This is a genomic window from Tardiphaga sp. 813_E8_N1_3, assembly GCF_051811025.1.
GTDB lineage: Bacteria > Pseudomonadota > Alphaproteobacteria > Rhizobiales > Xanthobacteraceae > Tardiphaga.
On the sequence record NZ_JBPWQE010000001.1, the window covers coordinates 4,770,918 to 4,884,021 of the forward strand.

Annotated in this window: 107 protein-coding genes, 2 pseudogenes and 1 riboswitch (2 of these 110 only partly in view); of the genes and pseudogenes, 46 read left to right on the forward strand and 63 right to left on the reverse strand. The window is 62.4% G+C overall.

All coding sequences use genetic code 11. The annotated features are described in order from the left end of the window. Window positions 1-711 carry the 3' portion of a site-specific DNA-methyltransferase gene (locus AB8A33_RS22635; protein WP_439094814.1) on the forward strand. It extends 423 nt beyond the left edge of the window, so only the last 711 of its 1,134 coding nucleotides appear in the window; its start codon lies off the left edge, out of view; the stop codon is at window positions 709-711. Window positions 712-859: 148 nt separating this feature from the next. Beyond that, window positions 860-1,546: a glutathione S-transferase family protein gene (locus AB8A33_RS22640; RefSeq protein ID WP_439094815.1), complete on the forward strand. Its 687-nt coding sequence runs from the start codon at window positions 860-862 to the stop codon at window positions 1,544-1,546. Window positions 1,547-1,599: 53 nt separating this feature from the next. Here the strand turns inward: AB8A33_RS22640 and AB8A33_RS22645 are convergent, their stop codons facing one another. Then, entirely contained in the window at window positions 1,600-2,028 is a 429-nt protein-coding gene (locus AB8A33_RS22645) for a nuclear transport factor 2 family protein (RefSeq protein ID WP_439094816.1), read from the reverse strand. A gap of 91 nt (window positions 2,029-2,119) precedes the next feature. On the opposite strand from AB8A33_RS22645, the gene AB8A33_RS22650 reads away from it, so the two are divergent. Then, a complete protein-coding gene (locus AB8A33_RS22650; protein WP_439096010.1) occupies window positions 2,120-3,043 on the forward strand; it encodes a LysR family transcriptional regulator in 924 nt (307 codons plus the stop codon). 155 nt (window positions 3,044-3,198) lie between these two features. Beyond that, a complete protein-coding gene (locus tag AB8A33_RS22655; RefSeq protein ID WP_439094817.1) occupies window positions 3,199-3,534 on the forward strand; it encodes a hypothetical protein in 336 nt (111 codons plus the stop codon). Window positions 3,535-3,610: 76 nt separating this feature from the next. Here AB8A33_RS22655 and AB8A33_RS22660 read toward each other — a convergent pair whose 3' ends face one another. Both AB8A33_RS22660 and AB8A33_RS22665 read right to left on the reverse strand, forming a co-directional pair. Next, on the reverse strand, window positions 3,611-4,936 hold the full coding sequence (locus AB8A33_RS22660) for a methyl-accepting chemotaxis protein (RefSeq protein ID WP_439094818.1): 1,326 nt from the start codon (window positions 4,934-4,936) through the stop codon (window positions 3,611-3,613). After that, window positions 4,899-5,435 (reverse strand): PAS domain-containing protein, encoded by a 537-nt coding sequence (locus tag AB8A33_RS22665; RefSeq protein WP_439094819.1) that lies wholly within the window; start codon window positions 5,433-5,435, stop codon window positions 4,899-4,901. The genes AB8A33_RS22660 and AB8A33_RS22665 overlap by 38 nt, the downstream gene beginning before the upstream one ends. Before the next feature lie 204 nt (window positions 5,436-5,639). On the opposite strand from AB8A33_RS22665, the gene AB8A33_RS22670 reads away from it, so the two are divergent. Continuing rightward, on the forward strand, window positions 5,640-6,929 hold the full coding sequence (locus tag AB8A33_RS22670; RefSeq protein ID WP_439094820.1) for a flavin-dependent oxidoreductase: 1,290 nt from the start codon (window positions 5,640-5,642) through the stop codon (window positions 6,927-6,929). A gap of 45 nt (window positions 6,930-6,974) precedes the next feature. Here the strand turns inward: AB8A33_RS22670 and mutY are convergent, their stop codons facing one another. Continuing rightward, window positions 6,975-8,087 carry an A/G-specific adenine glycosylase gene (mutY, locus tag AB8A33_RS22675; protein WP_439094821.1) on the reverse strand — a complete coding sequence of 371 codons (1,113 nt, stop codon included), beginning with the start codon at window positions 8,085-8,087 and terminating at the stop codon, window positions 6,975-6,977. A gap of 28 nt (window positions 8,088-8,115) precedes the next feature. Between mutY and AB8A33_RS22680 the strand changes: the two genes are divergently transcribed. From AB8A33_RS22680 to AB8A33_RS22690, 3 genes are all read left to right on the forward strand, one after another. Continuing rightward, window positions 8,116-8,595, forward strand: a complete 480-nt coding sequence (locus tag AB8A33_RS22680) for a DUF721 domain-containing protein (protein ID WP_439096011.1) — start codon at window positions 8,116-8,118, stop codon at window positions 8,593-8,595. Between the two features lie 105 nt (window positions 8,596-8,700). After that, window positions 8,701-9,357 (forward strand): DsbA family protein, encoded by a 657-nt coding sequence (locus tag AB8A33_RS22685; protein ID WP_439094822.1) that lies wholly within the window; start codon window positions 8,701-8,703, stop codon window positions 9,355-9,357. 665 nt (window positions 9,358-10,022) lie between these two features. Next, window positions 10,023-10,274 (forward strand): hypothetical protein, encoded by a 252-nt coding sequence (locus AB8A33_RS22690; RefSeq protein WP_439094823.1) that lies wholly within the window; start codon window positions 10,023-10,025, stop codon window positions 10,272-10,274. Between the two features lie 314 nt (window positions 10,275-10,588). Here the strand turns inward: AB8A33_RS22690 and AB8A33_RS22695 are convergent, their stop codons facing one another. Next, on the reverse strand, window positions 10,589-11,194 hold the full coding sequence (locus AB8A33_RS22695; protein WP_439094824.1) for a hypothetical protein: 606 nt from the start codon (window positions 11,192-11,194) through the stop codon (window positions 10,589-10,591). A 495-nt stretch (window positions 11,195-11,689) separates the two neighbouring features. On the opposite strand from AB8A33_RS22695, the gene smc reads away from it, so the two are divergent. The 3 genes from smc to AB8A33_RS22710 all read left to right on the forward strand — a co-directional run bounded on the left by smc (window position 11,690) and on the right by AB8A33_RS22710 (window position 16,808). Then, window positions 11,690-15,154, forward strand: coding sequence for a chromosome segregation protein SMC (gene smc, locus AB8A33_RS22700; RefSeq protein WP_439094825.1), 3,465 nt, complete (start codon window positions 11,690-11,692; stop codon window positions 15,152-15,154). Window positions 15,155-15,368: 214 nt separating this feature from the next. After that, a complete protein-coding gene (locus AB8A33_RS22705; RefSeq protein WP_439094826.1) occupies window positions 15,369-16,361 on the forward strand; it encodes a small ribosomal subunit Rsm22 family protein in 993 nt (330 codons plus the stop codon). 66 nt (window positions 16,362-16,427) lie between these two features. Further along, window positions 16,428-16,808: a COG4315 family predicted lipoprotein gene (locus AB8A33_RS22710; protein ID WP_149530270.1), complete on the forward strand. Its 381-nt coding sequence runs from the start codon at window positions 16,428-16,430 to the stop codon at window positions 16,806-16,808. A gap of 67 nt (window positions 16,809-16,875) precedes the next feature. On the opposite strand, the gene AB8A33_RS22715 is transcribed toward AB8A33_RS22710, so the two are convergent. Beyond that, window positions 16,876-19,848 carry an autotransporter domain-containing protein gene (locus AB8A33_RS22715; RefSeq protein ID WP_439094827.1) on the reverse strand — a complete coding sequence of 991 codons (2,973 nt, stop codon included), beginning with the start codon at window positions 19,846-19,848 and terminating at the stop codon, window positions 16,876-16,878. 327 nt (window positions 19,849-20,175) lie between these two features. On the opposite strand from AB8A33_RS22715, the gene AB8A33_RS22720 reads away from it, so the two are divergent. Both AB8A33_RS22720 and AB8A33_RS22725 read left to right on the forward strand, forming a co-directional pair. Continuing rightward, window positions 20,176-20,736, forward strand: coding sequence for a LemA family protein (locus tag AB8A33_RS22720; RefSeq protein ID WP_439094828.1), 561 nt, complete (start codon window positions 20,176-20,178; stop codon window positions 20,734-20,736). A 26-nt stretch (window positions 20,737-20,762) separates the two neighbouring features. Then, a complete protein-coding gene (locus AB8A33_RS22725) occupies window positions 20,763-21,908 on the forward strand; it encodes a M48 family metallopeptidase (protein ID WP_439094829.1) in 1,146 nt (381 codons plus the stop codon). Window positions 21,909-21,913: 5 nt separating this feature from the next. Here the strand turns inward: AB8A33_RS22725 and AB8A33_RS22730 are convergent, their stop codons facing one another. From AB8A33_RS22730 to AB8A33_RS22760, 7 genes are all read right to left on the reverse strand, one after another. Next, the gene (locus tag AB8A33_RS22730; RefSeq protein ID WP_439094830.1) at window positions 21,914-22,543 is read right to left on the reverse strand and encodes a hypothetical protein; all 630 of its coding nucleotides are present in this window, start codon (window positions 22,541-22,543) and stop codon (window positions 21,914-21,916) included. 111 nt (window positions 22,544-22,654) lie between these two features. Continuing rightward, window positions 22,655-23,641, reverse strand: coding sequence for an acrylyl-CoA reductase (NADPH) (gene acuI, locus AB8A33_RS22735; RefSeq protein WP_439094831.1), 987 nt, complete (start codon window positions 23,639-23,641; stop codon window positions 22,655-22,657). A gap of 138 nt (window positions 23,642-23,779) precedes the next feature. Next, window positions 23,780-24,289, reverse strand: a complete 510-nt coding sequence (locus tag AB8A33_RS22740) for a 6,7-dimethyl-8-ribityllumazine synthase (protein WP_439094832.1) — start codon at window positions 24,287-24,289, stop codon at window positions 23,780-23,782. An 80-nt stretch (window positions 24,290-24,369) separates the two neighbouring features. Continuing rightward, window positions 24,370-24,522: riboswitch (FMN riboswitch) on the reverse strand. 73 nt (window positions 24,523-24,595) lie between these two features. Next, a complete protein-coding gene (locus tag AB8A33_RS22745; protein ID WP_068733180.1) occupies window positions 24,596-25,849 on the reverse strand; it encodes an MFS transporter in 1,254 nt (417 codons plus the stop codon). Between the two features lie 266 nt (window positions 25,850-26,115). Next, entirely contained in the window at window positions 26,116-27,537 is a 1,422-nt protein-coding gene (locus AB8A33_RS22750) for a cell wall hydrolase (protein ID WP_439094833.1), read from the reverse strand. A gap of 363 nt (window positions 27,538-27,900) precedes the next feature. Continuing rightward, on the reverse strand, window positions 27,901-30,873 hold the full coding sequence (gene ppdK, locus AB8A33_RS22755; RefSeq protein WP_439094834.1) for a pyruvate, phosphate dikinase: 2,973 nt from the start codon (window positions 30,871-30,873) through the stop codon (window positions 27,901-27,903). A gap of 118 nt (window positions 30,874-30,991) precedes the next feature. Then, window positions 30,992-31,150, reverse strand: coding sequence for a DUF3096 domain-containing protein (locus AB8A33_RS22760; RefSeq protein WP_081421867.1), 159 nt, complete (start codon window positions 31,148-31,150; stop codon window positions 30,992-30,994). Window positions 31,151-31,396: 246 nt separating this feature from the next. On the opposite strand from AB8A33_RS22760, the gene AB8A33_RS22765 reads away from it, so the two are divergent. Then, the gene (locus tag AB8A33_RS22765) at window positions 31,397-31,762 is read left to right on the forward strand and encodes a DUF1236 domain-containing protein (protein WP_439094835.1); all 366 of its coding nucleotides are present in this window, start codon (window positions 31,397-31,399) and stop codon (window positions 31,760-31,762) included. A gap of 107 nt (window positions 31,763-31,869) precedes the next feature. Here AB8A33_RS22765 and AB8A33_RS22770 read toward each other — a convergent pair whose 3' ends face one another. The 7 genes from AB8A33_RS22770 to AB8A33_RS22800 form a co-directional block, all read right to left on the reverse strand. Next, a complete protein-coding gene (locus tag AB8A33_RS22770) occupies window positions 31,870-32,970 on the reverse strand; it encodes a hypothetical protein (RefSeq protein WP_439094836.1) in 1,101 nt (366 codons plus the stop codon). 291 nt (window positions 32,971-33,261) lie between these two features. After that, entirely contained in the window at window positions 33,262-35,436 is a 2,175-nt protein-coding gene (glyS, locus tag AB8A33_RS22775; RefSeq protein ID WP_439094837.1) for a glycine--tRNA ligase subunit beta, read from the reverse strand. Beyond that, on the reverse strand, window positions 35,436-36,368 hold the full coding sequence (locus AB8A33_RS22780; RefSeq protein ID WP_439094838.1) for a glycine--tRNA ligase subunit alpha: 933 nt from the start codon (window positions 36,366-36,368) through the stop codon (window positions 35,436-35,438). The genes glyS and AB8A33_RS22780 overlap by 1 nt, the downstream gene beginning before the upstream one ends. Before the next feature lie 406 nt (window positions 36,369-36,774). Further along, window positions 36,775-36,966 (reverse strand): hypothetical protein, encoded by a 192-nt coding sequence (locus AB8A33_RS22785; protein ID WP_089262464.1) that lies wholly within the window; start codon window positions 36,964-36,966, stop codon window positions 36,775-36,777. Window positions 36,967-37,074: 108 nt separating this feature from the next. After that, entirely contained in the window at window positions 37,075-37,959 is an 885-nt protein-coding gene (locus AB8A33_RS22790; RefSeq protein WP_439094839.1) for a S49 family peptidase, read from the reverse strand. 232 nt (window positions 37,960-38,191) lie between these two features. Then, the gene (locus AB8A33_RS22795) at window positions 38,192-38,968 is read right to left on the reverse strand and encodes a tRNA1(Val) (adenine(37)-N6)-methyltransferase (protein ID WP_439094840.1); all 777 of its coding nucleotides are present in this window, start codon (window positions 38,966-38,968) and stop codon (window positions 38,192-38,194) included. Window positions 38,969-38,972: 4 nt separating this feature from the next. Continuing rightward, window positions 38,973-39,200 (reverse strand): putative signal transducing protein, encoded by a 228-nt coding sequence (locus tag AB8A33_RS22800; protein WP_184513424.1) that lies wholly within the window; start codon window positions 39,198-39,200, stop codon window positions 38,973-38,975. 236 nt (window positions 39,201-39,436) lie between these two features. On the opposite strand from AB8A33_RS22800, the gene AB8A33_RS22805 reads away from it, so the two are divergent. Beyond that, window positions 39,437-40,447: a polyprenyl synthetase family protein gene (locus AB8A33_RS22805; RefSeq protein WP_439094841.1), complete on the forward strand. Its 1,011-nt coding sequence runs from the start codon at window positions 39,437-39,439 to the stop codon at window positions 40,445-40,447. Between the two features lie 9 nt (window positions 40,448-40,456). Here AB8A33_RS22805 and AB8A33_RS22810 read toward each other — a convergent pair whose 3' ends face one another. The 3 genes and pseudogenes from AB8A33_RS22810 to AB8A33_RS22820 form a co-directional block, all read right to left on the reverse strand. Further along, the gene (locus tag AB8A33_RS22810) at window positions 40,457-41,458 is read right to left on the reverse strand and encodes an NADP-dependent oxidoreductase (protein WP_439094842.1); all 1,002 of its coding nucleotides are present in this window, start codon (window positions 41,456-41,458) and stop codon (window positions 40,457-40,459) included. Window positions 41,459-41,478: 20 nt separating this feature from the next. Continuing rightward, window positions 41,479-42,354, reverse strand: a complete 876-nt coding sequence (locus AB8A33_RS22815) for an alpha/beta fold hydrolase (protein WP_439096013.1) — start codon at window positions 42,352-42,354, stop codon at window positions 41,479-41,481. A 7-nt stretch (window positions 42,355-42,361) separates the two neighbouring features. Beyond that, window positions 42,362-42,451, reverse strand: a pseudogene (locus AB8A33_RS22820) (oxidoreductase); the annotation flags it as partial. Between the two features lie 87 nt (window positions 42,452-42,538). Here AB8A33_RS22820 and AB8A33_RS22825 point away from each other — a divergent pair. Continuing rightward, window positions 42,539-42,970 (forward strand): winged helix-turn-helix transcriptional regulator, encoded by a 432-nt coding sequence (locus AB8A33_RS22825; protein ID WP_439094843.1) that lies wholly within the window; start codon window positions 42,539-42,541, stop codon window positions 42,968-42,970. Next, window positions 42,967-43,083 (forward strand): annotated as a pseudogene (locus AB8A33_RS22830) (polyprenyl synthetase family protein); the annotation flags it as partial. The gene AB8A33_RS22825 and the pseudogene AB8A33_RS22830, both read left to right, overlap by 4 nt. A gap of 22 nt (window positions 43,084-43,105) precedes the next feature. Here the strand turns inward: AB8A33_RS22830 and AB8A33_RS22835 are convergent. Continuing rightward, window positions 43,106-43,996 carry an AraC family transcriptional regulator N-terminal domain-containing protein gene (locus tag AB8A33_RS22835; RefSeq protein ID WP_439094844.1) on the reverse strand — a complete coding sequence of 297 codons (891 nt, stop codon included), beginning with the start codon at window positions 43,994-43,996 and terminating at the stop codon, window positions 43,106-43,108. Between the two features lie 133 nt (window positions 43,997-44,129). Between AB8A33_RS22835 and AB8A33_RS22840 the strand changes: the two genes are divergently transcribed. Further along, entirely contained in the window at window positions 44,130-44,885 is a 756-nt protein-coding gene (locus tag AB8A33_RS22840; RefSeq protein ID WP_439094845.1) for an SDR family oxidoreductase, read from the forward strand. 64 nt (window positions 44,886-44,949) lie between these two features. Here AB8A33_RS22840 and AB8A33_RS22845 read toward each other — a convergent pair whose 3' ends face one another. Further along, window positions 44,950-45,795, reverse strand: a complete 846-nt coding sequence (locus tag AB8A33_RS22845; RefSeq protein WP_439094846.1) for an alpha/beta hydrolase — start codon at window positions 45,793-45,795, stop codon at window positions 44,950-44,952. A gap of 129 nt (window positions 45,796-45,924) precedes the next feature. Between AB8A33_RS22845 and AB8A33_RS22850 the strand changes: the two genes are divergently transcribed. The 3 genes from AB8A33_RS22850 to AB8A33_RS22860 all read left to right on the forward strand — a co-directional run bounded on the left by AB8A33_RS22850 (window position 45,925) and on the right by AB8A33_RS22860 (window position 49,694). Beyond that, a complete protein-coding gene (locus AB8A33_RS22850) occupies window positions 45,925-47,349 on the forward strand; it encodes an amidase (RefSeq protein ID WP_439094847.1) in 1,425 nt (474 codons plus the stop codon). A gap of 416 nt (window positions 47,350-47,765) precedes the next feature. Further along, window positions 47,766-49,001 (forward strand): MFS transporter, encoded by a 1,236-nt coding sequence (locus AB8A33_RS22855; RefSeq protein WP_439096014.1) that lies wholly within the window; start codon window positions 47,766-47,768, stop codon window positions 48,999-49,001. Between the two features lie 30 nt (window positions 49,002-49,031). Further along, window positions 49,032-49,694, forward strand: coding sequence for a sulfite oxidase-like oxidoreductase (locus AB8A33_RS22860; protein WP_439094848.1), 663 nt, complete (start codon window positions 49,032-49,034; stop codon window positions 49,692-49,694). Window positions 49,695-49,715: 21 nt separating this feature from the next. Here the strand turns inward: AB8A33_RS22860 and AB8A33_RS22865 are convergent, their stop codons facing one another. From AB8A33_RS22865 to AB8A33_RS22880, 4 genes are all read right to left on the reverse strand, one after another. Further along, window positions 49,716-50,282 (reverse strand): DUF2478 domain-containing protein, encoded by a 567-nt coding sequence (locus AB8A33_RS22865; RefSeq protein WP_439094849.1) that lies wholly within the window; start codon window positions 50,280-50,282, stop codon window positions 49,716-49,718. A 148-nt stretch (window positions 50,283-50,430) separates the two neighbouring features. Further along, the gene (locus AB8A33_RS22870; RefSeq protein WP_439094850.1) at window positions 50,431-50,805 is read right to left on the reverse strand and encodes a winged helix-turn-helix domain-containing protein; all 375 of its coding nucleotides are present in this window, start codon (window positions 50,803-50,805) and stop codon (window positions 50,431-50,433) included. 292 nt (window positions 50,806-51,097) lie between these two features. After that, window positions 51,098-51,697 (reverse strand): NAD(P)H:quinone oxidoreductase, encoded by a 600-nt coding sequence (gene wrbA, locus AB8A33_RS22875; protein WP_439094851.1) that lies wholly within the window; start codon window positions 51,695-51,697, stop codon window positions 51,098-51,100. 56 nt (window positions 51,698-51,753) lie between these two features. Next, window positions 51,754-52,452 carry a pirin family protein gene (locus tag AB8A33_RS22880; protein ID WP_439094852.1) on the reverse strand — a complete coding sequence of 233 codons (699 nt, stop codon included), beginning with the start codon at window positions 52,450-52,452 and terminating at the stop codon, window positions 51,754-51,756. 107 nt (window positions 52,453-52,559) lie between these two features. Between AB8A33_RS22880 and AB8A33_RS22885 the strand changes: the two genes are divergently transcribed. Continuing rightward, entirely contained in the window at window positions 52,560-53,480 is a 921-nt protein-coding gene (locus AB8A33_RS22885) for a LysR substrate-binding domain-containing protein (protein ID WP_439094853.1), read from the forward strand. 2 nt (window positions 53,481-53,482) lie between these two features. Here the strand turns inward: AB8A33_RS22885 and AB8A33_RS22890 are convergent, their stop codons facing one another. Further along, window positions 53,483-54,583 (reverse strand): glycosyltransferase family 4 protein, encoded by a 1,101-nt coding sequence (locus AB8A33_RS22890; protein ID WP_439094854.1) that lies wholly within the window; start codon window positions 54,581-54,583, stop codon window positions 53,483-53,485. 388 nt (window positions 54,584-54,971) lie between these two features. Here AB8A33_RS22890 and AB8A33_RS22895 point away from each other — a divergent pair, with 388 nt between their 5' ends. Next, window positions 54,972-55,940 carry an ABC transporter substrate-binding protein gene (locus tag AB8A33_RS22895; RefSeq protein ID WP_439094855.1) on the forward strand — a complete coding sequence of 323 codons (969 nt, stop codon included), beginning with the start codon at window positions 54,972-54,974 and terminating at the stop codon, window positions 55,938-55,940. Here AB8A33_RS22895 and AB8A33_RS22900 read toward each other — a convergent pair. The 3 genes from AB8A33_RS22900 to AB8A33_RS22910 all read right to left on the reverse strand — a co-directional run bounded on the left by AB8A33_RS22900 (window position 55,912) and on the right by AB8A33_RS22910 (window position 59,795). Then, complete coding sequence (locus AB8A33_RS22900; RefSeq protein WP_439094856.1) at window positions 55,912-57,168, reverse strand: MFS transporter; 1,257 nt, start codon at window positions 57,166-57,168, stop codon at window positions 55,912-55,914. The genes AB8A33_RS22895 and AB8A33_RS22900 overlap by 29 nt on opposite strands. Further along, window positions 57,165-57,533: a hypothetical protein gene (locus AB8A33_RS22905; protein ID WP_439094857.1), complete on the reverse strand. Its 369-nt coding sequence runs from the start codon at window positions 57,531-57,533 to the stop codon at window positions 57,165-57,167. The genes AB8A33_RS22900 and AB8A33_RS22905 overlap by 4 nt, the downstream gene beginning before the upstream one ends. 99 nt (window positions 57,534-57,632) lie before the next feature. Continuing rightward, the gene (locus AB8A33_RS22910; RefSeq protein WP_439094858.1) at window positions 57,633-59,795 is read right to left on the reverse strand and encodes a TonB-dependent receptor; all 2,163 of its coding nucleotides are present in this window, start codon (window positions 59,793-59,795) and stop codon (window positions 57,633-57,635) included. Between the two features lie 278 nt (window positions 59,796-60,073). On the opposite strand from AB8A33_RS22910, the gene AB8A33_RS22915 reads away from it, so the two are divergent. Further along, window positions 60,074-61,105, forward strand: a complete 1,032-nt coding sequence (locus AB8A33_RS22915; protein WP_439094859.1) for a helix-turn-helix transcriptional regulator — start codon at window positions 60,074-60,076, stop codon at window positions 61,103-61,105. Between the two features lie 3 nt (window positions 61,106-61,108). On the opposite strand, the gene AB8A33_RS22920 is transcribed toward AB8A33_RS22915, so the two are convergent. The 4 genes from AB8A33_RS22920 to AB8A33_RS22935 are packed head-to-tail and all read right to left on the reverse strand — an operon-like array spanning window position 61,109 to window position 64,750. Next, window positions 61,109-62,005, reverse strand: coding sequence for an efflux RND transporter periplasmic adaptor subunit (locus AB8A33_RS22920; protein ID WP_439094860.1), 897 nt, complete (start codon window positions 62,003-62,005; stop codon window positions 61,109-61,111). Continuing rightward, window positions 62,002-62,211: a DUF1656 domain-containing protein gene (locus tag AB8A33_RS22925; RefSeq protein WP_439079314.1), complete on the reverse strand. Its 210-nt coding sequence runs from the start codon at window positions 62,209-62,211 to the stop codon at window positions 62,002-62,004. The genes AB8A33_RS22920 and AB8A33_RS22925 overlap by 4 nt, the downstream gene beginning before the upstream one ends. Then, window positions 62,208-64,274: an FUSC family protein gene (locus AB8A33_RS22930; RefSeq protein WP_439094861.1), complete on the reverse strand. Its 2,067-nt coding sequence runs from the start codon at window positions 64,272-64,274 to the stop codon at window positions 62,208-62,210. Before AB8A33_RS22930 ends, AB8A33_RS22925 begins: the two co-directional genes overlap by 4 nt. After that, window positions 64,271-64,750: a MarR family winged helix-turn-helix transcriptional regulator gene (locus tag AB8A33_RS22935; protein WP_439094862.1), complete on the reverse strand. Its 480-nt coding sequence runs from the start codon at window positions 64,748-64,750 to the stop codon at window positions 64,271-64,273. The genes AB8A33_RS22930 and AB8A33_RS22935 overlap by 4 nt, the downstream gene beginning before the upstream one ends. Window positions 64,751-65,058: 308 nt before the next feature. Between AB8A33_RS22935 and AB8A33_RS22940 the strand changes: the two genes are divergently transcribed. Beyond that, complete coding sequence (locus tag AB8A33_RS22940) at window positions 65,059-65,814, forward strand: hypothetical protein (RefSeq protein WP_439094863.1); 756 nt, start codon at window positions 65,059-65,061, stop codon at window positions 65,812-65,814. 48 nt (window positions 65,815-65,862) lie between these two features. Beyond that, a complete protein-coding gene (locus AB8A33_RS22945; protein ID WP_439094864.1) occupies window positions 65,863-66,531 on the forward strand; it encodes a hypothetical protein in 669 nt (222 codons plus the stop codon). Window positions 66,532-66,538: 7 nt separating this feature from the next. Here AB8A33_RS22945 and AB8A33_RS22950 read toward each other — a convergent pair whose 3' ends face one another. The 11 genes from AB8A33_RS22950 to petA all read right to left on the reverse strand — a co-directional run bounded on the left by AB8A33_RS22950 (window position 66,539) and on the right by petA (window position 78,118). Continuing rightward, window positions 66,539-67,084, reverse strand: coding sequence for an adenine phosphoribosyltransferase (locus AB8A33_RS22950; RefSeq protein ID WP_068733118.1), 546 nt, complete (start codon window positions 67,082-67,084; stop codon window positions 66,539-66,541). A gap of 28 nt (window positions 67,085-67,112) precedes the next feature. After that, entirely contained in the window at window positions 67,113-69,275 is a 2,163-nt protein-coding gene (locus AB8A33_RS22955) for an anthranilate synthase component I (protein ID WP_439094865.1), read from the reverse strand. Window positions 69,276-69,560: 285 nt separating this feature from the next. Further along, entirely contained in the window at window positions 69,561-70,109 is a 549-nt protein-coding gene (locus AB8A33_RS22960; RefSeq protein WP_439094866.1) for a putative immunity protein, read from the reverse strand. 249 nt (window positions 70,110-70,358) lie between these two features. Then, window positions 70,359-70,829 carry a GNAT family N-acetyltransferase gene (locus AB8A33_RS22965; RefSeq protein ID WP_439094867.1) on the reverse strand — a complete coding sequence of 157 codons (471 nt, stop codon included), beginning with the start codon at window positions 70,827-70,829 and terminating at the stop codon, window positions 70,359-70,361. Window positions 70,830-70,890: 61 nt separating this feature from the next. Beyond that, the gene (locus AB8A33_RS22970) at window positions 70,891-71,325 is read right to left on the reverse strand and encodes a GNAT family N-acetyltransferase (protein ID WP_439094868.1); all 435 of its coding nucleotides are present in this window, start codon (window positions 71,323-71,325) and stop codon (window positions 70,891-70,893) included. Between the two features lie 65 nt (window positions 71,326-71,390). Further along, complete coding sequence (locus tag AB8A33_RS22975; protein ID WP_439062122.1) at window positions 71,391-72,065, reverse strand: dienelactone hydrolase family protein; 675 nt, start codon at window positions 72,063-72,065, stop codon at window positions 71,391-71,393. A gap of 48 nt (window positions 72,066-72,113) precedes the next feature. Next, window positions 72,114-73,391 carry a flavin-containing monooxygenase gene (locus AB8A33_RS22980; protein WP_439094869.1) on the reverse strand — a complete coding sequence of 426 codons (1,278 nt, stop codon included), beginning with the start codon at window positions 73,389-73,391 and terminating at the stop codon, window positions 72,114-72,116. Then, the gene (locus tag AB8A33_RS22985) at window positions 73,388-74,356 is read right to left on the reverse strand and encodes an SDR family oxidoreductase (RefSeq protein WP_439094870.1); all 969 of its coding nucleotides are present in this window, start codon (window positions 74,354-74,356) and stop codon (window positions 73,388-73,390) included. Before AB8A33_RS22985 ends, AB8A33_RS22980 begins: the two co-directional genes overlap by 4 nt. Further along, window positions 74,353-75,282, reverse strand: a complete 930-nt coding sequence (locus AB8A33_RS22990; protein ID WP_439094871.1) for a bile acid:sodium symporter family protein — start codon at window positions 75,280-75,282, stop codon at window positions 74,353-74,355. Before AB8A33_RS22990 ends, AB8A33_RS22985 begins: the two co-directional genes overlap by 4 nt. Before the next feature lie 169 nt (window positions 75,283-75,451). Then, window positions 75,452-77,521 (reverse strand): cytochrome c1, encoded by a 2,070-nt coding sequence (locus AB8A33_RS22995; protein WP_439094872.1) that lies wholly within the window; start codon window positions 77,519-77,521, stop codon window positions 75,452-75,454. Between the two features lie 69 nt (window positions 77,522-77,590). Beyond that, on the reverse strand, window positions 77,591-78,118 hold the full coding sequence (petA, locus tag AB8A33_RS23000; RefSeq protein ID WP_439094873.1) for a ubiquinol-cytochrome c reductase iron-sulfur subunit: 528 nt from the start codon (window positions 78,116-78,118) through the stop codon (window positions 77,591-77,593). Between the two features lie 567 nt (window positions 78,119-78,685). Between petA and AB8A33_RS23005 the strand changes: the two genes are divergently transcribed. The 4 genes from AB8A33_RS23005 (at window position 78,686) to AB8A33_RS23020 (ending at window position 83,855) form a co-directional block, all read left to right on the forward strand. After that, entirely contained in the window at window positions 78,686-80,968 is a 2,283-nt protein-coding gene (locus AB8A33_RS23005; protein WP_439094874.1) for a TonB-dependent siderophore receptor, read from the forward strand. A 106-nt stretch (window positions 80,969-81,074) separates the two neighbouring features. Continuing rightward, the gene (fsrB, locus tag AB8A33_RS23010; RefSeq protein WP_439094875.1) at window positions 81,075-82,364 is read left to right on the forward strand and encodes a siderophore utilization protein FsrB; all 1,290 of its coding nucleotides are present in this window, start codon (window positions 81,075-81,077) and stop codon (window positions 82,362-82,364) included. 87 nt (window positions 82,365-82,451) lie between these two features. Continuing rightward, complete coding sequence (locus tag AB8A33_RS23015) at window positions 82,452-82,901, forward strand: tRNA (cytidine(34)-2'-O)-methyltransferase (RefSeq protein WP_439094876.1); 450 nt, start codon at window positions 82,452-82,454, stop codon at window positions 82,899-82,901. Between the two features lie 168 nt (window positions 82,902-83,069). Continuing rightward, on the forward strand, window positions 83,070-83,855 hold the full coding sequence (locus AB8A33_RS23020) for a hypothetical protein (protein ID WP_439094877.1): 786 nt from the start codon (window positions 83,070-83,072) through the stop codon (window positions 83,853-83,855). 24 nt (window positions 83,856-83,879) lie between these two features. On the opposite strand, the gene AB8A33_RS23025 is transcribed toward AB8A33_RS23020, so the two are convergent. After that, window positions 83,880-84,440: a hypothetical protein gene (locus tag AB8A33_RS23025; protein ID WP_439094878.1), complete on the reverse strand. Its 561-nt coding sequence runs from the start codon at window positions 84,438-84,440 to the stop codon at window positions 83,880-83,882. 174 nt (window positions 84,441-84,614) lie between these two features. Between AB8A33_RS23025 and queE the strand changes: the two genes are divergently transcribed. Together queE and AB8A33_RS23035 are read left to right on the forward strand one after the other, a co-directional pair. Then, window positions 84,615-85,247: a 7-carboxy-7-deazaguanine synthase gene (gene queE, locus AB8A33_RS23030; protein ID WP_439094879.1), complete on the forward strand. Its 633-nt coding sequence runs from the start codon at window positions 84,615-84,617 to the stop codon at window positions 85,245-85,247. A 30-nt stretch (window positions 85,248-85,277) separates the two neighbouring features. Continuing rightward, window positions 85,278-85,643, forward strand: coding sequence for a 6-pyruvoyl trahydropterin synthase family protein (locus AB8A33_RS23035; RefSeq protein WP_439094880.1), 366 nt, complete (start codon window positions 85,278-85,280; stop codon window positions 85,641-85,643). Between the two features lie 80 nt (window positions 85,644-85,723). Here AB8A33_RS23035 and AB8A33_RS23040 read toward each other — a convergent pair whose 3' ends face one another. Both AB8A33_RS23040 and AB8A33_RS23045 read right to left on the reverse strand, forming a co-directional pair. Continuing rightward, complete coding sequence (locus tag AB8A33_RS23040) at window positions 85,724-86,173, reverse strand: PaaI family thioesterase (RefSeq protein ID WP_093759607.1); 450 nt, start codon at window positions 86,171-86,173, stop codon at window positions 85,724-85,726. 98 nt (window positions 86,174-86,271) lie between these two features. Then, window positions 86,272-86,751 carry a MarR family winged helix-turn-helix transcriptional regulator gene (locus AB8A33_RS23045; RefSeq protein WP_439094881.1) on the reverse strand — a complete coding sequence of 160 codons (480 nt, stop codon included), beginning with the start codon at window positions 86,749-86,751 and terminating at the stop codon, window positions 86,272-86,274. A gap of 50 nt (window positions 86,752-86,801) precedes the next feature. On the opposite strand from AB8A33_RS23045, the gene AB8A33_RS23050 reads away from it, so the two are divergent. From AB8A33_RS23050 to AB8A33_RS23060, 3 genes are all read left to right on the forward strand, one after another. Continuing rightward, window positions 86,802-87,155 carry a nuclear transport factor 2 family protein gene (locus tag AB8A33_RS23050; RefSeq protein ID WP_439094882.1) on the forward strand — a complete coding sequence of 118 codons (354 nt, stop codon included), beginning with the start codon at window positions 86,802-86,804 and terminating at the stop codon, window positions 87,153-87,155. A gap of 105 nt (window positions 87,156-87,260) precedes the next feature. Beyond that, window positions 87,261-87,986, forward strand: coding sequence for an aspartate/glutamate racemase family protein (locus tag AB8A33_RS23055; RefSeq protein WP_439094883.1), 726 nt, complete (start codon window positions 87,261-87,263; stop codon window positions 87,984-87,986). 82 nt (window positions 87,987-88,068) lie between these two features. Next, window positions 88,069-88,320 carry a YodC family protein gene (locus AB8A33_RS23060; RefSeq protein ID WP_315840549.1) on the forward strand — a complete coding sequence of 84 codons (252 nt, stop codon included), beginning with the start codon at window positions 88,069-88,071 and terminating at the stop codon, window positions 88,318-88,320. A 47-nt stretch (window positions 88,321-88,367) separates the two neighbouring features. Here the strand turns inward: AB8A33_RS23060 and AB8A33_RS23065 are convergent, their stop codons facing one another. From AB8A33_RS23065 to AB8A33_RS23085, 5 genes are read right to left on the reverse strand one after another with little or no spacing between them, the layout of a single operon-like run. Beyond that, entirely contained in the window at window positions 88,368-89,231 is an 864-nt protein-coding gene (locus tag AB8A33_RS23065) for a serine hydrolase domain-containing protein (RefSeq protein WP_439094884.1), read from the reverse strand. A gap of 14 nt (window positions 89,232-89,245) precedes the next feature. Further along, complete coding sequence (locus AB8A33_RS23070) at window positions 89,246-90,499, reverse strand: CCA tRNA nucleotidyltransferase (RefSeq protein WP_439094885.1); 1,254 nt, start codon at window positions 90,497-90,499, stop codon at window positions 89,246-89,248. Then, entirely contained in the window at window positions 90,496-90,759 is a 264-nt protein-coding gene (locus tag AB8A33_RS23075) for a DUF6111 family protein (protein ID WP_439094886.1), read from the reverse strand. The genes AB8A33_RS23070 and AB8A33_RS23075 overlap by 4 nt, the downstream gene beginning before the upstream one ends. Beyond that, on the reverse strand, window positions 90,756-91,439 hold the full coding sequence (locus tag AB8A33_RS23080) for a CoA pyrophosphatase (protein WP_439094887.1): 684 nt from the start codon (window positions 91,437-91,439) through the stop codon (window positions 90,756-90,758). The genes AB8A33_RS23075 and AB8A33_RS23080 overlap by 4 nt, the downstream gene beginning before the upstream one ends. A 35-nt stretch (window positions 91,440-91,474) precedes the next feature. Continuing rightward, window positions 91,475-92,086: a DUF1285 domain-containing protein gene (locus AB8A33_RS23085; RefSeq protein ID WP_439096016.1), complete on the reverse strand. Its 612-nt coding sequence runs from the start codon at window positions 92,084-92,086 to the stop codon at window positions 91,475-91,477. Between the two features lie 258 nt (window positions 92,087-92,344). Here AB8A33_RS23085 and AB8A33_RS23090 point away from each other — a divergent pair, with 258 nt between their 5' ends. The 4 genes from AB8A33_RS23090 to AB8A33_RS23105 are packed head-to-tail and all read left to right on the forward strand — an operon-like array spanning window position 92,345 to window position 99,176. Further along, the gene (locus AB8A33_RS23090; protein WP_439094888.1) at window positions 92,345-93,349 is read left to right on the forward strand and encodes an AAA family ATPase; all 1,005 of its coding nucleotides are present in this window, start codon (window positions 92,345-92,347) and stop codon (window positions 93,347-93,349) included. After that, entirely contained in the window at window positions 93,349-94,290 is a 942-nt protein-coding gene (locus AB8A33_RS23095) for a DUF58 domain-containing protein (RefSeq protein ID WP_439094889.1), read from the forward strand. Before AB8A33_RS23090 ends, AB8A33_RS23095 begins: the two co-directional genes overlap by 1 nt. Beyond that, the gene (locus AB8A33_RS23100; RefSeq protein WP_439096017.1) at window positions 94,290-97,103 is read left to right on the forward strand and encodes a DUF4159 domain-containing protein; all 2,814 of its coding nucleotides are present in this window, start codon (window positions 94,290-94,292) and stop codon (window positions 97,101-97,103) included. The genes AB8A33_RS23095 and AB8A33_RS23100 overlap by 1 nt, the downstream gene beginning before the upstream one ends. Before the next feature lie 9 nt (window positions 97,104-97,112). Continuing rightward, the gene (locus AB8A33_RS23105) at window positions 97,113-99,176 is read left to right on the forward strand and encodes a hypothetical protein (protein ID WP_439094890.1); all 2,064 of its coding nucleotides are present in this window, start codon (window positions 97,113-97,115) and stop codon (window positions 99,174-99,176) included. A 22-nt stretch (window positions 99,177-99,198) separates the two neighbouring features. On the opposite strand, the gene AB8A33_RS23110 is transcribed toward AB8A33_RS23105, so the two are convergent. Together AB8A33_RS23110 and AB8A33_RS23115 are read right to left on the reverse strand one after the other, a co-directional pair. After that, entirely contained in the window at window positions 99,199-100,185 is a 987-nt protein-coding gene (locus tag AB8A33_RS23110; RefSeq protein WP_439094891.1) for a Bug family tripartite tricarboxylate transporter substrate binding protein, read from the reverse strand. Then, window positions 100,182-101,900 carry an FAD-dependent oxidoreductase gene (locus tag AB8A33_RS23115; protein WP_439094892.1) on the reverse strand — a complete coding sequence of 573 codons (1,719 nt, stop codon included), beginning with the start codon at window positions 101,898-101,900 and terminating at the stop codon, window positions 100,182-100,184. The genes AB8A33_RS23110 and AB8A33_RS23115 overlap by 4 nt, the downstream gene beginning before the upstream one ends. Before the next feature lie 101 nt (window positions 101,901-102,001). Between AB8A33_RS23115 and AB8A33_RS23120 the strand changes: the two genes are divergently transcribed. The 3 genes from AB8A33_RS23120 to AB8A33_RS23130 all read left to right on the forward strand — a co-directional run bounded on the left by AB8A33_RS23120 (window position 102,002) and on the right by AB8A33_RS23130 (window position 105,986). Then, window positions 102,002-102,928, forward strand: coding sequence for a LysR substrate-binding domain-containing protein (locus AB8A33_RS23120; protein ID WP_439094893.1), 927 nt, complete (start codon window positions 102,002-102,004; stop codon window positions 102,926-102,928). Window positions 102,929-103,133: 205 nt separating this feature from the next. After that, window positions 103,134-103,511 (forward strand): DUF2946 family protein, encoded by a 378-nt coding sequence (locus AB8A33_RS23125; RefSeq protein ID WP_439094894.1) that lies wholly within the window; start codon window positions 103,134-103,136, stop codon window positions 103,509-103,511. 123 nt (window positions 103,512-103,634) lie between these two features. Then, on the forward strand, window positions 103,635-105,986 hold the full coding sequence (locus tag AB8A33_RS23130) for a TonB-dependent receptor (RefSeq protein ID WP_439094895.1): 2,352 nt from the start codon (window positions 103,635-103,637) through the stop codon (window positions 105,984-105,986). 146 nt (window positions 105,987-106,132) lie between these two features. On the opposite strand, the gene AB8A33_RS23135 is transcribed toward AB8A33_RS23130, so the two are convergent. Next, window positions 106,133-106,648 (reverse strand): GNAT family N-acetyltransferase, encoded by a 516-nt coding sequence (locus tag AB8A33_RS23135; RefSeq protein WP_439094896.1) that lies wholly within the window; start codon window positions 106,646-106,648, stop codon window positions 106,133-106,135. Window positions 106,649-106,705: 57 nt separating this feature from the next. Next, window positions 106,706-107,194, reverse strand: coding sequence for an NUDIX domain-containing protein (locus AB8A33_RS23140; protein WP_439094897.1), 489 nt, complete (start codon window positions 107,192-107,194; stop codon window positions 106,706-106,708). Between the two features lie 138 nt (window positions 107,195-107,332). On the opposite strand from AB8A33_RS23140, the gene AB8A33_RS23145 reads away from it, so the two are divergent. After that, entirely contained in the window at window positions 107,333-108,217 is an 885-nt protein-coding gene (locus AB8A33_RS23145) for a metallophosphoesterase family protein (protein ID WP_439094898.1), read from the forward strand. A 15-nt stretch (window positions 108,218-108,232) separates the two neighbouring features. On the opposite strand, the gene AB8A33_RS23150 is transcribed toward AB8A33_RS23145, so the two are convergent. From AB8A33_RS23150 to AB8A33_RS23160, 3 genes are all read right to left on the reverse strand, one after another. Further along, window positions 108,233-108,943 carry a glycine-rich domain-containing protein gene (locus AB8A33_RS23150; protein ID WP_439094899.1) on the reverse strand — a complete coding sequence of 237 codons (711 nt, stop codon included), beginning with the start codon at window positions 108,941-108,943 and terminating at the stop codon, window positions 108,233-108,235. A gap of 27 nt (window positions 108,944-108,970) precedes the next feature. Continuing rightward, on the reverse strand, window positions 108,971-109,525 hold the full coding sequence (locus AB8A33_RS23155) for a hypothetical protein (RefSeq protein ID WP_439094900.1): 555 nt from the start codon (window positions 109,523-109,525) through the stop codon (window positions 108,971-108,973). A gap of 250 nt (window positions 109,526-109,775) precedes the next feature. Next, window positions 109,776-109,985 (reverse strand): DUF4170 domain-containing protein, encoded by a 210-nt coding sequence (locus AB8A33_RS23160; RefSeq protein ID WP_068733054.1) that lies wholly within the window; start codon window positions 109,983-109,985, stop codon window positions 109,776-109,778. Window positions 109,986-110,169: 184 nt separating this feature from the next. On the opposite strand from AB8A33_RS23160, the gene AB8A33_RS23165 reads away from it, so the two are divergent. The 3 genes from AB8A33_RS23165 to AB8A33_RS23175 all read left to right on the forward strand — a co-directional run. Then, a complete protein-coding gene (locus AB8A33_RS23165) occupies window positions 110,170-111,615 on the forward strand; it encodes a helix-turn-helix domain-containing protein (RefSeq protein WP_439094901.1) in 1,446 nt (481 codons plus the stop codon). Window positions 111,616-111,677: 62 nt separating this feature from the next. Continuing rightward, the gene (locus AB8A33_RS23170; protein WP_439096019.1) at window positions 111,678-112,169 is read left to right on the forward strand and encodes a GNAT family N-acetyltransferase; all 492 of its coding nucleotides are present in this window, start codon (window positions 111,678-111,680) and stop codon (window positions 112,167-112,169) included. 40 nt (window positions 112,170-112,209) lie between these two features. Continuing rightward, window positions 112,210-113,104 carry the 5' portion of a lytic murein transglycosylase gene (locus AB8A33_RS23175; RefSeq protein ID WP_439094902.1) on the forward strand. It continues 338 nt past the right edge of the window, so 895 of the gene's 1,233 nt are visible here — the first part of the coding sequence; the start codon lies at window positions 112,210-112,212; the stop codon falls past the right edge of the window.

The following is a 113,104-nucleotide window of genomic DNA, read 5'->3' on the forward strand; positions in this document are numbered from 1 at the left end:
TTCCGTGGCCGTCGTTTCACCAATGCGCATGAGACCATGATCTGGGCTGCGCGCGATGAAAACGCCAAGGGCTACACGTTCAATTACGAAGCCCTCAAGGCCGCCAATGAAGACGTGCAGGCACGTTCCGACTGGCTGATCCCGCTCTGCACCGGCGACGAACGCCTGAAGGGCAGCGACGGCAAGAAGGTTCACCCGACCCAGAAGCCGGAAGGCCTGCTGGCACGCGTGCTGCTGTCGTCATCGAAGCCCGGCGACCTCGTCATCGACCCGTTCAACGGTACCGGCACCACGGGCGCCGTCGCCAAGCGCCTTGGCCGCAATTACATCGGCTTCGAGCGTGACCGCGAATATGCCGCCGCTGCCGAAGCACGCATCGCCGCGATCGAGCCGCTGCCCGAGGCAACACTGGCACCGTTCATGACCGCCCGCAGCGCGCCGCGCGTGGCGTTCTCCGAACTGGTCGAGCGTGGCATGATTTCGCCCGGCACGAAGCTGATGGACGCAAAGAAACGCCATGGCGCGCTGGTGCGCGCCGACGGCGCCATCATGTTCGGCGACAAGGTCGGCTCGATCCACCGCATGGGTGCGATGGCTCAGGGTTCTGCTGCCTGCAACGGCTGGACGTTCTGGCACGTCGAGACCAAGAAGGGCCTGCGCCTGATCGACGAACTCCGCGCTGAAATCCGCAGCGAGATGGGCGCGGTCTAAAGTCCCGCCCATGCTACCGGCCGGGCGTATGCGCCCGGCCTTCATCAAAACATCGCTTGCACTCTCCCTGAATTCAAAGCACGAGACGACGGTCCGCAGCAGCGGCCCCGCCTCGTGCTTTGACGTATAAAATCCAGGGAGATTTGAGATGCTGAAGTTTTACTTCAACGGGTCGCCAAACCCGACCAAGGTCGCGCTGTTTCTCGAAGAAGCCGGCCTCGCTTATGAGCCGATCGCCATCGACACCCGCACCGGCGCGCAGTTCAACCAGGACTTCCTGAAGGTCAATCCGAACGGCAAGGTGCCGGCGATCGACGACGACGGCGTCAAGGTCTTCGACAGCAACGCCATCCTGCTCTACCTCGCCGAGAAGACCGGCAAATTCCTGCCCGCCAACACTCCGGCCAACCGCGGCGAGATGCTGTCCTGGCTGATGTTCGTCGCCACCGGCGTTGGTCCGTTCTTCGGCCAGGCCGTGCACTTCAAGCATTTCGCGCCCGAAAAGGTCGACTACGCGCATAACCGCTATCAGTTCGAGGCGAAACGCCATCTCGGCGTGCTCAACGACCGCCTCGCCGGCCGCCAATATATGGTCGGCGACAGCTACACGATCGTCGATATGGACGTCTGGGGCTGGGTGCGCATGACCAACTTCATTCTCGGCGACGAGGGCTTTGCCCAATTCCCCAACGTAAAGCGCCTGCATGATGAGATCTCGACGCGTCCCGCAGCGGCGAAGGCCGTCGCTCTGAAGGACACGTTCAAGTTCAAGGCCGAGATGGACGACGAAGCCCGGGCCGCCATGTTCAAGCATCTGGCGACCAAGGTCGCCTGATCGATATGAATTCCGGAAATGCCGGGCGCAGTATTGCACCCGGCATTTTCGTATCAAGCATGCGCGCGTGCCATCTCTTCCGGGAACGGACCCAGCACCCGCTCCACCAGCGCAGTGTCGCAATATTCCTTGATCATGGTGATCTTGCCGTTCTCGACACGCCACACCATACAGTAGTCGTTGTCATAGCGATCACCGGCCTTGGTGACGTTGTCGCCCTTGGCCTCGACCACCACCAGATTGCCTTCCGCAATAAAGTTGGACGCGACCGTGCGCGGTCGAATATCGAACAGCGACCTGAAATGCCCCATCAGGCCATTGAGGATCGCATCCTTCCCCTTGAAGGTGCGTCCCCAGGAATACTGCCCAACCACGATCCAGCATGCGTCATCGGCGAGATGATCGGCGAAAGTCGTGCCGCTGCGGTTGGCTGAATCGCTATAGACCTGCTGAATAAGCTTCTTGTTGTCTGCCGTGCTCATTGTTCTGCTCCATCGCTTGAACGATGGCGGAGTATGGGTTGAAGAAACCCCATTCTTCCAATCGATAGTCCGTATGATATATATTCATTCCATGAATTTGGCGGCGCTCGATCTCAATCTGCTGGTCGCACTCGACGCATTGCTGCGCGAGGCCAGCGTCAGCCGCGCGGCGATGCGGATCGGACTGTCGCAACCCGCCGCCAGTCATGCGCTACGGCGACTGCGTGACCTGCTCGGCGACCCCCTGCTCGTCCGCGTCGGCGCGCGCATGGAGTTGTCGCCGCGCGCTCAGGCTTTACGCGGTCCACTTGCGCAGACACTGGAGCAAGTGCGCGGACTGTTCATCCCGGATGTCTTCGATGCCCGCCAAAGCGACCGGCACTTTCGGCTGATGATGCCGGATCTCGCCGTCGAACTCCTGATGCTACCCTTGATGAAGAAGCTCGACAGCATCGCACCGGGTGTACGGATTAACGTCGTGCCATGGCGCGGCCCGGCGATCATGACGGCGGAATTCGCCCGCAGCCTCGACATGGTGATCAGCATCGGCAACGCCTTCAACGGCTTTCATCGCCAATTGCTCTATGTCGATTCCGACGCCCTCGCCGTCCGCAAGGGCCATCCGGCGGCATCGCGCCTGAAGACCACCGAGGGATTTCTCAAAGCCCGCCATATCGCCGTGGTGCTTCGAGGCCAGAGCGAAGACCTCATCGACGACTGGCTGCGCAGCAAGAAACTGGAGCGACGGATCGCCCTCGTCGTCCCGAGCTATATCGAGGCGCTGCATGTCGCGGCGCGCACAGACCTCGTAGCCTTCGTGCCACGGCGCCTGATTGCGGCGCTCGCTCAACCGCTATTGCTCTCGACAATTGCGCCACCACTCGATCCCGGCATCGACGAACAGTTCATGTTCACGCCGACACGCGCGCAATTCGATTCCGGATCAATCTGGCTCCGCAAGATCATGCTGGAAACCGGCCGCGAGCTCGATCCGCCGAAGCGCCGTACGGCTTGACATATCGCACCCGGTCAAATTTGCCGGCAAAGCTTGCCGGCAGGCAACGTCGCTCAGCAACTGCAAATTCCCAAGTACTTATGATGTCTGAATATTTCTGATGGCCTGATTTTTGCGTAGTGGGTCGCAAATATCTCGCAGCAAGAGAAGTTCAGATGTCGAACTCCATCATCTCCACCATGCAGTCCTTCAAGCTCCCGAACAGGCTGCAGCCATCCGACAAGGCCGAGAGCGGTCTCGGCAACGCAACGACGGCAGCAAAATCGCCGGAAGAGAAATTTCTCGACTACGCGAAGAAGACGCCCGCGGAGAAAATGCGTGACGCGCTGCTGTCGAGTATCGGCGTGACGGAAGAAGAGCTGAAGAACATGTCGCCGGAGCAACGCCGGGAGGTCGAGCAGAAGATCGCCGACAAGATCAAGGAAGCCGTGAACAAGAAGACCGAGAACGGTGGCAGCGCCAGCGGCTTCTTCACGGATATCAGCGCCTGACAGGCGCGTCCCTCAACGCAAGAAATTGGCGCCACAAGGGCGCCAATCTCAGATTATCTGATGAAGAAGGACGAGCTCAGCTCGCCACAGCCTGACGCACGAGATTTTGCCGGGCTTCGCCGAGATAGCCGCGAATTTCCTTGGTCAGAAATCCCGATTGCGACGACAGATCGCCGGACGCCACCATGGTCGATGTTGCAAGCTGCTCGGTATCCTTGGCTGTCATCGCCAATTGCTGGATGTTGGTCGAGATCTCGCGCACGACAGCAAAGGCCTCATCGATGTTGCGCGCGATATCGGCCGTTGCCGCCGACTGCGCTTCCGAGGCACTCGCTACTTTGCCGGTGATCTCGTTCACTTCCGCGATCACGGTGCCGATCTCGGTGATGGACGAGCTGACCTTGTCGGTCGCCGACTGAACCTGGCCGATTTCTTTTTCGATTTCGGCGGTGAAGTTGGCGGTCTGGGTCGCTAGCGCCTTTACTTCATGCGCGACGACGGCAAAGCCGCGACCGGCATCGCCTGCGCGTGCCGCTTCGATCGTCGCGTTCAGCGCCAGCAGATTGGTCTGGCTGGCGATCACGTTGATCGAGGTCACGACTTCGCTGATACGTACGGCGACAGCGCGAAGCACGTCGACATTGCTGGCTGCATCGGCAACGCGTTCGACGGCGCGGCCGGCAATCGCGGCCGAGCGATTGACGTCGGCGCCGACTTCGCTGGCACTGGACGACAACCGCGCCGTGGCCGAAGCCACCGACTGCATGTTGGCAGAGGCCTGTTCGGATGCCGCAGCCACCGAGGTGACCCGGGTCAATGTCGAGGATGCGCCGGTCCGCAGATTGCCTGCGGTGCTGCTCATCTCGACCGCACCGCTGTCGAGTGCGGAAACGATGCCGCCCACGGTGGATTCGAGCTGGCTGGTCTGGCGCTCGAAATTCCTGATGCGATCGGCGATGCTGTCGGTCGCCGCGTTCATCGCTTTCGCGCCGTGCAGCAGGCCACCGTGCAATCCACCCGGCAGGATGCGCCGGTAATATTTGTTGTCGTTGAGCGCAGCCATCGCCGCGGTGGACTCGCGCACGAAGGCGTCACAGCCATCGATCATGTCATTGACGCTGTGCAGCAGTTCGCCAGTGACGCCGCGCACCGGAATTCCAAGGATACGGGCCTCGAAGTCACCCTGCGCGATGCGCTGGCAGGCCACGCGTGCCTTCTCGATCAGGCGCGCCGTCTTGCCCATGAGGACAAGCGCGACAATCGCTGCCGCGACAGCCACGGTTTGGCAGACCATGGCCACGACCGAGAGACCGAAGAACTGAAGCACCAAAGCAAGCGCAGAGCCGGCAATGACGACGAGCGTGCTAAGCTGCGCTCTTGAGAGAAAACATAAGTTCGTCATAGCTGACCTTCTGGGATGCAACAAAATCGGTAAGAGCCTTGTAGCCGGCGGCAAGGGATTCCTTGCCGTTCACGTGCCGCTTCTCGATGGCCAGAACCTCGGCATAGAGCGGCGCGATGGTCTTCTTGATCAGATCCGGCGCCGGCATGCGGCGATTGGAATGATAGCCGGCGATCTTGCCGTCGAGGCCGTAGGACGGCGTGACATGGGCGAAGACCCAGTAATGATCGCCATTGCTTGCCATGTTTTTCACGAAGGCAAAAATCTCACGGCGCTCTTCAACAGTATCCCAGAGCAGCTTGAAGACGCTGCGCGGCATGTCGGGATGACGGATGAGACTGTGCGGCTGGCCGAGCAACTCGGCTTCGGTATAGCCGGCCATCTTGCAGAACAGACGGTTCACATAGGTCATGCGACCCTTGAGATCCGTCTTGGATACGATGAGCTCCGATGCCGGAAAGAAAGTCTCGCGGCCGCTCGGCTTAATCTGGTTGGACATCATTGACCTGTCGGTGACCGATTCACCCAAAAAGTAGTGCTACCGGTATTAGGGAACGCGGCTGAATTTTGCGTTAAGGTTCCGTCCACCATGAATTCGCTGCTGGCGGACGATCTGACGCGTTTTTCCGTCGCGATCGTCCCAGTTGCCGTCATCGCCTCTCCCGTGCCATGACCTCGATCAAATCGAGGGGGAGACAACAAAATGACCGTTCTCATTGCAGGCGGCGGAATTGGCGGACTGACGCTTGCGCTCAGCCTGCACCAGATCGGCGTGCCATGCCGCGTGTTTGAAAGCGTGCCGACGCTCAGGCCGCTTGGTGTCGGCATCAATGTGCTGCCGCATGCCGTGCGCGAGCTGATCGAGCTCGGCCTGCACGACCAGCTCGACGCGTCAGGCGTGCGCACCCGCGAACTCGCCTTTTTCTCCAAGCACGGCAAGCCCATCTGGAGCGAGCCACGCGGCATCGAGGCCGGCTACAAATGGCCGCAGTTCTCGATCCATCGCGGCACGCTGCAGCAGATCCTGCTCGATGCAGTCACTGAGCGGCTCGGCGCCGAGAACATCCTCACCAGCCATCATCTGACCGGCTGGACGAAAACGCCGAACGGCGTCCGCGCCGACTTCATCGACAAGGTCACCGGCAAATCCGCCGGCAGCCATGAAGGGACGTTGTTGATCGCCGCCGACGGCATCCATTCGGCGATCCGCCAGAAACTTTACCCGCAGGAAGGCGCGCCGCTCTGGAATGGCCGCATTCTGTGGCGCGGCATCACCAAGAGCGATGCGTTCCTGACCGGCCGCACGATGATCATGGCCGGCCACGAGATCCTGAAATTCGTCTGCTACCCGATCTCGCAGGCACCCGATGCCGACGGCAAATACGACATCAACTGGGTGGCCGAACGGCACATGCCGCCGACCTATGAGTGGCGCCGCGAGGACTATAACCGCGCGGCGCGGCTCGAGGAATTCCTGCCCTGGTTCAAGGACTGGCGCTTCGACTGGCTCGACGTGCCCGGCCTGATCAGCAACTGTCCGCACGCCTATGAATATCCGCTGGTCGACCGCGATCCGGTCGATCGCTGGACCTTCGGCCGCATGACGCTGATGGGCGATGCTGCGCATGCGATGTATCCGATCGGCTCCAACGGCGCGTCGCAGGCCATTCTCGACGCCCGCGTGCTGACCCGCGAGATTCTTGCGCTTGGCGAAGTCCCGGCTGCGCTCGAAGCCTATGAGGCCGAACGACGCCCCGCGACCACCGATCTCGTGATGCTGAACCGCCGCAACGGACCGGAGCAAGTCATGCAGATCGTCGAGGAGCGCGCGCCCGAGGGCTTCAATGTCGTCACCGACGTGCTCTCGCAGCAGGAACTCGAAGACATCGCCGCCAACTACAAGCGCGTCGCCGGGTTTCAGGTCGAAGGGCTCAACGCGAAACCGCCGATCGTGTCGATGCCGCCATCGCCGCAACGTTCCAGCGCGGGCTGATGCAACTCGCGCGCTGACGCGCATTCAAGCGTCTGGATTCAAACTTCAATCGAGCCCGTGCGCGATGACCTTGCGCATGACGTTCGGCAGAGCTTCGTCATCCAATGTTGCGATCGGGACCCAGCGCATCCCCTCCGGGGGGCGGGTGCGGGGCGGCACATGCGCCGTATAGACGGCGAGCTCCAGCGGGAAGTGAGTGAAGATATGGGTGACCGCGCCCACTTTGCGATGCCACGCCGTGAGATTTTTTAAGGTGGGCGCCTGCTTCAAGGCGTCCTTGTCGTCGTGACCGGTGAGCCACTCTGACGACGGCACTTCGGTCATATTCCCCAACAATCCCTTTTCCGGGCGGGTGCGCACCAGGAGTTCATTGCCCCGCGTGACCACGAAAGCCGCGCCACGCCGCAGCGTGCCAGCCTTCTTCGGCAGTTTGCGCGGAAACGTCTCCTGATCGCCGCGGGTCCTGGCGGCGCAATCGTCATTGATCGGGCACAGCGCGCATGCAGGTTTTTTGGGCGTGCAGATGGTGGAGCCGAGGTCCATCAGCGCCTGGGCGCTGTCGCCGGCCCGCGAGGGACCAAGCAATGTGGCTGCAAGGCCCACGATGACAGGCTTGGATTTCGGCAGCGGCTCTTCCACCGCATAGAGCCGCGACGTCACCCGCTCGATATTGCCGTCCACCGGCATGCATTGACGGCCGAAGGCAATCGCGGCGATCGCTGACGCCGTATACGGCCCGATGCCTGGCAGCGCGCGCAGGCCATCTTCGGTGTCCGGAAAGACGCCGCCATGGTCGCGCAGCACGGTGACGGCGCAGGCATGGAGATTGCGCGCGCGGGAATAGTAACCGAGCCCGGCCCACATCCGCAGCACATCGTCCTGCGAGGCGCTGCCGAGATCGCTGACAGTGGGCCAGCGCGCCAGGAACTTGGCGAAATACGGCCCGACCGCCTGCACCGTGGTCTGCTGCAGCATGATTTCCGACAGCCAGACCCGGTAGGGATCGATGCCCTCGCCGGGCAACGGCCGCCACGGCAATCTCCGGCGATGCTTGTCATACCAGGCAAGCAGTTGGGCCGGGCGCTTGGCGGCGGCGCTTTCCCCGCTATCCCGTGCGGAAGGTTTCTTTCGTCGGGTGGCGGCGGCTGATAGACTCATGCCGACCATGTATCCAAAACGCCCGACCATGAACAAGCCCGGCTATATCTCGGCGAAACCGCTCTCCGTCCTGCTCGGCGGGGTGTTTGCCGATGCCTATGCCAAACAGGGCTTTGCCTCACGCGAACTGGTCACGCGCTGGCCCGAGATCGCCGGCCAGCAGGTGGCGAATTTTTCGGAGCCCTTGAAGATCCAGTGGCCGCGTCCCGTGGAAGGCCAGCCGCAGGAGCCGGCGACGTTGATCTTGCGCGTCGAGGGGCCGATGGCGCTGGAGATCCAACATTCGTCGGATGCGATCCTGCAGCGGGTGAACCGCTTTTTCGGCTGGAATGCGGTCGGCAAGATCGCGCTGCGTCAGGCCCCGCTGTCGCGGCCGCAGCCTCGCCGCACCGTGAAGCCGCCGGATGCCAAGGCCATCGCCCAGGTTGCGGAAACCCTGCCCGAGGTCGAGGACGACGCCTTGCGCGAGGCACTGGCGCGGCTCGGCGCCTCGATCAAGCGAAGTTGAGGCTTTCCAGCTCGCCCGGAACCGGCGCGTGCTTGCCACATTTGTGGTTTCAAGTTAGCGAAGCGAACCTTGTCCCGGCGTCCGCCGCCGCTTTGGAGCATTCCTTTGATCATCACGCGCCGTGACTTCACCGCCGCCCTTGCCCTCACCGGCGCCGCAGCAGCCATCGGCCTGTCGCCGCTGCAGTTGATCTCCGAGGCATTCGCGCAGAACGCGACCGACGTCGCCAAGCCGGTGTCGCTGCCCGACATGGCGCTCGGCCCGAAGGATGCCGCCGTCACCGTCACCGAATATGCCTCGATGACCTGCCCGCATTGCGCGGCCTTCACCGAGCAGGTGTTCCCGAAGATCAAGGAAGCCTTCATCGACACCAACAAGATCCGCTTCGTGTTCCGCGAATTCCCGCTCGACATCAAGGCCGCCGCCGGCTCGATGCTGGCGCGCTGCATCGCCAAGGAAGATTCGGGCAAGTACTTCGCCGTCATCGACATGCTGTTCAAGCAGCAGAACGACTGGGTGATGAAGGACACCGCCGCGACCCTGACCCGCATCGGCAAGCAGGCCGGCCTCAGCCAGCAGGCCGTGGAAGAGTGCCTGAAGGACCAGGCGCTGCTCGACAAGATCGCCGCCGACCAGAAATACGCCAATGAAGTGCTGAAGGTGAACTCGACGCCGACTTTCTTCATCAATGGCGAAATGCTGAAGGGCGAAACCTCGTTCGAGGAATTCTCCAAGAAGATCACCCCGCTGCTGAAGAGCTGAGGTTTTCTTCGCTTGCATCCATTTGTCATTCCGGGGCGCTCGCTCTTGCGGGCGAACCCGGAATAACGCGCAGGGCGTAGCGTCTCGCGCGAGATCATGTCCGATCTGAATTTCAAACAGCCACGCTTCCGAGTCTCGCGGCTCAATGAGCCCGAGTTGTGCGGATAGTCTCCCCTCCAACCATGAGGGGCGGCGACGCGCCGTGAGGCGCAAAGGGTGGTTTTATCGCGATCCGCTCCACCGGAACGCCGGCAAGCTGCAACCGCGCAACGCCTCACGGCGCGCCACCGCGGCGATTTCTGTCCCTGGGGCCGTGCTTCCTGGGACGTGGCCTCTGCAGGTTTCCCTGCTTTGGCCTGTCCCAGTCCAGCCGTTACCGGCAGAGCCCCGTAGTGGGCCCGGACGGCTACCCAAGGCCTCCCGAGTGCGCAGGGTACGTCACCCCACGCCCGCGGGCGCCGCAATCCAGATCCCACTTCAAGACGCCTCATGAAGCGCCCCTCGCGAACCAGATAAGATCTGATTATAATCTTATAGGAAAACTGTCAAGCGTCCACCGGACATTTTTCGATGCCGGATGCAACTGAAGCCGCGCTCATGCGTTCACGTAGTTCACCCAAAAGGATAATTCAGTTCCCCTCGTCCAACTCGATGAGCCTTGCCCTATGCCGACACGCGCCAGCCACCTGCCGCATTATGTCGAGCGCACCGCGCTTCAGAAACTGCGCGACACGCCAGGCCTGCTTGCGCCGCATTTGATGCCCGCCGGGCCGAAGACCCTGTCCAAGATGGTCGCCAAGACCTGGATCGCGCTCCAGGCCGGCTCGCTGGTGCGTTATTGCATCACGCCCGAAGGCGAAGCCGCGCTGAAGGCCAAAATCCCGATGCCGCGCAGCGCACAGACTCACGCCCGCTGACACCCTGCGATAGCAGACCGGCAATAGCCGCCCGGCGACAGCCGGATGTTAACGGATGGCGCCCTCGCGGATTAACCCTGATTTCAAGTGTAAACGCGCATTAAGGAACGCTTAAGCGCCATCTCCGCATTCTCATCCCATTAGCGTGAGGGCGTATCATGTTTGAAAATTTCATCTGCGAGATCATCGGCCTGGCATTTCTCGGCCTCTGCATCGCCGTGCTCGGCGCGCCGCAACAGCGTCGACCGGATGGGTATGCGCGGGACGTGTAAGGCGTTGACGTGCAGCAAAATGCTAGTGCACGACATCCCTTGCTAGCTTCCAGCTAACGTTATCTTCCTTATTGGGTGCTGCTCAGGAGGATTAGACCTTGGCGGTCGCCGCTTTGCTGGGGGAATTACGAACGCGTGCCCTCTGAGTTTCCCTGCTAATCGCCTCTGCTCAGCCTCAAGATAGATGAGATGATTTCCAGCATGGCGGAAGTGAGCCTCTTGCTCCTCGAGTAACGGCACATCGACGTGAAAAAACTCGAGTGATATATCGCCGCCAAGCGTTTTCGCGCCTTTTTCTAGGTTGGTGAAAAATAGACCAAGATCGTCTTCATCTAGCCAGTGACAGTGCGAGTATTGATTGCGGAAATCCTTGCAAACTCCGATCTCTCTGCGCGCAGTCACCCAAATCTGATCAAGATTGCAGTCCGCATAAAATGGACGAAGGATAGCATCAGCGATTGCTATCCTTTGCTCTTCGCCCCGATTTCTGAACAGGAGTCTTGCAGCTTTTCTCAGATCACCGAGCGGAGCCCGCAAGCACATGCACAGCAAGAATTCCAGCTCGCCGTACCCTGCTAACATACGGCCTATAATTGCCGCTTCTTTGGGGTGACGCAGGAACGCCGGCATCAAAGGAGCATAATCCATGACAATCACTCAAGGAAAAAGGCGGTAGAGCAGATTCTGTAGGACTACCATTAGCCAAACCAACTCGCAGGCCGCCTTTAGGAGCGTCCCCGGTAAAATCGCCAAACAACTTCAAAGATTGGCGCAGCGAGACCCCGCACTGCATCCCAGTCACGAATAACCTCACGCAACCTAGTCCTGTTGGAAGTCGGCGCACATCGGCTATTGGTTGCAGTGAAACGGGCGCTTTCGCGCCCTCCTCACGCATCCCCCTTAAAACAAGCACTTTTTCCTTGCCTCCCCCACCTATCCCCCGCAAAACCCTTGGGAAAAGCGGGGTTCCGCGGTTGCGCGGCTGCCCTCGTCTCGCCATTGTCGGGCGCAATGAGAGCCGCGACCAGCGAGTCTCCGCCCGCGCGGTACATGCATTTATGCTATTGTTCGTGCTGGGGGATTCGCGCTCTGCCGGGGCTTTTTGAATAAAGTGGCCTGTCGGCTAACCAGAGTACCGTATCCATGAAACTCACGCGCCTGCGCCTGCACGGATTCAAGTCGTTCGTCGAACCGACCGACTTCATGATCGAGCCCGGTCTGACCGGCGTCGTCGGCCCCAATGGCTGCGGCAAGTCCAATCTGGTGGAAGCGCTGCGCTGGGCGATGGGCGAAACCTCGCACAAGTCGCTGCGCGCCGCCGACATGGACGCGGTGATCTTCGCCGGCTCCGGCAACCGCGCATCGCGGAACCATGCCGAAGTGGTGATGACGATCGACAATACCGATCGCACCGCGCCGGCCATGGTCAATGACGCCGAAATCCTCGAAATTTCCCGCCGCATCGAGCGCGAAGCCGGGTCGCAATATCGCATCAACGGCCGCGACGTCCGCGCCCGCGACGTGCAGATCCTGTTTGCCGACGCCGCCACCGGCGCGCGTTCGCCCGCCCTCGTCCACCAGGGCAAGATCGGTGAAATCATCCAGGCCAAGCCCGAACAGCGCCGCCGCGTGCTGGAAGACGCCGCCGGCGTCGCTGGCCTGCATGCGCGCCGCCACGAGGCCGAATTGCGCCTCAAGGCCGCCGAAACCAACCTCACCCGCGTCGAGGATGTGATCGGCCAGTTGTCGGGCCAGATGGAAGGCCTGAAGAAGCAGGCCCGCCAGGCGATCCGCTACCGCGAAGTCGCCGGCAAGGTGCGCAAGGCCGAGGCCATGCTGTTCCACCTGCGCTGGCTGCAGGCGCATCAGGACAATGCCGAAGCCGCAACCCTGCACGGCCAATATGTGATCGATCTCGCCGAACGCACCCGTGAACAGGGCGAAGCCGCGCGCATCCAGGCCATTCGCGCCAATGAGCTGCCCGCTTTGCGCGAGGCGGAAGCCGCCGCAGCCGCCGGCCTGCAGCGCCTCACCAATGCCCGCGACATGCTCGACCGCGAGGAAGAGCGCGCCAAGGAGCGCGCCGCCGAGCTCGACCGTCGCCTGACCCAGTTCGAGAGCGATGTCGCGCGCGAGATGAAGCAGTCGGAAGACGCTGAATTCGCGCTGCTCCGTCTCGACGAAGAAGACGCGATGCTCAAGGAAGAGATCATGCAGCGCGTCGAGCTGCGTGGCGGCGTCGATGACCGCGTGTCGGAAGCCGAAGCCGTGCTGGCCGCCGCCGAGCGCACCTTCACCGAACTCACCACCGCGCATGCGGACATGACCGCCAAGCGCAACCAGCTGCAGTCCAACGTCCGCAGCCAGGCCGACCGCCTCGCGCGTCTCGGCCAGGAAATCGCCAGCGTCGAGGCCGAGATCGAGGCGCTGACAGCGCAAACCTCAGGCTTCGGCGATCTCGATGAGCTCGCAGCCCTGATGGAGACCTCGCAGGAAATCCTGCTGCAGGCGGAAATGGCCGTCAGCGACAACGAGGCCGCGCATATCGCCGCACGCCAGACGCTGGAAGCCTCGCGCGCGCCGCTGAACGAAGCCGACAAGAAGGTGCAGCGGCTCGAGACCGAAGCCCGCACCATCTCGAAGATCCTCAACGGCGAAACCAAGAATCTCTGGCCGCCGATCATCGACGGCGTCAGCGTCACCAAGGGCTATGAAAAGGCGCTCGGTGCCGTGCTCGGCGACGATCTCGACGCGCCGGTCGATCCCTCGGCGCCGATGCGCTGGACCAATGCCGGCGATCACGCCAACGACCCTGCGCTGCCCGCCGGTGTCGAGTCGCTGGCCTCGCATGTGAATGCCCCGGCCGAGCTGCAGCGCCGTCTCAAGCAGATCGGCGTCGTCTCCAAGGATCAGGGCGCGGCCCTCGTCTCGCAGTTGCAGACCGGCCAGCGGCTGGTCTCGCTGGAAGGCGACGTCTGGCGCTGGGATGGTTTCGTCGCCGGTGCGCATGCGCCGACCGGCGCCGCCCGTCGTCTCGCCGAGCGCGCCCGCCTGACCGATATCGAAGCCGATCTGGAAAACGCCAAGATCGACGCCATTGCCAAGCGCGAAGCGCTGGAAAGCGCCGAACAGGCATTGAAGACTGCGGCGTCGGCCGAAGGCGCTTCGCGCGATGCCTTGCGCAATGCCCGCCGCGATGTCGACCAGGCCCGCGAGCGCCATGCCAATGCCGAACGCGAGATCAACCGCCATGCGGCCCGCCGCGCGACGCTGACCGAAGCGCAGTCGCGCCTGTCGAACGATCGCATGGAAGCCGAAGCGGCCCATGAGAGCGCGCATGCCGCGCTGGAATATCTGCCGGAGTCGTCCGACGCCGAAGCCCAGCTCGCCAGCGTGCGCGGCGAGATCGAAGGCCATCGCCGCGGTGCCGCGCAAGTCCGCGCGGAATCGCAGGCATTGGCCCGCGAGGCTGAACTGGCCGACCGTCGCCTGCAGGCGATCATCGCCGAGCGCACCGACTGGGCGAACCGCAAGACCTCCGCGGCCTCGCAGATCGAAACCGTCGCCGCGCGCGTCGCCGAAGTGACCCGCGAGCGCGCCGAGCTGGAAGACGCACCGGCGCTCTATCTGCAGAAGCGCCGCGCGCTGATCTCGGAAGTCGAGAGCGCCGAACAGGCCCGTCAACTCGCCGCCAACGCACTCGCCTCGGCCGAGAACGCCATGCGCGAGACCGACCGCGATGCACGCGGATCGCTGGAAGCTCTCTCGGCCGCCCGCGAAGCCTGCGCCCGCACCGAGGAGCGCATGGAAAGCGGCAAGCGCCGCCTAGAGGACATCGAGCGCGAAATCCGCGACATGCTGGAAGTCGAGCCGGAAGGCGTCGCGGCCCTGGCCGAAGTCCGTCAGGACGACGCGCTGCCGCCGCTCGCCGATATCGAAGCCGATCTGGAAAAGCTGCGCCGTGATCGCGAGCGTCTCGGCGCGGTCAACCTGCGCGCCGAGGAAGAGCTCAACGAAGTCGAAGGCACGCACAATGGTTTGGCCACCGAGCGCGACGACCTCGTCGAAGCCATCAAGAAGCTGCGCACCGGCATCCAGAGCCTCAACAAGGAAGCCCGCGAACGGCTGATGACCTCGTTCGACATCGTCAACGGCCACTTCAAGCGCATGTTCGTCGAACTGTTCGGCGGCGGCGAAGCCGAGCTGAAGCTGATCGAGAGCGACGATCCGCTCGAGGCCGGTCTCGAAATCGTCGCCAAGCCGCCCGGCAAGAAGCCGCAGACCCTGTCGCTGCTGTCAGGTGGTGAGCAGGCGCTGACCGCGCTGGCGCTGATCTTCGCGGTGTTCTTGACCAACCCGTCGCCGATCTGCGTGCTGGACGAAGTCGACGCGCCGCTCGACGACCACAATGTGGAACGCTTCTGCAGCCTGCTGCATGAAATGTGCGCCTCGACCGAAACGCGCTTCATCACCATCACGCATAACCCGATCACCATGGCCCGCATGCACCGCCTGTACGGCGTGACCATGGCTGAGCGTGGCGTGTCGCAGCTGGTCTCGGTGGATCTGGAGAACGCAGTGAAGATCCTCGATCAGGAAGTGGCGTAAGGCTCTTCGTAGTTAGAACATTGACGACCATGGTCTCCCTCCCCCCGCGCGAAGCGAAGCTTCGCTAGGCGGGGAGGGTCGGCCGATAGGCCGGGGTGGGGGTGCCACAAGCGCCGTCGCCTGTGGCACCCCCACCCGACCGGCCCAATAAGAAAGAATTGGGCCGGCCACCCTCCCCGCAAGGGGGAGGGATAAGAAAGGGCGCGCTTCATTCATGACCGCCCCCGACCTCCCCGCCGAACTCACCGCCGCCCTGAACGCCCGCCTGCACGGCTTCTCCCGCAATGACGCCGCGGAGCGCTCCGACGCTATCTCGAAGACCTATCGCTCGGGCGGCGGCTCCACGACCATCCGCAACGAGAGCGACGCGCTGGCCTATGCGCTTGCGCGCATGCCCGCGACTTACGCGGCCGTCATCGCCAGCCTCAATGCACTGCAGGAGACACAACCGGACTTCGCGCCGACGACGCTGCTCGATTGCGGCGCTGGGCCGGGAACGGCGACATGGGCTTGCGCGGAGGCATTCCCGTCGCTCAACGCGTTCACACTGCTCGATGCCAATCCCGCTCTGCGCACGCTTGCGCTCGGTCTGGCGCAGGACAGCCACCGCATCCCCGCGATGAACTACACGCTCGGCGACGCTGCCGCGACAATCGCCAATGCCCCATCCGCCGATCTCGTCATCGCGAGCTATGTCATCAACGAGCTCAACGATCTCGCGCGCACCAAACTCGTTGCGGCGATGTGGGCGAAGACCAATGATACATTGCTCATCGTCGAGCCCGGCACACCGGCGGGCTATCGACGCATTCTCGACGCGCGTGCGCAGCTCATCGATGAGGGCGCGCATGTGATCGCGCCCTGCCCGCATGACGATGCATGTCCGCTGGTGAAACCGGACTGGTGCCACTTCAGCCAGCGGCTGCAGCGCTCCCGTGTGCATAAACAACTCAAATCCGCAGAACTTCCCTATGAGGACGAGAAATTCATTTATGTCGCGCTGTCGCGTGCGCCGATTGCACAGCGGCCGTCGCGCGTGCTGACACAACCGGTAACGACAAAGATCGAAATCACGGCAAAACTCTGCACAGACGTAGGCGTTATCGCCGCAAACGCCCCACGCCGCGACAAGGCGAAGTATGCAAAGTTCCGCAAGCTCGACTGGGGCGATGCGGTTTTCGATTCATCGCCATCATCCGCGGAATAATTCTCTACAGCTGGCGTTTGTTCTCCTGACGCGACTGCGTCGCCATTCATCAGGAGTAACGCTGCAATGACCAAATCATTCGCCGCTCTCGCGGCTCTGACTCTCATGCTCGCTTCGTCCGCCGCTTCGGCACAGATGCTGAAGACGGCCGACACCGCCAAGGGCAAGACCTTCGTCGATGCCAAGGGCATGACACTCTACACCTTCGACAAGGACGCCGGCGGCAAGTCGATGTGTAACGGTCCCTGCGCCGAAAACTGGCCCGCGCTGATGGCTGCCGACGATGCCAAGCCGACCGCCGACATGACCATCGTCGTGCGCGACGACGGCAAGAAGATGTGGGCCTATAAAGGCAAGCCGCTCTACACCTTCAAGAAGGACATGGCCGCCGGCGACACCAATGGCGACGGCTTTTTGAATGGCGCCTGGCATATGGCGAAGCCGTAAGAGCTTTTTCTTTCCCCTCTCCCCCGAACGAAGCGTAGCGACGTTGGGCGGGAGAGGGGAAGAAAGATCAGAACGAATGCCTGATCCGTCCCATCACCTGATGCGCGACGGCGTCGTTGCTGCCGACGATCGCATCATAGTTCACCGACAGCACCGTGAGCGGCGCAAGCTTACCGGACAGACCGGCGCCGATCACGCCGCGATCGCGCAGCGCGCTGCCGGTCGCGGTGATGAACGAACCCGGCAGTGTGGTGTCGGCGAAGCTCGCATTGATGCCACGCACGCCATCGCTGAATTCATGCAGCCAGGCCAGCCGCAATTCCGGCGTCAGCACGCCGCCATTCAGCGCATAGTCATAAGCGAAGCGTGCACCAACGCTGGAGCGCAGCGATTCCGAACTGTCCGAGCCGACCACCAGCGCCGCAGCACCGCCGCGCTCCGCAAAGCCATCGGTCATCACCCGCGTATATTGCAGGCCGATCTCCGGCGTGACGACCCAGCCGCTGATGCGCAGATCGGTGCCGATGGTGCCACGGATCGCATAGTGATCGCCGCTGAACGCCGCGGTGTTCGTCGTGCCGACCGCCACGCGCGTGGTGTCGTAGTCGCTGAAGCCATAGAGGCCCATGGCGGTCGCGAACCAGCCGGGCGCCTGATAGGTGCCGTAGCCGCCGATGGTACCGGTCGAAATCTTGGTGTGGCTGCCGACATTGTCGATATCGCCGCGGGTCAGCGCATAGCCGCCGAACACGCCGGCGACCAGGCTATCGGTGATATGACGGTCGTAGCCCGCGAGCACGTTGACGGTGTTCGACTTGAACGCAGGCGCATCCGCGCGCGCGCCTTCACGGGCGAAGCTCGCACCCGACGTGATGAACAGGCCCTGTTCGGCAGCGACAGCTACCGAACGCAGACCGGGCAGAGCCTTGGTGACCGGCGCATAGGCCATCGCATCGGCTGCGTTGCTACCCCATCCGGCATCGGTCAGCGCAGAACTTGCACTGCCGGGGAAGCCCGTCACCGCGGCCAGCGCACGATTGGCGCTGAAGTTCCTGTCGAACATGCCGCTGTCGAACATCGCCAGCGCATTGCCGACACCAGACATATCGGTGCCAAGACCGCCGAGGCGGTTCTGCGTCAGGTGTTGGCCGACCAGCGAGGTCGTCTGGAACGCGTCGTTCATCGTCATGCGGCCGAGGCCCTGATAGGCCGCGGGCGTGAGCTGCGCCAAGGCCGCGCCAACATCGGCAGCGCTGGCAACGCTGTCGAGCAGATTGACCACCGCACTGCTGGTGGCGTTGGCCGGCAGATTGTCGAACAGCGAGGCGACGCCCAACGAGCCCGCGCTGGCAAAGGACGCGAACGAAGACGACGCTCCGGTGATCACCTCGAACGAGGTATAGAGCGTACCGCCGATATTCACGGTCTGACCGGCCTGCAGCGCGGCGCGCTTGGCGTCGGTGAGGCCCGCCTTGTTGTAGTTCAGCGTGTCGGTGCCGACGCCGCCATCGACCAGACCGACGATGCGCGAGCCCTTCATGATGTTGACGGTGTCGTTGCCGCCTTCCATGTTCACAGCGCGGCCGTTATTGCCGATAATGGTGCCATAGTTGGTCAGCTTGTCATCGCCTTCGCCCATCTGGATGGCGGAGCCATCACCGCGGATGAAGCGCGCGGAGCCGGTGCCGGTATAGGTGACGCCGTTGAGGGTGCCCACGGAATTGGGATCTGCCACGCCCGTATTCATCAACACGATCGCGTTCGGATCGGGGATCGCACCGTTGCCGATGATCGTGCCGTAGTTGACGATCGTGTCGTTATTGATGGCGGGAGTCGCCGTGCTCTTGTTTTCCAGACGGATCGCGTAGCCATTCTGGCCGATAATGGTGCCGCTCGCATAGTTGATAATCTCGGTCGCTGCGACGCCGCTGCGATCCACATTCGTGTCCTTATTGACGACGATCGCGGTATTTGCACCGCTTATGGTGCCGTAATTGATGATCGTGCCGCCGCCGATGGAAATGCCTTCGCTGGCATTGGCGCGCCCGCCGCTATCGAAACCGCCAGCGCCGGTGCCTTCGATCATGCCGTAGTTAAGGATCTTACCCTCATTGTCGATATCGACGCCGTCACCATCGCCGTTGATCTGCGCCACACCGTCCGAGTTGAAGATGCTCCCGACGCCGGCATAGGCACCGGTGATGCGGCCGTAATTGTTGACGGTGCCGTCGCCATCGGAACCGACGCCCGAGCCGTTGCGGCCGAGGATCGTGCCACCGGCCGCGTTGTTGACCGTGACGTTATTGTCCGCAGTGATGCCGTGGCGCGCGCCGGAAATCAGACCACCGGCCTGATTGTTGACGATAACACCGAGATTGCCGCCGGTGTCGATGCCATCCGATGTGCCATTGGCACCACCGGAGGTGTTCGCGCCGAAGCTGCGGATGATGCCGAAATTATTGATCACAGCGTTGGCGCCGGGCCGGACCGCATCGTCGGTCATCGCCTCGATCACGCCGGTCGCACGGTTGATGATGGTCATCGATGCCGCGCCAGTCATGCCGCGGAAATCGAGCGCCTGCCCGAGCGCAGCATAGCCGGTACCGCCCGCCTGGATCAGGCCGGCATTGTCGATCACGATCGTGCCAGACGTCATCGCCAGGTTGAACCGGAACACGTCGTTCTGGGTCGATCGCACGATGGCGCCGACATTGTTGAGGAAGGTGAAGGTCCGGCCTGGCGTAACACCGGTGGCATCGATGACGCGGCCCGTGCCGGTGTTTTCGATCACGCCGGAATTGGTGACGACGACGCCGGTCGATGCGCCGTTCCAGCCGATGGTCGCCGTGCCGCTGGTGGAACGCAGTGTGCCGGTGGCGTCGACCGTCCCGGTTTGCGTGCCGCTGAGCGTTTTCGTCGTGGTATCCGTCGTGCCTGCAGGCACAGTGAAGGTCTGGGCCTCCGCTGCCATCGGCGCAACCAACGCCGCCACAACCACGCCCATCGCAATCCGGCTCGCGCCGTTACGCCATTCCAACATCAGAAATCCCCAGCCCCAAAAGTTAGGGTTTCATTAGGTTTCGCGGATGACGGCTGGATGACGAATAACGCACAGGCACTAACCCGCAGGCGATCTGCTGACGTCTCCTATCGACTGATGCAGCACCGCAACGGTGCAGACCGGCAATATCTCCTTCCAGAGTTGTAGCAGAGGGGCACAAATGGCAGGGCGCGATGGAGGAGCGTCTTTGAACGTATTCCACGCCAGCTGCGACCAATCCTTGCCGCGACATGCCTGCGGCCCCTGCTCTGCGACCGTGTGATCGGCTACGCTGCGGGTTTGATGGTTTCTTTTGGGGGTTCTCACATGTCGACCGGCTGGATCGTTCTTGGCGTCATCGTTGTCCTCGTCTTCCTGGCATTTGCTGCCTATAACCGGCTGGTCGCGCTGAGCCAGCGGGTCAACCAGTCCTTTGCCGATATCGACGTTCAGCTGAAGCAGCGCCACGACCTGATCCCGAACCTGATCGAAACTGTGAAGGGCTATGCGGCGCATGAGCGCGGCACGCTGGATGACGTCATCAAGGCGCGCAATTCGGCGATGAACGCACAGGGCCCGGCGCAGGTCGGCGCCGCGGAAAACCAGCTCTCCGGCGCCCTCGGCCGGCTGATCGCACTGTCCGAGGCCTATCCGGACCTCAAGGCCAATACGAATTTCCAGCAGTTGCAGACCGAGCTCTCGGACATCGAGAACAAGATCGCCGCATCGCGCCGCTTCTTCAACAATGCCGTCTCCGAATACAACACCGGCATCCAGCAGATGCCTGCGGCTTTGTTCGCCAGCACCTTCGGCTTCCATTCGAAGGAATTCTTTGATCTCGGCGAGACCCGCAAGGAGGTCGAAGCCGTGCCGCAGGTCAAGTTCTGATCACGGCCTGAACCGAGCAGCGCATCATGGCCGCCTATGGTCTCTATACGCACATCGCCTCGAACAAGACGCGTTCGATGCTGCTGCTCGCGGGGCTGTTCCTGCTGATCTATGTGATGGTGTTCGCCGGCGCCCTGATCGGCGAGGTGGTGGTCAACGGCAATGGCTCGGTCGTCTATTACATCAACGCCGCAACGCGCGACCTGATCAAGGCGCTTCCCTTCGCCACTATCGGCGCAGTGTTGTGGATCGTCATCGCCTATTTCGGTCATCAAAAGATGATCGACAGCATCACCGGCAGCGAAAGCGTGACGCGGCAGGAGCAGCCGCGGCTCTATAATCTCCTTGAAAACCTCTGCATCTCGCGCGGCATCCCGATGCCGAAGCTGAAGGTGATGGATAGCGATGCACTGAACGCCTTCGCCACCGGCCTGAACCCCAGGCAATATTCCGTCACGGTCACGACGGGCCTCCTGCGCGCGCTCAACGACGACGAGATGGAAGCGGTGCTCGGCCACGAGCTGACGCATATCCGCAACGGCGACGTGCAGCTGATGGTGGTCGCCGTCATCATCGCCGGCGTGGTCGGCTTCGCGGCTGAACTGTTCTTCCGGATATTCATCAATTCCGGTTTCCGCTTCGGCGGCCGTTCCTCGCGCTCATCATCGTCCTCGAGCGACAACAAAGGCTCAGGCGGGGGCGCAGTCATTGTCATCATCATCGCCGTGGCGCTGATCGCGCTGGCCTGGGCGCTGTCGCTGGTGGTGCGCTTCGCGCTGTCGCGCTCGCGCGAATTGCTGGCGGATGCAGGTTCGGTGGAGCTGACCAAGAATCCCGACGCCATGATCTCGGCGCTGCGCAAGATCGAGAACCGCGGCGAACTGCCCGGCGCGACATCGGCCGTGATGGAGATGTGCATCGACAATCCCCGTGAGGGTTTTGCCGACCTGTTCGCGACGCATCCTTCGGTGGATTCGCGGGTGGCTGCACTGGTGAAATTCGCCGGAGGACACGATCCCGGGCGGATGGCACTGCCGTCCGATACGGACGCGTCCGGAGAGGCCGACGACACGCTGCCGCTGCCACCGCGCTCCGGCCCATGGAGCAACGGCAAATCGCCTACAGGCAGCGCGCAGGAGCCGCTACGAGGCCCCTGGGGTCGCCACGCCTAGCTTGCTTAGTTGGTGGATTTGCGCAGTTCGAGCGCTTCGGTCTTTTCCGGCTCCGGCGTCTTGGCAATTTCCTTCGCCGGCTCGGACTTGATCGATCCGACAGCGTCGATCTTGCTGCTCTCGACGCGCGGGGTCGAGACGCGGGTCACCGTATTGTCGGCGCCAGCGGAGGCGTCGGCCGAACGGGTGGACGGGGCGCGCAGCGAACGCGGCGCCGACAGCGAGCGGGCCATCAGCATCTGGCCGCGGCCGCCCTGGTGGCGGAAATCGCAATAAGCGAAGCCCATGCCGGAGACCGAGCCGCGGAAGCTGCGTTCGTCATTCTTGTTGAGATTGAAACACGGCTCGAACGGGATGCCCTTGATCGAGGCGCAAATGGCCTCGCCGCGGACCTGCAGCGTATTGCCCGGAAGGCGCATATTGCGCGCCGGACCCGAGCCCGAGAACTGCACAGCGCCCGCCGCACCGCCATCATCGAACACGCGGCCTGCGCCGCGTGTTCCATCGAAACAGGTGAAGGCAAAGACCTTGCCGGCGACAAACTTGCGGGCCTCTTCGGCCGTCATCGACCCGGCCAGCGCGGGGGTCGCCACCGTGGCGGCAATCACCGCTCCCAACACATAACGCGCAACCATAGGATACTCCGAACAACCGAGCGCGGATGACCGCCAGATGTCTTTACCCGCTGCTTACCATACCAACCGTGGCAACAATGGAGCAGGTTGGTTGGTAAAGTCTGAACGTCGTTAGCCGATCTTTACCACGATTCGCCCGCGGACCTGCCCGGCCAGAACCTTGGCGCCGGCATCGATCACCTGGTCCAGCGTGATTTCCTGAGTGATTTCAGCGAGCTTAGCGGTGTCCAGGTCGGTGGCCAGGCGTGCCCAAGCGGCCTTTCGCAGCTCGATCGGGCACATGACAGAATCGATACCGAGAAGACACACGCCGCGTAAAATGAACGGCGCAACCGAAGATGGCAGGTCCATGCCGGCTGCGAGACCGCAGGCGGCGATAGCGCCGCGATACTTGGTCATGGACAGGAGATTCGCCAGGGTGGTCGAACCGACGCTGTCGATGCCGCCGGCCCAGCGTTCCTTGGCCAGTGGCTTGGCCGGCCCGGAGAGCTCGTTGCGGTCGATGATCTCGCTAGCGCCGAGGCCCTTAAGATAGCCCTCCTCCGAGGTCCGGCCGGTCGAGGCGATGACCTGGTAGCCGAGCTTCGACAGCACGGCGATCGCCACCGAGCCGACGCCGCCGGCTGCACCCGTCACGACGATCGGACCGTCGGCCGGCTTCAGCCCGTGCTTCTCCAGCGCCAGCACGCTCAGCATTGCCGTGTAGCCGGCGGTGCCGACCGCCATGGCGTCGCGAGTGGTCATGCCGTCCGGCAGCCGCACCAGCCAGTCGCCTTTCACGCGGGTCTTTTCGGCATAGGCACCGAGACGGGTTTCGCCCATGCCCCAGCCATTGCCGATCACCTTGTCGCCGGGCTTCCAGTTCGGATTGGATGAGGCTTCCACCGTGCCGGCGAAATCGATGCCGGCAATCATCGGGAAGCGGCGAACCACCGGTGCTTTGCCGGTGACGGCGAGGCCGTCCTTGTAATTCACCGTGGACCACTCGACCCGCACGGTGACATCGCCGTCCATGAGTTCGGTTTCGTCGAACTGCGTCAATGCAACCGTGGTGCCTTTGTCAGCCTTGTCGATGCGGACAGCCTTGAACGTTCCCAACACGCGTCTCCCGAATTTTGCTTGTGATTTCAGCTGCCGAATTATGCCGCGTCATGGCGGGAAACGCCACCCGCTACGGCCACTCCAGAGCTTTGCAGCCCTGCCCGGCCGTAACGGCATAACGCGGTGTTGCGGCAATCAGGCGGCGAGTTGCCGGGTCGCCGCGATATTGGCGATGGTGGTCGCACAGGCTGTTGCCGCCTCGGTGCCCTTCACGACGAAATGCTCGCGGAAGAACCTGAGGTGTTCGGCATGTTCGTGAAAATGCTGCGGCGTCAGCACCGCCGAGATCACCGGCACATCGCTGTCGAGCTGCACCCGCATCAACCCGTTGATCACGGCCTCGCAGACGAATTCATGGCGATAGATACCACCGTCCACGATGAGCCCGGTGGCGACGATCGCCACATAGCGCCCGGTGCGCGCCAGCAATTTGGCCTGCAACGGAATTTCGAAGGCGCCGGGCACTTCGAAGACATCGATCTGACTGTCAGGCACACCATGCCGTGCAAGTTCGGCGACAAAACCGACACGGCATTGATCGACGATGTCCTTGTGCCAGCACGACTGGATGAAGGCGATTCGCCCGGTCGCTGGTGCAGAGTTGAGGGAAGAGGAGGCTTTGAAGTTCATCACAGGCTGATTCATGGATGCTCTCGCGGTTTGAGACCAGAATCAGGACGTACGGTCACACGCCGAGCATCCACCGAAGCGGACTCCCTGCGCATACCCGTTCTCTTTCATCCGGACTATGACCGTCGGCTCCGGCATCGCACCGGATCTGCTGACCCTGACGGCGTAACCCGTCAGGCGCTCGCGGGCTTCCGGGCTTGCGCCCGATTACCGCCGGTGGGGATTTTCACCCCGCCCTGAGAACGAAGGCCGCCCCGATCAGGGCGGCCAATGTCAATTTTCATCGCTGGAGGCCAGCGAGTCAACGCCGGGGAATGCAGATCACGCTGGCTGTGCAATCGGACGCTTCACCGGCTCTTCCACGATCGGCAGATTGATCAGTGCCGACAGCACACCGAACAGCACCGACAGCCACCACACCGGCGTGTAGGAGCCGAACTTGTCGAACACGACGCCGCCCAGCCATGCGCCGAGGAAGCCACCGACCTGATGGCTGAAGAAGGCAAAGCCGTACAGCGTGGCCAGCCAGCGGGTGCCGAACATTAGCGACACCAGGCTTGATGTTGGCGGCACGGTGGAGAGCCAGGCAAGCCCGCTGATGGCGCCGAAGACGAGCGCCGAGGTGGTGGTCAGCGGCAGCATGATGAAGGCCACCGTCGCCAGCGCGCGGGTGAAATAGATGAAGGACAGGATATAGCGCTTCGGCAGTTTGCCCTGCACATAGCCGACCGTCAGCGAGCCGATGATGTTGAACAGGCCGATGATGGCAATCACCCAGCCGCCCACAGCCGCGGGCAAGCCGCGATCGACCAGATAGGCCGGCAGATGCATGGTGATGAAAGCGAGCTGGAAGCCACAGGTGAAGAAGCCCAGCACCAGCAGCACATAGGAGCGGTGGCCAAAGGCTTCCGTGAGTGCGCTCTTGAACGACTGCTTCTGCGCCACCGGCGCGTCGGCGGACGCGGCACTCGCGGTCGGAGTCGCCAAGGCGAGCGACAACGGGATCACCAACAACATCAGCACCGCGAACACGGTGAGCGTCGCCTGCCAGCCGGTGTTGTCGATCATCGCCACGGTGAAGGGCGCAAAGATGAACTGGCCGAACGAGCCTGCGGCGGTGCCGGCGCCGAGCGCGATGCCGCGCCATTCCGGCGGCACCAGTTTGCCGAAGGCGGACAGCACCAGATTGAACGAGCAACCCGACAGGCCAAAACCGATCAGCAGTCCGGCGCTGATATTCAACTCGAGCGGTGTCGAGGAATAGCGCATCATCAGCAAACCAGCCGCATAGAGGAAGGCGCCGAGGCAGATCACGCGCACGCTGCCGAACTTGTCGGCGACGGCGCCGGCGAAAGGCTGGCCGATGCCCCACAGCAGGTTTTGCACGGCGAAGGCGAGCGCGAAAACGTCACGGCCCCAGCCGAACTCCTGGCTGAAGGGCTGCATGAAAAAGCCGACGCTCGAGCGCGGCCCGAAGGTGAGCATGCCGATCAGCGATCCGCAGATGATGATCACCAGCGGCGTACGCCAGCCAAAACCAGATGCCGGGCGCGTCGCGCCGTCGATTGCCGCCATGTCGTTTCCCCGGATCGAATTCGGATTGAAAATTCAGCCGGCCCAAGAGCGCAGGCCCGGTCCGGATTGGACGAGAGATTAATGCATTCGCATGGAAATCCCAATGGCGATGATGGGGATTTCGGGGAATGCATTGCTGGGATGCAGGGCCACGCAGACGTCATCACAGCCCAGGGCCGGGATGACATTTTGCGGAATCCAAAATGGAAAGAGCGATGCCGGGCATGGCATCGCTCCTGGCAGGCTCGGAGGTAAAGTCGTGGCCGTTACGGCTTGATTTCGGAGAGCTTGGCGGAGATTTCTGCCGTCTGCGCCGCCGTGCCCCAGCTTGGCGCCTCGCTTCCGTCGCCCCAATTGCGCGGACGATAGAAGGAATGCACGCCGGTCTTGTACATCTTCTTCATCTCGCGGACCCAGGACGGGTGCACCCAATAGGCATGGTAATGTGTGGACTTCGCGACTTCCGGCAGCCAGATCCGGCCGTCCAGCGTCGCCTTCGCGATCTTGCGGGCGCGCTCCCACATATCCGGCTCTTTCACGACATCCGGAATGCCGTCGCAGGCGAAGGTGAACTGGCAGGCCAGGCGGCGATGCTTGTTCTGGTAGACGACGCCGCAGACGGTTGTCGGATAGAAGCCGGAGAACACGCGGTTCATCACCACCTGCGCCACCGCCATCTGGCCGCGCACCGCCTCGCCGCGGGCCTCAAAATAGATGGCTTCCGTCAGACACTTTTCCTGCTTGCCGCGGGTCTGCTCGGTGAGACCCATACGTTCGGCCGGTGTCTTCGCACGCTGATTGGCGCTGTTGACCTCGCCTTTGCCGGCAACGGTTTCGCCGCCGTCGGTCGGGTTGATCGCCGCATGCGGAACCACCGCTGTAGCCTTCATGTCAGGATCAAGCGTCGAGCCCGGCATAGCTATGCCTGGCACGACTGTGCCTGGCATTACGATGGTCGGCTCTTCGCCGGGCTGCCAGCGTTCCATTGTCTCGACCGATGCGCCAAGCGACGAACTTCCGAAAAACAGGCTCGCGGTTTTCACAGAGAAGCCGTCCTTGGCCGGCGCCGGCTCGACGGGGATCACCGCCGCATCGGTCTTGGCGTCCTCGGTGGGCTGCACGGGCTGCGATGCGTCGTATTGAGCGAGCGGCGGGGCACGCAGCGCTTCATCGAGCTCGGGATCGAGCGGGGCATGCTGCAGGGCCGGCAGTGCATCGACGGTCTTCGCGCCCATCACCGATCTGTTGTCGTCGAATGAATCTTGTCTGGCCGGCTCATCGGGCGCCACGGTCTCCGGCGCGCGGATGGCCAGGCGATCGCCCTTCAGCGAGCGATCCACCTTGGGGAAATCGGCGGCCTCATAGCGGCGCGGCGGTTGCGCTAGCGGATTGCGGGTCAGTGCACCGGTGATGTCGATGCCGGAATTGTCGAGGCTGGCGAGTTGCAAGGTGGGATTGCGCGAGCCCGTTCCCATCGGGCGGCCGAACGAGAATGTCGCAACCTGGATGGAGGAGACGGCGGGCGCGAACACGCGCTTCTGCCAACGTTCGGTCACGCCCGGCTGGCGAGCCAGCAGCGAGGCGATGTCCTGATAGCCAGATTCTGTCGGGGCCAATGCGAAAACGCAGAGACCGAAGCCGAAGAACGCGCCACGCGCGCCCTTCGGCCGGTTACGCAGTACTAACATCGATACGCTCACGCAACGCTTACACCAGCATCGCCTTGCACGGCACTAATCTGCACATCCGTACATTTCGATCTATTTCGTTAGTACGGAATCAAAGTTGCCGCGGAGTTAATCGGCGATGCAACGACGCCACACGCAAGCTGCACGAGCGCAGTGCGAAATCATTCGAAAGCCTTGGTAAACCGCGGCTCCACAAAAGTAGTAAACATCGCGTTGACAAAGAAGATGAAGAGAAATTTGCGCGCGCGTGAAAATGTTTACGAGTTCCATTCCGACGCACGAACAAACACGGCATGAGGCAAGCAATAAAAATGGCCGAGGAACTCCCCGGCCATTTTTCAGATCATGAAATCAGCGAAGCACTTACGCCTGGCTGGAAATTTCCTTGCCGAGCGCAGCCTGTGCTGCAGCGAGACGCGCGATCGGCACGCGATAGGGCGAGCACGATACGTAGTCGAGACCAATCTCATGGCAGAAGGCTACCGATGCCGGATCGCCGCCGTGCTCACCGCAGATACCAACCTTGATATCGGGGCGAGTCTTGCGGCCACGCGCGACGCCGATTTTCACAAGTTCGCCGACGCCGCTGCGGTCGACCGTGATGAACGGATCGACGGGCAGAATGCCCTTGGCTATATAAGTACCGAGGAAGCTCGCGGCGTCGTCACGGCTGATGCCGAAGGTGGTCTGCGTCAGATCGTTGGTACCGAACGAGAAGAACTCGGCGGTCTCGGCGATCTCGCCGGCCAGCAGACAGGCGCGCGGCAGTTCGATCATGGTACCGACCGAATAGTTCAGCTTGCCGCCAGTCTCCTTCATCACCGCCACCGCAGTGGCATCGATGCGCGCCTTGATGAGATCGAACTCCATCTTGGTGACGATCAGCGGCACCATGACTTCGAGGCCGACCTGTTCGCCAGTGCGCTTGCCCGCTTCGATCGCGGCTTCGAACAGCGCGCGGGCCTGCATCTCGGCGATCTCCGGATAGGTGATCGCAATGCGAACGCCGCGGAAGCCGAGCATCGGATTGAACTCGGCGAGATCACGCGCACGGTCCGCAAGCTTGCGCGGATCGGTGTTCATGACACGAGCCACTTCCTCGACTTCACCCTGGGTGTGCGGCAGGAATTCGTGCAGCGGCGGATCGAGCAGACGGATCGTGACGGGCAGGCCCTTCATGATCTCGAACAGCTCGACGAAGTCGGCGCGCTGCATCGGCAACAGCTTGGCGAGCGCGGCGCGACGCGCCTGCTCGTCTTCGGCGAGGATCATCTCGCGCACGGTGCGGATGCGAGTCTCTTCGAAGAACATGTGCTCGGTACGACAAAGGCCGATGCCTTCGGCGCCATACTTGATGGCGGTGCGCGCATCTTCCGGCGTATCGCCGTTGACGCGGACCTTGAGCTTGCGGACCTTGTCAGCCCAACCCATCAGTGTTGCGAATTCGCCCGACAGTTCCGGCTCGATCATCGGCATGCGGCCGGACAGCACATGGCCAACCGAACCGTCGATGGTGATGACGTCGCCTGCTTTGAACACACGGCCACCAATCGACATGGTGCCGCGGCCGTAATCGACGCGGACAGTGCCGCAGCCGGAGACGCAAGGCTTGCCCATGCCGCGCGCGACCACCGCCGCATGCGAGGTCATGCCACCGCGGGTGGTGAGAATGCCTTCAGCGGCGTGCATGCCGTGAATGTCTTCCGGCGAGGTCTCGACGCGAACCAGAATGACCTTCTTGCCGTCAGCTTGCAGCTTGGCGGCTTCATCCGACGAGAACACGATCTCGCCCGATGCCGCGCCCGGCGATGCCGGCAGGCCGGTGGCGATGACGTCACGATTGGCTGATGGATCGATGGTCGGATGCAGCAGCTGATCCAGCGAAGCCGGATCGATGCGCGATATGGCGTCCTTCTGCGAGATCACGCCTTCATTGGCCAGTTCGACCGCGATGCGGATCGACGCCTTGGCGGTGCGCTTGCCGTTGCGGGTCTGCAGCATCCAGAGCCGGCCCTGCTCGACCGTGAACTCCATGTCCTGCATGTCGCGGTAGTGCTTCTCGAGCTGGGTATAGATGCGCGTCAATTCCTTGAACGCTTCCGGCATCGCCGCTTCCATGGACGCCTTGTCCGAACCGCTCTCGATCCGCGCGTCTTCGGTGATGTCCTGCGGCGTGCGGATGCCCGCCACAACGTCTTCACCCTGTGCGTTGATCAGAAATTCGCCATACAGCTTGCTCTCGCCGGTCGAGGGATTGCGCGTGAACGCAACGCCGGTGGCCGAGGTCTCGCCCATATTGCCGAACACCATGGCCTGCACGCTGACGGCGGTGCCCCACGACTCCGGGATATCGTGCAGGCGGCGATAGGTCACCGCGCGGGTATTCATCCAGGATGAGAACACGGCGCCGACGGCGCCCCAGAGCTGCTCGTGCGGATCCTGCGGGAAGTCCTTCCCCGTTTCGCGCGCGACGGCTTCCTTGTACTGGCCGACGAGCTTGACCCAGTCGTCACCATCGAGATCGGTGTCGAGCGTGTAGCCCTTGTTGTCCTTGTAGGTGTCGAGAATGTCTTCGAAGTGATGATGCTCGAAGCCGAGCACCACGTCGGAATACATCGTGATGAAGCGACGATAGCTGTCATAGGCGAAACGCTTATCGCCCGAGAGTGCGACGAGTGCTTCCACCGTGGTGTCGTTGAGACCGAGATTGAGGACGGTGTCCATCATGCCCGGCATCGAGGCGCGGGCGCCGGAGCGCACCGAGACCAGCAGCGGATTTTTCTCGTCGCCAAAGCCCTTGCCGGTGATCTTGCCGACGGCCTCGAGCGCCTTCTCCACCTGCGACTGCAATTCCTTCGGATAGGATTTTCCGTTCGCGTAGAAATAGGTGCAGACCGAGGTCGGAATGGTGAAGCCAGGAGGGACCGGCAGACCCAGATTGGCCATTTCGGCGAGGTTCGCGCCCTTGCCACCGAGCAGGTCGCGCAGGCCGGCCTTGCCCTCGGCCTTGCCGCCGCCGAACGAATAAACCCACTTGCCGGCCTTGATGACGTCAGTCACCGGCTTGCTGGTGGCCTTCTTGACGGCCTTGGTCGCCGAAGTCTTGGCTGTAGAAGATTTGGCCACAACCGCCTTCTTGGATGCGGGAGCCTTTGCAACAGGCTTCGGAGCAACCTTTGCTTTCACAGCCGTTTTGGCCTTCGCCGCGGATTTAGCTGCAGGCTTGGCAGCTGGCTTCTTGAGCGCCTTGCGGGCCACCGATGCTGTTTTGGGCGCAGCCTTGGAGGGCTTTGACTTCACAGGGGCTTTTTTGGACTTCGAGGCGGTTTTGGCCATGGTTCTCAATCAATCCGCGAGAGGAAACGACAGGGAAATGTGCCGCGTTACACCACGTTTCAGGGACGTGGCGCAAGCAGCCCGGAGGTACCGCTGTAGGTAACGGCCGTGTCAGAATTTAGCCGATTTTGAGCAGCTTGAAGACACCGAGCCCGGCCAGTCCGATGAAGATCAGATAGATCGCCACCACCAGATTCAGAAACCGCGGCATGATCAGAATCAGAACGCCAGCGATAAGCGCGACAATCGGCTGGATGTGAGCTGCCGTGATGACCATGGAGGATCTCCGTGAGGGAAATTGATTCGACGCAATGCGCCGCGGGGATTTAGCAGCATAAAGACGCCATGCCCATCAATGGGTTCCCGCATACCTGCATGCAATGCATCAAAAACCAGCATTTGCGCGTGGAAAATTCCGGAACGATCGCTGGTGGCATGCATTGGCCGACGGTGAATAAACCAGACTAGGCTGGATGGCACAGACCGGCGCGCAAGCCGGACATCGTTCACGAAGGAGACGATCATGCGAAACAGACTTATTGCAGCAGCGGCCCTTGTCGGCGCGCTCGGCACTCCGCTGGCCGTGCAGGCTCAGGGCGTCACCGTCGGTGTATCGGGCGGCGATCGCGTCATCGTCGATAACAGCGATCCGGATGGCATCACCGTGCAGGAGCGTCCGGCATTTCGTGAATATGTAGTCCGCGAACGTGTACCGACATTCACCGTGCCAGATCGCATCGTGGTTGGCACGACGCTGCCGGATGCCGGCGTGACCTATTACGACGTGCCGCAGACGGTCGCGACGACGCCGTATCGTTACACGGTGGTGAATGGTCAAACGGTGCTGGTGGAGCCGCGCTCGCGCCGCATCGTGCAGGTCGTCGATTAGCACGTCATGTTGAAAAAAGATTCGTTCGGGCGCCGCGAATGGCGACCGGGCGAAGAAGCCCCGCCCCGGTTATCCCCCACCGGGCGGGGCTTTTTCTTTGCGCAGGACTACGAGCTCTTCAGCAGCGACAGGATGTGGTTCGTCGACTTGTAACTCGCCACCGCATTGTCGCGGAAACTCGGCGACCAGTTGGATGCGGTCCGCTCCTCATCGCTCATCGCCGAATAGGTGTTGAGAATGCCAAGACTGAACTGGCTCGGATCGCCGCTCTTCTGGCTTGCCTGCAACGCTTCGAGAATACTGGTGCGATTGCGTGAATCGAGCACCTGCTTGGCGGCGAAGCTCTCTTCCTTCGAGAACAGACCATCCTGATTGAGCGAGATCGCCGAGAGCGAACGGTTGTCGACGGCGGAGAAATCCGCGAGCTGGCCGGTCTTGCGGCGGCTGTCATAAACGAGTTCGCCCTTGCCGGCCTCGAGCGCCGCCTTGGCCTGCGCATCCAGCGCCGCACGCACGCTCTTCGCTACACTCGCGATGTCCGGCACGGGCACGGTCGTATCGGGCTGCGCGAGATAGGCGGCGACGGGATCGTTGGCGATGCCGGACGGCGCCTTGGTCGGTGTCTGCTCGGTCGCCTGAATGCCCTTCAGCACGGCCTCGCGCTGCGCGGACCAGGCCGCCGAGGCTTTCTCTTCGCTGCCCGCGGCATCGAGATAATCCAGCGCCGCCTTGTAGATGCCGCTGAAATCGCCGGTGAGTTTGGCCGTGCCTGCGGCAGGCGCGAGCGCCGCATTGAAGCGATTGCCCAGTTCGGCCTGGGCGACCTTCTGCTCGTCGGCGGTGAAGGTGCCGCCATTGTTGGTGGCCATGGCGTAGAGCGAACGGCGATCCAGCGTCGAAAGATCGATGGTCAGCTTGCCGTCCTTGTCCAGCGGACCCGTCGCTTTTGCGGCCACATATTGGGCCGCCAGCTTCGCCCGGAGATCTGTGACGACGGTCGCGATATCCTTGTCGGAGCCGGAGCTCGCCAGCTTCGCCCGCGCCGCCTCCGACAGCGTCAGATTGGTCGCGGCGTCGGACGAGGACGACGATGCGCTCTCGTTGCTGTTGAGCGCATTGGCCAGCGACGGCTGGGCCGTGGCCGCGGCCCGCGCATAGGCCGAGCCGTAATTGGCATAGGGATTGAGGCCGGTATTGACCGAGGTCATGGGGCAGTCCTGTCCGCGCTAGGAATGCGACGGTTAAGAAACCGTTACGGAACCGGACCCTTTCAAGTTGTAGTTAATGAAAGGTAAATGTTTCGGGAGATTGCTGGAAATATCGCACGGCGCGATCTTGCCCCATCCTCGTCATTCCGGGGCGTGTGCGCATCTTCGCGCGCGCGAACCCGGAATCTCAAAGTGTTCAAAACATATCGGGATCCCGGGTTCGACCTCCGCGGCTTCGCCGCTGCGGCCGCCCCGGGATGACGAGTGGGGCGCGCGCACGCGCCCCACTCGTCAATCCTGGATCTTCGAGAAATCCGCCACCGCACGCGTCGCCGCACGGATCTCGTTCAGCAGCTTCAGACGATTTTCGCGGACCGCCGCATCATCGTCATTGACCTTCACCTTGTCGAAGAACGCATCCACCGCCGGCCGCAGCTTGGCCATGGCAGTCATCGCGCCGGCGAAGTCTTCCTTGGCGACAGCCGCGCTCGCTTCCGGGCCTACTTCGGCAATCGCCTTCGCCAGTGCCTTTTCTTCATCGAGCTTGAACAGCGCGGCATCCGGCGCGCCGTCGAACTTGCGTTTGTCCTTCTTCTCCTCGATAGCGAGAATGTTGTTGGCGCGCTTGGTGCCGGCCAGCAGGTTCTTGCCATCGTCGCTGTCGAGGAATTTGCCGAGCGCCTCGACGCGGCGAACGACCATCAGCAGATCGTCCTGGCCGCCGAGTGCGAACACTGCATCGACGAGATCGTGACGCGCGCCTTGGTCGCGGAGCTGGCCTTTGAGGCGGTCGGCGAAGAAGGCGAGGAGATCGACGGCGCGCTTGTCAATCTGCACTCCATTGATGCGCTCGTAGGTGACGACAGTCGGAGCTAGCGCGTGAATGCCTTTACTCTCAACTACATTGCTCTTATCCGAATGATAAAAGTCGTCGAATACCTTCGTAAGAAGCGGTGCCAAGTCGAGCCTTAGGGAGGCTTCCAGCACAACGCGGATCACGCCGAGCGCGGCGCGGCGCAGTGCGAACGGATCCTTCGAACCCGTCGGCTTCTCGTCGATGGCCCAGAAGCCCACCAGCGTATCGAGTTTGTCGGCAAGCGCCACCGCGACACTGACGAGATCACTCGGCACGCGATCGGTCGGGCCCTGCGGTTTGTAGTGATCCTCACTCGCGGCCGCGACAGCAGCGTCTTCGCCCTGCGCCAGCGCGTAGTACTTGCCCATCAAGCCCTGCAGCTCAGGGAATTCGCCGACCACTTCAGTGAGTAGATCGGTCTTTGCGAGTTGCGCCGCACGCTTGGTCTTTGCCGCATCGGCGCCGACCAGCGGGGCGATCTCGGCGGCCAGCTTTTCGATACGCGCGATGCGCGCAGCCTGTGTGCCCAGCTTCTCGTGAAACACGATCTGCTCGAATTTCGGCAGCCGGTCTTCCAGCTTCGTCTTGAGATCCGTCTCGTAGAAGAACTTCGCGTCCGACAGACGCGCCCGGATGACGCGTTCGTTGCCGGCGATAATCGCCGTGCCGCCGTCACTTGCTTCGATATTGGCGGTGATGATGAACTTGTTGGTCAGCTTCTGGGTCTTGGGATCGCGGACCACGAAACATTTCTGGTTGGCGCGAATGGTGGCACGGATGACTTCATCGGGGATCGACAGGAAATCCTTGTCGAACGAGCCCATCAGCACGACAGGCCATTCGACCAGCCCCGCCACTTCATCGAGCAGCGCGGGGTCTTCGACCAGTTCATAGCCTTGCGCGAAAGTGAGCTGCCGCGCGTCGGCCAGGATGATCTCCTTGCGGCGCTCGGGATCGAGCACGACCTTGGCGGCCTGCAGCTTCGATACGTAGTCGTCGAAGCGGCGCACCTCGATGGCATCGGGCGCGAGGAAGCGATGACCGTAAGTGGTCTGGCCGACACTGACGCCGCTGAGGTCGAACTGCACGACTTCCGGTTCTTCGGTGTCGATGCCGAAGGTCGCGACGATGGAGTGTAACGGACGCACCCAGGTCAGCGCGCTGGATTTTGCGGAAGCCGCGCCCCAGCGCATCTGCTTCGGCCACGGGAAGGTGCGGATGATGACGGGGAGGATCTCGGCCAGCACGTCGACTGTCGGCTTGCCCGGCTTTTCCGTCAACGCGATGTAGAAATCGCCCTTGGGGTCGCGCTGGATCTTGGCCTCATCCAGCGAAGCGAGGCCCGTCGCTTTCAGAAAACCCTGGATCGCGGCTTCGGCACCGCCGACGCGCGGTCCCTTGCGCTCCTGCTTGAGGTCCGACTGCCTGTTAGGAATGCCGTGCACCGTCAACGCCAGACGACGCGGCGTCGCGAAGGCCTTGGCGCCTTCATAGACAAGGCCTTCTGCAACCAGACGGTCGGTCACGATGCGGCGCAGATCTTCTGCCGCCTTGGCCTGCATGCGGGCGGGGATTTCTTCGGAGAACAGTTCGAGGAGAAAATCGGGCATCAGGCAGCACTTCCGGCTTCGGTATGCACCCACGCGTCGCCGCAGGCCTTGGCCAGCTCACGAACGCGCATGATGTAGCTCTGGCGCTCAGTGACCGAGATCACGCCGCGCGCATCGAGCAGATTGAAAACATGGCTGGCCTTGATGCACTGGTCATAGGCCGGCAGCGCCATCAGATGTTCTTCGCGCTTGCCGCCCTTCCAGCCGGCGTCGAGATACTTCTTGCAGGCGGCCTCGGCCATCTTGAACTGCTCGAACAGCATCGCAGTGTCGGCGTGTTCGAAATTGTGCCGCGAATATTCCTGCTCGGCCTGCAGAAAGACATCGCCATAGGTCACCTTGTCGGCGCCCTCGCGGCCGTTGAAGTTGAGATCGTACACACGATCGACACCCTGCACATACATCGCAAGGCGTTCGAGGCCGTAAGTGAGCTCGCCGGCCACCGGCGCGCATTCGACGCCCGCGACCTGCTGGAAATAGGTGAACTGGCTGACTTCCATGCCGTCGCACCAGCATTCCCAACCAAGGCCCCAGGCGCCCAGCGTCGGGCTCTCCCAGTCGTCCTCGACGAAGCGGACGTCATGCAGGGCGGTGTCTATGCCGATGGCTTTCAGCGACTGCAGATAGAGATCCTGCAGGTTCGCCGGCGATGGCTTCATGATCACCTGGAACTGGTAATAATGCTGCAGCCGGTTCGGGTTCTCGCCATAGCGGCCATCCTTCGGCCGGCGCGACGGCTGCACATAGGCGGCCTTCCAGGGCTTCGGCCCCAGCGCGCGCAAGGTCGTCGCGGGATGGAAGGTGCCGGCACCCATTTCCATGTCGTAGGGCTGCAGGATCACGCAGCCCTGCTCGGCCCAAAACCGCTGCAGAGCGAGAATGAAGCCCTGGAACGAACGTTCCGGGCGCATGTGCGGAGGCAGGGAGTCCATGGTGGTTTCGGGCCGTTTTTCCGGGGATTCGCCAAGGGGATCAAGGCGGATCAAAGCGCGCGGACCGTATCGGCGCGGCCATCCGGAATCAAGGCAATGCGGCCCGATTTGGCGGTAACCGGCGGGTAACCGCGCCGGCAACTGGCCTGATCCGCAGAGGCACTCGTTAAGTGCTGCGCGCTATCCTGACGGCATCGATGGGAACGAACCCGGTCATCGGGACTTACCCCATCGAAAGGCCCGAACGATCCAAGTCGCGCGGGTCGAAGACCTCCAAGTCTTTAAGTTGTCCAAACGTCCAGGGCCAAGGGACCTCCAAGCCTGAAAGCCCAACTTTGTCGCCGGTCTCGAGGACGTGCCCCGTCCTCGGGCCGGCGCAAATGTTTTGGGGCCCGGTTTGCGGCGGCTAACCCGGCCGATACGCGCCCGTCACGGGATCACGGCGCAGGGTCGGGACTTCCGTGGTCCCGCTGCGTTCAGCCACCCGCGCCTGACGGGCTTCTTCCAGTTCATGATTGATCCGCTTGGCGGTTCTATAGGCCCAGCGAACAACGGCTGCGCTCCCGAGCGCGCCTGCGAGTGCGACCAGCGGCGGCATCTGTCGATTCCTGTCGTTCATCTCAAGCCCCCTGCCGATAGTCTCGCGCAACTGCCGGTTTCCCGCAATTGGCTTTTGCGACACCAAATGCCGCGCAATACCGTCCTGCTAAAAGCCGTATTTGGACCACAGCGCACGAGTCTCTAGCGCCGAGATCAACTGCTCCGGCAATCCCGACAGACCGTCCATCGATAGCTGCGAACCTGCGCCCGACTTGCGGCCGAGCAGACCAGACAACATGCCGGACGGCTGCGCGATGACAGGCATCTGCACCTTGTCACCGTAGCGCGCGCGCAGCACCGAACGCAGATCGCCAATGGCATCGCTGAGGCCGAGCGCGATGGATTTTTCGCCGGCCCAGTATTCCCCCGAGAACAGCACATGCTCGGCGCCCTTCAGCCGGGCACCGCGGCTCTCCTTCACGAGATTGATGAAGATCGCGTGGATTTCGCGCTGAAGCGATTTCAGCCGCGCCACATCATCGGCATCTTCCGGCAGGAACGGATCGAGCATCGCCTTGTGCTCACCCGCCGTATAGAGGCGGCGTTCGACGCCGATTTTCTTGATCAACTCTTGAAAACCGAAGGTGCCGCCAACGACGCCGATGGAGCCGACGATCGACGACGGATCCACGAAAATTTCATCGCCCGCACAGGCGATCATGTAACCGCCGGACGCGGCGACGTCCTCGACGAACACATACACCGGTAGTTTCTTCTCCGCCGCGAGCTGGCGGATGCGCAGATAGATCTGCCGCGACTGCACCGGCGAGCCGCCCGGCGAATTGATCACCAGCGCAACGGCCTTGGCATTCTTGGTCGCGAATGCCTTGTCCAGCAGCCTCGCGACGCCTGCGAGCGACAATCCCGGCCGCAGCGGCGTCACCGCGCCGATCGTGCCGGACAGACGCACGACCGGAACGACGGCAGAAGCGCGACGGAAACGCGCAGGCAGCAGCCTTGTGATCGCCGCTTTTAAATTGGATTCGCTCATTCAAATTTCCTCGACATTAACCAACTTTTATCACGCTGCTGTCATTGAACCGAGAGACGCTTTCAGCGTTTGAAAACCATAACAGGCCTTGACGCCGCAGCGGGAGAAGACATGAAAATCTATCTGCTCATGCTGATCATCGGCACACTTCTGACGGCGATTCATTTCACGTCCGCGCCGCAGAAACGCTCCGAAACAGCTCCTCAATAAACCGACACGACTGCGGCATCGCCTAGAGCGATGTCGGAAGCGATGACCAAGGCAGAACCGCCTGCCCGGCCAGCACGCGCTGGATATGGAGATCAGGCGCGCCATTCGCATCCCGCAGAAAGATGCCCGGCTCAATTGCCGCAGGCGCACGGCCACCCTTTACAGCACGCACCAACACCCTGATTGCCGGTGCCGTCGCATCGCCATGCACTGGCATGACTGCGACACTGCCGAATCCGCGGCCCAGCGCAGCCAGCACATCGGCAAGCCCGTCCGCGCGCCAGATCAGCGTCAGCACGCCACCGGATTTGAGCAACCGGCGCGCAGCGTGAATCCATGTCTGCAGCGTGTCTTCCGTCGCGACATGGGCGATCTCGCGCGATTTGTTCGGCGAAGCGCGATGGCGCGCGAGATCGTTGAAGGGCGGATTCATCAGCACCGCGTCGGCGCTGTCTTGCGGCAAACCTGCGGCAACGAAAACATCCGCGCTGGCCGCGATATCGAGGGTCGCGACAGTCGCCGCGATACCGTTTGCCGCGACGTTTTCCCTCGCCAATTCAGCCAGTTGCGGATCGATTTCGACCAGCGTCAGCGATACTCCGGACACGCGTCTGGCCAGCGCCAGACCGGCCGTTCCGACGCCCGACCCGAAATCGACGACTTTGTCACCGTCTTGCGTCACCGTTGCAGCCGCCAGCAAAATCGCGTCATGGCCGGCGCGATGACCGGATTTCGGCTGCCGCAGCCGCAACTGGCCACCCAAGAAGCCGTCCTCCGTGGTCACGATCGCGTCAGCCATGAGCTTAGTCCTGCACCCGCAACTCGTGCGCCAGCCCGGCCTCCGTCAACACCCGGCGCGCCTGCAGGTCATCGTCTTCATGCACCAGGATCCGGCGCGGAATGATGCCCAGCGATCCCTCGATCACGCTCATATTCTGGTCCAGCACCAGATGGTGGATATTCGCGCCGTCGAGCAGCGCGCCCACCGCCGAGACCAGCACCACATCGTTCGTCCGCATGATTTCGCGCAATTGGAGGTCGCTCCCTGTCAGTAACCGGGTGTGTATCTATGGGGAAGTCAAGGTTCCGATGCCCTTGCCGCGCCGCTGCGCAGTTTCTATTGTGCGGCCCGATATCGGTCGACGGCAATTCAGCAGATGGGGACACCTGTTTTCAACGTGAATTCGCCCTATTTGGATATAAGCGCTACCAGTGTCTGCCTTTTTCATGGCCCGACGAAGCGCCCTTGTAATTCGGAGAGCCCAGCGTGGCGGTGATTGTTCCCTTCGAGAGTCACGCGACAGCGTCGATTGACCAGTTGGTCAGCCTTGTCGCCCCTGACATGGAGCGCGTCAATGCGACGATCCTGTCGCGGACCGGCTCGGAAGTCACCATGATCCCCGAGGTCGCCAACCATCTGATCTCCTCGGGCGGCAAGCGGCTGCGCCCGATGCTGACGCTCGCGATGGCTAACCTCACCGGCTACACCGGCGACGGTCATATCAAGCTCGCGGCCTCCGTCGAATTCATGCACACCGCAACGCTCCTGCATGACGACGTGGTCGACCAGAGCGAACTGCGCCGTGGCAAACTGTCCGCGCGCATGCTGTGGGGTAACGAGGCCAGCGTTCTCGTCGGCGACTTCCTGCTCGGCCAGGCCTTCCGCATGATGGTCGAAGTCGGCTCGCTGCGCGCGCTCGATATTCTTTCCTCGGCAGCCGCCACCATCGCCGAAGGCGAAGTGATGCAGCTCGCCGCCGCCAAGAACACCGCCACCACCGAAGACGAATATCTCGCCGTCATCCGCGGCAAGACGGCCGAACTGTTCGCCGCCGCCTGCGAAGTCGGCCCGGTGATCGCCAACCGTCCGAAGGCCGAACAGACCGCCTGCCGTTCAGTCGGCATGAATCTCGGCATCGCCTTCCAGCTCATCGACGACGTGCTCGACTACGGCGGCAAGGCCGCCAAGCTCGGCAAGAATGTCGGCGACGATTTCCGCGAGGGCAAGATCACGTTGCCCGTGGTGCTCGCTTTCCGCCGCGGCAACGATGCCGAGCGCGAATTCTGGATCAAGGCGCTGGAGCGCGGCGAGATCGGCGAAGGCGATCTCGATCACGCCATCGGCCTGATGACCAAGCACCGTGCGCTTGAAGACACGATCAGCCGCGCCCAGCATTACGGCGCCATGGCCGTCGATGCGCTGGCGCTGTTCCCGTCATCGCCGATGAAGACCGCACTGGAGCAGGTCGTCGCATTCTGTCTGGCGCGGACGCACTAAGGCCAGACGTCACTGCACCGCGATGACGACCTTGCCCTTCGCGCGGCCGGTCTCGACATAGGCCAGCGCATCCCCGGTATTCTCGAACGGGAACACCTTATCGACGACCGGGCGGATCACACCGGCTTCGATCAGGGACGTAATCTCGCTCAACTGCTGCCCCTGTGCGCGCATGAACAGGAATGAATAGCCTATGCCGAGGCGCTTGGCTTTTTTCCTCACGCCACGACTCAACAGGCGCATGACCAGTTTCAGGAACAGGTTGAGAGCGGCTTCCTTGGCGAAGGCCGGATCTGGCGGACCGGAAATAGAAATGAGCTGGCCACCCGGCTTGAGCACACCGAGAGATTTATCGAGCGTCTTTGGATCCTGACTGTTCAGCACAAGATCGTAGCCAGACAGGACCTTCTCGATATCCTGTGTGTTGTAGTCAATGACTACATCCGCCCCGAGACTTTTGACCAGTTCGGCATTCTTTGCGCTGGTCGTCGTCGCAACTGTCGCGCCGAGATGCTTGGCGAGCTGGATGGCAAAAGTCCCGACACCACCGGAGCCGGCCTGAATGAAGACCTTCTGGCCAGGCTTCACCTTGCCCACTTCGACCAGCGCCTGCCATGCCGTCAGCCCCACCAGCGGGATAGACGCCGCTTCCGTCATGCTGAGGTTTTTCGGCTTTAGCGCCACGTCGGCTTCATCGATGGCGATGAATTCGGCGAATGTACCGATCCGATGATCGCGCGGCCGAGCATAGACCTCGTCGCCCACCTTGAATCGGCTGGCCCTGGATCCTGTCCTGACAACCGTTCCGGCGACGTCGTGCCCCAAGACGAAGGGCGGACGATAGGGAAGAATAAGCTTGAACTCTCCGTCCCGGAGCTTGGAATCCAGCAGGTTCACAGCCGTGGCGTGAACCCGGACCAGGACATCAGTGTCCTGCACGTCCGGTTCGGGCACGTTGGCCAGACGCAGAGCGCCCTTCTTTTTGTACTTATCAACGACGAACGCCTTCATGGGCTTTCTCCAATCTCAAGTTAGCAGCGGCGCCAGTCGCTCAGGAAGGAAAGAGCCTTCGGCACGAAGTCGATGTAATGCTGGAATATCCCGCCATGCCCGGCGTCTTCGTAGATCACCAGTTGCGCTCCGGGGATGCGTTGGGCCATGTCGGTGCTGTTCACGGTCGGGACCATGATATCGTTGTCACCATTCGCAATCAGGACCGGGATCTTGATACGGCCGAGATTCTGAGGCGCCTGTCGGCCCCACGCTTTGATTGCCTTGAGCTGCCGCAGGAAAGCGCTGGGCGTCGGCCCCTTGTCTCTGTCCGCCTTGCGTTCCTTCAGCCGGTTCAGAAAGGTTTTTGCGGCCTTGCGGCCATTGGCCGTGGACGTGAAGAACAGATAGAATTTCGGGTCGCGCAGCGTCAGCAGACCTTTGATCATGAGCGGCCACGACACCGCTCCTACTTTGTCGATACCTGTGCCGCCCGCCGGGCCCGTGCCGGTCAGAATGAGTTTTCGCACGAGGTCAGGTGCTTTCAGCGCGATGTCCTGCGCCACAAATCCACCGAGGGAAAAGCCAAGTAGATCGACTTTCTCGAAGCCCAACGCGCGGATCAGGGCAATCGCGTCGCGCGCCATTTCATCGATGGTCACAGGCGCCGTTCCGCCCGACGCACCGATCCCCCGGTAGTCGGTCGCGATCACGCGATATTTGCTGGCGAGGCCGTCAACGATCCGCGGATCGAAATTATCCAGTACCGCGCCCCAGTGGTTGAGGAGAATAAGCGGCACGCCGCCCCGGGGACCCAGGTCTCGATAGGCAAAAGCAGTCGCCCCAACGTTGATGCAAAGATTGGGCGCCTCAATGTAGCGCGCGCCCGATCCGGCATTGCTGGGAGCATTAGTCATTGTTTGCCCCATCGCACCGCAGCGCTTGGGCAGTCACCACCCCAATACCAGAAGAAGCTCCCGTTACCGGGGCAATGCCGCATTCTGTCTTGCTCATCGGCTTCCGCTCATTTTGTCATGGAACATCGATGAACAGTCAGTTACTATCGAATTAATAGCAAGTCACTACTAAAAAGATACTGACATGAAGAATCTTTCGAACCAGCCATGTCTGATCGCCCGAAGCCTGGCGATTGTGGGGGACGCCTGGAGCATGCTGATCATGCGCGACGCCAATGCCGGGCTGACCCGCTTCGATGATTTCCGCAAAAGCCTCGGTATCGCCCCGACAATGCTGACGGGGCGGCTGTCAGCCCTGACCGAGGAGGGGCTGCTGGAGAAACGCCGCTATTCCGACCGTCCGCCACGGGACGAGTATGTGCTGACGGAAGCCGGCCGCGACTTTCTGCCAGTGCTGTTTGCGATCGGCGCGTGGGGACGCAAGCATCGCGGTGGAGGCGAGGTCACCCGCTTCTTCGACATCGAGGCCGGAACGGAGATCGATCCCGTCACCATCGACCGCGCGACCGGCGCTCCGGTTGGAACGCGCCCCATTCGTGTTGCTGCACCTGAATGAGCCGCGCGCAGCATTGCAGCGCCATGGCCGTCGATGCGCTGGCGCTGTTCCCGTCATCGCCGATGAAGACCGCGCTGGAGCAGGTCGTGGCGCTCCGCCTTACGTGGACGCATCAAGGCCTCGTCACATCACCGATCAAGCGACGGCGCGTGCCTTCTCCCGCGCCGCCTCGATATCGCGCACCGGCGGTGCACCGAACATGCGGCCATATTCCCGCGTGAATTGAGGTACGCTCTCATAACCGACGGCGAAGGCCGCGCTGCTCGCGGTCGCGCCCTCCCACAGCATCAGCCGCCGCGCCTCAATCAGGCGCAACTGCTTCTGAAACTGCAGCGGCGTAAGTGACGTCACAGTGCGAAAATGCTGGTGGAATGACGACGGGCTCATGCCCGCGACATCTGCCAGGCGTTCGACCAGCACAGGCCGTGCGAACTCGGTGCGCAACACCGCAACCGCGCGCGCGACACGCTGCGCGTGGCTGTCCGGCCAGCCAAGCCGTCGGATCGCCGGCCCGTGGCGACCAGCCAGAAGCCAGTAGTGCATCTCACGCACAAGCTGCGCGCGCAGCACCGGCAGCGAGGATGGCCTATCGAGCAGACGCATCAGCCGTAACGCGGCATCGGCAACCTCGGCCTCGGTGGGCTCGACCCGCACGGGCACGTGGTCGGCCGCAGGCTCGTCCTTCATCTCCGGCATCAGCTCTGCAATGACTGCCAGATCAAGATCGAACACCAGCGAGAGGTAGGGCGCGGCAACGCTCGCCCGCGTGATCTGGCTAACGATCGGTACATCGGCCGTGATGATCAGCGAATCCCCGCCGGCGAAGGCAAAGCTCTCCGTGCCCATGGTGACATGCTTCGTGCCCTGCACGACGAGGCAGACGAGCGGCTGGAAGATCGCATGGACAATATCGCTGGGCGCGGTTGCGCGCACGGCAGCAAGGCCGAGGATCGGCGTGGTCGCGATACCGGCACTATCGGCATGTGTTTCCGTGTAACGGCGAACAGCATTGAGAAGCGTGGTCATGACGTCCAGCCTACATCATCGCCAACGCACCTGCGCATGATTTTGGAGGAATAGGCAAGGAACGTCGAGCTTCGGGCAACCAGACCCGGTTGTCCGGCGCGATATCGGGATGGTCACACCACAGGAGCTGACCATGACCAAAATCACCCTTGTCACCGGAGCCAGCCGCGGCCTCGGCCGCAACACCGCCCTCAACATCGCCCGTCACGGCGGTGATGTCGTCCTCACCTATCAAAGCCGCAGCGAAGACGCACAGGCTGTCGTCTCCGAAATCCAGCACATAGGACGCAAGGCGGTGGCGCTTCAACTCGACACCGGCAAGGTTGCGGGCTTCGCGGATTTCACCGAGCGTTTGCGGACAGCGCTTCGCGACACCTGGTCCCGCGAGACGTTCGATCATCTCGTGAACAACGCCGGACACGGCGATTATGCGCTGATCTCCGACACTACGGAGGCGCAATTCGATGGGCTGGTGAACATCCATTTCAAGGGCGTGTTCTTTCTCACGCAGACACTGCTGCCACTAATCGCGGACGGCGGCCGCATCGTGAACCTGTCGTCGGGCCTGACGCGGATGTGCCTGCCTGGCTATGCCGCATATGCCGCGATGAAGGGCGCCATTGAGGTCATGACGATGTATATGGCCAAGGAACTGGGCAGCCGCCGGATCACCGTGAACACGGTCGCGCCCGGTGCAATCGAAACCGATTTCGGCGGCGGCGCCGTGCGCGACAATCCGGACATCAACAAGACGATCGCTGGCATGACCGCCCTTGGCCGCGTCGGCCTGCCCGACGATATCGGGCCTATGATCGCTAGCCTGCTGTCGGAAGATAATCGCTGGGTGAACGCACAGCGGATCGAGGTGTCAGGCGGACAGGGGCTGTAGACAAAACAATCCCGGCGCTGGCGAACGGCGCCGGGTCTCGCATATTCAAGTTGCAGGTCTGACTTTAAACCCGCGCGACCAATTCCTTGATCAGCGTCGTGATCCGCCCCGTCGGCGATTCCAGCTCTTTCATGATCGAGAAGTGATCCGCGCCCGGAATCTCCTCATAACTGACCGGCAGACCGTGTTTTGCCCGATGCACGGCGAGGTCCGCCGTCTGCTGGCGCAGAATCGGCAATTCGCCGCCGCCGACCACCAGCGCCAGCGGCTTGTCCGGGCCGCCATCCTGCAGCAGCGGCGACTGCCGCTTCGACATTGCCTCGTCGAGCTTGAGCTTCTCGTTCAGATAGGACGCGCGGATCGGTTCGAGATCGTAGATGCCCGAGATGGCGACACCGCCCTTCACCTTCGGATGCGACAACGTCGTCGAAGTGAGATGACCACCGGCGGACCAGCCGGACACCACGATGCGGTTAGGATCGCCGCCGAGCGAGGGCAGCTTCTCGACGAGCGCATCAACGCCGGCATGAATCTCGGCGACGATCTCGTCGAGCGTCGCATCCGGCGCGAGCGTATAGCCAATCGCAGCGACATTGATGCCGTGGGCGATGGGACCTGCGGCGAAGCAGGTGAAGAAATCCTTCGAACGCATCTGCCAGTAGCCGCCGTGGATCAGCAGCAGTGTCGGCCCGCCCTCGGCCGCCTTGATGAAATCGAACTTATTGCGCTCGCGCGGCCCGTAGGCGACGTCGAGATGCGCAGGATACTTCGCCTTCATCGCATCGGAGCGCTGCCCCCATCCGGCGGCGATATCGGCGCTGCCCGCAACGGCGGTCGAGTTGTTCAGACCGGCATCGAGCTGCTCGCGTGACATCGCGCGCCAGTTGGAATCGCCGAAAGGCTTACTCATGGTTGCATCCCTGCATTGTGTGAGGCGAGAGCGCCTGCGAGTCCCATTTATGCAGAAAATGGTCTACACGGCTACGTGCCGGACTATCATGCTGCACCTGCCTTTTCTGCATCACATCTGGAGACGTGCGTGGCCTCTCATCAAGACCTCATCAAAGCAACGGCCTGCGCCGTCGTCGATCAACTCAACAACGGCACGGTGACGCCGCTCGACGTGCTCGACGCGCTCGAAGGCCGCATCAAGGAGGTCGATGGCCAGGTCAATGCACTGCCGATCTTGTGCTTCGATCGCGCGCGCGACCATGCCAAGGCGTTGATGAAGAAGCCGCTCGGCGAACGCGGCATCCTCGCCGGCCTGCCGGTGCCGATCAAGGATCTCACCGCCGTCGCCGGCGTGCGCACCACACAGGGATCGCCAATCTTCAAGGATGTAGTGCCGACCAAGTCCAACGTCCTCGTCGAGCGTCTCGAAGAGAATGGCGGCGTGATCTACGCCAAGTCCAACACGCCCGAATTCGGCGCCGGCGCCAACACGTTCAACGAAGTGTTCGGGGCGACGCTAAATCCGTGGGACCTCTCGAAGTCGGCAGCCGGCTCGTCCGGCGGCGCTGCCGCGTCACTCGCCAGCGGAACAGCCTGGATCGCGCATGGTTCGGACATGGGCGGTTCGCTACGCAATCCCGCCAGCTTTTGCGGTATCGTCGGCCTGCGCCCGAGCGTCGGCCGTGTCGCCTCAACGCCGAATGTTGCGCTGGCCCGGATGGTCAGCGTGCAGGGCCCGATGGCCCGCACCGTGGAAGACCTTGCGCTGATGCTCGACGCCATGAGCGGCGAACATCCCGCCGATCTCATTTCGCTGCCGAAGCTGCCGACCTCGTTCCGCTCCGCCGTGCGCGCCGGCACCAAGCCGAAGCGCATCGCCTATTCACCGGATCTCGGCATCACGCCGGTGGATCCGGAAGTCGCCGCCCTCACCCGCAAGGCGGCGGAGAAGTTCGCCGAAGCAGGTGTCATCGTCGAGGAAGCGCATCCGGATCTCCGCGAGGCACACGAATGCTTCCACGTGCTGCGCGCTTATGACTTCGCGATTTCGAAGCTCGGCCTGCTTCGCGACCACCGCGACAAGCTGAAACCGGAAGTGATCTGGAATATCGAGGAAGGCCTGAAGCTGAAGGTCGAGGATCTGGCCAAGGCGGAAGCACAGCGTGTCACGCTGGCGGCACGCGCTTACGAGTTCTTCCAGACATACGACCTGCTGCTGTGCCCGGCGACCATCACGCCACCATTCCCGATCGAGCAGCGCTATCTCGCCGAATGCAACGGCACCAAATTCGACAACTACGTGCAGTGGCTGGGCATCGTCTATGCGATCACGCTGACCTGCTGCCCGGCGCTGTCGATGCCTTGCGGCTTCACATCGACGGGTCTGCCAGTCGGATTGCAGGTGGTCGGCCCGCCGCGCGGCGAAGCCTCATTGCTCGCCGGCGCACGCGTGCTGGAAGACATTCTGGGTCTGCGCGACTCCACGCCGATCAATCCGCGCCCGGCGAAGTAACGGAACTCCACTGTGATGGCCGGGCAGCACGAAGCGAGCTTCGCTAGATGACCCGGCCCTCCAACTTTACCGTCCGAAGATGGATGCCCGGCTCGATGCCGGGCACGACTACAGGGAACATTGTCCCCGACGAGTTCCTTCACACACGCCCATAGACTTTCGTCTAAGCCACATTGCCGCACGTCACAGCTATTCATGCGCGGCCGCGGCCGGGATGCACGCGTCTCCTGACAGACGATCCTGCCAGCAGCAATGCATTCCGCGGCATTGGCTTTTCGTGCCGAGCGTGGCAACGGGACATTTCATTTCACGGAATACGAGGGTTCTACGTGGCAGATTCATTCGCACCGCCGGCGGACGGCAAACTCCATTTTGACGACGCCAAAAAACGCATCAAGGCGATCTTCATCGGCTCGATGGGCAATCTCGTCGAGTGGTACGACTTCTACGCCTACACCGCCTTCGCCCTGTATTTCGCGCCGGCCTTCTTCCCGAACTCCGACCCCGTCGTTCAGCAGCTCAATGCGGCCGTGCTGTTTGCCGCCACCTTCCTGATGCGGCCGCTCGGCGGCTGGCTGTTCGGCTATCTCGCCGACACCTATGGCCGTCGTATATCGCTGACGATCTCGGTCCTGTGCATGTGCTTCGGCTCGCTGATCATCGCCTGCACACCGACCTATGCCACCATCGGCATCGCGGCACCGATCCTGCTCGCGCTCGCCCGCATCATCGAAGGCCTCAGCCTCGGCGGCGAATACGGCGCCAGCGCCACCTATCTCTCGGAGGTCGCCGATCCCAAGCATCGCGGTTTCTATTCGAGCTTCCAGTACGTCACCCTGATCGGCGGCCAGCTGACCGCGATCATCGTTCTCCTGCTGCTGCAGAAGGTGTTCCTCACCGAGCAGGAGCTGAAGGACTGGGGCTGGCGCATTCCGTTCGTGATCGGCGCGGGTCTTGCGGTCTTCACCGCCGTGATGCGTCGCGACATGCACGAGACTGACCAGTTCGTTGAAGCGAAGAAGCAGGCCAAGCCAATGGGTTCGCTGCGCGCACTGATGGCGTATCCGCGCGAATTGCTGCTGGTTGTCGGCCTCACCGCCGGCGGCACCGCAGCGTTCTATACCTTCACCACTTACATGCAGACCTTCGTGAAGCTCTCGGTCGGCCTCACCGCGGACCAGACCACGACGGTGATCTTTGGCACGCTGGTGTTCGCCTGCCTGCTGCAGCCGATCTATGGCGCGATCTCCGACCGCATCGGCCGCAAGCCGCTGCTGATCTTCTTCGGCGTTGCCGGCACACTGGCGACCGTGCCGATCCTCACCACGCTGCAAACCACCAAGTCGCCATTCACGGCGTTCCTGCTGATCTGCGGCGCTTGGGTGTTCGTGGCCGGCTATACCTCGATCAATGCGGTGGTGAAGGCCGAACTATTTCCGACCAATATCCGTGCGCTGGGCGTCGGCGTGCCCTATGCGCTGACGGTATCAATCTTCGGCGGTACGGCGCCGGCAATCGCGCTGTACTTCAAGCAGATCGGTCATGAACAGTGGTTCTACTATTATCTGTCGGGTATGATCTTCCTGTCGCTGCTGATTTACGCCACCATGCGCGACACCAAGCACAAGTCGGCGATGCACCGTCACGAGTGACGACATCCGTCTAGAGAAAGAGCGTCAGCCATGACCGAGGATCACACCCCGCCGGAATCCAAGCTGACGCAGACCAAACAGCGCTGGGCTCGCGAAGGCCGGTTTCTCACCGGCAAGATTGCGCGCCCGGATGACCAGCGGCTCCCGCCCGGCCAGCACCTGACCCAGGACTGGCCGGTGCTGGATCTGGGCATCACACCCGACATCCCCCGCGAGCGCTGGCGCCTCGATGTCTACGGCGCCGTCGAGACGCCACTGTTCTGGGATTTCGGCCAGTTCAGCGCACAGCCGCAATCGACTTTCATCTCAGACATCCATTGCGTTACCACCTGGTCGCGTTACGACAACAAGTGGGAGGGTCTTTCGACCCGCGCGCTGCTGGATGCCTGCCAGCCGAAGCCCGAGGCGCGCTTCGTGGTGCTGGAATCCCATGACGGCTACACCACCAACCTGTCGTTGGACGACTTCGCTGCCGAAGACGCACTGCTGGCGCATTCGTGGCAGGGCTCCCCGATCGAGCGCGACCATGGCGGCCCCGTGCGCGTGATCGTGCCGCATCTGTATTTCTGGAAGAGCGCCAAGTGGCTGCAGCGCATCCAGTTCATCAGCGACGACAAGCTCGGCTATTGGGAAGTTCGCGGTTATCACAATCGCGGCGATCCGTGGCAGGAGCAACGGTACTCGAACGATTGACGACTGCACGTTGATGGAACTCTATTTCAGCACTTCGCAAACGCTGCGATGGTCCTGACGCATCTGCCCCTCGGTACGGCAGGAGACTTTCGCCCACCAGCCGTCGAGCGACTCGCGATCGCAATGAAGTTTGACGCTCATGCCATCGGCAAATTCGATCCATTCGGCAAAGCGATGTGACGGCACTGCGATCACCACGGGGATATCGTTGGTGAGCGCGCGCTCAATCAGATAAGCGAGCCCCTTACCCTCGCGCTCCTGCTTGCCGAACCGGTTGATGATGACCAGATCGGCCCCCTCGTCGATGGCGTCGGCGACCTGGGTGCCCGCATCGAGCAATTGTCCGACATCCAGCTTGCAGCCTTTTGCGCCGGGGCCGAGATCCTGAAACAAGCGCACCTGCGCGCCCGTATGCAGCATCACCGCTGTGAGCTTTGGTACGTCGACTTCGCGATGTCCAAGCTGCACCAGCCCGACCGGGCGAACGCCCCGCTTGCTCAGATCAGCCGCAAAAACCTGTAATACGGCATCCGGGTCCTGGTCTTTCTCATAGACCAGCGCAGCGAGATCGCATTGGGCATCGAACATTGCGGGATTCCGGTTGAGACCCAGCGCGCCGGGAGCGGCCGAGGACGGCACAATGCTAGTCGAGAATAGAGGCATTCGAAAGCGCGATCAGGGTGACGGTCGCGATATATTTACCCGGATACAACGGGGATACCGCCGGGTTGACCGATTAGAACCTGCGCTTCTTGCCGATATCGCCCTTCAGAGCCAGCAGCTCCTTGCGCGCGGCGGTGGCCGCGGCATTTTCGATGCCGCGGTAGCGCTTGATGAGCGTCAGGCCGAATGGCGTGAGGATGGCGCCCCCGCCGTTCTTGCCGCCGGTCTGGCGCTCGACGGCAGGTTGCCCGCAGATCCGGTTGAGTTCATCCACCAGATCCCAGGCGCGCTTGTAGGACATCGCCATGGCACGGCCGGCCGCCGAAATCGAACCAGTGGCGTGGATATGTTCGAGAAGCAGGATCTTGCCCGGTCCGATCCGCCCCTCGGAATCGAGGTCGATGCGGATACTGAGCGCTGGCGCGGACGGACTGGCTGATTTGGACATATCCTAAGTCTACGTCTCCAGACGCAACCTTGCCAGTCCAACGATCAAGGAACGTTTCAGCGTTGGCGGCATTTGGAGCAAACGACTTCGCCCCTGGTCACATGGGCGATGCCGCGGCAAACCCATTTCCGGGCCATCGCATGCAGCGGCCGCCGTGCCAGCTGATAAATGAAGTACACATCGAGCATTGCGAAATAGAATCCGTTTCGTCGTTGCATAAATAAGGCGGCGTCCTGCAATCAGAACGCCGCCTTTCTCCTGTCAGCCATCTCTTTTTAGTTAGCTACGCAGCTCAGCCATGAAGTTTCTTGGCCGTCTCGGCGATCACCTTGCCCTGATAGCGGGCACCGGCCAGTTCGTTGGCCGAAGGCTGGCGGCTACCGTCGCCGCCGGTGATCGTGGTCGCGCCATAGGGCGAACCGCCCGTGACCTCATCGAGCTTCATCTGCCCCTGGAAGCCGTAGTTGAGGCCGACAATGGTCATGCCGAAATGCAGCAGGTTGGTGATGATCGAGAACAGCGTGGTTTCCTGTCCGCCATGCTGGGTCGCGGTCGCGGTGAAGGCACCGCCAACCTTGCCATGCAGCGCGCCCTTGGCCCACAACCCGCCGGCCTGATCCAGGAAGTTCGCCATCTGCGAGGCCATGCGGCCGAAGCGGGTGCCGCTGCCGACGATGATCGCATCGTAATTGGCGAGTTCATCGACGGTCGCGATCGGGGCCGCCTGGTCCATCTTGTAGTAGGACGCCTTGGCGACCTCGGCAGGCACCAGTTCGGGCACGCGCTTGATATCGACAGTGGCGCCGGCTTCGCGTGCACCTTCGGCGACGGCATTGGCCATCGCTTCGATGTGGCCATAAGCGGAATAATACAGAACGAGTACTTTGGTCATGATGGTCTCCGTTGGATGTCTAATTGAGAGGTTGGGTTGAGGATCGATGGGCGCCGTTAGGCGGCGTCCACCAGAACGAGTTCGGAATCTTCCAGCGCAGTGATCGTGACATTGGCCTCATCGCGGATGGCAACACCGTCGCGGGCGTTGACGCGAATGCCGTTGATCTCGATCGCGCCGGCGGCCGGCACAAGGTAACCATTGCGCGCGGTACCGAGCGGATACTGCGCGGTCTCACCGGCCTTCAGTGTCGTCGCCAGCACGCGAGCATCGGCCCGGATCGGCAGCGCGTCGGCATCGTCCTTGAAGCCGCTGGCGATGGTCACGAACTGGCCGGAGCGATCGGCCTTCGGGAACGGCTTGGCGCCCCAGCAAGGCTGGCCGCCCGTTTGGGTGGGCTCGATCCAGATCTGGAAGATTCGCGTGGTCGCGGGCTCCAGATTGTATTCAGAGTGCCGGATGCCCGAGCCCGCGCTCATCACCTGAACGTCGCCGGCCTCGGTGCGGCCGGTGTTGCCCAGACTGTCCTGATGCGTGATCGCGCCTTCACGGACATAGGTGATGATTTCCATGTTGGAATGCGGATGCGCCGGGAAACCGGTGTTCGGCGCGATCTCATCGTCGTTCCACACGCGCAGGCTGCCGTGGCCCATATTGTCAGGGTCATAGTGGCTGCCGAACGAAAAGTGATGCTTGGCCTTGAGCCAGCCGTGGTCGGCGCCACCGAGTTTGTCGAAAGGTCTGAGGTCGATCATGACGAAATCTCCGTCTGCTGATGCATTTGCATCCTTGGCATCTGGATATGCTCTCTCGAATGATGCATAAATAGAAATGATTGAAACTCATCGTTTCGGATTTTGATATGTCAAAACTCCCCGATTTCGAGGCGCTGGCGATTTTCGCCAAGGTGGTCGAGCTGCGGTCCTTCGCGGCGGCAGCGAGCGAACTGACCCTGTCCAAGGCCACTGTCTCCAAAGCGGTTAGCCGGCTCGAGGATCGCCTAGGCGCGCGACTGTTCAACCGGACCTCGCGGCGGCTGGCGCTCACCGACGCCGGCAAGACGCTGGCGGTGAAGGCCACGCAGCTTCTGGCCGATGGCGAAGCGCTGGAGAACGAGGCTCTCGCGCAATCGGCCACACCGCGCGGACTGGTGCGGCTGGCGGTGCCGATGACCTATGGCACCAACACGGTGGCGCATCTGCTGCCGGAGTTCCTCGCCAAATATCCGGAAGTCTCCATCGACCTCAGCCTCAGTGACGCAACCGTCGATCTGATCGGCGAAGGTTTTGACGCTGCGATCCGCATCGCCACGCTGCCGGATTCATCGCTGCTCGCGCGGCGATTGTGTCCGGTAAAGCGTTCCATCGTGGCGGCACCGTCCTACTTCAAAAAGTACGGCCGACCGACACATCCGATGCATCTCGCCGACCACAAATGCTTTGGCTACACCTATCTCTCGACGCCCGGCGTCTGGCATTTCACCAATGCCGCCGGCGAACAGGCCAGCGTGCGGCCAGCCGGGCCGCTCCGCGTCAACAATGGCGAAGCACTGTTGCCGGCCCTGATTGCGGGATTGGGGATCGGCGACCTGCCGGATTTCATCGTTGGCGAGGCCCTCGCCAGCGGCCAGCTCGAAGCCGTGCTGCAAGACTGGTCGCAGTCATCGAGCGGCGTCTATCTGGTCACGCCGCCGGGAGGCCCGCGCCCTGCCCGCGTCGAAGTGCTGCTGGAATTTCTGGCTGACAAGCTCGCCGCAACCGGCAAGCGCACACGCCGGACTTGAGGCTAGCTTGCCTTCATCATCTGCCCGTAGATGCCGAAATACTGGTCGCGCATATTTGCGATATCGAATTCGGTGACGAAATCCTTCGCGGTCCTTGCGATCTTCGCGGCGAGTTCGGGCTGCGCTGCAAGCGCCGCGATCTTGTCGGCGAGATCCTCGGCGGATCCGACCTTGAATTTGATACCGTTCGAGCCGTCCACCAGCAGTTCGGCCGGGCCATCGACATCCGCGGCGATGACAGGCAGGCCAACGGCCATGGCTTCGAGCAGCACCAGCCCGAAACCTTCGAAACGCGACGGCAGGACGAAGATATCGGCCTCGTCCAGCGGACGACGCACATCGGTGCGCCCACACAGAAAGCGAATACGATCGGCGACATTCTCGGCGATTGCCTGCGCCTTCAAACTCAGGAGGGTCGACTCGTCGCCCGCAGGCGGGCTGCCGACGAAATCGCAGCGAATGTCGAGCCCGCGCGCGACGCAGAGGCTGACCGCCTTGATCAGGATGTCCTGCCCTTTCTGCTTCGGATAGATGCGGGCGACATTGATCAGCCGCAGAGCCGGTCCGATGCGACGTTGCCGCGCCACCCTATCGAACGTCGCCAGCGGGATACCGTTATGCACCTTGAACAGGCGCTTCAGTTTGACAGATTCACATTCACGCTCGACCGCAGCAGAGATCGCGATGTTCCAATCGACGAACCGCTGATGCAGCCGAAGCTTCACACGGTCCCACGCATTGACGAGGCCGGTATTGTGAATCGTGTAGCCGACGCTCATCGGACGATACAGTTTACTCAACATGGCGAAGTGCTTGGCGCCGCTGTCATGCGCATGGATGATACGAATATCGTGACGACGGATGATGTTGAGCAAGCTTAGAATGACACGTGGATTGCGGTTCCCGGGTGGACGCTTGAGGAAGTAGACCGGATGCCCTGTCGCGGAGAGCTCGGCAGCGAGGTCAGGATGGAAAAAGTCGTTGATGACGACGAAAACCTGCGGAATATCCTCTCCCGGCGTGCAACTGGCAGCGAAATTGATCAGCAGTCGCTCGGACCCTCCCACGGTCAGCGACGAAATCAATTGAAGCACAGACCCCACTTTGAAATGCTCCCGGCCCGAATGCCGGGCGACTTCCAAATCCGTCGCACTCCAAACGGCCCGATTGCGAAATAGCGTCAGGGTTTTTGTCTGTTCGGAGTAATCCATTCCCTATTTCGGCTGACGCTCGTGGCTATTCTGCGGCGCATCAAATGCGCCGCAGAAGCGAATTCTGGCGGAAAGGCGGCAGAGTTGGGCGGGAATGCGCGCTTGGGATGACAGTGAACCAAAACACATCAGATTCCCTGAAAAATGCAAAACTTCCACGCCATTTCCAGCAGCGATACATTCGTTGCTTCCGCTGGATAATATTCAGTCAGCCATTTCATTGACTGGAATCGCACTGAACGTAGCTTTGATGCACGCCATTGCATCAGAGAAAATGACCATGACCACCGCCTCCCCTACGCGTCGTTTGCTATCAACGCTCGTCGCCACAGTCTTCAGCGCAGCGCTCGCCACCTCCGCTTTCGCAGCCGACCAGATCACGCTGCGCGTCGGCGACCAGAAGGGCGGCAACCGTTCGCTGCTGGAAGCAGCCGGACTCACCAAGGACCTACCTTACAAAATCCAGTGGTCGGAATTTCCTGCGGCCGCGCCGATCCTCGAAGCCATCAATGCCGGTGCGCTCGATGTCGGCCACACCGGCGACCTTGCTTTCCTCTCGGTCTATGCCAACGGCTCGCCGATCAAGGCGATCGGCGGCGTGCGCGCCAATGCGGATACACAGGCGATCCTGGTGCGCAACGATTCACCGATCAAGACCGCGGCCGATCTCAAGGGTAAGCGCCTCGCCGGTACGCGCGGCGGCTGGGGCCAGTTCCTGATTGACGCGACGCTGGAGAAGGCCGGCTACAAGATCACCGATGCGACCTTCGCACCGCTCGGCCCCGTCGATGCCAAGATTGCGCTGGTCGCCGGCTCCATCGATGGCTGGGCGGTGTGGGAGCCTTATGTCTCCTATGCCGTGCTGAAGGACAATGCCCGTGTCGTCGCCGACGGCACCGGTCTGACGCCGACGCTGACCTTCATCATCGCGTCCGATCAGGCCATCGCCACCAAGCGCGAGGCGATCGCCGACTTCCTGCGGCGTCTCGACAAAGCGCGTAACTGGTCGCGCGAGCACATCGAGGACTATGCAAAGAACACCGCCGAACTGACCAAGCTGCCGGAAGACGTTCTGCTGCGCGCCTACAAGGCACAGGACACGCGACCAATCGCCATCGACGATGGCGTGGTGAAGGAGTTCCAGGAAGCGTCCGACCGCGCCACACGCTACGGAATCCTGTCGAAGCAGGTCGATGTCAGCAAGGCCGTCGACCGCAGCTTCACGCAGACTGCGCCGGCGTCGAACTAGCTGGCTGGTGTGCGGCGAGAATGCGCATCGTGGCAATCGCCGCGATCAGCGACAACAGTGTGGCGACGCTGAACAGCGTCCCATAGCCGAGCAGATCGGCAATACGGCCCGACAGCATCGAGCCGATGAAGTAGATGATCAGCTGGGCACAGGCGAGAATCGTGAAGTCGGTGCCCGGCTGTTCTTTCGAGGCCGCGGCCATGAACAGGCTGTAGAGCGCAACGATCTCCATATAACGGATCAACGTCTGGAACCCGGCCGCTCCGAAGATTGGCCAGATGCCGGTGACCACGCCCAACGCATGCGCCGTGAACAGCGCAAAGCAGATGGTGCGGAGAATGCCCAGCAGGCCCAGCGTCCAGCCGGTGCCGCAGCGTTGCAACAGCCATGCCGCACCGGCCGCGCCTGCGAGACCCGCCGTCGTCGCAGCACCACCGGAGAGATAACCGATCTGTTTGAGCGGCACGCCGGCATCGACGAGATAGCTGCCCTCCATCGCCTTCACGAGGCCTTCGCTCATCCGGTAGATCAGCGCGATCCACAGGATGTTGCGCACTTCGCGTCGACGCAGGAAGGCCATCACCGACGGGCGCGGCTTCGCTGAGTCGATCTGCCCGGCATCTTCCTCGCGCATCGCGAAGGCTGCAAAGAGCGGGATCAGCGAGAAGCCGGCGATGGTCAACAGCATGCCGGTCCAGCCGATATGCGCATACAGCACGAGGCCGAGCGTGCCGCCGATCACCACACCGAATGCGACCGATCCGCCCTGAATGGCGTTGCCGATGGCACGATCCTCCGGCGCGAGATATTTCGCCGCATAGCCATCGGTAGCGATGTCCTGGGTCGAGATCAGCAGCGAACCGAACAGGCCAACCGCGATGATGCCCCAGATATTCGTCGCGCCGAGCGGGATCAGACACAGCAGGCTGATGATCACGCCGGTCTGCGTCACGATCACCCAGCCCGCGCGATGTGCGCGCGCGAAGGGACGAATGCGATCGACCACCGGCGCCCAGAAGAACTTCAGCAGCAACGGCAGGAACCAGAGACTGAGATAGCCGATCTCGCTGCGCGACACGCCCGCCTCGCGCATGATCGGTGGCAGGGCCGCCACGAACAGATAGGACGGGATCGCCTGCGCGAGATACAGCCCCCCGAGGACGACGAACAGGCGCTTGCGTCCCATGATCGCGACCGGCGCGGCTGCATGAAGCTCGACGGTGCTCATGCTATGCCTCGATGTCCGGCGAGAAAGGCGCGCGCGGCGCTCTCGTCCTCAAGCGCCACCAGCGGCATCGGCCACAGCTTCCGAAAGGTCTCTTCCATCTTCTTGTTCGCCCCCGGCCGCACGATCGCCACGGCACGGCAGCGCGCGGAGATATGGCCGCGCGTCGCCTTGAACCACAGCGCCTGCTCACGCTCGCCGGCGACAGACAGTTTCCCACCGCCCCCGAACACGGTCAGAAGTTCAAACGGCGCATCGTGTTCGCCGACCCGAACCAGCGCATCCAGATAGTCGCGCTCGTCCGTGTCAGCGTAAGGCGGCAGAAACCGTAGCGTCAGCAGGCTTCCTGAAATGTCCAGATCGACCATGATGGCAATTCGAACTCCCTGGGAAGTGGCCTTGGAAGGTTTGTCTTGTTTGAGCGTGATCTGATCCGAAAGCCGGCGACCACTTTTCGGGATCACGCCCTAGAATGTCTTGCGATAGCCGACCGTCACGGTGCGGCCCCAGGAATAGACCGGCAGGTTGCGCACCGACGTCGCGGTCGGATTCTGCAATTCCGCATCGAACAGGTTGTTGACGGCAGCATAGGCCTCGCCGCCATAGACTGGCCCGCTCAGCGCAGCATTCATCGTGAAGCCGCCTTCGAGGGGATAGATCGTGTTAGCAAGGTTGATGCCGCGGTTACGAGCGGCATAACCCTCGCCCTCGAGGCGCAGCTTGATGCCGTTGTCGAAACGATAGTCGCCAAAGATCAGGCCGCGCACCGGGCTGCCGATCCGGTTGTTAGGAAGCCAGCTATCGAGCACGCCATCCTTGTTGCTGTCGAAGCGACCTTCCTTGTAGCCGATGGTGGTTCCGAGCGTGAAATTCCGGTTGATCGCCATTTCGCCGATATATTCGACGCCGTAGATCATTTCCTTCTGCTGCGAAATCAGGTTGGTGACCGGATCGAACGTCACGCCCTTCTCGGACGTGCTGACAAAGCCGGTGATGCTGCCCTTGTAGGGGCCGTCGCCGCCGCGAATACCGATCTCGTAATTGTTGACGATCTGGGCTTCCGGCGCGATCGAGGTGAAGGAGATGGTCTGGCGCGCCAGCGGCAGGCAGTTCGGCGTCGCCACCGGACAGGCAAAGGCCGTGGATGACAGACCGGCGCGGCGCGTATATGCGCCGACATCAGGCAGCGCATAGCCCTGCGAGAAACCGCCGAACAGATCGATCTTGTTGTTCAGCTTGAAGGTCGCGCCGAGATTGTAGGTCGGCGACGCATATTCGTATTGGCCGCCAATAACGTTGAGCGGCGGAAGAACGAAGCGCGTCACCGGCGAAATCGCAGCATAGGCGGCCGGACGCAGGAAGTCGTCGACGCTGAGATCGAAATGCTCGTAGCGAACGCCGCCGCGCGCGGTCAGGCGATCGGTGATCGGGACTTGCACCAATGCAAATCCGGCGGTCGTGACCTGGGTCAGCGGCGTGAACACGTCGCGGCCATCCGTCAATGTCTGCCATGTCTTGTCATGGACGACGTCCGTGCCCCAGGTCACCTTGGCACCGTTCCAGATGCGGTCGAGCGGCGTATCGATCGTCAGGTTGACGCCACCGCGCTCGGAATAGAGCGTGGTCTGGTTAGCCGGGCTGGTCGGGCTCAGCGGGTTGCCGGAATAATAGACCAGCGAGTTATAGGGATAGGAGAATTCCGAATAGTTGAAGCGCTTCTTGATGTCATTGTAGAAGCCGACCACGCTGAGATTGCCGAGCACGAAGTCCGTATCGCTGTAGCGGAGCTGGAACGAGCGCGAATCTTCCAACACGCTCTGCCCGGTATAGGGCTTGGTGAAATCCGGCTTCGCATAGGCGCCCGAATAGTCGGTGAGATATTTCGGCGTCTGGTCGAGATAGAACTGGCTGATCGAGGCTTCGATGCGCTTGCCGCCATCAAAGTCGTAACCGATCTTGCCAAGGAAATTTCCGCTGGCGAGACGATCGCCACCGCCCTGGCCGAGCATCGCGTCCGATGGCTGTTCACGGCCCGCACCATCATAAGTCTTCTGCGCACCGCGACCGCTGCCGACGAACACATAATCGATACCATTGGTGTGCTTGCCGCTGACGCTTGCCGACAGCTCCGGTGCCAGCGAACCGCCGGGATCGGCAGTGAAGGTGCGCAGCGCCGTGTTGACGCTGACGCGCGGACCGCCCGGCTGCGCTTTCTTGGTGACGAAATTCACCGTACCGCCTGTCGCCCCGGCGCCATACAGGCTCGATGCACCAGCGACCAGTTCGATGCGCTCGACGGAATTCAGATCGATCAGCGACAGAACACGCGAGACGTCGCGGAGCGGCGTCGTCAGCGGCACGCCGTCCATCAGCACCAGGAGGTCGCGGCCACGATAGCTTTCGGAAGCGCCGGAGATAGTCTGGTTCGATACCGAGAAGCCCGGCAGAAATTTGGCCAGCAGCGCGGATGCGCTGCCGCTCTGCTTGAGCTGTTCGTCGATTTCCTTTTGGTCGATCACTTGCACGGTCTGCGGAATATCCGAAATCGAGCGCTGCGCACGCGCGGCCGTTACCGTGATCTCGTCGAGCGTGACGCCCGCGCTCTGCTGCGCAACAGCCTGCGAAGACATGAGCCCGACTGCGGGGATGAGAAGGAACTGGCTGTAACGCATGAGCTGGGAGTCTTCCGTATGTTCGTGGCGACGAAGCACTGGGGAAATCGAGCCGGTCAATTCGACCGAGGCCTCAGCAGTTTGGAATCAATGTAAATTCCAGCCGCGGCTTTACTCTTCTTACGCCCGCGCATTCCGTCTATCGTCACAGCGATACGGCACAGCCCATTGCATGACTTGGACTCGGTGAATTGATAGTCGGACTGGAGCGAACGAAGCGGTTTGGATTCGATGCTGTGGCAAACGTGCATCAGTCGCGGTCTTCATCCTGCGTCGATGCCGCTCCAGATTGCCCCCTCGTCCCGCTCTGGCTGGTTGCCGACGATATCGATGACACCCTGCGTAAGCCGCTTGAGAGCCGCCTGCCGTGGAAGACCGTGCAGCGCAATTCGCTGGGATCGTTTCGTACGGCGCCTTTCCAGTCGAAGGCGATCCTGCGGATGCAGCCGCATCTCGGACTGATGTCATGCTTCGATCCGGCGCCGCTCTGGACCGTGCCCGACGACGAGACGATCGACAACTCGCCGCAGGATATCCTGGTGCTGCGGCCGTCCGACGGCGTTGTGATCGTCCAGCAGGATGGTCAGCGCCAGACATGCATGCCGCGCGAGGCGATCATTCTCGATCCCGGCCGCGCTACCACCTTCATCATGAATGATGTGAGCCGCGTCGACTGCCTGCTGCTCCCCGGCAATGGCCGTACCGGATTGCGCCACATCGCCCATGACAATGGCGGGCTGATCGCGCTCGGCCATTACGCCGCTGCCGTGATGCGCGGTTTGTTGCCGATGAACTCCGCGGCACTGACCGGCCTCGCCATCGACTACATGAACGGTCTCGTCGCCACGATGATCGACGAAGCCGATGCGCCGGAGCGACGCGCGACACTACGGCAGGACCGACCGACCATCAGCCTGCTATCGCTCAAGGCCGATATCGAGGCCAGCCTCAGCCAGCCGACGCTGTCACTGGAACGGCTGGCAACGACGCATGGTGTGACCGCACGCTACTTCCAGAAACTGTTCGAGGCTGAAGGCCGCACATTCTCGGATTATCTGCTGGAGCGCCGGCTCGAGCGCGCCTTCCACATGCTGCGCGACGGCAGCCGTGGGGATCGCGCCGTCAGCACCATCGCCTTCGAGGTCGGCTTCGGCGACCTCTCTTATTTCAACCGCACCTTCAAGAAGCGTTTTGGTGCCACGCCCCGCGAGATCCGTGCGCGATTTGAGACGATGCTGCTGGATACGATGCCGGACGCAGACGCCTGAGCCTCAATTCGCCTTCGCTATCGCCGTGCCTTCGCCCGGCAGGATCTCCACCGTGGCCGTACGCCCTGCGACCAGCGTGGCGCCGGCCGGCACCGGATCGAGCGCGATGCGCACCGGCACACGCTGGGCGAGGCGGACCCAGCTGAAGGTCGGGGTCACATTGGCCAACAGATTGCTGCCTTCTGCACGGTCGCGATCCTCGATGCCGGCGGCGACGCTCTCCACATGGCCGGTGAGCTTGGTTGCATCGCCCATCAAGTGAATGTGGACGGGGTCGCCGACGTGAATGCGCGACAGCTTGGTCTCCTCGAAATAGCCGTCCACATGCAGGCTCGACGTATCGACCAATGCCATCACGCCCTTGCCGGCGGTGACATAGGTGCCGGGCCGCAGGTCCATGTTGGAGATCACGCCTGACACCGGCGCGTGGATCTCGCTACGGTCGAGATTGAGCTGCGCCACCGCCTGATCGGCGATGGCCTGATCCAGTGACGCCTTGGCCAACAGTTGCGTCGCCAGCACCTGTTCCTGCTTCTGCTGCGAGACAGCAGCCGTTGTCAGTTCCTTGTAGCGCTTGAGATCAAGTTCAGCCTGCTCCAGGCTGGCCTTGCGACCGGCGACGACGGCTTCGGCTTGCTGCTGCGCCAGGGCGAAGCGCGCGCGGTCGATGCGCATGATGACATCGCCACGCGTGACCTTCTGATTGTCCTTCACCAGGATTTCCGTAACGAAGCCCGAAACATCCGGCGCCACGGTGACCACATCGGCGCGGACGCGGCCGTCGCGGGTCCACGGCGCATCCATATAATAGACCCAGAGATAGTGCCCGACGGCGAGCGCGGCGACGACGGCCAGCGCGGTGACAGCGAAACGGCGAACGAAACTCACAGTGTTTTTCATGACAGTAATCCGGAGGACAGATAGACAACGCCGCCCAACAGGCAAACGTACAGAGCAAGATCGAACAGCGCGCGGTGCCAGACATAGCGATAGAGGCCCGAGCGTTCGATCAGCGGGCGCAGCAGCGCGCCGATGGCGTAGGTGATGACCAGCCACAGCATCAGCGATGGCAACAGCACGCCGAACAGATCGACTTCATATCTCATGCGGCCACACTCCCGGCGAGAAGGCTCGGTTCGGGCAGATAGGCCGGTGTCGTCGGGAACAGACCGCGGCGAATGCCGACGAGGCCGATCAACGCGTCCGCGCGCCCTGCCCCGCGTTCGCCCATGGCTTCCGACAGCGCGTGATCGACTTTCGTCAGCAGTGGTTCCGGCATCGCACCGCCTTTGTAGTTGCGGAAGCTCACGGCCAGCTCGTCCAGCATCGTGTCCATAGCATTGAGCGTCGGTGACGACAGATGATGACGCGCCCGGCGCAGATCGACGATGTTTAGCCCGACGCGCAATTCGCGCAGGTTGTCGACAGCACGCAGCGGCGAATCCTTCAGCGCCGTCAGCCGCGGCGCGAGAAGACCGATCCGATTCAGCATCAGGCCAGCAAAGGCCGCGCGGTCCCGATTGCCGCGCTGTTCGGCGGCCTGCGCGATGGCGATCCAGCCGCGCCGCATCAAGCGCTTCACGCTCCATTCGGAGCCGACCGAGCGGATCAACTGGATCGAGATGACGGAGAGTTCGGTACCGACGAAGAAAGCCACGCTGGAATTGGCGAAACTCGCGAAGTCGGCATTGTAGGTCGTCTGCAGCGCCATCAGCGTCGCGGTATTCGCCGCCAGCAGCATGCCAATGAAGAACGTCGCCGGGCGTGCGATCAGATAACCGAACAGCAGGAACGGCGGCGCCAGCACGACCACAAGCACCTCGACATCGGTGATCGCAGGCAGGATCGCGAACAGATAGATCGCAATGATCACCATCGCGGCCAGCGTCCATTTGGCAAAGCCGCGCAAACCGACGGCAGGATCGTCCATGCTGGCGAAGAACGAGCAGCCGACCGCGGCCATGGTCGGCGCCGTCGCGCCATCGGTCCAGCCGGTGGCGATCCAGAACGCGCAGCAGACCAGGATGGTGACGAACACGCCGGCTGCGGACCACAGCGCCATGCCGTGATCAACATGCCGCACCGGCGCCACGCCGGCTTCGGCCTGAAAAGCGAGTTTGGCGCCCGGCGGGCGACCGCCCTCGGCAATCGCCTGATTGAGGACCCGACAATCCGCTGAAATATCGACGAGCTCGCGCATCCGCATCAGCAGACTGGCGATCATGATCTCGTTCCACGACGACGACGCGCTCAATTTCGGCTGCTGCGCGGCGATCATGCTGCGCAGCAGCTCGGCGGGTTCGCGATCGGTGCCATTGTCGGCAATCCAGGCCGAGACGTCGTCGATCAGAGCCATCAGGTGCGGTGAAGTCGTCCGCGCGTCTTCGCCCAGCGCGTCGATGCGATCGCCGATGGATGACAGCAGCGGCAGAAATGTCAGCATACGCGTACGCAAGGCGCGCATCCAGCGAGAGGTCTCGCGTCCGCCGAGCCGGTCATAGGCCAGATGATCGGCCAGCGTATCGATATCGACGGCATCGGCAGCAAGCTTGAGGCGCAGGTCGCGGGTCGCCGGATCGGCGCTGCGGCCGGCCAGCACGTCCTGCGTCAGTCTGCGCGCACCGGCGAGCCAGCTATCGACCCGCGCGGCAACCGCCGAACCGACACTGCGCGGCAGCAAGATTGTGGAAACAAGTGTGGCACAGAGAATGCCGACAATGATCTCCTCGCTGCGCGCCACGGCGGTATCGAAGATCGCGGCGGGTTCGTTGACCGAGGGAAAGCTGATCAGCGCACAGGTGTAGCCCGCCAACATGAACATGTAGCCGCGCGGCGTCCTATCCAGCAGCGACACATAAAGACAGAGGCCAACCCACAGCGCGATGACGAGGCTGAGCAGTTCCGGCGAATTAACGAGGTTCGGGACAAGTACCACACTGGCCGAAGCGCCAACCAGTGTGCCGATGACGCGAAACAGCGCTTTCGAACGCGTGGCGCCGGCCAGCGGCTGCGAGGCGATATAGACCGTGGCCAGCGCCCAGTAGGGCCGCGGCAGATCCATCGCAAAACCGATCAGCAGCGCCATCATGCCGGCGATGAAGGTTTTCACGGAGAAGATGATGTCGGCGTGGCGGACGAGAAACGGCGGCCGGGTAACAGCGGAGGTCATGGCAGCGCGTCCGCCTCCTCGGCGGCTTCATAGAGACGATTGGCCGATTGCTCGATCCGTCCGAGCACATCGAAGGCAATAGCGAGTTCATCGGGCGCGATGCCCTTCATCAGGTCGCCACGCAGCCGGCGCATCACGCGCCTGATTTCGTCGGCCTTGGCTTCGCCAAGCGGGGTCAGATGCAAAACCTTGGCGCGACGGTCGGTCGGATCCTCGCGGCGCTCGACCAGACCTTCGGCGGCCAGGAGATCGATCAATCGGACCACCGACGGGCCCTCGAGCCCCATTTCATCGGCGAGCACGCCCTGACGCACATTCTCCCGTCCAGGCCGCGACAGGATCAGCAGCGGATGGGCCGTGGCTTCGGACAGGCCATGCGCCGACAGGGTCTGGTCAGCCTTGCGGCGCCAGATCCGTGCCAGTCGCGCAACCAACAGGCCCAGTTCGGCCTGGATATGCGTTTGGGAGTGGGGCATGGAAATTAGATAGGATACTATTGATTAGCCTGCAATCTATTTTGTGCACCGCGTCAATCACGGTGTGGTGAGGACTGGCGGCGGGCCGAGGAGCCGGCTGGCCCGTGCCGGCGAACCGAATGCCGAAAGCATTGTCGCTGACCCGATATGGAGAATTTGCCAATGATTTCCGTGGGCCATATCTTTCAGCGATTGAAATCCCCCTTGTTTCTGCCATGTTCGCGCCCAAAGCAGGCATCGGGTAGTGTTCTCCAGCGCGCGAATCTCCATCGCGCGGATGCTCCATTTGAAAGCGGCAAAGGAATTCCATGGCGAAGCCAGCAGTGATTGTCGTCGGCGCGGACAAAGGCGGGGTCGGCAAGACCACGGTGTCGCGGACGGTTCTGGATTATTTCAGCGCCAACAATGTCGCGACGCGCGCCTTCGACACCGAGGCGCCACGCGGTACGCTGAAGCGGTTCCATTCGGACATCACCGAAATCGTCGACATGACGACCACGGCCGACCAGATGAAGATCTTCGATACGCTGAACAGCGCGTCCCCCTCGGTGACAGTGATCGACGTCCGCGCAGGCCTGCTGTCGCGGGCGCTGGCCGATCTGCGTGACATCGGCTTCCTCGATGCCGCCAAGTCCGGCCAGATCACCTTCGCCGTGTTTCACATCCTGGGCCCGTCGATCGCGTCCCTGGACGAGATCGCCGAGACCGCCGGCTTCATGGACGGCGCCAAGTATTTCTTGGTGAAGAATTTCATCAACAACACCAGCTTCTTCGAATGGGACCAGGCGACCTACAACTCGTATTTCCACAAGATCAAGGGCGCCACCGAGATCACCATCCCCAAACTGAACGAAATGGCCTATGAGCAGGTCGAAGTGTCCAGCGTGCCGTTCCTGAAATTCGTCGCCAATAAGGGACCGCATGACGAGACCGCAAACTATTCGTTCGTGCTGCGCGGCTATGTCCGGCACTGGCTGGCCAATGTCTGGAGCGAATTCGACCGCATCAAGCTGACCGACATTGTCCACGACAAGCCCGGCGCCCGCAGCCCCGGCGAGAAGTAAGTCCATTTAACGATTGGAGCGGCGTCGGATTCGCCTGATATTGCGCCGATGCGACGTACGCCCGTTTATATCATCTGTTCGACGCGACCGATGGTCGGTAAGACCCTCGTCGCGCGCCTGTTGTGCGAATTCCTGAAGCTGCAGCGCGGCGACGTCATCGGTTTCGATGTCAGCCTGAAAGAACCGTCGCTGCTGGATTTCCTTCCGAAGCTGACCGAGACCGCCGATATCGGCGACACATTTGGCAAGATGTCGCTGATGGACCGACTCATCATCAACGACGACATGGCCAAGGTGATCGACCTCGGCTATTTCGCCTTCGACGAATTCTTCAAAATGACCGGCGAGATCGGTTTCGCCAAGGAAGCCGCACGCCGCGGCGTGGCGCCCATCGTGTTCTTCATGGGCGACAGCGACCGCGCCTCATTGCGCGGCTACGAGATGCTGCAGCAGCAGTTCATCCGCAACTCGCTCTATGTGATCGACAACGAACACGTGCTGCGCGGCGAAATCCCGGTGGCGCTGGCCCAGGGCCGCATGCTGCGCATCGCGGCGCTGCCGCCTTTTCTCAAGACCTATATCGACCGGCTGAATTTCTCCTTCACCGGCTATTTGCGCTCGGAGCAGGATTCATCCACCGAGCTGCATCAGTGGATTCGGAAGAACTACTTCGCGTTCCGCGAGATCGAGCTGGGTTTGCTGCTGCAGGGGTCGTGACGGGCAATCAATGCCCGTCGAACGTCATCAGCGTGCGCACCGGCACATTCATCGCGCGCAGCTTCGCTGCGCCGCCGAGATCCGGCAGGTCGATGATGAAACAGGCGGCCATCACTTCAGCACCGATCTGGCGCATCAGTTTGACCGCACCTTCAGCTGTGCCGCCGGTGGCGATGAGATCATCGACCAGAATGACGCGCTCACCGGGCTTGATGGCGTCGGCATGCACTTCCATCTCGTCGATGCCGTATTCGAGAGAGTAAGCGATGCGCACGGTGGTGTGCGGCAGCTTGCCCTTCTTACGGATCGGCACGAAACCGGCCGACAACTGATGCGCCACCGCGCCGCCGATGATGAAGCCGCGCGCTTCCATGCCGGCGACCTTGTCGATCTTCAGCCCCGCCCAGGGCTGCACCAGCTCATCCACCGCGCGGCGGAACGAGCGCGCATCACCCAGTAGTGTGGTGATGTCGCGAAACAGGATACCCGGCTTCGGATAATCCACAATGGTGCGGACGGAGGCTTTGAGATCGTGCGCGAGTTCGGGTGTCATCAGGGTCTTTCGATTCTTCAGATGGAGATCAGTTGGGGCGCTGCCCCAACCGAAATGCGTTTTCGACGATACGTAAGCCGACCTCGCCGCCAAGCGACATCAGCGATTCCGGATGAAACTGCACGCCGCCCACCGGCAGCGTCTTGTGTTCGATGGCCATGGCAACACCGTCCTCGGTCGAGGCCGTCACGGTGAGCACGTCGGGCATGCTGTCCTGCTCGACAAACAGCGAGTGATAGCGCCCAATGACGATTTCATTGGGCAGACCGTTCATCAACTTTCCGCCCCGCACCTGCACGCGCGACGGCCGTCCATGCGCCGGCTGCGCGAGCTGGCCCAGCACGCCGCCGAAATATTCGCCAATTGCCTGCACGCCCAGGCACACGCCGAACACCGGCAGTTTCTTGTCCAGCGCGGTATCGAGTGTCTTGCCGATGCCGAAATCGGCGGGACGTCCCGGCCCCGGCGACAGCACGAGCAGATCGAAACTCTCGCGGTTCAGGACGGTCTGTGCATGGACATGACGAACCACGCTGACGGTCGCGCCGACCTGACGGAAGTAATCCGCCAGCATATGCACGAAACTGTCATCATGATCGATCAACAAGACCTTCTTGCCCGAACCGGTTGCATCCGGCGCGAAGGCCGACAGCCGCTTCGGCGGATCGCCGCGCAGCGCCTGGAACAGGGCTGCAGCCTTGGTCTGGCATTCCTTCTCTTCGGCGACGGGATCCGAATCGAATAGCAGCGTCGCACCGACGCGCACTTCGGCGAGCCCGTCCTTCATGCGGATGGTACGGATGGTGATGCCGGTATTGATGCCGCCATCGAATGACACGGCGCCGATGGCACCGGCATACCAACGCCGCGACGAGCGCTCATTGTCCTCGACGAACTGCATCGCCCATAGTTTCGGCGCACCGGTCACGGTCACCGCCCAGGCGTGGGTCAGGAACGCATCGAGCGCGTCAAATCCGGGACGCAGCATGCCTTCCACATGATCGACAGTGTGGAACAGCTTCGAATAGGTCTCGATCTGCCGCCGCGCCAGCACCTTGATGGTGCCAGGCACGCAGACGCGCGCCTTGTCGTTACGATCGACGTCGGTGCACATGTTGAGTTCGAACTCGTCCTTCTCCGAATTCAGGAGTTGACGAATCTGCTCGGCATCGCCAATGGCGTCGACACCGCGCGCGATGGTGCCGGAGATCGGACAGGTCTCGACGCGGCGACCGTCGGAGCGCACGAACATTTCCGGCGACGCGGCAACGAGAAACTCGCCGTCGCCGAGATTCATCAGCGCGCCATAGGGCGACGGATTGATCACGCAGAGGCGCTGGAACACTTCCGCCGGCGAACGCTCGCAGGGCTCGGCAAATAATTGCCCGGGCACAGCCTCGAACAGATCGCCGCGCGCAAAGGCGGCACGGGCATTTTCCACGGTGCGCTGATATTCGCCGGGCGCGTGATCGGCAAAGCCCTGACGCGGCGCCTTGTTGTAGCCGCTGTCGGGCGTGTCGCGCGGCAGGCCCTCGGTCGAGCGATCCTTCCAGGTGAAATCGTAGGACATCAGCACGCCGCGGCCGGTGGCGCGGTCATAGGCCAGCAGCGTGTCGGGCAGATACAGCACGATGTCGCGCTGGTCGGCCTCGCGCGCGCGCTTCTGCTTCAGGTCTTCCATCTGGAACACGAGGTCATAGGCGAAGGCGCCATAGAGCCCGAGCATGGAATCGTCCGAAGAGAACAATTGCGCGACCATGTCGCGCACCAGCGACATCACGCTGGCGCGGCGGGTGCGCTGGTCTTCCTCGACCGGCGCCTCGCCGCGGATGATGTGGCCCTTGAGCTTCGACATCGTCCGCCCGTCGAGGGCGATGCAGGGATCCCGCAGTGTATCGGCGAGGAAGGCGATCAACACCTGGCCACGCTTGTTCAGCGCCGTCAGCGTGAAATCCGTCCCGGTGGTTTCCAGCAGCAGCGGCGGATCGGCGAAACCGAGATCGAAGCTCTCATAGCGGCCGGGCACCGTGGTGCCCGACGACAGCACCACGCCGCGGCGCTGGTCGAGCCGAACGATCAGGTCGTCCAGCGCGGTGCCGCCGGTGAAATAATCGACATGGCGCGCCACGGAGAGACCCGCGCGGGTCTTGTAGGTGCTGTCAGCGGGGAGCGAAAACACAGTCCTGTTCATGGTGTCCTCTTAGGAAACATGCCGGAGGGGGCGCCACACAGAACAAACAAGCAAAGGCCGTCGCACTGCGATGGCGGCCTTCGACGATTGAAAATAAGCAAATCGCACCGACCACCTCTTCAGGAGGTGCGCCACCAGCGACGGCTGTTGCGGACAGGGGTGCTCATGGCCGGCAAATCACCATGGCCGGGCCCGAAGGTCAAGGGACTAACGGAGCCCAATTCGGGCAAAGCGTTGCGGCTCTGGCTGCCAGCGTTCTCCTGACCGTAACTTCCCCGGGTCTCGCTATTCAGCTTGTCGGAGCGAAGCATCGAGCTGACGGATCAATTCGCCGATCCGTCCGCCACGAGTTGGAGCGGCCGGATAGCGCTTGAGGACATCCACCACGACCGGACGTGGGCGGATTTGTGTTTGCGTCATATGGTTGGCTTCGACAGCAGGATTTTCTTGGGTGGCGAGTTCAAACGCCCGCGCGGCGTGAGCGGCCGATCCGAGGATGTGCTTGACTTGGGTTGCCTTCGCCAGCGGATGGAGGAAAGCAGCCCCGGCTGCGGCCAGCGCCGCGCGGGCGGCCTCGCTCGCCGCGGCCTGTCCGGCGTCGCGGGCTGCTTGAGCCGCCCGTTGCGCGCCCCAAGCACTGTCCCGCAGCGCCTTGGTCCGGCGGCCTCCATCGGCGAAGGCCTGCGCGGCGTTGATCGCGTTCCGTGGGCGGGGATCCTCGGGACGTTCACGTTCGAAGATCGCCAATGCGGGCCGGCCGCACGCCACCGCGTAACCGGCAACCTCGCGGAGTTCCGCCATGCTGAGTTCGATGATCAGGGTGTCTTCCGCCATAGCCCCAAACGTTCCGAGTCAACCTTATCAGCATCCGGGTCCGCTTCGCATCCGGACAGACGATCATATGCCCGTTCCGGCGCCGAGGGCCGGCGTTGTCGCTAGCGATGTATCCCCGTTATTTCAGGGGAGAGAGAGTAGGGGGAAATCGCGAGCACCGCGCTCACCTTGCTCCCTCCCTAACCCTCCTCCGCAAGCGGAAGAGGGAATAGACCCGCGCATTCGTGGAGGGAGGGGGTCGAATGAGCTTCAGCTCCGCTGCCGGACGAATACCGTCAGCTTGAGCGCCCCGACGCCCTCCTCGATCGGGGTCCAGCCAATGCTCTCGTACCAGGCCCGACGGGGCGGGGCAGCGCAGAGATAGACCCGGGCATGACCGCGGGAGAAGGCCTCCAGGCAGGCCCGTTCGATGAGCGACGGGGCGACGCCCTGCTTGCGGACATCAGGCTCGGTCCAGACCGCCGCCACCCAGGGCGTGTATTGCGGGCGCTCGTCAAGATCGGACACCAGCAGCGACGCCATCCCGAGAAAGTCTGCCCCGCGATGCGCCACCAGCGCCATCGGCAGGTCGGTCCCCTGCATGTTCTCGCGCAGCCGCTCGACGATATAGGCCTCGGGCACGCCATGGCGCTTCCACCACGCCTGCCAGATACGATCGGCGACGGTATCGAAGAAGTCGGCCTGCTGGCGCAAATCGGAAATGGTGAAGTTGGCTGTCATCGGCCTCGACCTACAAGGTCAGGCCTGTCGCATCAAGCTGCCACGCGACTATGCGTCAGCGTCACGATGTGTGAGCTTCACCGGTGAGCCGCTTCAGCATGGGAAAGGATGACGTTGTGCCGAATTTCCCCTGCGGCACTCCGCAGTCTTCATAGCCGGCAGACAGATAAAGGCGATGGGCTGTCTCGGTGCTGATCAGATGGCAGACATCGTTGCCATGGTCCCGTGCGGTCGCCTCAAGCTGCGCCAGCACCGCCTTGCTGACGCCCCGGAACCGGGCATCCGGGGAAACGTAGTTGCACGTAATCTCGCCATCGCGTCTGACGATGCCGATGGCGAGCACCGTTTCTTCGTCGACCGCGACGAGAGCGAAGTTGTCCGGATGGACAATCCAGCTCCCGACCACCGCCGGCGTCTTGTTGTCGAGCCACCTGTGCAGGATCGCCGGATCGTCATGATGATCGGCGCCGCAGAGCTCAGCGATGGAGCGGCGCAAGACATCGCATATCTCGGCCGCCTCATCGGGTCGCGCTCTGCGGATCAGCATCCGATCAAAAGGCCTCAGCCCAGATGTTTCTTGAAGAACGCCGTCGCGCGGCCCCAGGCTAGTTCGGCGGCTTCGCGGTCATGGACGCTGACGCGCTGTTCATTGACGAAAGCGTGGTCAGCATCATAGCGGAAGAATTCAGCGGACTTGCCGGCCGCCTTCAGGCCGCTCTCGAACGCATCGACCACCGCAGGCGTGCACCAGTCGTCGCGATTGGCGAAATGGCCCTGCAGCGGCACCTGCACATCGGCGGGCTTGGCCGCCTGCTCCGGCGGAATGCCGTAGAAGGCCACGGCGGCCTTGAGTTCGGGAATCTTGCACGATCCGATGATGGTCACCGCGCCGCCGAGGCAGAAGCCGGTGAGACCGACTTTCGCGCCGTTGCGCGACAGATATTGCGCCGCGCCGCGCACGGTCTGCGTGGTGGCGTCCATGAAATCGAGCGAGTTCATCTCTTTGCCCGCCGCATCCGTGTCGTGATAGGGCACGACCACGCCGTTATAGAGATCAGGCGCCAGCGCATCGAAGCCGGCCAGCGCGAGGCGATCGGCCAGGCCCTTGATCTGCTCCTGCAGGCCCCACCATTCCTGGATGACGACGACGCCCGGAGCGTTGCCGGCCTGGGCATTGGCGAGATAGCCCTTGGCTTCCTTGCCGTCGGGGCGCTTGAAGCTGATCGATGTTCCCATGATGTCCTCCGCTGGAATGGTTCGGCCAACTTATAGACCCCTCACGTGTCAACTCAACCGGGCCAGCGCGCGTTGCAGGTCTCGCTTGTAGGTGAGAAAATCGACAAACAGTCCGTGTTCGCCGCCGTCGCAGCCCGGCGGTCGCGCGAACCACTGCGCGATCTCGCGCCGCCATGCTACCGCAGCGTCCGGCCGCTCAGCCTTGGCCGCGAGATAGGCTGCGATCACGCGGGCCTGCAACGCACGCCCTTCCCAGCCCACGCCCGCGCCTTCCAGCAGCCCGGCCACATACAGGCCGTTATCCTCGGACGGAAACATGTTCATGAACAGCCTGGGCGCACCGATCGCGTCCTGCCAATCGAGTGCACGGAGATCGCCGAGGAACGGAAACGTGATCCGGTAGCCGGTCGCGAGTAGCACCAGATCGACCTCGTCGCAGCGGCCATCGGCAAATGCGACCAACTTGCCGTTGAATTCGCGGACCGGCTTCCGCAAGCCGACATCGCCTTGGCCGAGATGCTGCAGCACCAGCGAATTGACAATCGGCGTGCGATCATAGAGCCGGTGCTGTGGTTTGGGCAGGCCGAAGCGCTCCGGCGCGCCGACGATGAAGCGCAGGATCGGCTCGTGCAGCCTTGAGCGCAGGTTCTTGGGAATGACAAAGCGCTTCGGCCTGTGGTTGCCTTCATCCGCCGGCTTGCCCGCAAGAAATTTCGGCACGAAATGATTGCCGCCGCGCACGCTCCACATCACCTTCTCGGCGCGATGGACCGCATCGACGACAATATCGCAGCCCGTATTCCCCATGCCGACAACCAGCACGCGCTTACCCGCGAAGATGTCGGCGGTCTTGTAGTCCTTGGCATGCATCACCGGACCATCGAAGCGGCCTGACGTCTTCGGGATCAGGGGATCGCTGAGATGGCCATTGGCGATGACGACACCGGCATAGTCGGCTGCCGCACCGTCGCTGAAAACGGCGCGCCATTCGCCGCCCTCCCGCGTCAGACTGCGAACGCCGGTGTTGAAGCGAACCAGCGGATAGAGATCGAAATGCCGGGCATAGCTCTGCAGATAATCCAACACTTGGCGATGGCCCGGATAGGCCGGCCAGTCCTCGGGCATCGGGAAATCAGCAAAGGCCGTGGTACGCTTTGACGAGATGAGATGCGTCGAGGCATAGACCGCACTCGGCGCCGCACCGTAGAGCCACTGACCGCCGACATCGGCGTTCTGCTCCACGGCTTCGACCGCATGACCGGCGGCCTTCAGGCTCTGGATCGCTGCAAGACCGGCGGGGCCTGCGCCAATGACGAGGAAAGTCATGACACCGGCTCCGGGCGCTCGTCGCGATAGCGTTCGAACACGGCGCGCGCATCAAGCTTGGGCGAATATCCGAATTCGGATTTGAGCCGGGTGTTGTCGAGCACCGGACGATACTGGATGAATTTGACATTCTGCGGCGTCAACTTGGTCAGCCCGAGCGCATGGAGCAGCCACAGCGCGCCCTTCATCACCGCGGGCGGAATTGAAATGAACGGCTTGCCGTTCAGCCGGGCGATCTCGCGCAGGCTGAGTGTGCCATCGCCGGCGAGATTATAGATGCCGCTCTTGCCGGTACGCACGGCCTGCGCCAACGCCGCGACCACATCGGAATCGGCGATCAGCGAGAACGGCGTCGCGGTGCCGCTCAGGCCAGTCACGACGGGACGCTCGAACAGGGCGGTGATCTGGTTGTTCGTGGTCGACCCCAGCACAGTGCAGGGACGGAACACGGTCTGCCGTAATTGCGGATGATCGCTGCGCCAGTGCGCCAGTATCTCCTCGACCTCGCGCTTGTTGCGCGCATAAGGGAAATCCTCGTTGCCCCGTAGCGGATCGACCTCGCGCAACGGGACGGGATTGTCGGCGTGATAGCCATAGGCGGCACCACTCGAGGTCACGATGAGGTGACCGACGCCCGCTGCAAGACAGGCTTCGAGCACATTGCGCGTCCCCAACACGTCGATCTCGTAGTCGCGTCTGTCATCCCCGCCAACGGCAACGACCGAGGCGAGATGCACAACCGTGCGCGGCCTCACGCGGGCGATGATCTCTTTAAGGGCGGGATCGCGAATGTCACCATGCTCATAGGCAACGCCCTCGAGACGCTCTTGCAACGACACCTCTCGTAAATCGAGCGCTGTCACCGGCCCGTCGCTACCGGCCACGAATGCGCGCAGCAAAGCGCTGCCGATGAAGCCTGCCGCGCCGGTGATCAGCACGCCGCTATTCGTCATCGCGTTGCTCATGCCGCACCTTCAATGCGTGCCGGATGCGGGTCGCGCCGTTTCCACCAGACCGCCAGCGCCCAGCCGGAGACGAGGTGCCAGACTCCCCAGCCAGCGGCGACCAGCGCAGCCCCACCAAGGCCGTCGAATTGCGTGAGGATCAGCGCCAGCCCCAAGCCGGAGTTATGCATGCTGACTTCAATGGTGAGCGCGCGGGTATCGTAGTCGCTGAGCCCAAGGATTTTCGCGACGCCCCAGCCAAGTGCGACGGCAATCGCATTATGCAGCACAACGAAGGGCAGCACCGCTGTCGAGAATACCGCGATGTAGCGCCAGTTGGTGATCGTCGCGGCCAGAATAAAACCGATCAGAAACACGAAAGACAGTATCTGCAGCGGCCGGCGCAGACGGTCGGCCAGCCCCGGCAGATGACGCACCGTGAGCAGACCGGCAACCATCGGCACGCCGAGCAACAGCAATGTCGAACCGATAAACGAGACGGGATCGACACTCACCTGGCGCAGCAGTGCGGCGGTTTGCGGATTGAGCCCGGCCCAGAACAGGATGTTCAGCGGTGTCGTGACGGACGCGAGCAGGCTGGAGATGCCGGTCATCGACACCGACAGCGCGGTGTTGCCCCGCGCCATATGGGTGATGAGATTGGAGATGTTGCCGCCGGGACAGGCCGCCACCACCATCATGCCAAGCGCGATGGAGGGCTGCGGCCTTAACACCATGGTGATCGCCCATGTGACCGCCGGCAGGAGGATCAGTTGCGCGGCGAGCCCCGCGAGCGGCGCCGCCGGACGTCGGAACACATCGACGAAATCGGCGACGCGAAGATCGAGCGCGACGCCATACATGATCAGCGCCAGCACGATGCCGAGCGCCATCTGGCCACTTGGACTGATGTTCAACAGAATATCGTCGATCGCCGCGCCCGCCATCCATTCCCCCGATGAGCGTGGATATCCGTGACGCTCACCGAGCCCGCGTCTCCCGCCTTTGCGCGAAGCTTAGTCAACGGTTCCCTGATAATCCATGGTCCGGGCGCGCACAGGCTGAAAACGAAAAAGGGCCCCATCAGGGGCCCTTTTGAAAGAATGTTTGCGACGCTCAGTGAGCGTTCGCCCAGACCTTCTTCTTCGTGAAATACATCAGGAACGCGAAGATGATCAGGAACACCATCACCTGCAAGCCGATACGCTTGCGGGCCTCGAGATGCGGCTCTGCGGTCCACATCAGGAAGGTCGCGACGTCCTTGGCGTAATTCTCGACCTTCTGCGGGGTGCCGTCGTCATAGGTCACCTGATCGTCGGAGATCGGCTTCGGCATCTTGATGGCGTGGCCGGGGAAGTACTTGTTGTAGTACGCGCCCGGCGGCAGCGCGAAATCCTTCGGCGCCGGATCGACATAGCCCTGCAGCAGGGCGTCGATATAGTTCGGGCCCTTCTCCTGGAACTGGGTGAAGAAGTCGAACACGAATTGCGGAAAGCCGCGGTCGTAGTTGCGGGCCTTGGCCATCAGCGACAGATCCGGCGGATAGGCGCCGCCATTGGCCGCGCGCGCCGCGTTCTCGTTCGGGAACGGCTTGGGGAATGGATCCGCGAGACGACCGGGACGCTCAAACATGTCGCCGGCATCGTTCGGACCGTCCTGCACCTTGATCTCCGATGCAACCGCCAGCGCCTGCGCTGCGGTGAAGCCCGGACCGCCCACGTCCGCGAGGTTGCGGAAGTGGATCAGGCTCATCGAGTGACAGGTCGAGCAGACTTCCTTGTAGACCTTGTAGCCACGCTGCAGCGCGCCGCGGTCAAACTTACCGAAAGGGCCCGCAAACGACCAGTTCAGAGACGGCGGCGTCGGGCCGCCATGCTCGTCGGCAGCCTTGGCGCTCTGCGTGCCGCCGGCCATCAGGCCACCGGCGAGGACCAGTGCGACGATGGCGGAGGCTGCCTTCTTGCCGTATTTCGCTAGCACGTCATCGGCGATCGAGTTCGGCAGTGCGCGCGGCGTTTCGATACGACTGAGGATCGGCAGCACGATCAGGAAGTAGGCGAAGTAGCAGAACGTCAGCACACGGCCGGCAATGATGTAGATGCCTTCCGCGGGCTTGCCGCCGAGCCAGCCGAGCAGGACAGCCACCACGACAAACATCCAAAAGAACTGTTTGGCCAGCGGACGATACTTCGACGACTTGGTCTTGGCGGTATCGAGCCAGGGCAGGAAGGCTAGCACGATGATCGCCGAGAACATCGCGATGACGCCGCCGAGCTTGCTCGGGATGGAACGCAGGATGGCGTAGAATGGCAGGTAGTACCATTCCGGCACGATGTGCGCGGGCGTCACGCCCGGATTGGCCATGATGTAGTTATCGGGATCGCCGAGGTAGTTCGGGATGTAGAACACGAACCAAGCGTAGAAGATCATGAAGCAGACCATGCCGAAACCATCCTTGATGGTCGCGTAGGGAGTGAACGGCACGGTATCCTTCTCGGTCTTCGGCTCGACGCCGGCCGGGTTGTTTTGACCGGCGACATGCAGCGCCCAGACGTGCAGCACGACGACACCGGCGATTACGAAGGGCAGCAGGTAATGCAGCGAGAAGAAGCGGTTCAGCGTCGGATTGCCGACCGAATAGCCGCCCCACAGCAGGGTCACGATGCTCTCGCCGACATAGGGAATCGCCGAGAACAGGTTGGTGATGACGGTGGCGCCCCAGAAGCTCATCTGGCCCCACGGCAACACGTAGCCCATGAAACCGGTCGCCATCATCAGAAGGTAGATGATCACACCGAGGATCCAGAGGATTTCGCGCGGTGCCTTGTACGACCCGTAATACAGGCCGCGCAGCATGTGGATGTAGACGGCGATGAAGAACATCGATGCGCCGTTGGAGTGCAGGTAGCGCAGCAGCCAGCCGTAGTTCACATCGCGGACGATGCTCTCGACCGAGTTGAAGGCCATGTCCACATGCGGCGTGTAGTGCATCGCCAGGATCACACCGGTGACGATCTGTACGCCGAGCATGAAGGAGAGGATGCCACCGAACGTCCACCAGTAATTCAGGTTACGCGGTGTCGGATAGGCAACGAAGGAGGAATGGACGAGGCCGATGATTGGCAGACGCTTTTCAATCCACTGCAAAGCGGGATTGGTCGGCTGGTAGGTCGATGGTCCGCTCATGATGCGATCCTGAGAAGAGAAAAACACTATCGGCGCGAGATCGGAGAAGTCCTTAAGGATTCTCGCAGCTCAGCCGATCTTGATCTTGGTGTCCGAGATGAAGGCGTAAGGCGGGATCGGCAGGTTGAGCGGCGCCGGGCCCTGACGGATGCGGCCCGAAGTGTCGTAGACCGAGCCGTGGCAGGGGCAGAAAAAGCCGTCGTAAGCGCCTTCGTGAGCAATCGGGATGCAGCCCAGATGGGTGCAGATCCCGATGACGACCAACCACTGGTCGTGGCCTTCCTTGACGCGGGCCTGATCGGTCTGCGGATCGGGCAGGCTCGACACCGGAACGGCGCGCGCCTCTTCGACCTGCTTCTTGGTCCGGTTCATGATGTAGATCGGCTTGCCGCGCCAGAACACCTTGATGTCCTGCCCCTCGGCGATGGGGGCCAGATCGACCTCGATCGGCGCACCCGCCGCGATGGTCGAAGCATCTGGATTCATTTGAGAAATCAGCGGCCAGACGGCGGCTGCGGCGCCCACTGCAGCCACTGCCCCAGTGGCCACGAACAAGAAATCACGGCGCGTGTGTTCCGCCGAAGACGTTGTCGTCACGATCCCAACCCTTTCTTATCTGCAGCCGGCTTAGATACCCCCGGTCACGCCTTTGCGTTGACCTGAAGCAAAAAAACCGACGCCCGCGATTCTCCCCACGGCGGCAGAGGCCTACTAGTCCTTGCCTAACAGGCAGAACACGCAGTCCAGAATCGTTCTATTGGCACCCTTGGTGCGGCAGTGCAAGCCTACGATCGGCGAAGCAAGATGCGATGCACCACAGAATCAACGCCGTTCCGCACGGCGGATAATTCGGCACGTCGCGACTATCAGAAACGGCCATCAGGCTTTGGGCGAACAAAGGATCGCGATTCGCAGTCGATAGCGCTCCGCCGATTTTCCGGACACCTCTCGTCTCGCGCGCCACGATTCGCGCGACGGCCATGCAAAAACGGCAACAATTCATGATCGTGAATAATTCTGCGTCGTTTCAGCAACAAATCGCGCTCAAGTAGCGCGTTTGAAGATGTTCTAAATCCCTAATTCTATTCTCATTCTTTGTCTGCGCTAAAGCGAAGCATCCAAATTTTACCGGTAGAGCCGGCCTAACTGGGGCATCGCAGCGTCATGACAACACCACACCTCGTCGAATCGGCAACTCGGCTGCACGCGCTTCGGGCTCTATGTCTTTGTGCCGTCAGCGGTCTTGCGTTGTCGATCCCGACGGGTGCCGCTGAGGCGCAGTCTGCCCTGCCGCCAGTGACGGTGGATGCGCCGCAGCAGCGTGCGCGTCCGGCGACGGCCAGGCCGGCCCAGCGCGCATCGACGAGCCGCGCCGCCCGCGCTAATCGCACGGCCCGTGCATCACAGGCGGCACCGGTGGCATCAACCAATCCCAACGCCGGTGAGCGCGCCGGCGGCCCCGTGGTCGGCTTCGTCGCCAATCGCAGCGGCACGGCGACCAAGACGGACACGCCGATCATCGAGACCCCGCAATCGATCTCCGTGGTCACCGCCGATCAGATCAAGACCCAGGACGCGCAATCCATCGGCACCGCGCTGCGCTACACCGCGGGCGTGATCGGCGACGTCAATGGCGGCGCCGACACCCGTTTCGGCGGCCAGCAGATCCGCGGCTTCGACACGACGCAGCAGGGCCTCTATCTCGACGGCTTGAGGTTGCCGAATACGCCGTATGTTCAGTTTATGGGCCTCGATCCCTACGGCGCCGCGCGCATCGAGGTGCTGAAGGGACCGTCATCGGTGATGTTCGGCGGCAGCGGCCCCGGCGGCATCATCAACTATGTCAGCAAGCTCCCGACCGCCCGGCGGTTCGGCGAGATCTCGGTGTCGGGCGGCAGCTTCGACCGCTATCAGGGCGAGTTCGACGTCGGCGGCCCCGCCAACAAGGAAGGCACCGTGTTGTGGCGCCTGACCGGCATGGTCCGCGACGGCGGCACGCAGGTTGATTTCGCCAAGGACAACCGCGTCTTCATCGCGCCGGCGGTAACGTTCAAGCCGAATGAAGACACCACCCTCACGTTGCTCGCCAACTACCAGAAGGAAAAGAACGGCTGGGGCCTGCAGTTTCTGCCGGCATCAGGCACGGCCTATCCGAATGCAGGCCGCACAATCCCGATCAACCGCTTCGTCGGCGAACCCAACTTCGACAGGTTCGACACCGAAATGGCCTCGGTCGGCTATCTGTTCGCGCACAATATTAACGACGCCCTCACCTTCCGGCAGAACCTGCGCTATTCGTGGCTGCACAACGAGTCGGACAGCATCAATGGCGGCGGCTATCTCGATGAGGCATCCGGGCTGCTGAACCGCAGCGGCGGCTCCTCGGTGTCGAACCTCGGCTCCTTTGCGCTCGACAACCAGTTGCAGGGTAAGTTCACCACCGGCATCCTCAGCCACACCACCCTGTTCGGCATCGACTACCGCAATACGTCACTCACTGACGTCAACAGGCTCTATGGCGCCGACCCGATCAACGTATTCAGTCCGGTTTACACCAACGCCGTCGTCCGGGGGGACCTCTACCAGGATTACGGCGTCAAGCAATCGCAGGTCGGCATCTATGCGCAGGACCAGATCAAGCTCGGCCGACTCTCGTTCCAGCTCGGCGGCCGACAGGATTTTGCGAGCACCAGTCTCAACGACCACATGATTAATTCCACCGTCTCCAAGGATGCTTCGGCGTTCAGTGGCCGCGCAGCCATCATGTACAATTTCGACAACGGCGTGGCGCCCTATTTCAGCTATTCCGAATCGTTCCTACCATTGCTCACCCAGGATGCCACCGGCAATCTGCTGGCGCCTGAAACCGCCCATCAATATGAAGTCGGCATCAAGTATCAACCGGTCGGCATCAATGCACTGATCACGCTGGCCGCCTTCGACCTGACGCGTTCCAATATCGTTCGTTATCTGCCTGTTGCGCCATTTTCCGCGGTGCAGGTCGGCGAGGTGAATTCGCGCGGCATCGAACTGGAAGGCACCGCCACCCTGGCAGCCGGATTCAACATGCGCGCTGCCTATTCCTACATCGACACCGAAGTCACCAAGGACCCGGTGAATGTCGGCAATGCCCTCCCCACCGTGCCGCTGAATCGCTTCGCGATCTGGAGCGACTACACGATGCAGGGCGGCCCGCTGAAAGGCGTCCAGATCGGTGGCGGCGTACGCTATACGGGCGCAAGCTGGGGCGACGAAGGCAACACCTTCAGAGTGGAAGGAGCAACCGTGCTCGACGCACTGGTTGCCTATAATTACGAGAACTACCGCCTGGCACTGAACGTGACGAACCTCGCCGACACTCGCTATGTCGCGTCCTGCTATGCCTCATTCGGTTGCTTCTATGCCGACGTGCGCAGGGTCACGGCCAAACTGACCTATCGCTGGTGAACATTAGAATCGCACTAAAACGCGACAATACGCCACCGCCGGTCTCTCGACCGGCGGTGGCCACACTTGGTAGTAAACGCGACCATAACAACACGGGCGGAACGCCATGAGATCGATCTTCGGGCGCCTGCATCGCTGGGCTGGACTCCTCACCGCCGCCTTCCTGTTCTTCTCGGGCATCACCGGCGCGGTTATCTCGTGGGATCACGAGCTTGACGATCTCCTCAACAGCAAGCTGAAGGACGTCACCACCGCGGGGCCCGCCAAACCGTCGATCGAACTCGCGAGCCTGATCGAACAGCGCGATCCGCGTGCGCGTGTAATCCATATGTACATGACGCCGGAAAAGAATGAGTCGCTCTCGTTCTTTGTTCTGCCGCGGATCGATCCCACGACAAGCAAGCGTTACACGCTCGATTACAATCAGATCTTCCTCGATCCCAACACCGGCGAAGAACTCGGGCGGCGCTATTGGGGCGCGGTGTGGCCGGTCACGCGCGAGAACTTCGTCTCGTTTCTCTACAAGCTGCATTACACGATGCACATCCCGGAATTCTGGGGCAGCGACCGCTGGGGCATGCGCATCCTCGGCGTCATCGCCATCATCTGGACCATCGATTGCTTCATCGGATTCTATCTGACACTGCCATCGCGCAAACGCGTCAAGGCGGGAGCCGCTCCCGCCGTCGCGCGCGAACTCGGCAAGGGGTTCTGGGCGCGTTGGAAGCCGGCCTGGATGATCAAGACCTCGGGCAGCGCCTACCGGATCAATTTCGACATCCACCGCGCCTTCAGCCTGTGGACCTGGGGCCTGCTGTTCATCATCGCCTTTACGGCGTTCTCGCTGAACCTCTATTTCGAGGTGTTCTCGCCGCTGATGAAGAAGATTTCGGACTACACGCCGACGCCTTACGAGCAGCGCGAGTATCGTCACCTCGATAACCCGATCGAGCCCAAGATGACCTGGGCCCAGATTCTCGAGCGCGCCACCGCCGACGGCAAGGCCCGCGGCTGGACCACACCGATCGGCTCGCTGTTCTACGGCCCGGCACACGGCGTGTATCAAGTGTTCTTCTTCGAGCCTGGCGACGATCACGGCGCCGCAGGCGTCGGCCCGCCGTCACTTTTTTACGACAGCGAAGACGGCCGTCCGCTCGGAGCCAAGCTGCCCTGGGTCGGGACCGCCGCCGACATCTTCGTGCAGATGCAGTTCCCGATGCATTCGGGACGAATCCTGGGTCTGCCCGGCCGCATCCTGATCTCGGCGATGGGTCTCGTGGTGGCGGCGCTCTCAGTGACCGGTGTCGTGATCTGGTGGCGCAAGCGCCGCGCGCGCGTGAAGGTACGCGAGACGACGGAAGCACGTTCGAATACGCGCCTCGCGCCGGCGGAGTAGAGCTGCCGACCTTGTCCGACTGCATGTCAGGCGCTATCGCCTGACATGGGCCAGGTCGATTGCGACGTGGCCGGAGACCGAACCGCCGTGCGCATCGCCCTCTACCAGCCAGACATTCCGCAAAACACCGGCACGATCCTGCGGCTCTGCGCCTGCCTCGATGTCGAGGCCCACATTATCGAACCGGCGGGCTTTCCGATAACCGACCGGCATTTCCGCCGCGCCGGCATGGATTATCTCGATCAGGTCTCGATCATCCGGCACGATTCATGGCGGCATTTCGAGGACTGGCGCCGCGAGGCCGGTCATCGTCTCGCGCTGTTCACCACCAAGGGCGCCGAGCCGTATCTCGAACACCGCTATTCTGACGATGAGATTCTACTGTTCGGCCGCGAGAGCGCCGGTGTGCCGGATGATGTTGCGGCCGCCGCAGAGAGCCGCGTCGTCATTCCGATGCGTGAGAGCCTGCGATCGATCAATCTGGCGATGACGGTGGCCATGGCATTGGGAGAGGCCCTGCGGCAGACGCGCGGCTAGAGCGCGATCCCGAGAAGCGGACGCCGGTTTTCGGACAGCATCACGTTCATACAAAAGAGGCCTCTGAGGCACGTTCTTCGACAAACGTCATAATTTGTTAACGACGCGCGCAGCGACGTCTTTAAGACGGATGGGATACTGATACCGGTCATTATCGGGAGACCCTTGATGACTCGCACCCGTCCGTCAGTTCTCAACATGCTCGTATGGGCTTACTGGGATTTGTATCATGCCCTACGAACGGCTTGGCTTCCTGCACTGATCGCGACTGCGATCGTATCCATCGGCACTGTGGCGGCGCTGATCGGACCGTTGTTCCTGACGCGAGATCCAATCGCACAAGCGCTTGCCCGACAAACGATAACGACCGGATTATGTTTCCTGCTGACGCCGTTCTTGCTGGCAATCCACCGACTTGTCGTGCTCGGCGAATTGACCCAGCATTACGATTTCACACCGTCCGAACCGCGTTTCCAGTCATATTTCGGCTGGCTCGCTTTGGCTGTTTTCATCATGGGCGTGCCATCACTTCTGGAAGCCCTCACGACGCCAAGAGGTCCTGTTTATTATAGCGCTGGTCAATCATTCCCCGGCTCCAGTCGCTCGGTGATCGTGACCATTATCCATCTCGCCGGCTTGGTCGCCGTCGAGTATTGCCTCGCACTTCTACCGGCGGTGGCTGTCGATGCCCCGGGAGCCACTTGGCAAAATGCAGTAAGCGACACACGCCATCACATCTGGTTTGTGCTTATGGCAACGATCCTGCCGCTTATTCCAATCGGCTTGCTTGCTCTTGCCGTCGCACCGCTGGTGAGCTCGAGAAGCTATGTGGGTATGGTTGTGAGTACGCTGTGGTTCGGCGCAATGCTGGTTGTTGCGTTGACACTCGTGGCCGTAGTCGCCTCGCGTCTCTACCAGCTCATAGGTGACCGGCTGAACGTGCCGTTACGCTGAGGGTTGATGCCCGAGATCGGCTGACTACCGCCCGCTCGGGACGCGCGTCACGATGTAGTCCTTGCCCTTGGCCGTAAACGTCTCGCGAATGATGAAGCCGTCCGCCGGCGACATCGGGCCGATCGTCACTGGCCCCGTGGGCATGATCAGTGTGGCGTTGCCGCCGACGAAGATCAGCAGGTGGCGACGTTCTGCCAGCAGCTTCTCCGACCAGGCGATCAGACCGGAATGGATCGGCTCCTTCTGCCATGCGAAAGGCGAGCCGGGATCGACCTGGCCATAGATGAAGCCGGTGGTCGGATAGACCGAAAACACGATCTTGGAGTTTTCCGGCTTCCAGGACTCCGGCATCTCCTCGTCCTGGATCCAGACGCAATCGAAGGCGCGGCATTGCTGTGGCCGGGTGTCATAGATCTTGCAGCCCTGTGCGATTGCGCAGTGCTTGCACCATTTGCCGGCAGGCTTGGCGAGGTCATCGATGCGATAGACCTTGCAGCACATGGTGCAGGTCCCGCACGTGCGTGCGGTGGCGGCGGAACTGCCGGATGTGACGAGCGACGGCTGCATGGTATCCAGGTGCGACAATTTGACGTGATCCCAGCGACCTTTGGCGGGCTCAGCCCGACATCGCAATTGACATGTCGGTGATCGGCCGGGACATCCACCGGCCAGCCGTGCTAAGAGCCGCGGCTTACCCCATATGGAACCGAGATGTGGCCCGAGCCGGATCGGGCATGCCGGTTTTAGAGAGCTAGAGCAGTGAGTTACGCGGTCAAAGAGATATTCCTGACGCTGCAGGGCGAAGGCGCCCATGCCGGCCGCGTGTCCGTCTTCTGCCGGTTCTCGGGCTGCAATCTCTGGACTGGCCGGGAACAGGACCGCGCCGAGGCCACCTGCCAGTTCTGTGACACCGACTTCGTCGGCATGGACGGCACGTGGGGCGGCCGCTACCCGGACGCCGAGAAGCTCGCCGACACCATCGCCGCACAATGGGTGGGGCCCTCCGACAACCGCTATGTCGTGCTGACCGGCGGCGAGCCGCTGCTGCAGGTGGATGCCGAACTGATCGACGCACTGCATGCGCGCGGCTTCGAGATCGGCGTCGAGACCAATGGCACCGTCGCTCCGCCCGCAGGTATCGACTGGATCTGCGTCAGCCCGAAAGCCGGCGCGGAACTGGTGGTGCACAGCGGGCACGAATTGAAGCTGGTCTATCCGCAGCCGAAGGCGATGCCGGAGAAATTCGAAGGCCTCACCTTCGAGCGTTTCTCATTGCAGCCGATGGACGGGCCGGACGCCATCAGCAATACCGCGCACGCGGTGGACTACTGCCTGCGCCACCCGCAATGGCGGCTGAGCGTGCAGACACACAAGACACTTGGGATCCGCTAAGGACCAGGACTTCAAGGAAGACGACTTCCAATGTGGGAATTGACCAAATCGTTTCGCTTCGAGGCCGCACATGCGCTGTCTCACACCACGCTCGGCGAAGTGAGCCAGGAAATCCATGGCCACTCCTTCCGCGCCGAAGTCACCATCCGCGGCGTACCGGATCCACTGACAGGCATGGTGATGGATCTCGGTCTGCTCGACCTCCAACTTGACGAGCTGCGCAAGACGCTGGACCACAAGTTTCTCAACAAGATCGAGGCGATCGGTATTCCGACGCTGGAGAATCTCTCGCGCTTCATCTGGGATCGCGTCGCCGATAAGGGTCCAGTGGTCCGTGTCGGCGTGTTTCGCGACAGCTGCAATGAGAGCTGCGTGTATTTCGGACCGCAGCCCTAGAGGCTTTATTGCAGCATGATCTCTCGACAAACGAATTCGTTTGTCGGCGAAAACCGGTCTCCAGTTTTCAGGATCGTGCTCTAGTCTTTCCCTGTGATCATGCAGGTGGCGGTCGCATGCGCGCAAAGCCTGCCATCCTTGTCGGTCAGCGTACCCTCCGTCGCAGCCATCCTGCGCCCCATGTGAATGATACGGCCCTCGGCGCGGATCGGCCCTGACGCGGCCGTCATGGCACGGATGTAGGTGACCTTGAGATCAAGCGTCGCGTAACCGGTGCCCGCAGGCAGCGATGTCTGCACTGCCAGTGCGATGGCGCCGTCCAGCATCGTGGCTGCGTAACCGCCATGTACCGTTCCGAGCGGATTGTAGTGATCCTCGTTCGGCGAGCCCACCAGTACGACCTTGCCCTGCTCCGCGGACTCGCCCTTGATGCCGAGCGTGCGGCCAATGCCGCGCGCAAATCCACCTGCGGCGAAGGCCTGCTGCACAAGCTTCAGGCCGCTGCTCGCGTCACCGATCTCAGTCGTCATGTTTGCCTCCGCCGTCCCGTGAACATCCTTGTTATGGGACCGGGATGACAGAGCTTGCGTTTCAAGTCAACATTGTTGACCTCAAGACTTGACCTTGGCTAGTCGCGCGCCGCCTCCGCCATCACCGCCGACCATGCGGCCTGACTGCCTGCCCCCGCCTTCTTGAAAGCGCGGGCCATGATTTTGCGCTCATGGCCGGATGCGATGCGCTCGACCGTGCGACCCGCGAGCGTTAGTTCGAGAATCTTGAAACGATGCCGCGCCGGATCACGCTTGACCCCCACATAACCCTCGTCGAGCAATTGCTTCATGGGACGATGCAGCGCCTGTTTCGAAATCTGCAGGATCGCCAGCAGATCCGACATCGTGATGCCATCGCTGCGCAGCACCGTATACAGAATGCGATGGTGAACCCGTGACAGGCCAACCGTTGCCAGATATTCGTCGGCCGCGCGGGTCATCCCGCGCCATCCGAAATACATCAGCGCCAGCGCGTCATCGAGCGGATCGAGCTTCCTAAGGTCAATAATATTGACTTGAGAAACAGCAATGCTAGGTTTTCTGGGAGATGGGCTCATCGAAGGCTCACGACAGGGAGACGGGACGCATGTTAACGCGGCAGGACGCAATGGCATTCGCGCAGCAATGGGCTGCCGACTGGAATCGGCTCGCGATCGATACGATCGTTGATCATTTTGCTCCCGAAGGCGAGATGCGCAGCCCGCTGGCGACGAAATTCACGGGATCATCCATCATAAAGGGACGCGACGCCATTCGCACCTATTGGCACACGGCCTATGGCGGGCTGACCGAGCCGCGCCTCACCCTAGAAAGCACCGCCTGGGACGGCGAGTTACAGCGCCTAACGGTCTGGTGGAGCGCGCCGCTGCCCAGTGGACCGACCCGGGCGTGCGAAATGATGGATTTCGACGCCGATCACCAGATCGTTCGCAGCGAGGCCTATTACGGCGCCGGGAGCTAGGACGGCCTAGGGCGCCACGTCATGCGCCCCGCCTGGGTGCGGACGATCGCCGTGCATTTCCCGCGCTGACGCCTATAGTGGACGGACTCATCGAGAGCCCATCCCGTGCGCATCCTGCTGATCAATCCCAACACCACCGAGAGCGTCACCACACTGGTGAAACGGCATGTCGAAGCCATCGCCGGCGATACTGCGACCTTTGTGCCGGTGACCGGCAGGTTCGGGGCGCGTTACATCTCGACACGCGCATCGGCAGCTATCGCAGGCCACGCAGCGCTCGATGCCTATGCCACGCATCGCGACCGCTGCGATGCCGTCTATCTCGCCTGTTTCGGCGACCCTGGCCTGCTGGCTTTGCGCGAGATCGCTGATGTCCCGGTCGTCGGCATGGCGGAGGCGTCATGCATCGAGGCATCCAAACGCGGCCGTTTCGCCATTGTGACGGGCGGCGCACTGTGGGGGCCGATGCTCCGAGAATTCGTCGGGAGTATTGGCTTGGCCGACAAACTTGCCAAGGTGCGCACCATCGCCCCAACCGGCGGCGACATCGCGCGAAATCCCGACGCCGCGCTGGCCGCGCTCGCTAACGCCTGTACCGCCTGCGCCAGTGACGATGGTGCCGATGTCGTGATCCTCGGCGGCGCCGCGCTCGCCGGCCTCGCGTCGCGCATTCAATCCGAAGTCCCGGTGCCTGTCCTGTGTTCCGTCGAAACCGGTACGCGCGCGGTGATCGCCGCGGCGGCGAATGGTCTCAACAATACCAGCCCACCGCCAGCGCTGGAGAATGTCGGCCTCGGCGCGGAACTCGCAAAACTGCTTCAACAAAAATAGCTGACAGAAACATCCCCGTGTTCGGCCTGTCATGACGCGCAGCTAGACTCAGCGCGTGTCACACACATTTCGGGAGCCGACCATGGAATTGAAATCAGGCGATGTCGTCATGCTGAAGTCGGGCGGTTGCCCTCTGACCGTGGCCGACGTTGACGGCAACGATATTGAATGCATCTGGCTGGGCGAAGAAGGCGATTTGTTCCGCGAGACCCTTCCGCGTGCTGTGCTCGAACTCGCGCTCGTCATCCCGCATGACGACGAAGACGAGAGCGAAGAAGACGAAACTGAAGAACACGACGAAGACGAAGAAGAGCACAAGAGCAAGGTAGCCTGATCAGGTCATCCGCCGCCGGGCGCAAATGTCCGGCGGCAGCTTGTCGGTCAGCCTTGAAGAACAAGTTCGAACGCATCCGCCTCGATATGACCCGCAGTGCCGCCGGTCGCGAAGACCGCGACGGTCGCTTGCCTATGTTCGGGACAATGATAGACGGCAATGCCGCCGCCCGGACCGCCGCCGGTGTGCCCGGCGACGCGTAAATTACTGGTTGTCGTTCCAACCATAACGCCAAGGCCGTAAGCCGCGTGTTGCCATGGACGTCCTGCACCGGGATCACCCACTGCGATCCCGTGGCACATCTCGTCGCGTAGCCCTGCACGCAACAAGTCCGTCGTCATCAAGCGGTGCAACAACATTGCGGCATCTCGCAATGTTCCGACCGCCAGCCCGTGATAGACCCAGCGCGGATCGTAAGACTGCACATCGCCCATCTGGACATCCGCGAGATCGCCGCGCTGATCAGCGACGCACGGTCCGGCGCCCCCGAAGGGTTCGAACAACCGTCGACGCATCAAGGCATCAAGCGTCAGCCCGCTCACGCGTTCGAGATGCTGCCTGACCAGCAAATAGCCGACATTCGAATAGGCGAAATGGCCCGGCTCAATTCCGGCATGCAGAGCAGAAACTGAGTGCAGCAGCCGGTCCACCGGCCACGCGTCTTCACCGGCAGCGACGGCCGCATGGTAGGCGGGAAGTGAACCGTAATCCGTCAGACCCGCGCGATGCTGCAGCAACTGGCGCAGCGTGAAGGTCTGGCCTGGCAGGCTCTCATCCAGCGCCAATTGATCGTCGCGCACCATGGTCAGCGCCGTGGCCGCGATCAGCGTCTTGGTGAAACTCCACCACGGCACGACGACATCCGCATCCTCGCTGACATCGGCAGAACCGGGGCGAATGACATGCTTCATGGCGCCGTCAGGCCTCAGAGCTGATGGTCGTGCTTGAAGCGCGCGATCGTCTGATCAGCGATGACCGTCATCACATCGACCTCCATCGGGAAATCCAGCGCCAGCCAAGCATCTTCCGCCAGCGCCAGCACATGGCCGAGCGCCGGCCCCTTGGCGATGCCGCGCGCCATGAAGTCGGCCGCCTTGAGCGGAAACACCGGCGGGGTCCATCGTTCGGGCAAGGTTACGAGCGCCTTCCAGGCCTCGCTGTCGGCATCGCGGCCGGCGCGGGCCCAGGCCAGCATCATGCGATTGCGATAACGGGTTTCGCCCAAGCGATAGAGCCGACGCCGCGCGTGGGATTCGTCCATGCCCTTCAGTCGCCACCAGCGATGGCCCATGGAATCCAGGGCCTTGGTTTCGTCATTGGACAGCCGCAGCTTTTGCGCAAGCCGCCGCGCATCCTCGGTGACAGCCACGCCAAGCGCGCCAAGCCGCAGAACCGCATCGGGTTTTTGCCCGAGCACCTGCTCGATGGCGATCATCGCCGCGAATGGTCCCTTGTAGGTGACGCCGCCCGCGATCCGCAGCATCAGGCCGGCATCGACCATCGCATCCACCGCCGCGAAGGCCCCATCGGCCATCAGCAGCTTGAGCAACTCCATCCGGATACGTTCGGCGGATATTCCCGCCAGTCCATCGCGGCCGCGAATGCTGGCGAGATAACCTTCGCGATCCGGCGTCCCGGCGCCATAGGCGGCATGAATGCGGAAGAACCTGAGAATGCGCAGATAGTCTTCGGCGATGCGCCGGTCGGGATCGCCGATGAAGCGCACCCGCCGGGCATCGAGATCGGACAGGCCGCCAACATGATCATGCACCACGCCGTCGATAGATGCCGAAAGACCGTTCATCGTGAAATCACGTCGTTCGGCATCGCACTTCCAGTCGCGCCCGAACGCCACCTTGGCCTTGCGGCCGAAGGTCTCGACGTCTTCGCGCAATGTCGTGATCTCGAACGGCGCCCCGTCGACTACCAGCGTCACCGTGCCGTGCTCGATGCCCGTCGGCACGCTCTTGATATGGGCCGCCTTGGCGCGGCGGATCACTTCGTCGGGCAGGGCCGTCGTGGCGATATCAATTTCGCCCACCGGCAATTTCATCAGGGCATTGCGCACGGCGCCGCCGACCGCGCGAGCTTCCTCGCCATTGCCATTAAGTAGCGCCAGCACCTGCCCGGACGGTCCTGACGTGAGCCACGGCGCGTCGTGCAGTTTGCGCAAACTCATTTTTCGACCCCCGGGACGAGCCTGCCATTCTCGATATGCGCAGGGACATAGGTCGATCCCGGCGGTGCGCCAGAGAATTGAGCCAGGAGCACCAGACTGACGATCACCAGCCCAGCGGCTGCGATAGCGAGCTTGATCATCACCGCGATCGGCCATGACGATTTCAGCGTCACGCCATTCTTGGTCGCGATCAGGAAAATGGCATAGAGCGCAAACGGGATGAGGAAAATGCCGACTTCGGTCAGAATCGGACGGATCATGTCAGCACGATCCGTTCATACAGCACGCGCAGGATGCCGGCGGTGGCACCCCAGATATAACGTTCGGCGAACGGCATCGCGTAATAGGACCGCTCCATGCCGCGGAATTCCTTGCTGTGCAGCTGATGATTGGCGGGGTCCATCAGAAACGCCAGCGGCACCTCGAACGCGCTTTCGACTTCGTTCTCGTTGATCGTGAGACCGAAGCCTGGCTTCACCCGCGCCAGTGTCGGCAGGATTCGAAAGCCGAAGCCGGTCGCATAGAGATCGAGATAGCCGATCGGCTCGACGAAGGAGCGATCGAGGCCGATTTCCTCCTCGGCTTCGCGCAACGCAGCGTCCAGCGGCGAGGCATCGGTCGGATCGATCTTGCCACCGGGAAACGAGATCTGTCCGGCATGATCGTTGAGATGCGCGGAGCGCTGGGTGAGCAGCACGGTTGGTTGTTCGTGTTCGACGATGCCGATCAGGACCGCGGCCGGGCGGATCGGCCGCTCCTGCGCCACAATCTGGATCATGCGGTCGTTCCCGGCATCGCCGGTGACGGGAATGATGCTGGCGTCCGTGAGCCCCTCGGGCACATCGAAATTCAGGCGTGCCCTCGCACGTTTGAAAAACTCAGCCGAGTTGTACAGACGGGATTCGCCGATATCCGCAGCGTCCGCGTCGGTCTTCAGCATCGGCTCACTCGTCCGGCTCACTTCAATCGGCTCACTTAGGTGGCTTCCCTGATTTGCTGCGCATCGGCCATGGCGAAAAACGCGCCCGCAGAGGCGATGCCGAACATCGCGGTACCATCGACCATCCGCTCCTCCCCCATGTCAACCAGATCGTAATAGATCGCCCGCGTCACCTTGGCCCACAGGTCGCTGCGGACATGCAGATAGGGCGTCAGCCCGCCGTCCTCAGCCATCTCGAATCGCAGCCGGTGTATGCTGTCACACTCCACCCAATCGTCCACATTGGTGCGAAACTTCAACGTCGTGCCGCGCGTGTCCTGCTCCTTGAGCATCTCGACGGCGAGAAAAGGAGCATCGTCGACGGTGATGCCGATCTTTTCCACGGGGGTCACGAGAAAGTGCTTGCCGTCCTCACGCTTCAGGATCGTTGAGAACAGCCGCACCAAAGCGGGCCGGCCGATCGGCGTTCCTAAATAGAACCACGTACCGTCGCCAGCGATTCGCATGTCGAGATCGCCGCAGAATGGCGGATTCCACAAATGCACCGGCGGCAGGCCCTTGCCGGCTTTACCGTTGGCCGCCGCATCCTTCGCCGCAATGGTCAGGCCATCCAGCCCCTGATTTGCGATCTGCCCTTGCTTCGCCATTGTTTGCCCTGACTTTACCACTGCCATTTGGCACGTTTGGTGCAAGTCTTGAATCTCAAGTCTTGAAACGTGCGGTGTCACATTCAAACTCGCCACAACGTGATGCAGTTCATAGCCGCATCCCGATATTGTGGGGATAGTTTAATTCAACAAATACATGGCCTTCGCTTAAGTTTAGCATCAGGTCCATGGAATACTAAGGCGTGACGACAAATGCGGCGGCGTATTTCAGGCGCCGTTCACCCGAAGGAGCAATGGATGGCTGGCGCTGACAGTGTCGAGAAACTCGAAGACGTGATTGTCCGCTCCGCGGAACAGGTGGCTGGCCAGATGCGCGCCGCCAAGGACGCGATCTCCACTGTCATCTTCGGCCAGGAACGCGTCGTCGAAAACACGTTGGTGACGATCCTGTCCGGCGGCCACGCGCTGTTGATTGGCGTCCCCGGCCTCGCCAAGACCAAGCTGGTGGAAACTCTGGGCGTCACGCTCGGCCTCGACGCCAAGCGCATCCAGTTCACCCCCGACCTGATGCCCTCGGATATTCTCGGCGCCGAAGTGCTGGACGAGAGCGTCGCCGGCAAGCGCTCGTTCCGCTTCATCTCGGGACCTGTGTTCGCGCAGCTTCTGATGGCCGACGAAATCAACCGCGCCTCGCCGCGCACGCAGTCGGCATTGCTGCAGGCGATGCAGGAGCAGCACATCACGGTGGCCGGCGCGCGTCATGACCTGCCGAAGCCGTTCCATGTGCTGGCGACGCAGAATCCGCTGGAACAGGAAGGCACCTATCCGCTGCCGGAAGCGCAGCTCGACCGCTTCCTGATGGAAATCGACGTCGATTATCCCGATCGCGATGCCGAGCGCCGCATCCTGTTCGAAACCACCGGCGCCGAAGAAACCATCGCCAAGGCTGCCGTGACTGCCGACACGCTGATCACAGCACAGCGCCTGGTGCGCCGTCTGCCGGTCGGCGACAGCGTGGTCGAGGCGATACTGACGCTCGTGCGCTCGGCACGTCCGGGGCCGGATGCCGGCGATGCCAGCAAGCTGATCGCATGGGGCCCCGGTCCCCGCGCCTCACAGTCGCTGATGCTGGCCGTGCGCGCGCGTGCATTGCTCGATGGCCGTCTCGCACCGTCGATCGACGACGTGCTCGATCTCGCCGAGCCGATCCTGAAGCATCGTATGGCGCTGACCTTCTCGGCGCGTGCCGAAGGTCGCACGGTCCCCGACGTCATCCGTCAGCTCAAGACGCGGATCGGTTAATGGCCGCAGTGCCGGATCACGCCACGCAGGAGATCATCGCAGTCCGCCGCGCCGATGGTGAAAGCCGTACGCTTGCTGCATCGCTGCCGCGTCTGGTGCTGGAGGCCCGGCGTATTGCTGCGACCGTCATCCATGGCCTGCATGGCCGGCGCCGCGCCGGCCATGGCGAAAGTTTCTGGCAATATCGTCGCTTCGTCTCAGGCGAGCCGTCGCAGAATGTCGACTGGCGTCGCTCGGCGCGCGACGATCATTTGTATGTCCGCGAGCAGGAATGGGAAGCCGCGCACACCGTCTGGCTGTGGCCGGACCGTTCGCTGTCGATGGCTTTCGCATCGAAAGGCGCACGCGACAGCAAGCTCGAACGCGCGCTGATCGTCACCTTCGCGCTGGCTGAATTGCTGGTGGCTGGCGGTGAGCGCGTCGGCGTGCCCGGCCTGATGAATCCGACATCGAGCCGCAGCGTCATCGACAAGATGGCGCAGGCGATGCTGCACGACACGACAAGCCGCGCCAGCCTGCCTCCTTCGTTCGTGCCGTCTGCGCTGGCCGAGATCGTGGTGCTCGGCGACTTCTGGTCGCCGATGCCGGAGATCAAGGAAATGCTGGCGGGACTTTCGTCGTCCGGCGCGCATGGCGCTCTGGTGCAGGTCGTCGACCCAGCCGAGGAGAGCTTCCCTTATTCCGGCCGCGTCGAATTCGTCGAGCCCGAAAGCGGCAATGTCATCACCGCGGGCCGCGCGCAGACCTGGGCCGAGGACTACGTCGCCCGCGTCGCCGCACATCGCGAGGAAATCCGTGCCGAGACGGCCAAGCTCGGCTGGCTGTTCTCGACACATACCACCAGCCGCTCGGCGGCTGAGCTGCTGTTGTTCCTGCATGGCGGCATGATGGTCAGCAAATCTGCCGGCGGCGGCATGGTCAAGGCAGGACGTTCAGCATGATCGGTGGCTTCCCGCTCGCCTTTGCCCAACCGCTGCTGCTGCTCGGCCTGATCAGTCTTCCCGTGCTGTGGTGGCTGCTGCGCGTGATGCCGCCGCGCCCACAGCGCATCGCGTTTCCGCCTACGCGGCTGCTGTTCGATATCACGCCAAAGGAAGAAACCCCGTCGCGCTCGCCATGGTGGCTGACGCTGCTGCGCCTGCTGGCTGCAGCGCTGATCATCTTTGCCGCGGCCGGCCCGATCTGGAATCCGCAAACCGGCACGGCCGGCAGCAACGCGCCTCTAACAATCCTGCTCGATGACGGCTGGAGCGCTGCAGCAAGCTGGGATGCGCGCGTCAGAGCGGCGGATGAGCTGATTGCCAATGCCGACAGCAACCGCCGCGGCGTTGCCCTCGTTCCCTTGTCGGAGCCGAACCGCGACATTACGCTGCTGCCCGGCGGCACTGCCCGCGTCGCGCTGCGTCAGCTTTCGCCGAAGCCTTTTGCGATCGACCGCGTCGATACGCTGCCGGCGCTGGAGCGCTTCCTGAAAGCCACAGGCGACAGCGAAATCGTCTGGCTCTCGGATGGCGTCGACACCGGCCGCGGCACTGACTTTACGCAGGGTCTCGCGAAGACCATCGGCGACCGCACGCTGACCATCTATGACGGCGGCGCCACGCCGGCCCATGCGCTGGTGGCAGCGGAGAATGCCGCGGCGAAAATGACCGTGAAGGTACTGCGCGCCAATAGCGGCAGTCCGGACGGCGGCGTGGTGCGCGGCCTCGACCAGAAGGGCTCGCCGGTCGGCGAAGCCAGGTTCCTGTTCACGCCGAACGACCGCGAGACTGAAGCGTCGTTCGATCTGCCGGTCGAATTGCGCAACGACATCGCGCGACTGGAAATCGCCGGCGAGCGTTCCGCCGGCGCCGTGCAACTGCTGGACAAGCGCTGGCGCCGTCGCGCCATCGGCATTGTATCGGGTGCGACCAACGACACCGCGCAGCCGCTGCTGGCCTCGACCTTCTATCTGACGCGCGCCCTGGCGCCATTCGCCGACGTCCGCCTCGGCGATCGCGGCGCGCCGCAGCAGGCGATCACGCAGTTCCTCGATCAGAAACTGCCGATGATCGTGCTGGCCGATGTCGGCACGCTGTCGCCGGAGATTCGCGAGCGCCTCAATAGCTGGATCGATGCAGGCGGCGTGCTGGTGCGCTTTGCCGGGCCTCGTCTGGCCCAAGGCGACGACGATCTGGTGCCGGTGAAACTGCGCCGCGGCGACCGTAGCCTCGGCGGCAGCCTGACCTGGGAGAAGCCGCAGCATCTGGCGTCTTTCGCCGCCGATGGACCGTTCGCCGGTCTCCCCGTCCCGAAAGACATCACCGTGAACCGCCAGGTGCTTGCTGAGCCGAATGCAGCGCTGGCCTCAAAGAGCTGGGCGTCGCTGGTCGACGGCACGCCGCTGGTCACCGGCGAACGCCGCGGCAAGGGTCTTGTGACGCTATTCCATGTCAGCGCCGATATGCGCTGGTCGGACCTGCCATTGTCTGGCACCTTCGTAGAGATGCTGCGCAGGGTCGTCGATATCTCCGGTTACACATCCACGCCCGGCGCAGGTGTCGCCGGCGAGACCGGCGCGGAGACTGTGGCGCCGCTGCGTACGCTTGACGGTTTCGGTGCTTTCACGCCGCCGCCGTCGACGGCCAAGCCGCTCGCCGCTGACTATCGCGATCGCGCCACGCTCGATCACCCGCCGGGCTTCTATGGCCCTGCCGATGGTCCGCTCGCGGTGAATGCACTGGCATCGGCCGATCGCATTGGGTCGATCGATTTCTCAGGCCTGAAAGCGAACCGTGCCAGCTACACCAATGCCGAACCGCGCGACCTTCGCGGCATCCTGCTCTCCACAGCGCTGGTGCTGTTTCTGGTGGACGCGATCATCGTCGCGCTGCTTGGCGGCGCGATTGCCGCGATGTTCCGCCGCCGCGCTGTGTCTACCGCACTCGCAGTTGCTCTCGCTCTGACGAGTGTGATGGGCTCGCCGACGCCGTCACGTGCCGATCCGGCCAGCGATGATTTCGCGGTCAAATCGGTATCCCAGACGCGTCTGGCCTATGTCGTCACCGGGAATGCCGACGTCGACTCGATCGTCAAATCCGGTATGACCGGGCTGACGCTGTTTCTCGCGCAGCGCACTGCGCTGGAAGCCGGCGAGCCCGTTGGCGTCGATCCGGCGCGCGATGAACTGTCGTTCTTCCCGCTGATCTACTGGCCGATCATTCCCGGCGCGGCCAAGCCGCCGCAGGACGCCATCAATCGCATCGACGCCTATATGAAGCAGGGCGGCACGGTGCTGTTCGATACCCGCGATGCCGTCGAAGCCCCGCCCGGACCGAATGGCGAGTCGCAAACGCCGGGTATGCTGACGCTGCGCAACATCCTCTCATCACTCGACGTACCCGAACTCGAGCCGGTGCCGCGCGAACACGTGCTGACCAAAACCTTCTATCTGCTGCGCGACTTCCCCGGCCGCTTCAATTCCGGACCGACCTGGGTCGAGACGCTGCCGCGCGACGACGGCGATGACGCAGCGTCCCGTCCAGCCCGCGGCGGCGACGGCGTGTCGCCGATCATCATCACCTCGAACGATCTCGCCGGTGCTTGGGCAATGCGGCCGGACGGCCAGCCAATGTTGCCGCTGACACCCGGCGAACCGCGCCAGCGCGAATACGCATTCCGCGCCGGCGTCAACATCGTGATGTACACGCTGACCGGCAACTACAAGGCCGATCAGGTGCACGCGCCGGCGCTCATCGAACGTCTCGGACAATAGGAGCGCGATATGCAATATGGCATCGCGTTTACACCTCTCGTCCCGACCATCGTGCTGTGGATCGGTCTCGCCGCCATCGTGGTGATATCAGCGCTGCTCTTGCTCGGCCGCGCGCGTGGCGCCGCCGTCCGTGTCGCCGCATTGGCGCTGATCCTACTGGCGCTGGCCAATCCCTCCTTCACGCGCGAAGAGCGCGAGCCGCTCACATCCGTCGCTGCGGTGGTGATCGACAAGAGCCCGAGCCAGAATTTCGGCGAGCGCACCAAGGAAACCGAAGAAGCGCAGAAGCAGCTCGTGGACCGGCTGAAGCAGGTCAAGGGCCTCGAAGTCCGTGTCGTCGAAGCCGGACAGGCTGATGGCGAAACCGATGGCACCAAACTGTTCGGCGCACTGTCCTCCGCTCTCTCCGACGTGCCGACAGACCGTGTCGCCGGCGCCTTCCTGATCACCGACGGCCGCGTCCACGACATCCCGGCCAATGTCGCGGGTCTCGGCTTCAATGCGCCGGTCCATGCGCTGATCACCGGCCGCAAGGACGAGCGCGATCGCCGCATCGCCATCACGGCTGCTCCCAGATTTGGCATCGTCGGCCAGTCGCAGCGTGTCACATTCCGCCTCGACGATCAGGGCGTCACCGGCGAGCGCGCCCGCGTCGCCATTCGCCGCGACGGCGATACGCTGAGCGAGCGCACCGTCCTGAGCGGCCAGACCGTGTCAGTCGACATCGACATCAAGCATGCCGGACCGAACATCGTCGAGATCGAAGCCTCGCCACTCGACAACGAACTCACGCTGGTCAACAACCGCGCCGTGGTCGCCATCGATGGCGTGCGCGACAAACTCCGCGTGCTGCTCGTCTCTGGCGAGCCGCATTCCGGCGAGCGCACCTGGCGCAACTTGCTGAAGTCCGACGCGTCGATCGATCTCGTGCACTTCACCATTCTCCGCCCGCCGGAGAAGCAGGACGGTACGCCTATCAATGAACTGTCGTTGATCGCGTTTCCGACCCGCGAACTGTTCCAGCAGAAGATTCACGAATTCCAGCTGATCATCTTCGATCGCTATGCCCGCCAGGGCGTGCTGCCGATCGCCTATTTCGACAACATCGCGCGCTATGTCCGCGCCGGCGGCGCCGTGCTGGTCTCGGCCGGGCCAGACTACGCGTCGAACACCTCGATCTGGCGCACGCCACTGGATTCGGTGCTCCCTGCCGAGCCCGTGGGCGTCAGCGAGAAACCGTTCTATGCGCATCTCAGCGATATCGGCAAACGTCACCCGGTGACGCGCGGCCTCGAAGGCTCCAATTCCGAGCCACCGAAATGGAGCCGCTTCTTCCGCACCGTCGAGACCCGCAACACCACCACCCCGCCCGTCATGACCGGCGCCGATGGCCAGCCGCTGCTGCTGCTATCGCGTGCCGGCGAAGGCCGCGTCGCGCTTCTGCTGTCGGATCATATCTGGCTGTGGGCACGCGGCTATGAAGGCGGCGGCCCGCATCTCGATCTTCTCAGGCGGATGTCACACTGGCTGATGAAGCAGCCGGATCTCGATGAGGAAGCGCTGAAGTTGCAGAGCCAGGGCAAGGACCTTGTCGTCGTCAGGCAAACCATGGGCGATGCCGTGCAGCCGGTGACGGTCACCTCGCCGTCCGGCAAGACCCGCGAATTAACGCTCAGTGCCGGCGAGCCCGGACTGTGGCGTGCGACCACACCGGCCGATGAACTCGGCCTGTGGCAGGCCACCGACGGCACACTGAAGGCACTGATCAATGTCGGCCCGATCAACCCGAAGGAATTCTCCGAGGTCACCTCGACCACCGAGTTGCTGAAGCCGCTGGCGCAGGCCAGTGGCGGCGACGCCCGACGGATCAATGAAGGCCCGGGCATCGAGCTGCCGCGTATCGTGCCGGTGCGTTCCTCGACCGTCTTCCGTGGCGACGGCTGGATGGGCGTGCATATGCGCGACGCCAGCGTGGTCCGCGGCGTTGGCGTGCTACCGGTGTTCGCCGGCCTGATCGGGCTGTTGCTGCTGCTCGGCGCCTTCGCCGCGACGTGGCTCCGGGAAAGCCGCTAATACGAACTGACCGCGGCGCTAGTCATTGCGCCGCGAGGTTCATCTCCCGCGTGAGACGCCCCCATTTGGCGCTTTCCGAGCGGATATAGGCGGCGAAGGCTTCTGGCGTCGTTGGTGCCGGTTGCGCACCGATCGTCCGCAGCTTCTCGATCACATCCGGATCTCCCAGCGCCTTGACGAAAGCGGCATTCAAACGCGCCACGATGTCGCCGGGTGTCGCGGCGGGCGCGACGAGGCCGAACCAGCCGGTCGATTCAAATCCCGCAATACCCTGCTCATCGAGTGTGGGCACGTCGGCGAGAAACGGCACGCGCTTGGCGCTGGTGACACCGAGTGGTTTCAACCGGCCGGCACGGATCAATTCCAACGAACTGGGGATGTCCAGCACCGCAAGCGGGATATGCCCGGCAAGGACATCGGTCACCGCAGGCCCTGTGCCCCGATAGGGAACCAGAGTCAGTTTGACATTCGTTGTTTGGAGAAACAGCGCAGCCGTCATGTGCATCACGGTGCCGTTGCCCCCATAGCCCACCGATAGTTGCCCGGGCTTTGCGGCAGCAGCCGCAAGCGCTTCTTTGAGCGTGGCAAATGGGGCGTCAGGCGCTGCGACCAGCACAAACGGGATATCGGCGAGCAGCGTAATCGGTGCCAGATCCTTGATCGGATCGAAAGACGTCGCCGGGCTGATGTGAGGGTTGATGGTCAATACGCCTGCCGGCGCCACGCCTAAGGTGTAGCCGTCAGGCTTGGCCTGCGCCACCGCCTGCATACCGATATTGCCGCCCGCGCCGCCGCGATTTTCGATGATGAAGCCCTGCTTCAGATCTGCAGCGATCACCGGCTCAAGCGCACGAATGAAGATGTCGGCGCTGCCGCCCGGCGGAAAGGTGACGACAATCTTGATGAGTTGGTCAGGATAGGCGGCCCACACAGGCGCCGTCGTACCGACCACGATCGAGCTGGCCGCGCCCGCAAGCAACATCCTGCGGGTAGGAGCGAATACGGTCATGCGATTGCTCCTGAAACAGTGTGCGAAGCGGAGCTTTCGTGTGCGGCTCTGTGCGGGTGTGCAGACGCGGCTCTGCCGGTGATGAGATGAATCAACGCTTCGGGATCCGATGGAGCGAGATGGCCACGCCAGGCGATGTGCTGATCGGGCCGCACCAGCAACAAAGCTTCAGTGGGCCGCGCTGCGCCGATTTCCGCCATCGAGAGATCAATCACCGTCAGGGGGACTCCATTGCGCCGCGCGGCCTCACTCAGCGCGGTCACGTCGCAAGTCGGATCGTAGCGCAAAAGCGTATAGCCGGGCCCCATCGCGTCAAAGATCGAACGGCCATCGCTCAGCCAAACATGCGGCATCCTGGCGCCCGGCACCGTCGAGGGTTCAAAATCGCCCATCGTATAGGCCGGCGGCGCCTCGCCGTCATAGGCGATGACCGGTGACTGATCGTAGAAATAACCGAAATTGAGCCCCGCGCAGCAGTATTGCTTCACGTTGAGATCGTAGGCGGCACGGCCGACCGCGGCACGCGCTGCCGCACCCGCCTCGCTATCTTCCTCGATCACCGCAGGTACTGCGCCGCGCTGGCTGATGCTCGCCAGCGCATGCTCCATCGCAAATCGCGACACCTGATCGGTGATCGGCTGGCGTTCGGCCGCATAGGCATCGAGCAGACCGGCATCCGCCCAGCCATTGAGATACGCTGCAAGCATCCAGCACAGCGAAACCGCATCCGCGATGCCCGCATTCATTCCGTAGCCGGCGTAAGGCATCCAGAGATGGGCGGCATCCCCGCAGATGAAGGCGTGCCGGTCGCGGAAGCGATCGGCGACGAGACGGCGCCCGACCCAGTCTTCCTTGCTGATGACCTCGTAATTGAAATCAGGGCCGACGCCCAGAATTGTACGGATGGACCAGTCGCGATCGACCGAGTCGAATTCCGGCTCGTCCGGTTTGAGGTGATTGTGGATCAGCCACCGGTCATGCCCGTCGATGGCAACGACAGTGCCGGTCCGTTGCGGATTGAGTGCCAGCACCATCCAGGCTGGTGTGTGGGGCTGCATCAGGGTCTTCAGATCCGGCGCATCGATGAGGGTCGACTGGACGCGCTGAATCACAGGCGTGCCGACGAAAGACGCGCCGATCAGCTTGCGCGTCAACGAGCGGCCGCCGTCGCATCCAATGAGGAAACGGGCACGGATGGTGAAGGACCGATCGTCGTCGAGCCCACGAGCCTCGACCGAGACGCCCGATATGTCCTGATCAAAATGCACCATCTCGGTGCGGGACAGAATCGTGATCCTGGGATTGGCAGCGGCATTCGCAAACAGCACGGGCTCCAGATAGATCTGGTTGATCCGGTGCGGCGGTTCGGGTGTCGGCCACCATGTGTCAGGCCCGTCTATTGCGGTGTAGCGCGTGGCGCGCGACGGAATGACGATCCGGCTGAGTTCGATACCCGTTGCGGTGGTGCGATACGAACAGTCGTTAGGAAAGTCCGGCGGCAGACCGGCGTCGCGGATCTGGGCCACGATGCCTAGCCGGCGAAAAACCTCCATCGACCGCGCCGAAACATGATTGCATTTGACATTGGGCGGCTCGCCGGCACGCCGGGTCTCGAGCATGATCACGTCTATCCCTCTGGATGCGAGGTCCAGAGCAGCGGTGAGGCCTACAGGCCCTGCGCCAACGATAACGACGGATGTCTCATAGTCTTGCATGGCTGGCTCCCTCGACCGCGTCTGCGCGCGTTACGTTGAAGCTAGCCGCAACTCTTGATAAGAGAAGTCGCTTTTCCAGTATTGATTGATAAGATTACCTCATGAATATCACCCTTCGCCAGCTGGAAGCACTGGTAGCGGTCAGTCGCACAGGCTCGATGACGCGCGCAGCTCAAGAACTTCACATCACCCAGGCTGCGGTCAGCCTCCTGCTCCGCCAACTTGAACTGCAGCTCGGCCTGCCAATGTTCGACCGCACGACACGGTCGTGTATACCGACCGCAGCCGGACGCGACGCTGTCCGAGCCGCAGAGCGTATATTGGGCGACGCGCTCAGCCTCACGCGTCAGATGCGCAGCCTGTCAGAAGCACGCAGCGGCACAGTCGTCTTCGTCGCATCGGCCGGTGCAGCCTCCGCGCTGATGCCGGCCGTGCTCGCGACATTCCGCACCGCTTATCCCGACGTCGATGTCATCATGCGCGATGTCGCATCCGATCAACTCGTAAGCGCGCTGCTCGCGTCGGACGCCGAATTCGCCATCGGCAGCGTGGATGGCCCGGTGCCCGAGGTGACGCTGACGCCTCTGGTAAGAGGACGTCTCAGCGCCATCGGCTGGCCCGGTTGCCCGATCGCAGCGATGCAAACGCTATCGTGGGATGAACTTGCGGATCTGCCGACCATCGCGATGCGCCGCGACACGCTGATCCGCGCACAGATCGACCGACGGCTGGGACGCGATGGCAAGGTGCTCATCCCGACCTACGAAGTGTCGCTCATCAACACGGCGCTTTCGATGACGGCGAAGGGCATCGGTTATGCGATCTTGCCCTCCTATATGATGCCGACCGACCAATATCCGGGGCTGATCGCTTTCCAGCTCGTACGGCCCGCGATCACCCGGCAATTGTCCTGGATTCAGCAGACCGGCCGCAGCCTGTCCCCGGCAGCGCTGCAGTTTCAGAAGATGACGGCGCGTGTGCTGGCCAGCGCGCACGCGACAGCCATTGCAAGGCGCGCGACGGCGTAACGCGCGATCTCGGTCCCTCTCATCATTGGCGTGGATTGGCCAACATCCGTCGACGCGAAGCGTTGCCGTAATCCCACAGCCTGCCCGGTTTCTATGTCCGGCGATGACTGGCCGTTGACACCCGGCCGCCTGTCGCGCGATGTTACATTATAACATCGGCGCTGGCAGACCTTTCCGCCAGCCGATGCGGGGCAGCCTTGTCGGCATGAAGTGGTTTCGCGCGAATATCAGACATGGGGCAAAGCTGGTGCTGTTCGCGCTGGCGGTGCAGCTCGTTCTGTCGTTCGGACACGTCCATGGCGGGATCGTCCACGCAGCCCCTCTCGACTCCGCTATCGCCCTCTCCGCCGGCGACGCTGCGCAGACGCCGGCCGCTCCCGAGACCGATCACCATCATCGGGCCGCCGACCCATGCGCGATCTGCGCTGTCATGGCGATGGCTGGCACGGCGCTGTTTGCCGCGCCGCCAGTCCTGCTGTTGCCGCAGGCCGCCGTCCTGCTGCAGCGGATCACCGAAGCTGAATTCGACCATCTCGACGCTATCAGCGGTGCATCGCAGCCGCGCGGTCCTCCCACATCCTGACATCACCTTTGACGATCGCTGCCGCGAATTCCTCGCGCGCAGTGCAACCGAAGTGAGATTCGCATCACCGCGAGTCCCGGCCCGAGCGCAACGATGCGCAGCCGGTGAAGTCAGGACAAACCCATGTCGATTCAATTCAAGCGCGCCCTCCTGCTCGGCACATCCGCCGTGGTGGGACTGAGCTGCCTCCCGCAATCTGCGCACGCGCAGACGCAGCTTCCGGCGGTGGAAGTCACCGCGCCTAGCCCGATCGTGCGCCGCAAGCCGGTGCCGTCGCGCACCGCACATACGCATGTCACGCGCCCCGCGCCAAACCGCAACGCCGTGCCGGTCCCCGTTGAGGCCGAGCCCGTCCAGGCCCAGCAGGGCGAACTCCCGATCGTCACCGATCAATTCGCCACTGTCACGGTGGTGCCGAATGACGAGATCCGCCGCTCCGGCGCCTCGACACTCGGCGATCTTCTCGCCAACAAGCCCGGCATCACCGGCTCCGGCTACGCACCGGGTGCATCGAGCCGGCCGATCATACGGGGTCTCGACGTCAATCGCGTCGGCATCGTCGAGAACGGCATCGGCAGCAACGGCGCATCGGATCTCGGCGAGGATCATTTCGTCCCCGTCGATCCGTTCGCTGCCAATCAGATCGAGGTCATCCGCGGTCCGGCGACGCTACGCTACGGATCGCAGTCGATCGGCGGCGTAGTGTCCGCATCCAATAATCGTATTCCCGATGCGCTGCCGAATTGCGCCGTTGCGGCGCCGTTCCAGAGCTACGGTCTGCCGGCGAAAGCACCGGCTGCCGGTCTCGCAGCGCCGGGCTGCATGAATGCCGAAGTGCGCACCTCGTTCAGCTCAGTAGACCGCGGCGTCGATGGCGGCATCCTGCTCGATGCCGGCGGCGGCAATGTTGCCGTCCATGCCGACGTCTATGGCCGCAAGGCCGGCGACTACAATGTTCCGAGCTATCCCTATGCCGAGCCCGGCCTCGCCTTCAACGGCAAGCAGCCGAATTCGTCGAACCAGTCGGCCGGTGCCTCGGTCGGCGGTTCGTATTTCTTCACCGGCGGCTATATCGGTGCGGCGATCACGCAGAACAACACGACCTATCGCATTCCGGGCGTCGAAGGCGCCCAGGTCGGCACACGTATCGCCGGCCAGCAGACCAAGTTCACGGCCAAGGGCGAGTATCGTCCGGACGCCGCAGCCATCGACGCGATCCGCTTCTGGGTCGGCGCGACGAACTACAAGCACAACGAAATCGGTCTTGCGGACGCGACCGACCCGACCAGCGACGGCGTGCGCCAGACCTTCACCAACAAGGAGCAAGAAGGTCGGCTCGAAGTGCAGATGATGCCCTTCAACGCGCGCTTTGCCACCATCACCTCGGCCTTCGGCCTGCAGGTCAACCATCAGGAACTGACGGCACCGAGCCCCGATGACATCGGCAGCCCTCTCAACGGCCTGTGGGATCCGAACAAGAACACCAGGGTCGCGGGCTACAGCTTCAACGAGTTCAAGTTCACCGAAACCACGAAGGCCCAGATCGCCGGCCGCATCGAGCATGTCGAACTCTCCGGCATGACGCCGTCGTCGATCCCGAACGAGTTCGATCTCAATGCCGATCCCGGCGCGATCGGCCCGGCGGTCGGGCGCAACCTGACCTTCACGCCGAAGAGCGGCAGCATCGGCCTGATCCAGGACCTGCCGTGGTATGGCCTCTCCGCCAGCATCACCGCGCAATATACCGAGCGTGCGCCGAAACCAGCCGAACTGTTCTCGCGCGGCGGACACGATGCAACCGAGACCTTCGATATCGGCAATCCGAATCTCGGCATTGAAACCGCGAAGTCGGTCGAACTCGGCCTGCGCCGCGCCGCCGGTCCGTTCCGCTTCGAACTCACGGGCTATTACACGCAGTATAATGGCTTCATCTATCGCCGCCTGACCGGCAACACCTGCGGTGACGGCGTCTGCCAGGCGGGCCTCGGCCTCGAACTGAACCAGGCGATCTATTCGCAGCGCGACGCCACGTTCCGCGGCGGCGAATTCCAGAGCCAGCTCGATGTGGCGCAGATCTATGGCGGCACATGGGGCATCGAGACCCAGGCGGACATCGTGCGGGCGACCTTCAGCGATGGCACCAATGTGCCGCGCATCCCGCCCGTGCGTGCCGGCGGCGGTCTGTTCTGGCGCGATGCCAACTGGTTCGCCCGCGTGAACATGCTGCACGCCTTCGCGCAGAACGACATTGCTCCGATCGCGGAGACACCGACATCGGGCTACAACCTGCTGAAGGCGGAAGTGAGCTACAAGACGCTGCTCGACCCGCGCATCTACGGCGCCAAGGAAATGACCGTCGGCGTGGTCGGCAACAATCTGTTGAACGAGAACATTCGCAATGCGGTGTCCTATAACAAGGACAACGTGCTGCAGCCCGGGCTGAACGTGCGGGCATTTGCGAGTGTGAAGTTCTGATTTCCACACACACTCGTCATTCCAGGCTGCGCCCTCTTCGGCGCAGACCCGGAATCCCGGCGTCGTGAAGCTCAATGCAAAGCACTTCGGGATTCCGGATTCACTCGCAGCTAACGCTGCGTGCGCCCCGGAGTGACAGTTTGTGGCTATGCCTTCGCCGCGTCCCAGTCCGGCCTGACAGCGCCCACGAGCCCTTCCGCCGCGCCTTCGACCAGCTCCAGCACTAGCAACCGCTTCTGATCAACCGGACCCGGCATGGTCACATTGCCCTTCGGGATCGCCTTGAAGCCGACCCGGCTGTAATAGGGCTCGTCGCCAACCAGCAGGATCAGCTTGTGACCCTTTGTGCGCGCATCGGCGATGGCACGGTCCAGCAGCTTGCGGCCGACGCCGCGGCTGCGGAACGGCGGCTCGACGGTCAGCGGCCCGAGCAGCAGTGCCGGCGTGTCGCCGACGCAGATCGGCAATTGTCTCACTGAGCCGACCAGCAGCGTACCGATCCGTGCTGTAAACGACAGATCGAGCAGATGACTGACATGTTCGCGCAGCCGATAGGCTGACAGCACGTAACGGCCCGGACCGAAGGTACGGGCATGCAGCCGTTCGATGATCTGGGCGTCGTTGGCGGTTTCCGCCAGGATGGTCAGAGAAAGGTCATTCATGTCGGGAGGCGAGATAGCATCTGGCGGGCGCGCGGTCCATTCCCGGGCGTAGGGGGATCATGCCCGCCAGGTGGCGCTAACCGGCTTCCCATCGAAGATCTCGGCCAGCCGCAGCCTCGTGCCCTCGGTGGTGTCGTGAGGCAGGGCATCCAGGGCAAAGAAGCCGGTTTCGGCAATCTCGCGATTGGGCTCGGGCAGCCGGTCCTGCCGGAACTGCCTAACCACATAGACCGCCACATGATCGCGGATCGAGACGTGGCTGTTGAGGAAGACGCCGTGCAGAACCGGCTCGCCGGTGAGTTCGATGCGCCCCTCTTCGCGCAGCTCCATGTCCAGCGCCTCGCGAAAGGTCTGGCCGACCTCGACGCCGCCGCCGGGCAGATACCAGCCGGTCACATAAGTGTGCCGGACCAGAAACACGCGGTTATCCACATCGAGCACCACGGCGCGGACGCCAAGCGTCATCCCGCGCGCGACGCGGAAATAGAGATGCACGAATTTGCGCAGGGTCGGCTCCAGCCGCTGCCGCAACGTCGGTGAGGTCATCGCGGCAAATTCCTGGCTGGCGACACGGTGGGTGCTTGCGTCATATGCCCCACCTTGCCAAAACATGCGGGGATTTCACAGGCATGAGGGCGCATTGAACCGGCTTGTTCACACACGCGCAGGGGCGGATCGTTTTTCATGACCGCATTCACCCTCGCGCATCTGTCCGATCCGCATGTTCCGCCAATGCCGGAGCCGCACTGGCGCGAGCTTATGGGACAGCGCGTGCTCGGCTATCTGAACTGGCGGCGCAACCGGCATTTGATCCACCGCCGCGACATGCTCGATGTCATCGTCAGCGACATGCAGGCGCAGCAGCCGGACCATATTGCGGTGACCGGCGACCTCGTCAATCTCGCGCTCGCAGCCGAATTCCCGCGCGCGCGGCGCTGGATCGAAAGCGTGGGCCCGCCGGATCATGTTTCGCTGGTCCCGGGCAATCACGACGCCTATGTGCGCGGAGCACCCGAACGTTTCGCCGAGACTTTCGGCGACTATATGCGCAGTGACGGCACCCCCGATACGCGCTTTCCGTTTCTGCGTATCCGCGGATCGCTGGCACTGATCGGTGCGTCGTCGAGTGTGCCAACCGCGCCGTTCATGGCGACGGGCTCGCTCGGCGACGCACAGCTTAGAGCGCTCAACATTATGCTTGGCGGCCTCGCCGACGCACATCTGTTTCGCGTGCTGCTGATCCATCATCCGCTGCGCTCGAAGCAAAGGCACAAGAGCCTGACGGATTCCGATGCGCTACAAATTCTGCTGAAGCGCCACGGCGTCGAACTGATCCTGCACGGTCACGACCACATTCATTCGACCATGTGGTTCGACGGCCCGCAGCGGCGCATTCCCGCTATCGGCGTGCCGTCGGCGTCATCGGTTGCGCACGGCCACAAGCCGGCGTCAGCCTACAATCTGTTCGCCATCGAACGTGACGGCGAGCGCTGGCGCTGCGAGCAAACGGTGCGGGGATTTGGCGACCGCAATATGGTGCATGAGATCAAGCGGACGATGCTGGTGTAGCGCGGCGCGCAGTCGTCAGTCGCCGCCTCCACCACAACCACCGCCTCCTCCGTCGCCGCCCCCGCCGCCATCACTGCCGCCGGAGTCGCCACCGCCACCACTATCGCTTCCCCCGTCGCCGAACCCGGCCGTGCTGCCATCGACGGACGAATTGGCGAAATCGCCTCCGCAATGTGCTGCTCCGCCGGAGCCATCACGGCGGAGCGCCTCGCATTGCGGACGATAGACAAAGCCACCGGGGATCTTCAGCTTCGCATCCAGCGCGAACAGCAGAGGCAGCCGCGTCGGATTTACCGGATCGATATTCTCGTATTTGCAGCAGTACCACCACACACGTCGTAGGCCCTCATTGTCCTTGCGATGCTCGGTCAGAATGACCGCTGGCGTATGATGCAGAAACGTGCCGAACGCGCGGCGGCAGAACTGTTCGTAATCGCGGGTGTAGAGAATGAATTCATGCCAGAGATCGTCGGCGACCTGCGACGGCATCGAGACGAAGCGCCGGCCACTCATCAAATGGGCAATGAAGAATTGGCGCAGGCCATGGGATACGAGCGCGCTATCCTTGCGCGCCAGACCGGGACGGTGCTTTTCTAGGCGATCCAGCAGTCCGCGCGGCCACGTATAGGTGCGGATGAATTCGGAACGGCGAAATTGAAGCCAGCCACGAAGCGCGTAGACGACGATCGCCACGCCAGCGAGCATCAACACGGATACCCAGACCAAGCTCCCCCCCCGGAAGTCTGCGGCCCGTTAGTAACCGCGCAGAGCTGTGATCATCGCCAAACCGAACAGCAGGATGATACCAAAGGCAACACCAAACACAAACGGCCAGAACCGGCTGCGCGGCTTCTTCGCCGGGGGCGGATCCACGTCCAGCGGCGCCGGCATCGTCACCAGCGCATGTTCTCGCTCGATCATGCGGCGCGCGATATAGTCGGTGACCGCCTTCACGATGGTTGGAACGTCATGCGCCTCGGCCAGCACAACGCGGCCATGGCGGGTGTCCTGCACGAAGCGATACATGCGCTTGTCGCGTCCCATGGCGACATGGGCGACCATGTCGATCCACAGCCGCGGCGTGTCGCCTTGGCTGATGCCACGGTCGAACATCTCGATGCCCACAGGGATCTCGGCAAACAGCGGATCGAGCGCCTCGTTGAGGATCTCGAGGCGCGCCACTTCGGCGTCGCGCAATTCGACGACGACACCGGTGCGATCGGCCGCCTCGATGCGGGCCTGACGCAACGCGTCGCGCAGCCGCTGCGGCCTAGCTTCCTCGACAGGCTTCGTCCCGTTACTCGCCACGCTGGACCTCTTTCTGGCTGCCTGAGCGCGCCATCCACCGGCCAGTAACCTATCAGTAACCACGAGTGCCGGAAAGGCCGTTTGTTTCCAGAGACTTGGCCACTGAACGTACCAACGGCCCCACCCGGTTGTCCGAATGAGGCCGCTGATATCCTTGGACGTCTTCTTATGGGCAAATCAGCGACAGGCTTGAGACGATCCGGCGGCACTGACGCCGCTCGGGATCTCAGCCTCAGGCGACGTGTCGGTCCTAAGCGACCTGGCGGCTCGGCTCTTCCACGATGGAGAAGCGGACACCGGCACGGTGGCGATTCTCTTCCGACACGGTCTTCCAGGCTTCTTCGGCCTGCTTGCGCGTCTTGAACGGGCCCTGCACCTGGGCCGAGCCTTCAACCAGCTTGTGGAAGTTCATCGAACCGAACTCGCCGCCGATGACCCAGAAATTGCTACCGTGTGACATGTCGTGCTCCTGCTCATTCCTAAAATCGACATTCGTGACATGCGATGCATTCACCGTGTGAACAGATAACGCCATATCGGCTTAAACTGCCAGATGCCTTGTGTTTGAATGGTGATGTGATGTAACATCGCGACTTGTAATAAATGTAATTTTGTAAATTTTGTCACAATCAGGCGACGGAACAATGGCAGGCGAGTCTGGCAAGAAACTGTTCGTGGGGCCGCGCTTCCGGCGCATCCGGCAGCAACAGGGCCTGTCGCAAACCCAGATGGCCGAAGGGCTCGGCATTTCACCGAGCTATATCAACCTGATCGAGCGCAACCAGCGGCCAGTCACCGCGCAATTGCTGTTGCGACTTGCGGAAACCTACGATCTCGATCTGCGCGATCTTGCGACCGCGGATGAAGACCGCTTCTTTGCCGAGCTGAACGAGATCTTTTCCGATCCGCTGTTTCGCCAGATCGATTTGCCGAAACAGGAATTGCGCGATCTCGCCGAACTCTGTCCCGGCGTCACGCATGCGCTGCAGCGGCTCTATGCGGCCTATACCGAAGCGCGGCGCGGCGAGACCATGGTGGCGGCGCAGATGGCCGATCGCCATGAGGGCGCGCCATTCGAGGCCAATCCGATCGAGCGCGTGCGCGACCTGATCGAGGCCAACCGCAACTACTTTCCCGAACTCGAAACGGCGGCCGAGGGCCTGCGCGACGAGATCAATGTGCCGTCTCAGGATCTGTTTGCTGCCCTGAGCACACGGCTGCGCGAAAAGTATTCGATCGTCACCCGCATCATGCCGGTGGATGTGATGCGCGAGACGCTCAGACGTTTCGACCGGCATCGCCGGCAATTGCTGATCTCCGAAATGGTCGATGCGCCCGGCCGCGCCTTTCAGGTCGCATTCCAGATCGGTCTCGTCGAGTGCTCATCAAATTTCGAGAGCATCATCGGCCGCACCGGCCCGCTCGACGACACCACGCGGCGGCTCTATCGCATCACACTGGCCAACTATTTCGCCGCGGCGGCGCTAATGCCCTATGCGGTGTTCCATGCTGCGGCGGAAGCGCTGAGCTATGACGTGCAGGTGCTCGGTCAGCGTTTCAATGTCGGCTTCGAGCAGATCTGTCATCGCCTCACCACGCTGCAGCGGCCGAATGCGCGCGGCGTGCCGTTCTTCATGTTACGTATCGACAATGCCGGCAACGTGTCGAAGCGGTTCTCGTCGGGCACCTTCCCGTTCTCGAAATTCGGCGGCACCTGTCCACTGTGGAACGTGCACTCGACTTTCGACACGCCGGACCGCCTGCTGAGCCAGGTGATCGAACTGCCCGATGGCAGCCGCTACTTCTCCATCGCGCAGACGCTGCGCAGGCCCGCAGCGCCGCATCCACAGCCGCAACCGCGCTTCGCCATCGGCCTCGGCTGCGAGATCCGCCATGCCGGCAAGCTGGCCTATTCGGCCGGGCTTGATCTGGAGAAGATCGAAGGCACGCCGATTGGCGTCAACTGCCGGCTTTGCGAGCGCGAGAACTGTAGCCAGCGCGCCGAGCCGCCGATCACGCGGAGCCTGATCCTGGACGAGAATACGCGGCGGGTCTCGTCATTTGCTTTCAGCAATGCGCGGGAACTATAGTTGCAGGGTCCTCCCGATCAACCCTAACATTGAGGCCGTTGATGACGTTGCTGGTCCGGGAAATGCTGCCGTCCGAAGCTCACGTCGTCAGCACCTATTTCCACAATGCCGCGCCGGAATTCCTGGAAACGATGGGCGTCGATCCAACCAGGATGCCGCCGGCGCATATCTGGCAGGAGCGCATCGCCCAACAATATGCACTCCCGCCGGAACGCCGCGCCGCCGTTGTCGCGCTGTGGCTAATGGACGATCAGCCCATCGGGTTTTCCAGTTGTGACAAGATTGTCTATGGCGAAAGCGCCACCATGCATCTTCACGTGCTGCAGCCGGACAGACGACAAACCGGAATCGGTACAGAATGCGTTCGCCGAAGCGCGGCGATCTATTTCGACATGCTGAAGCTCAAATCGCTGTTCTGCGAGCCGAATGCCTTCAATGTTGGGCCGAACAGAACCCTGCAAAAAGCCGGCTTCAAGTATGTGAAGACCCACATGACGGTGCCCGGCCCGTTGAATTTTCATCAGGCCGTGACACGGTGGGTCATTGAACGATGAGTCGGACAAAGTTTGCACGACAGAAAGTTGAACTCAGCACATGCGGTGGAAAGCGTCGTTGAAAACATTTGCCCTCGTCACTTTCGCGGCCAGCCTGACGCTGTTCACCATCCCCGCCTCCGCGCAGCGCGCCGCCTGTCACAACGGCCAGAGCTTCGATCAATTTCTCGCCGGCCTGAAACAGCAGGCCGTCGCTGCCGGCGTATCGCAGCGCGCGATGGCGGAAGCCTCGCCCTACCTCGTCTACGATCAGGGCATCGTCAATCGCGACCGCGGGCAGCGGGTGTTCGGGCAATTGTTCACGCAATTTGCCGGACGCATGGCGGCGGATTACCGGATGCAGAACGGGCAACTCAAGATCAAGGCGAATGCCGCGGCCTTCGCACGCGCCGAGAAAGAGTATGGCGTGCCGCCGGCGGTCATCGCCGCGTTCTGGGCGCTGGAGAGCGACTTCGGCGTACAGATGGGAAATCTGCAGACGCTGCGCTCGCTGGTGTCGCTGGCTTACGATTGCCGGCGCTCGAAGATGTTTCAGGACGAGACCATCGCCGCGCTGAAGATCATCGATCGCGGCGATCTCTCGCCGGCCGAGATGATCGGCTCATGGGCCGGCGAACTCGGCCAGACGCAGTTTCTGCCGACGCATTATTTCAACTATGCCGTGGACTATGACGGCGACGGTCATCGCAATTTGCTGCGCAGCCCCGCCGACGTGATCGGCTCGACCGCTCACTACATTTCCACCGGTTTGAAATGGCGTCGCGGCGAACCGTGGCTGCAGGAGGTGCGCATCACCGAGAATATCCCGTGGGACCAGGCCGATCTCACCATCCAGTTGCCACGTGCCAAATGGGCCTCATTCGGCGTCAGCTATCCCGACGGACGGCCACTGCCCAACGACACCATGCCGGCCTCGCTGCTGCTGCCGATGGGGC

What these genes read in the sequence shown, in the direction of transcription:
- AB8A33_RS22640 (WP_439094815.1), top strand. Translation starts at nt 860, where the DNA reads ATGCTGAAGTTTTACTTCAACGGGTCGCCAAACCCGACCAAGGTCGCG.
- AB8A33_RS22645 (WP_439094816.1), bottom strand. Translation starts at nt 2,028, where the DNA reads ATGAGCACGGCAGACAACAAGAAGCTTATTCAGCAGGTCTATAGCGAT.
- AB8A33_RS22650 (WP_439096010.1), top strand. Translation starts at nt 2,120, where the DNA reads ATGAATTTGGCGGCGCTCGATCTCAATCTGCTGGTCGCACTCGACGCA.
- AB8A33_RS22655 (WP_439094817.1), top strand. Translation starts at nt 3,199, where the DNA reads ATGTCGAACTCCATCATCTCCACCATGCAGTCCTTCAAGCTCCCGAAC.
- AB8A33_RS22660 (WP_439094818.1), bottom strand. Translation starts at nt 4,936, where the DNA reads ATGACGAACTTATGTTTTCTCTCAAGAGCGCAGCTTAGCACGCTCGTC.
- AB8A33_RS22665 (WP_439094819.1), bottom strand. Translation starts at nt 5,435, where the DNA reads ATGTCCAACCAGATTAAGCCGAGCGGCCGCGAGACTTTCTTTCCGGCA.
- AB8A33_RS22670 (WP_439094820.1), top strand. Translation starts at nt 5,640, where the DNA reads ATGACCGTTCTCATTGCAGGCGGCGGAATTGGCGGACTGACGCTTGCG.
- mutY (WP_439094821.1), bottom strand. Translation starts at nt 8,087, where the DNA reads ATGAGTCTATCAGCCGCCGCCACCCGACGAAAGAAACCTTCCGCACGG.
- AB8A33_RS22680 (WP_439096011.1), top strand. Translation starts at nt 8,116, where the DNA reads ATGAACAAGCCCGGCTATATCTCGGCGAAACCGCTCTCCGTCCTGCTC.
- AB8A33_RS22690 (WP_439094823.1), top strand. Translation starts at nt 10,023, where the DNA reads ATGCCGACACGCGCCAGCCACCTGCCGCATTATGTCGAGCGCACCGCG.
- AB8A33_RS22695 (WP_439094824.1), bottom strand. Translation starts at nt 11,194, where the DNA reads ATGGATTATGCTCCTTTGATGCCGGCGTTCCTGCGTCACCCCAAAGAA.
- smc (WP_439094825.1), top strand. Translation starts at nt 11,690, where the DNA reads ATGAAACTCACGCGCCTGCGCCTGCACGGATTCAAGTCGTTCGTCGAA.
- AB8A33_RS22705 (WP_439094826.1), top strand. Translation starts at nt 15,369, where the DNA reads ATGACCGCCCCCGACCTCCCCGCCGAACTCACCGCCGCCCTGAACGCC.
- AB8A33_RS22710 (WP_149530270.1), top strand. Translation starts at nt 16,428, where the DNA reads ATGACCAAATCATTCGCCGCTCTCGCGGCTCTGACTCTCATGCTCGCT.
- AB8A33_RS22715 (WP_439094827.1), bottom strand. Translation starts at nt 19,848, where the DNA reads ATGTTGGAATGGCGTAACGGCGCGAGCCGGATTGCGATGGGCGTGGTT.
- AB8A33_RS22720 (WP_439094828.1), top strand. Translation starts at nt 20,176, where the DNA reads ATGTCGACCGGCTGGATCGTTCTTGGCGTCATCGTTGTCCTCGTCTTC.
- AB8A33_RS22725 (WP_439094829.1), top strand. Translation starts at nt 20,763, where the DNA reads ATGGCCGCCTATGGTCTCTATACGCACATCGCCTCGAACAAGACGCGT.
- AB8A33_RS22730 (WP_439094830.1), bottom strand. Translation starts at nt 22,543, where the DNA reads ATGGTTGCGCGTTATGTGTTGGGAGCGGTGATTGCCGCCACGGTGGCG.
- AB8A33_RS22740 (WP_439094832.1), bottom strand. Translation starts at nt 24,289, where the DNA reads ATGAATCAGCCTGTGATGAACTTCAAAGCCTCCTCTTCCCTCAACTCT.
- AB8A33_RS22745 (WP_068733180.1), bottom strand. Translation starts at nt 25,849, where the DNA reads ATGGCGGCAATCGACGGCGCGACGCGCCCGGCATCTGGTTTTGGCTGG.
- AB8A33_RS22750 (WP_439094833.1), bottom strand. Translation starts at nt 27,537, where the DNA reads ATGTTAGTACTGCGTAACCGGCCGAAGGGCGCGCGTGGCGCGTTCTTC.
- ppdK (WP_439094834.1), bottom strand. Translation starts at nt 30,873, where the DNA reads ATGGCCAAAACCGCCTCGAAGTCCAAAAAAGCCCCTGTGAAGTCAAAG.
- AB8A33_RS22760 (WP_081421867.1), bottom strand. Translation starts at nt 31,150, where the DNA reads ATGGTCATCACGGCAGCTCACATCCAGCCGATTGTCGCGCTTATCGCT.
- AB8A33_RS22765 (WP_439094835.1), top strand. Translation starts at nt 31,397, where the DNA reads ATGCGAAACAGACTTATTGCAGCAGCGGCCCTTGTCGGCGCGCTCGGC.
- AB8A33_RS22770 (WP_439094836.1), bottom strand. Translation starts at nt 32,970, where the DNA reads ATGACCTCGGTCAATACCGGCCTCAATCCCTATGCCAATTACGGCTCG.
- glyS (WP_439094837.1), bottom strand. Translation starts at nt 35,436, where the DNA reads ATGCCCGATTTTCTCCTCGAACTGTTCTCCGAAGAAATCCCCGCCCGC.
- AB8A33_RS22780 (WP_439094838.1), bottom strand. Translation starts at nt 36,368, where the DNA reads ATGGACTCCCTGCCTCCGCACATGCGCCCGGAACGTTCGTTCCAGGGC.
- AB8A33_RS22785 (WP_089262464.1), bottom strand. Translation starts at nt 36,966, where the DNA reads ATGCCGCCGCTGGTCGCACTCGCAGGCGCGCTCGGGAGCGCAGCCGTT.
- AB8A33_RS22790 (WP_439094839.1), bottom strand. Translation starts at nt 37,959, where the DNA reads ATGAGCGAATCCAATTTAAAAGCGGCGATCACAAGGCTGCTGCCTGCG.
- AB8A33_RS22795 (WP_439094840.1), bottom strand. Translation starts at nt 38,968, where the DNA reads ATGGCTGACGCGATCGTGACCACGGAGGACGGCTTCTTGGGTGGCCAG.
- AB8A33_RS22810 (WP_439094842.1), bottom strand. Translation starts at nt 41,458, where the DNA reads ATGAAGGCGTTCGTCGTTGATAAGTACAAAAAGAAGGGCGCTCTGCGT.
- AB8A33_RS22815 (WP_439096013.1), bottom strand. Translation starts at nt 42,354, where the DNA reads ATGACTAATGCTCCCAGCAATGCCGGATCGGGCGCGCGCTACATTGAG.
- AB8A33_RS22825 (WP_439094843.1), top strand. Translation starts at nt 42,539, where the DNA reads ATGAAGAATCTTTCGAACCAGCCATGTCTGATCGCCCGAAGCCTGGCG.
- AB8A33_RS22835 (WP_439094844.1), bottom strand. Translation starts at nt 43,996, where the DNA reads ATGACCACGCTTCTCAATGCTGTTCGCCGTTACACGGAAACACATGCC.
- AB8A33_RS22840 (WP_439094845.1), top strand. Translation starts at nt 44,130, where the DNA reads ATGACCAAAATCACCCTTGTCACCGGAGCCAGCCGCGGCCTCGGCCGC.
- AB8A33_RS22845 (WP_439094846.1), bottom strand. Translation starts at nt 45,795, where the DNA reads ATGAGTAAGCCTTTCGGCGATTCCAACTGGCGCGCGATGTCACGCGAG.
- AB8A33_RS22855 (WP_439096014.1), top strand. Translation starts at nt 47,766, where the DNA reads ATGGGCAATCTCGTCGAGTGGTACGACTTCTACGCCTACACCGCCTTC.
- AB8A33_RS22860 (WP_439094848.1), top strand. Translation starts at nt 49,032, where the DNA reads ATGACCGAGGATCACACCCCGCCGGAATCCAAGCTGACGCAGACCAAA.
- AB8A33_RS22865 (WP_439094849.1), bottom strand. Translation starts at nt 50,282, where the DNA reads ATGTTCGATGCCCAATGCGATCTCGCTGCGCTGGTCTATGAGAAAGAC.
- AB8A33_RS22870 (WP_439094850.1), bottom strand. Translation starts at nt 50,805, where the DNA reads ATGTCCAAATCAGCCAGTCCGTCCGCGCCAGCGCTCAGTATCCGCATC.
- wrbA (WP_439094851.1), bottom strand. Translation starts at nt 51,697, where the DNA reads ATGACCAAAGTACTCGTTCTGTATTATTCCGCTTATGGCCACATCGAA.
- AB8A33_RS22880 (WP_439094852.1), bottom strand. Translation starts at nt 52,452, where the DNA reads ATGATCGACCTCAGACCTTTCGACAAACTCGGTGGCGCCGACCACGGC.
- AB8A33_RS22885 (WP_439094853.1), top strand. Translation starts at nt 52,560, where the DNA reads ATGTCAAAACTCCCCGATTTCGAGGCGCTGGCGATTTTCGCCAAGGTG.
- AB8A33_RS22895 (WP_439094855.1), top strand. Translation starts at nt 54,972, where the DNA reads ATGACCACCGCCTCCCCTACGCGTCGTTTGCTATCAACGCTCGTCGCC.
- AB8A33_RS22900 (WP_439094856.1), bottom strand. Translation starts at nt 57,168, where the DNA reads ATGAGCACCGTCGAGCTTCATGCAGCCGCGCCGGTCGCGATCATGGGA.
- AB8A33_RS22905 (WP_439094857.1), bottom strand. Translation starts at nt 57,533, where the DNA reads ATGGTCGATCTGGACATTTCAGGAAGCCTGCTGACGCTACGGTTTCTG.
- AB8A33_RS22910 (WP_439094858.1), bottom strand. Translation starts at nt 59,795, where the DNA reads ATGTCTTCGCAGGCTGTTGCGCAGCAGAGCGCGGGCGTCACGCTCGAC.
- AB8A33_RS22920 (WP_439094860.1), bottom strand. Translation starts at nt 62,005, where the DNA reads ATGAAAAACACTGTGAGTTTCGTTCGCCGTTTCGCTGTCACCGCGCTG.
- AB8A33_RS22925 (WP_439079314.1), bottom strand. Translation starts at nt 62,211, where the DNA reads ATGAGATATGAAGTCGATCTGTTCGGCGTGCTGTTGCCATCGCTGATG.
- AB8A33_RS22930 (WP_439094861.1), bottom strand. Translation starts at nt 64,274, where the DNA reads ATGACCTCCGCTGTTACCCGGCCGCCGTTTCTCGTCCGCCACGCCGAC.
- AB8A33_RS22935 (WP_439094862.1), bottom strand. Translation starts at nt 64,750, where the DNA reads ATGCCCCACTCCCAAACGCATATCCAGGCCGAACTGGGCCTGTTGGTT.
- AB8A33_RS22940 (WP_439094863.1), top strand. Translation starts at nt 65,059, where the DNA reads ATGGCGAAGCCAGCAGTGATTGTCGTCGGCGCGGACAAAGGCGGGGTC.
- AB8A33_RS22945 (WP_439094864.1), top strand. Translation starts at nt 65,863, where the DNA reads ATGCGACGTACGCCCGTTTATATCATCTGTTCGACGCGACCGATGGTC.
- AB8A33_RS22950 (WP_068733118.1), bottom strand. Translation starts at nt 67,084, where the DNA reads ATGACACCCGAACTCGCGCACGATCTCAAAGCCTCCGTCCGCACCATT.
- AB8A33_RS22955 (WP_439094865.1), bottom strand. Translation starts at nt 69,275, where the DNA reads ATGAACAGGACTGTGTTTTCGCTCCCCGCTGACAGCACCTACAAGACC.
- AB8A33_RS22960 (WP_439094866.1), bottom strand. Translation starts at nt 70,109, where the DNA reads ATGGCGGAAGACACCCTGATCATCGAACTCAGCATGGCGGAACTCCGC.
- AB8A33_RS22965 (WP_439094867.1), bottom strand. Translation starts at nt 70,829, where the DNA reads ATGACAGCCAACTTCACCATTTCCGATTTGCGCCAGCAGGCCGACTTC.
- AB8A33_RS22975 (WP_439062122.1), bottom strand. Translation starts at nt 72,065, where the DNA reads ATGGGAACATCGATCAGCTTCAAGCGCCCCGACGGCAAGGAAGCCAAG.
- AB8A33_RS22980 (WP_439094869.1), bottom strand. Translation starts at nt 73,391, where the DNA reads ATGACTTTCCTCGTCATTGGCGCAGGCCCCGCCGGTCTTGCAGCGATC.
- AB8A33_RS22985 (WP_439094870.1), bottom strand. Translation starts at nt 74,356, where the DNA reads ATGAGCAACGCGATGACGAATAGCGGCGTGCTGATCACCGGCGCGGCA.
- AB8A33_RS22990 (WP_439094871.1), bottom strand. Translation starts at nt 75,282, where the DNA reads ATGGCGGGCGCGGCGATCGACGATATTCTGTTGAACATCAGTCCAAGT.
- AB8A33_RS22995 (WP_439094872.1), bottom strand. Translation starts at nt 77,521, where the DNA reads ATGAGCGGACCATCGACCTACCAGCCGACCAATCCCGCTTTGCAGTGG.
- AB8A33_RS23005 (WP_439094874.1), top strand. Translation starts at nt 78,686, where the DNA reads ATGACAACACCACACCTCGTCGAATCGGCAACTCGGCTGCACGCGCTT.
- fsrB (WP_439094875.1), top strand. Translation starts at nt 81,075, where the DNA reads ATGAGATCGATCTTCGGGCGCCTGCATCGCTGGGCTGGACTCCTCACC.
- AB8A33_RS23020 (WP_439094877.1), top strand. Translation starts at nt 83,070, where the DNA reads ATGACTCGCACCCGTCCGTCAGTTCTCAACATGCTCGTATGGGCTTAC.
- AB8A33_RS23035 (WP_439094880.1), top strand. Translation starts at nt 85,278, where the DNA reads ATGTGGGAATTGACCAAATCGTTTCGCTTCGAGGCCGCACATGCGCTG.
- AB8A33_RS23040 (WP_093759607.1), bottom strand. Translation starts at nt 86,173, where the DNA reads ATGACGACTGAGATCGGTGACGCGAGCAGCGGCCTGAAGCTTGTGCAG.
- AB8A33_RS23045 (WP_439094881.1), bottom strand. Translation starts at nt 86,751, where the DNA reads ATGAGCCCATCTCCCAGAAAACCTAGCATTGCTGTTTCTCAAGTCAAT.
- AB8A33_RS23050 (WP_439094882.1), top strand. Translation starts at nt 86,802, where the DNA reads ATGGCATTCGCGCAGCAATGGGCTGCCGACTGGAATCGGCTCGCGATC.
- AB8A33_RS23060 (WP_315840549.1), top strand. Translation starts at nt 88,069, where the DNA reads ATGGAATTGAAATCAGGCGATGTCGTCATGCTGAAGTCGGGCGGTTGC.
- AB8A33_RS23065 (WP_439094884.1), bottom strand. Translation starts at nt 89,231, where the DNA reads ATGAAGCATGTCATTCGCCCCGGTTCTGCCGATGTCAGCGAGGATGCG.
- AB8A33_RS23070 (WP_439094885.1), bottom strand. Translation starts at nt 90,499, where the DNA reads ATGAGTTTGCGCAAACTGCACGACGCGCCGTGGCTCACGTCAGGACCG.
- AB8A33_RS23075 (WP_439094886.1), bottom strand. Translation starts at nt 90,759, where the DNA reads ATGATCCGTCCGATTCTGACCGAAGTCGGCATTTTCCTCATCCCGTTT.
- AB8A33_RS23080 (WP_439094887.1), bottom strand. Translation starts at nt 91,439, where the DNA reads ATGCTGAAGACCGACGCGGACGCTGCGGATATCGGCGAATCCCGTCTG.
- AB8A33_RS23085 (WP_439096016.1), bottom strand. Translation starts at nt 92,086, where the DNA reads ATGGCGAAGCAAGGGCAGATCGCAAATCAGGGGCTGGATGGCCTGACC.
- AB8A33_RS23090 (WP_439094888.1), top strand. Translation starts at nt 92,345, where the DNA reads ATGGCTGGCGCTGACAGTGTCGAGAAACTCGAAGACGTGATTGTCCGC.
- AB8A33_RS23095 (WP_439094889.1), top strand. Translation starts at nt 93,349, where the DNA reads ATGGCCGCAGTGCCGGATCACGCCACGCAGGAGATCATCGCAGTCCGC.
- AB8A33_RS23105 (WP_439094890.1), top strand. Translation starts at nt 97,113, where the DNA reads ATGCAATATGGCATCGCGTTTACACCTCTCGTCCCGACCATCGTGCTG.
- AB8A33_RS23110 (WP_439094891.1), bottom strand. Translation starts at nt 100,185, where the DNA reads ATGACCGTATTCGCTCCTACCCGCAGGATGTTGCTTGCGGGCGCGGCC.
- AB8A33_RS23115 (WP_439094892.1), bottom strand. Translation starts at nt 101,900, where the DNA reads ATGCAAGACTATGAGACATCCGTCGTTATCGTTGGCGCAGGGCCTGTA.
- AB8A33_RS23120 (WP_439094893.1), top strand. Translation starts at nt 102,002, where the DNA reads ATGAATATCACCCTTCGCCAGCTGGAAGCACTGGTAGCGGTCAGTCGC.
- AB8A33_RS23125 (WP_439094894.1), top strand. Translation starts at nt 103,134, where the DNA reads ATGAAGTGGTTTCGCGCGAATATCAGACATGGGGCAAAGCTGGTGCTG.
- AB8A33_RS23130 (WP_439094895.1), top strand. Translation starts at nt 103,635, where the DNA reads ATGTCGATTCAATTCAAGCGCGCCCTCCTGCTCGGCACATCCGCCGTG.
- AB8A33_RS23135 (WP_439094896.1), bottom strand. Translation starts at nt 106,648, where the DNA reads ATGAATGACCTTTCTCTGACCATCCTGGCGGAAACCGCCAACGACGCC.
- AB8A33_RS23140 (WP_439094897.1), bottom strand. Translation starts at nt 107,194, where the DNA reads ATGACCTCACCGACGTTGCGGCAGCGGCTGGAGCCGACCCTGCGCAAA.
- AB8A33_RS23145 (WP_439094898.1), top strand. Translation starts at nt 107,333, where the DNA reads ATGACCGCATTCACCCTCGCGCATCTGTCCGATCCGCATGTTCCGCCA.
- AB8A33_RS23160 (WP_068733054.1), bottom strand. Translation starts at nt 109,985, where the DNA reads ATGTCACACGGTAGCAATTTCTGGGTCATCGGCGGCGAGTTCGGTTCG.
- AB8A33_RS23165 (WP_439094901.1), top strand. Translation starts at nt 110,170, where the DNA reads ATGGCAGGCGAGTCTGGCAAGAAACTGTTCGTGGGGCCGCGCTTCCGG.
- AB8A33_RS23170 (WP_439096019.1), top strand. Translation starts at nt 111,678, where the DNA reads ATGCTGCCGTCCGAAGCTCACGTCGTCAGCACCTATTTCCACAATGCC.